The following is a 111,647-nucleotide window of genomic DNA, read 5'->3' on the forward strand; positions in this document are numbered from 1 at the left end:
GAGCGGTCAGATCGACGCCGGGCCAGCGGCCATCACGCTCTGCGCACCGGCTGGTTGTTTACAGTGAGGAGTCGGTGAGATAGGCGATCGCGCTCTGATCAGGAGACCAAGAAAGAGCCGTGACATGTGGAGTTGGAATGGTTTGCTGTGTGACATCTTCACCTTTCTCCTTATGCGATACCATCCACACGAGTATGTTTGAATAATCCGGTTGTCCGGCGAGGAATTGACCATCCGGAGACCACTCGTACGTCATGAGTTCCATGCGTAAATTCATTGGGTAGTTGGATCGTCCAAGGCGGTGCATGTTCTGCAAATCCCATAGAGATGAATGGAAGTCGTTCTCGACCAATAAGACACGTGATCCGTCTGCTGATATTTTGGCCAGCCCTAAATCTGTCTCACCCTCGTACGGTAGGCTCGAGAATTTGCTTAGCTCTCCATGCACATCCCATATGCAAACCGATCGATCCTTGGCTAAGGACACTATTCCGGAGCTATCCTGGAGCCATGTGAAGCAGAGCACTCCTGCACTATGTCCTATGGGGAGGCGCTCGACCGCGGGCTCTTCGATGAGGCCCCAGAGTGCGAGTACGGCACTCGACGACCCCGATGCCGATCGAGCGGCTTCTCTCGCAGCGGCTACGGCTAGTGCTCGGTCTTGCTCTCGCAAATGGAGAGCGCGCTCGGCGGCTTCTTCCGCCTTCCGGGTGGCAGCCTTCTCTTCCCCCGCCTGCGATGCCTTTAGAAACTCTCGCAGGATGCTGGGGGCCGAACTGATGGCTACAAGGGCTCGGGCATCTTCCAGGGGACCGCCCCGTAGCAGGTCGTCAGCGGGCCGGGAGGAGAGAAACCACTTTTGGGCCCGGAGTTCGAGTAAGGCGAGGTTTCGCAAACGGTCCTCGGCCTGGGCGATCAGGTTGCGGATCCTGTCCCACTGGCGTAACAGGGCATCGTGGGCCAGGTCGAAGCTGGCTCCGTCGTCGGTGTCCACGATGAGTCGGGCGATGCGAAACTCCTCCACCACTCGCAGTGATACAGAATCGAGGTCAAGCGCAGGTACAGGTTTGCGGACCGGCTCGTGTGCGCTCCAAGAGACAAAACGCAAGAGCGTCTCGTCGATCTGCTTCGGCTGATAGACCGCTAGGAGGCTCTCGTACACCTCTTCCGCATGATCGGTGATGGCACCTATCACGCGTCCGACTCGGTTGAATGCCTCGGAGGTGATGGTCCCTTCCGCGCCACAGTTCAGATGTAGTCGCTCTAGAAGGTGGCTAAGGAGCGGAAGGGTATCCCCGACGGTGGCTTCGGCGAGCATTTGCTCCACCACCTGGCCTTCGATCTTGAGACCGGTGGCCGCGGCGGGCTTCATGATGACGTCACGGAGTCGCTGAGAGTCAAGCGGACCTACGCGGAAGGGATGAGCGAAGAGTGGCGCGTCCGGACCGTTGCAGAACTGGGCAAGCGCGTCTGGACGCAGGGTCGCGAGTGTGTGCATCGTCGGGAGTGCCGTCATGCCAGCCCGGAGCAAGGCCAGGAATAAGCCTCGTTCCTCCGGCGAGGAGAGGGTGATCGTCTCCTCCAACTGATCCACGAAGATGAGCAACCGCTGAGTTTTAGGTTGCTGCTCTGCGAGAAGTGATAGAAGAACGTCGGGCCGCCCGGTGCCCGTGCATCGCAACTGTGCAGCTTCATCTCGCAGTAATCTTGCCTGCTTCACCACGAGTTGCGTGCGCCTTTGGTGAGAGACGTCGTCTCGCGATACGAGCGCGTTGGCCAGGGCGAGGAATGGACTCGGTCCGGGTTGTAGAGGGCCGATGATCGTCCAGTGTCGATTCAGTGCGGGAAGTACGCCTGCTTGTACAAGGGAGGACTTTCCCACTCCGGAGGGACCGACCACCGGGATGAATCGCATGGAAGGATCGACGCCGGAACGGTTGAGTCGCGAGAGTAATTTCTCGGCCTCGGACTCTCGTCCGAAGAAGACCGGTGATCTGTCAGCTGTGTAGGGGGACAGGCCCGCATACGGACTGTCCGGGCCATGCCAGGATCGCTGACGGTTTTCGCGATAACGTACAATGCCTTCGTACAGCAGGGCGGCAGATATCCCGGTCACTAGCCATACAGGAGCGTACTGATCAATTACCTGTAAGGGCGTCCACCAGTCCTCTGGATTCGCCGTGATCAGATTGGTTCCGAAGCCGAATATCAGGCCTAGCAAGAGGGAACGGACATCCAGTCGCGCTCTATTCTTTTGACTCACGATCCTCACTGTTCGAGCTCTGTGAATCTGAGCAGATCAGGGGAGCACTCAGTATGGATGCAGCATAAGCTGTTTCGAGCCGCGATGTCAGGTGTTATCGGAGTTCATTGAGGTTCGAGCACACCAGGAGCCTTTTTCATCCTGAGTAGCGACCGGCTTCGAAGGTGTGCAGCACGACACCTTAGTTGCCAGGCGACCCAGGCGCCGCGGCCCGCGGGGTTTGATCAACTCGGTCTTGTACAGGCCGATCTCGGCAGCGTCGGATGATCACGATGAGCGGACAAGACAACCCGGGCGTCTCGGGGCCGGAGCATGGCTTTCCGGTCGCTCTCACAGGCGCGCGACGAAGACTCCTCGGGCGTCACACGCCGAAGAAGCGAGAAGATGTCCCCGTGATGCGACGCAACCCCTCCGCCAAGATCGCCAGCGAGGGTGTTACCCACACCCAGCAGGCCATAGAGGATGAGCTGGGCTGGCTGTTTCGCAACCAGCCGACCGAGGACTACGGCATCGACGCGCAGGCCGAGGTGGTGGACGGCGAGGATGTGCGCGGTCGGCTGCTGGCTCTGCAGATCAAGAGCGGCATGAGCTGGTTCAAGGACACCGGGCCAAGAGGCTGGTGGTTACGGCCAGACACGGCGCATGTGCAGTACTGGACGAACCACTCACTGCCGGTGGTCATCGTGCTGTACCACCCGGAGACGAAGCGCTGCCACTGGCAGCTGGTGAACCGGAAAACGCTGGTCAAGACGTCCACCGGCGGCTGGAAGCTGCTGGTGCCGGAAGCCCAGGTGCTGGATGCGAGCGCCCGGAAGCCCCTGCGGGAGGCTGCCGAGGGCAACCCGTACGAGCTGCGTATCCGTGAGCTGCAGCTGGCGAAGCCCTGGATGGAGATGCTGGCCAGCGGCAAGCGGCTGGTGGTGGACATGGAGGAGTGGATCAACAAGAGCTCAGGGCGAGGCTCTATCTCACTGGGCGTAGATAACGAGGACGGCGAGAAGCCTGAGGAGCTGGCCAGTTGGGGCGTGTTTCTCGGCCTCGCCAGCTACGCCGAGGTGGTGCCGAAGCTGTTCGCATGGGCGGACGCCCACCTACACCAGGAGACGTACGACGAGGCGGAGTATGCCCAGTATAAAGCTGATTGCTGTATTTGGAATGAGGAGGACCAGCTCTTCACGGAATCGTTCGAGGAGTGGAAACGGGGTCTGGTTGCAGGACGTATCCGTCCGTACCGCAATGGCGGTGGCGAGGTTGATTTCTACCGGCTGGAGCTGACGCTCAACGAGCTGGGCAAGGCGTTTTTGGTAGTGGATAGGTTTGCTATGGAGGCTGGGAGGTTGCTGACGGGGTAGGACTGAGGCGTCCGAGACAAGCAACAAGGGCTGCGGGTCGAGTTGACACCACCCGTGGGGCAGCCTACGGGTCAGCTCAGAATGAGCAACAACCACCGACTGGCGTCGGTGATTGTTTTGGTTTGAGGAGAGCCGGGCCCGCCAGGTGACCGACCTCACCGTGCCACTGATCGGCTTGCCCACAGTCAGATGCCGTGCAGCGGCTCAGGAGAGCTACCTTGACCGCCAAGGAGCAACGTTCTGTTTCATACGGTGCGACGAGTGCTGGTGAGCTGGCGGTAGAGGGCGGTGGTTTCGGGGTGGGGGTCGCCGTCGGCGCTGACCTCGGCGACCGCTTTCAGGCAGGCTTTCCATGCCTCGTGGACGCGGTTCATGTTCCCGGCCTCGTACTCGGCACGCATCAGTGCCCGCCACAGCTGCTCGGCGTACTGGTCGGATCCGAGCCCCAGCCGGGCGGCCCGTGCGGAGCGGTCGGGGCGGCTGGCGTCGAGCTCGAGTTCGGCGAGCAGGTCGGCGGCGTCGACGATCTCGGCCCGGATGTTCTCGATCAGTGGGGTCTCCAGCCACCAGTGGTAGCACCCGTCCAGCACCGGCCCTCGGACCAGGGTGAGTGCCTCCCATAGGTCGGCTGTGGAGTTGCGCTTGGCGCCGCGGTCGGCGAGATCCTGGAAGCGGGTCCAGTCCAGGACGATGCCGTGGGCCCGGTAGACGTAGGCGGAGTCGCACAGGATCCGCGCCTGCCCGTCGGGGGTCTTGCCGAGCTTGCCCCGGGTGCGGGTGATGAGCTGGCGCATCTGGTCCGACGGCTTGGGGGTGTCGGGGTCGGGGCCCATCATTGAGGCGAGCTGGACGTTGCGTAGCCCGGGCGGCCCGGCCAGCGCCAGGGCGAGCACGAGTTCGGCCATCTTCGGCTGGAGGTCGGCGGCCGTTCCGGTGATCTCCAGCGGTCCGAGGATGGACACCTGCACGACGTCCATCGCCTGGTCGTGCGTAGCCGTCGGCTCGGCCGTCCCCGCGTTTCCCTCCCCTCCGCCCTGCGGTTTGGCGTCTCCGTCAGTCGCCGGCACCGTTCCTTCCTGATGTTCGGCGTCTCCCCCGCGCCCTGAGGTCGTGCCTTTCTGCTGGCCGGCGTCCGGCTGCGCTGTCGATGAAGACGTCGCGCCGGTCGCCAGGGGCAGCAGGCTCTCGCGCGCGTAGGCGTTGTACGGCGGGGCGTCGGCGGCCACATCTCCCGTGTCGCCGGCGATGGTGAACAGCTCTCCCAGCCGCTCGTAGGACTCGATCGACAGCAGGTGAGGCCGTACGGCGAGGCCCAGCGGGGCGACCTCCAGCAGCGGGCCGTCGTCGTCCTGGGACAGCGCGAACCGGCTCGGCGCGGATGCGGTGCCTCCGGGGACCAGGGCGGCCAGGCCGCCCGGCAGCGCCGTGACCGTGTCGATCAGCCGGGCCATCTGATCAGCCGAGGGTGTATCCCTGCTGATCAGGACGGTCAGCGCCCAGTCACCGTCCGGGTCGTAGAGGCGACGGCCGGCTACGTCCTCGGGGCCTTCGGTCTGTGCCAGCCGTCCGCGTAGTTCCCGAGCCCGGTCGGCCAGCACGCCCACCGCTTCGGCCAGGTCGGTGCAGGTGCGGACGCGTCCTCCGGCGGCCTCCAGTTCCGGGAACCCGACGGCCAGCACGTCGAACCACGGCCCGTCTGCGGTGACGAGTTCGGTGGCGGCGGTCACGAGCAGGCGGTCGGCCAGCTGGTCGGGGCCGGACACGACGGCGACCTGCAGGTGTTCGAGGTTGACCAGCAGCGCCTGCCCCTCGGGCAGGTGCCCTGTGGTGAGCAGGGCGGGGAGCGCCTCGGTCACGTCATCTGGTCGGGCGGCTTTCCCGATGTCGAGTCGCCAGGTCGCCTTGGAACGGCCCTGGGTGAAGGGGGCGGGAGCGGTACCCGAAGGCCGCGCCAGCAACACCTCGACGGTCTCGGCCGAGACCCGCGTGCCGAGCACGGGCGGGACATCGCGCCTCGTAGCGGCCACGGCGCCGCCGAGACGGGCCAGCGCCTCGCGGGCGCGGGCCCGGGCCTCCGGTACGGCCAGGCGGCGCAGCTCCTGCTCAGCACGCAGGACGCCGGGATCGGCGGGTAGCGCGATGCGGCGGCCGCGGCGGCGTGATTGCCGTTGCGCGTGCCGGAGGCGGGCCAGGGTGAACAGCGAGCCCACCGCCACTCCCCCGGCGAAGGCGGCGGCCACCGGCATCGCGGCATCGCCGTTCCGTGCGCCGGTGCCGTCTGTGAGCAGGACCACGGTCGGTTCGGGCTGTACCGGTACGGCTTGGGCCTGGCGGGCGCCCGGGCTCGCGGAGCTTGGGCTCTCGGCGGATGGTCGCGCATCCAGTACGGCTCCCGCCCTCTCTCCTGCCCTCGTCGAAGTCGCCGACTTCGGGCTCGCCGCCTTCGCCGTGGCCGAAGGCGCGGGAATCGCCCCGTCGTGCGGGCGGGAGAACTCGGGGCCGCCGCCGGGGTGGCCCGGGTGCCGATCCGGCCCGGGCAGCTCCATCTTGTCGAGTTGCTTGGCCATGGTCGGCATGCGCAGCACCCAGCCCGGGTGGATCAGGTCGGGCTGGGCGAACCGTGCCCCGTCCGTCATGACGCGGCCCTGGTTGAGCTGGACGATCTCGGTGTAGCGTTCGCCGTCGCCGAGGTGCCGTTGCGCGATCGTCCAGAGGCAGTCGCCACGGCGCACCTGATATGCAGCGTGCGTGAGCCGTACCAGCCGGGCTTGGGCCTGGTCGGGCGTCCCGGACCTGTCCGCCGAAGAGTGGCCCGACGGAACCGGCGACGCGACGTCCTGGTGGACGGCGCCCGCGAGCCGGATGGGCTCATGCGCGGTGTCCGGCGGGGCGGTGGTCTGCTCGGCGCTGTCGGCCAGCGCGACGGACGCCGTGGCCACCACCGCAGCGGGCGGTACGGCGGCGACGATAAACGCGGCCGGCGAACTGACGGCCAGCGTCACCGAGGAGATGAGCTGGGCGGACAGCCACTGGGCCGGGCCGAGCCCGGGCAGGCGCGGAGTGACACGGCCGCGGAGCCGATAGCCGACGTCGACGGCGGTGGTGACGACGAAGGCGGCCCACGCCGCCCAGCTGGCGACCTTCACCACGCCCAGGAAGAGGGTGCCGTCGTCGCGGTGGGTGAGCGCGTGGCCGATCTCGTCCAGGCTGGGCAGGTGTGCGGGCAGCAGGGGTCCGGCCAGCGCACGCAGGGCCACTGGGACCCCAAGGATCAGCGCGACCAGGACGGCTGTGGCGAGCAGCGCCCGCAGGCCGTCGAGCAGGCGGAATCGCATCATCGGAGCTCTCCCTCCACGCCGGGGACGAGACGGGCGGTGGCCGTGCCGGTCACCGCGATGTCGTTGACGCCGATCAGGGCCAGGAACAAGGTGGGTTTGGTGACCTGTACGCGGACCTGGATGGCCTGGGTCCCAACCGGCGACGCGCTCCCGGGATATCCCGTGGCGGCGAGATAGGAACGTACGGCCCGCAGCGCGGCGGCCTGGTCGACCACGTAACGGCCGTCGGCGTAGGCGGTGCGCCGGTCGACGTATCCGGCTCCGGCCCGGGCCGCCTCCTCCGCGATGTTGAAGGCCTCCCGCCCGGCGCGCAGCTTTGCGGTGCCGTCCCAGGCGAAGGCCGCGAGCAGCAGCATCAGCGGGCCCACCACCGCGGCGGTGAACACCGTGACCGATCCCCGATCGCACTTCATGATCACGCTCCGCGGAACGGGTCGATGGGCGAGGTGAACGACGCCCGGACCGCCTTACTGCCGGGAAGCCCCGGAAGCAGATCCCCGAGCGGCACCACGCAGGAAACCCGGGCGGTGACCTGCGCGGCGGTGCCGATACGCCGGGAGAACCCGGAGGTGTCCACCGAGACGGACGGCCCGCAGCGCAGGCCCTCGCGGCGCAGTACGGCGGCCGCGCTGGCGGTGGCGGCCTGCCTTGCCTGTGCCGGGTCGCGGGCGATGGAGGCCTGCCGGGCGGCGTCGCGGGCAGCCGATTCGACGGCGCCGTAGGCGTTCGCCACCTTCCCGACCAACACGATCAGCGCGATGAAGGCCAGCAGCACGGGCGCGAGCACCACCAGTTCCAGCGTCGCGCTCCCCCGCTCGCCGGATATAGCGCCCGTACGGCACAGCCCGCTCATGGCCGGCTCGCGGGGATGAAGCGTTCGACCGGGGCTCGGGCGGCCTCCGAGACGGTCCAGTCGGCTCCGGGCAGGAACGTCGGGACCCGGCCGGAGACGACCACTTCGACGGTGCGGGCATCACCGCCGACCCGGGCCGACGGCTGGAGGAGGAAGGCGCCGCCGACACGGGTGGCGCACCGCAGCGCCGCCGCGCCCCCGGCGGAGCGTGCCGCTCCGTGGGCGCGGGCCGCCCGGACTCCTTCCTGCGCTGCCGCCTGGGCGGTGGACCTGGCCTGGTAGACGAAGACGGCCTGCACGGCGATCGCCAGGACCAGGAGCAGCACCGGGAAGAGGACGACCATCTCCAGCGTGGCCGCACCCTTCTCCCACAGTTGCTCCCCCGACGTACGGCTCCCGCAGGGCCGGGCACGCCCCCGATCGGCGGAAACCGTACGGCGATCGATGCGGCCCGGGCGTCGGCGGGCCGAACCGTCCTGATCGATCGAACCACCCGTGTGGGCCAAGCCGCGCAGGTGGTCGGTGTCCGGCGGGCGGCCGTCCCGGAACCGGGGCCCGAAAGAAGCGGGACGGCGTGCCTCGACGGCAGTGGCCGCAGGAGTGGTCATGGGATCTTTCCGAGCCATTCGTCGACCTTGCTCTTCAGGACTGCGACGGCGGCGATGGCGATGCCGATGATGAGAGCGGTGAGGACGACCCATTCCAGGGTGCTGGCACCCCGGTCCTCACGCAGGCGGTGCCCCAACACCTTCGCCCGTACAAGCAGGCTGTCGATCTGCGGGGGCAGGTGGTTTCCGGGAAGGCGCATCGGCGGCTCTCCTTTCCTGTTCAGCTGGCGACGAGCCGATAGATCTGCGGGAAGGTCAACAGGAGCAGGAAGGCCGCGCCCAGCAACGCGATCGGGATGACCATCGTGGTGGTGCGGCCGTTGGCCTCGGCCTTGGCTGCGGCCAGTGCCTGCCCGCGCATCGAGGCGGCCTTGCTCATCAGCGTTTCCAGGACGCGAGCGCCCTCCTGTCCGGCCAGTGCGGCGATGTCGGCCAGGTCGGTGAGCTCGGCGACGCCGACCTGCTCGCCCAGCCGGGCCAGCCCTTCCCAGGGCGGCCGCTGGTTGCGGCGGGCCTGATCCAGTACGGCGGCGATGCGGGCGAACGCCCAGCCGTCGCTGACCGATGCGGCCTTCTCCAGTGCGTCCGCCGGTCCGGCGCCCGCGCTGCGTTCCAGCGCCACCAGATCCAGGTAGCCGGTGATGGCGTGCCGGAAGTCGGCCCGCCGGCGCGCGGCCTCGGCCCGGACGCTCAGGTCGGGGACCAGGCCCAACACCAGCCCGCCCAGCAGCGAGGCTCCGGCGGGTAGCGCGATCCCCGGGCTGCCGCCCGTGGCCGACAGCAGCGCGGAGACGACGGCCGGGAGGGTCAGTCCGAGTACGGCGCAGCCGGCCCTGGTCGCGTAGAACCGTTCGACCGATCGCCCGAGCAGCGCGAGGTCGCGGCGCGGGCACGGCAGCGACCCGAGGCGGGCGGCCAAAACCCGGCCGATCCGTTCGGCCACGCCGCCCGAGGTGTCGGGCGGGACGTAGCCGTGCCGCAGCCGCGCCACCACCGCCTCCAGCCGGGGCGGCGCGGGCCGCAGCTCGCGGACCAGCAGGAACAGCCCAAAGCCAACCAGCGCGCCGGACACGACGAACAACACGTTCACCGCGACCTCCCGTGTTCCCGAAGGAGGAACCGGCCCGCAGGCCGGGCGTTGCCGAGCCGGTGCAGCCACCAGAACCCGATGCCGTAGCAGGCGACGACGCCGGCGAGCACCACCTGACCGGCCGTCGTGCTGAACGGCGCCACGTACTCCCTGTTCAGCGCGGCGAACACGCTGTAGCCCAGCAGGAACACCATGATCCAGCGGATGGTGGCGCGGTGCCGGGCGCGCTCGGCCTCGACCTCCCGGCGCGCGGCGACCTGCGCCGCGACCATGGCCGCCAGATTGCCCAGCACCTGCCGTACGCCCGCACCCCGCCGTGCCGAGGCGCGGATGAGCGCGGCGGCGATCAAGTCGGCGACCGGGTCGTCGAGGGCGTCGGCGAAGGCGCGCAGCGCCTGCTCGGTGTCGAAGCGCATGGCCAGCTTTCGGCCGAGGTCGCGTACCTCGGCGGCGATCGCCTCGGGCGGGTGCTCGACGCCGCGGGCCAGGGCGTCCTCCAGCCCGGAGGCGGCGCTGAGCATGTCGGCCAGCCGGCGCGTCCACTGCTCGAGCCCCTCCAACCGGGCGATCCGCGACTTGGCGCCGCGTCCTCCTGCCAGGCGCGGTACGGCGAAGCAGGCGGCCGCGGCGGCGAGGCCGGCGATCGGCCAGCCGGTCAGCAGCAGCACGGCGGGGCCGAGCAGGACCGCCGCCCCGCCCTGCCATCGCATCGCGGGGTCACGTACGGCCCCCGTGAGCGATGCGATCCTGCTGTCCGGCCGGGGCGGGGCCGGACTCTGGCCGCGTACGGCTGCCGCCAGGCAGACGAGGCCCGTGGCGACGAGCCCGCCGGCCAGCGGCGCGAGCAGCGAGCCGGTCATGACGCCCTCCACAGCAGGGCGGGGTCGAAACCGGCGGCGACCAGCTCGTCGATGCACTGCGGCGAGGTCGCCGGGACCGCCCGGCCATCCGGACCGCCCGGACGGTAGACGTGGTTGCGGGCGGGCATCGGGGTGTCGGCGGGCGGCAGGACCTCCAGCACCTCGCTGACGTACCGCCGGTTGGTGCGCGCGTCCCGCCGCATGTGAACGACGAAGTCGACCGCCATGCCGACCATGCCATGGATGTCCTCCGAGGACAGGGCGAGCCCGCCGGAGCGGCACAGCATCAGCAGCCGGGGGAAGACCTCCTCGGCCGAGTTGGCGTGGATGGTGCAGAGTGAGCCTTCCTGGCCCGAGTTCATGGCCTGCAGCATCGACCAGGCCTCGTCGGCGCGCACCTCGCCGACGATGATCCGTACCGGGTTCAGCCTGAGCGAGTGCTTGATCGCCGCGTCCAGGGTGATCTCGCCGTGGCCCTCGCTGTTGGCCTGCCGCGATTCGATGGCGACGACGTCCCGGTGCCGGTGTGGCAGCTGGTCCAGGTAGAGCTCGTACTCGCTTTCCAGGGTGGCGATCCGCTCGTCCGGGTCGATCTCGGCGGCCAGGGCCCGCAGCAGCGTGGTCTTGCCGGCGTTCACGCTCCCCGCGACCAGGATGTCCTTGCGCGCCCGTACGGCTGCCGCCAGGAAGGCGGCCAGTCCAGGGTCGAGCGTGCCGAGCCCGACCAGGTCGGCCAGGGTGACGTCGACATGCCGGTGGCAGCGGATCGACACGTGCGGGCGGGGGGTGACGGCCATGACCGCCGCGAGCCGTACCCGCTCTTTCAGCGCGGCGTTGAGCAGCGGAGTCGCGGTGGAGAACTCCCGCGAGGTCTGGCCGCCGTGGATGCCCCACATCCGGATGCGCTGGACGAGTTCCTCGTCGCTGCCGGCGACCGCCGGGCCGCGCACCTTGCTCCCGTCGGCATAGGTGATCCAGGTCTCGCGGCAGCCGTTGATGTCGATGTTCTGCACGGCCGGGTCGGCGATGAGCGGCTCCAGCGCGCCCAGGCCGTACCGCTCGTCCTCGACGGCCCGGACCAGTCGTGCGTGCGTCCGGGGTGAGATGACGATCCCGCCGGTCAGCCGCTCGCGTGCCCACGCGGTGGTCTCGGTCCGGATGACCTGGACGGCCTCCTCGCGCGTGGCCACCGCCTCCAATGCCTCGGCGACGCGGGCGCTGATCTCGTCGACGGCGGTACGGAACGTCACGTCGTCGAGGTCGTCGGCTGTGGGCTCGGGGAACCCGGGGACCGGTGAGACGGCCCGGTTCCGCGGCACCGCCGGCCAGGCGACGGTCGCGGCGCCGGGGTCCTCGACCAGCCACAGCGGATGCTCGTTCATCGGCCGCCTCCCGTCGTCGTGTCGAGGCCCGGATCGAGGGCGGGGACGACGCCGAATGACGGTGGCGGCGTCGCCGACCACGGCAGGTCCGGCTGCGGCGGCCGAGCCGTACCAGGCGGTTCGCCCGCGTCCGGGACGGTCGCCTGGCCGTACGGCTCGGCCTCGAACCGCTTCCACAGTTCGACGCCGAAGCCTGTGGCGGCCTGCAGAAGGGTTGACATCTGCAACCGGGCCGACCATCTCCCGCGCGACGGGGCTCCGTCGGAGAAGATCTCCGCCGCGCGGGGCAGCATCGGGATCATGCCCAGGACGGGCGTTCCGCCGAGAGCGCGGCTGATCTGGGCCGGTGAGTAGGGTCCCTCGCCGATCAGGAGCAGGTATCGCGGCGTGGCCGCGAGGGGGCCGCGGCTGAGCGCCTCGATGCGCGGTCCGGACCTGGCCACGAAGCGCACCGTCGGGCGCAGCACGAGCACCACGGCGTCGGCGGCGGTGAGGATCGCGTACGGCACGCTCTCCACGCCGAGGGCGCCGACGTCGGCGAGCACGATGCGATTAGTGGTCTTCAGCACCTCGGCGATCTGCGGCCACGAGTCCTTGATCTGCAGCGCCTGGCGTGGGTCGGCCACCCCGGGAAGGAGCAGCTTCCGCCTGGCGTCGCCGTCCAGTGCGATGGTCTCCTCCTCCAGTTGCGCCCGCGCTGCGCCGAGATCTCGGGCGGCCGTCATGGCCACCTCGACCACACTGGCCCGGTACGGCTGCTGCCCGGCGAAGTAGCCCGGCAGCACGCTGCTTTCGCCGCACTCGGCGACCAGCACCGGGCTGGACCAGCTGAACGCGGCGGCCAGACACACCGTGGTGACCCCGGGCGAACCGCCGGGGGACACGACCGCGATCAACGTCATCCCCGCACCTCCTTCGACCGGCCGCCGGGCCGGCGGGAGCCGTACGGGCAGCGGAAGCACTGTGAGCGAGACGTGTTTCCTGTCACGGGGCGTCCCCCCGAGAGGTGAGGATGAGGGCGATGTGCCCGCGCATGGCCTCCCGCGCGATCAGGCCACCCACCCCGGGTCCGACCAGGAGGTCGACGACCCTCGTCCCGTCGGGATCGGCCTCACTCACCCGGTCCACGGTCGCGGGGATGTCCTTCGTCGCGGTGGCGGCCGCCTGCCGGCCGGGATCGGTCAGTTCGGCGGCGACCAGGACGTGGTCTCCGGCGCGCAGGCCACGGGCAGGGAGCTGGCCGGGCTTGAGCGCGAGCGGCACCAGCTGCTGGCCGGGCCCGGGAGTCATCGCGTCGGTGGTGTGGCCGTCCGAAAGGAGCGTCCCGGACGTGAGGTCGACGGCGGCGACCCGGCCGGCCATCTCGGAAAGCCGCTCAGCCGGGACCGTGGCGACCATCGGATCCGCGGCGATCCGCACCGCGGTGAGATCGTCCTGACCGATCACCTGCCCGATGGCCACGTCACGCGCGACCATCACCACGGAACTGCGCTTGTCGAGCCGGCTGTAGGCGTACTGCCCGGCCAGCACGCCCAGCCCGATGAAGACCACGACGAGCAGGAACATCGCCGGTCGGCGCTGGCGAGGCAGGGCAGGCGCCTTGACCGTCTCATGCGTACGGGTGCGGACCATCGGGGGAAGCTCCTCATGTGATGCGGTTACCGGGGCGAACGGACCCCGGCTCATTCGGCCACCAGGGCCTGGGCCTCGGCCACGGGCAGCGAAAAGGAGGTCGTCCGGCTGATCGGGGCGAGGGCGCCTCCCGTTCCCCCGGAGCCCCGCCACGTCGCGCCCCACACGACCGTGGCCGACACCCGGTGGACACCTCCGGGCTGGCCGGCCGACGACCGCTCATAGAGATAGGTGCAGCCGCTCTGCTGCTCCTTCGGCGGCCGATCCGGGTCATAGACGCTGCCGGGGCCCTGGCAGGCCACGTCGGGGAGCCCCGTGCCCGGCGATATGACGAGCCGCCGCGGCGACGCGACGACCTCGGCCCAGACATCGCCGGCCTGCACGCGCTTGGAGATCGGCTTCCATTGGCCGTCGCCGTACAGCCAGAACCACTGCGGCACCCCGACCATGGCCGGCCGACCTCGCGGCGGCGCGGTCCGCACCTGCGGCAGCGGCAGGACCAGCTCCCGTACGGCCTGGGCCGCCAGCATCTGCGGCGTCACCGCCGCCTTGCCGCTTCCCGGCCGGACGAGCGAGCAGTAGAAGCGGTCCGGCGACTGGGACCCGTCAGGCGCGCAATCGGGATCGACTCCCTCGGTTGCTTTCGGGGCCACCGTTGGTCGGGCACGAACGGGGCTGGCCGGCTTACTCGAACCGCTCTTGGCCCATATCTCCCAGCCTGTCGGAAGTGAGACGGCTCCGTTGCCGTTGTCGGGCCCCGGAGCCGCGGCGGTCACGGGTGTGACGATCGCCGCGGCGACGAGCAGGGCGGTCACCGCGTGCACTTCGTTCCCAGCGCCTTCTTCTGCGCGAGGCGCCACCGCCCGTCGGCGCCCCGGTGCAGCACGGCCTCGACGGCGAGGTACGGGCTGCTGAGTGTGCCGGGGATGAGCTTTTGAGTACGTGAGTCAGCCTCTCCGGACCCGGAGGCGTCCATGCAATCCCGGAGCGTGGCCTTGTCGCCCTTCACCGTGACCTTCTGGACGTGCACGACAACCTCCCCCCACCCCTCGCGGTGCATGGCCTGGTAGCGCTTGATGCCCGCGATAGCACCCTTGACCTGGTCGTCGGTCTCGTACTGGCTGAGCAATTGCCGTGCCTCCTCGAGCGGCAGGGTGACCGCCCGGTTGGATGCCGGCCAATAAGCCGTATAGGCCGCGATGACGGCCTCTTCCTCGGAAGTGGTTCGCGGGGACGGGACGTCCAGCGCGGGCTTGCCGCTGGGCGACGCGACCGGCGTCGCCGTACGGCTGACGCCCTGCGAAGCAGTGCAGCCTGAGACGGCCACCACGAGAGCCAGGAGGGCAGAGCCCGTTCGCCACGCCATGCGAGTCACTCAACACTTTCCGTAGTCGTTCAATCGCGGACTGTAGGGTAAATGGGTCGTCAATTTAGATCAAGGGCAAACCCCGGTTGGCGACCAGGTTGTTCAGCTCTTCCAGTGGTTTTCAGAGCTGAGCGGACCAACGGACACACCAAAAAGAGTCGAGCGGACCCATTGCTCACGCCGTGACACGTCACGCTACGGAGAAGCGCGGGCGGATTTAAGAGCGCACGCGGGCGCGACGGCGTCCCGGCTCGCGACGTCGATTATCTACAGCCGTTTACCCAGGTCGGATCCTGCTGCCCGCACTTTCGGGCATGCCACCGGCCGCGACCACCGGCGGCACCGCGGCACCGCGAACGGGCGAGGACTACGCCTCCTCCGCGAGGTCGCTCTCGTTCGGACCCTCGCTCGGCGTGACGAAACTGCCCATGCCTCTCTCGGTCCTGATCAGGCCTTCTTCTCGCAGCGCGGCGAGCACCTTGTGTGCCGTGGTGCCCGCGATGCCGAACTCCTGCTGCAGGTCGCGCTCCGACGGGACGCGAGACCCGGGCTTGTACTGCCCAGAGGAGATGCGCTGCTTGAGGATGTCGCGCACCTGGCGCCATCTCGGCTGATCCTCGCGGAAGTCGATCACGACAAGCACTGTAGGAAGCGATTGTGCACGTACCAGTACGGGCTAGCACTGTGGTGCACTACAGTGCGCTTATAGAATTCCGATGCTCCGGAAAAGAAACGGGCCCGCCAACGACGCCACGTCGACGGGCCCACCGATCAGGAGTGAGGTCCTGACCTTGAACCACCTTCGCACAGATTCCACTCCCGAAGATGACGGCCACGTATCCCTTCAAAAGCTCGTAGACGCGTACGGCGACGACTGGGTGGTCCGCAGCAACAGGCGGCCGTCGGCGACCCGGAGGCGTCAGTTCCCCCTCGACGTGCTCCTCAAGACCGATCTCGCCATGACCATCTACGCGACCGATCTCACCGACCTGGCCGTACAACTCGAAGAGCAGACCCGCCTCGCCACCGAGCACCTGGGGGACGCGTGATTCCGGAGCCCTACCACGGCACTCACGCCGCCGCCGCGCAGCCCGACGCGGTGACGATCCGGTGGCTGAAGCCGCAGCCCCGCAGTGCTCGGATCAGGGTGAAAGAGCACACGTGCGAGTGCAAGGCGCGGATCTACGAGCTGTGCCAGGCCGGCGGCCTCTTCTTCGTCCGCCGGACCGACCGAGCCCAGAACGGGCAACAGGTGATGGAAACCGAGTGGCTGCCCTCCGCCCGGATGCGGGAGCTCTGGCACGACATCATCACCGGTCGAGCCGTGTGAGCATGGACAGGTAACCCCGTCCGCTCGCCACCCGCGCTATGCCCCCTCCCGCGGGAACACCGAGATCGTCGATCGGCAGGCCGAGCGTTGAACCGACGTCACAGGCGATGCAACCTGGGCAGCGGAGCGTCAAGGACGTGGTTCACGAGGTCCGAGACACCGAACGCCCCGATGCCAACGCTCTGCTGGACGCGGCCGCCCGGGAGGCTTCCCTGCTGCGCAGCGGTCAGGACTGGGCGGCGTGGCTCGACCTCGCCTCCCGCCATCGCGAGTACGGCTTCGCCGCCCTCATGCTCATCCGGGCAGCCCGGCCGGACGCCACGATGCTGGCAGGCTACGAGTCGTGGCGGCGACTCGGCCGCCAGGTGGTCAAGGGCGAGCGCGGGATCCGCATCCTCCAGCCGAATGCGGCGCGGCCGACGACCGTGTTCGACATCGCGCAGACCCGGCCGACTCCCTCCGCCGGTCCCCCGGTCCCTGATGAAGCGGCGGCAGCCGTACTCGAGCCCGCAGCTGCCCTGACAGCACTCTCCGCCTTCGCCGAACGCATGGGCTACCCCGTCGTACGGTCGCCGTACGACGGGGTGGCCGTGACCGTGCTGCAGAACGAGCACGGGCGCCGCTTCATCCGCGTCGCCGACCACCTGTACGACGCGGCCGCCGTCGCCGCGCTGGCCCACGAGCTCGGGCACGTCCTGCTGAAACACCCGGCCGGAGTCCCTGCCGTCACCTCGCCCGACTGCCGGGGCGGCTGGAAGATGGAGGCCGACTCGGTCGCCTACCTGGTCCTTCGGCGACTCGGCATGAACCCCTCGGGGATTGTCTTCCCGAACGTGTCCAGCTGGGCGGGATCCGACCCCCGGGCGCCCCGCTTCGCCACGATCCGCATGGTCGGCGACCGCATTCTCCTGAGCGCCGCGCTGCTCAGCTCCCACCTGGAGGGTGCGCCATCGTCAGCGGCGCAAGCCGTACGGCAGGGCCGGACGCGGGGCGCACTGGCCGAGCCGAGTGACGCACGAGCCCCCGCGACGAGGGAGCAGCCGACGGCGACCAGCCGGGCGGCCCTGTCAGAGGGGAAGATCCACGACATTTACCGTGAGGCCGAGCGGTTCTTCGCCCGGCAGTTGGGCCGCGGGTGGCCCCTGCCGTACCTCCGCACCCGCGGGATCGACGCGGCGACGGCCAGGGCCTGGCGGATCGGGTACGCGCCGAGCGGCCGGAAAGGGCTGGTCGCGCATCTGCGAGGCCGCGGATACGAGGACACGCTGATCGAGGCGGCCGGCCTGGCCAGGCGTCGCGGCTCCCGCCTGGTCGACGCCTTCCAGGACCGGATCGTGCTGACATTGCGTACGGAAGCGGGTGACATCGCGGGCTTCATCGCGCGTCACTCCCCTAAAGGCCGGGGGCCGAAGTACCTGGCCAACCGAGGAGCGGCGAAAGGCAGTGTGCTGTACGGCCTGGCCGAGAACCGCCGGCTTCTCGCCGCGGGTGCCCGTCCGGTCATCGTCGAGGGTCCGTTCGACGCCCTCGCGGTCACCCTGGCCGGAGGCGGGCGGTACGCGGGTGTGGCCACCTGCGGGACTGCCCTCACCCCCGCGCAGGTCGCCGCCCTGTCGCGGGTCGCCAACCTGGACGCGGCCCGGGTCGTGGTCACCTTCGACGCTGATCAGCCGGGGATGCGCGGCGCCGCCAGGGTGTTCGACCTACTGCCGGACGCGGAAGCCGTTCGCCTCCCCGAGGGGCGGGATCCCTCGGCGATCCTCGCCCAAGACGGCCCGGTGGCCCTCGCTCGGCTGCTGGAAGGCGAGCGGGTGCCACTCGCGGATGTCGTGGTCGACGCCGAACTCGACCGGTTCCCGCGACTGCGATTCGCCGAAGATCGGCTACGAGCCCTGCAGACGGTCGCGCCGATCGTCGCCGGCCTGCCGTCGGAGCACGTCGCCCGTCAGATCGTCCGTACGGCGACACGCCTGGGCCTCGACGTGATGGCAGTCAACGAGGCCGTCGTCACCGCCGTCGAGCAGACACCCTCGCCCCCACCACACCACACGGCAGCGCCCCCGACTGCCGCTGCCATGGCGCACCTGGACGCTCCCGCCCCGCCGCCGGAAGGCGGACGCCCAGAGCCTGCGCGAAGCCGCCCATCCCCACCCAGATCGCCCGCACGCCATCGTCGAAAGCCCTGAGGCACGGGCGACGAGCACAGGCTGCTGATCGATCCAGCGGCTATAGTCGATCAGATGTATGAGCTCGACCAAGCGCCACATACCTCACTCAAAAAAGTACAAGTGAGATTGTGAAACCGCAGGTCGGGAAGTGTCCTCCCCACGCCCGTGGGGGTGAGCCGTGTGCTCTCATCACCAGTCCCGCACCCCCCGGGTCCTCCCCACGCCCGTGGGGGTGAGCCCTCGCACGCGCCCTTAGCGCTCGGGTTGATCTTGTCCTCCCCACGCCCGTGGGGGTGAGCCTCTTTATCGCTAGTAGTGGTGGGGCACGACGGGGTCCTCCCCACGCCCGTGGGGGTGAGCCCGAGGTCGGAAAAGATCGTGCCGTCGTTGATCTGTCCTCCCCACGCCCGTGGGGGTGAGCCAGGGTCCATTGGTGGGTCGGCATCACGTGAATCGGTCCTCCCCACGCCCGTGGGGGTGAGCCGCTGCTGGAAGCGCAGCCCAGCGACGCCGCTCGGTCCTCCCCACGCCCGTGGGGGTGAGCCGGTGGAGGCCGTGGCCCCGTCCATGGCCCCGCCGTCCTCCCCACGCCCGTGGGGGTGAGCCGCCGCCCGGGACGTGCATGCGTGCAGCTCTCAGGTCCTCCCCACGCCCGTGGGGGTGAGCCGGTGCGTGGTTGAGCTGTAGCCGTTATCGGTGGGTCCTCCCCACGCCCGTGGGGGTGAGCCTACTTCCGCGCGAGATACCAGTACCGGCCCGGTGTCCTCCCCACGCCCGTGGGGGTGAGCCGGCCGCCCTTCACGTATCGCATGCGTGATTCCTGTCCTCCCCACGCCCGTGGGGGTGAGCCGGTCTACGTCAACGGCGGCAGTGGCGGGAGTGGGTCCTCCCCACGCCCGTGGGGGTGAGCCGGGCATGGAACGCCCGGCCGTCCCCGCCGAGTCGTCCTCCCCACGCCCGTGGGGGTGAGCCGCTCGCGCGCCGGGTCCCGCCGTGCTGGGATACGTCCTCCCCACGCCCGTGGGGGTGAGCCGGCCCTGCTCCGGGGCGTGGTCGGCAACACCATGTCCTCCCCACGCCCGTGGGGGTGAGCCGGCCGCTGTCACCTCGGTCTCGGTGGCGGCCGAGTCCTCCCCACGCCCGTGGGGGTGAGCCGCTCATCCACACGCCGCCGCGCCGCCAGTTGCCGTCCTCCCCACGCCCGTGGGGGTGAGCCGACTTCTGCGACCCGTGCGCCCTTGATGGTGATGTCCTCCCCACGCCCGTGGGGGTGAGCCGCCTCCGACGAGGCGATCGCGTCCAACGCCTGCGTCCTCCCCACGCCCGTGGGGGTGAGCCGGCACGACCTTTTCGGCCATCTGCTCACGGATGGTCCTCCCCACGCCCGTGGGGGTGAGCCGCCCCGCCCGACGCTGCTCGCCGCTCTCGACGCGTCCTCCCCACGCCCGTGGGGGTGAGCCGCAGGCGGTCGGCCGTGCGGTACGTGCCGAGGTGTCCTCCCCACGCCCGTGGGGGTGAGCCGCACGCGTCTTGGGCGGCCTGTTCCTGTTCGACGTCCTCCCCACGCCCGTGGGGGTGAGCCGCGCGAGGCCCGCCGCCTCGCGCGAGCCCGCGGTCCCCACGCCCGTGGGGGTGAGCCGTCAGCCTGACCTCGGGCGGGTCGGCGGTGAACGTCCTCCCCACGCCCGTGGGGGTGAGCCGGTGAACGTCCCAAAATTCGTGAGCAGCTCCGCGTCCTCCCCACGCCCGTGGGGGTGAGCCGCTTCCAGATAGCTTGCAGCGGCGTGTTCCAGGGTCCTCCCCACGCCCGTGGGGGTGAGCCGCTCCTGCACGCCCACCGCGACCAGATCGACCAGTCCTCCCCACGCCCGTGGGGGTGAGCCGCTCCTGCACGCCCACCGCGACCAGATCGACCAGTCCTCCCCACGCCCGTGGGGGTGAGCCTGAGGATGTTCGCTTTCCTGCCACGGGTAATGAGTCCTCCCCACGCCCGTGGGGGTGAGCCTCCGATCGCGTAACGTCTAGATTTCCTACAGCGGTCCTCCCCACGCCCGTGGGGGTGAGCCGTTGCCCACGCCCGGTCGGGAGACGATCAGCCCGTCCTCCCCACGCCCGTGGGGGTGAGCCCCTGGCGCACCTCGTACCGTGGCCGCTGCCGAAGTCCTCCCCACGCCCGTGGGGGTGAGCCGCGCTCGCAGTGCTCAAGCGCGTGTCGATCTGGGTCCTCCCCACGCCCGTGGGGGTGAGCCGTGGATCGAGCGCGGGGCGAAGAAGTTCGAGGAGTCCTCCCCATGCCCGTGGGGGTGAGCCGCACGGTGACGCGCTTGCCCAGTGGCAGGCCCGGCCCTCCCCACGCCCGTGGGGGTGAGCCGGTGGCAGACCGCACGCCGGGCATGGTCGACTCGTCCTCCCCACGCCCGTGGGGGTGAGCCGACGCGGCCACGCCGTACGCCTCGTGCGAGTCCGTCCTCCCCACGCCCGTGGGGGTGAGCCGTGACGGCCAGGCAGGAACACTTTGTGTGCCCCGTCCTCCCCACGCCCGTGGGGGTGAGCCGTGAGGCCACACCGAAATCAGGATCAAGCTTGTGTCCTCCCCACGCCCGTGGGGGTGAGCCGAGAGGCGATCCGATGGCAGGCAAGCATGCGGCGTCCTCCCCACGCCTGTGGGGGTGAGTCTCACCGGTTCGTGCTTGGAGGATCAGATGATTGGGGGTCGGCCTGCGCGGGTGAGCCTCAGCACGGTGGTCCAGGTCATCGGACGCCGCTGCCCGTGGCCGCCCTTGAGGCCTTCCCGCAGGCCGGCGAACCAGACGGTGAGGTTCGCGCGGGAGCGGATCCGGATGATGCTGAGGAGCGTCCAGGTCGCCAGGTAGATGGGGATCAGGGGGGCGGGCAGTCGTCGGTAGGCGAGCCAGACTCGGTTGCGGGCGACGAGGCGGTAGTACTGCGCGTGTCGGGCGGGGTCGGTGGCGGGGTGGTGGATGACGATCTCGGGCGCGTACCAGCCCGTACGCCCGAGGTCCCACAGCCGCCAGCTCAGATCGATGCCTTCGTGGAAGAGGAAGAAGTGGCCCGGCCAGCCGCCGGCCTGCTCGTAGTCGGCGCGGCGGAGGAGGACGACGCCTTCGGCCATGACGGTGATGGTGCCGGGCCGTGTGGCGTCGCCCGCGCGCAGCCGCGGGACCCAGCGGCGCATGGTGACGCCGGTGTCGGGGTCGGCGATGCGGGGTTGGATGTAGGCGGCTTCGGGGTGGCGGCGGGCTTCGGCGACGAGCCGGGCGAGCGTGCCGGGCGTAGGGAGGATGGCGTCGTTGTCGAAGAAGAAGATGAACTCGCCGCAGCCCGGGCCGGCGAGTGCGTCCGCGCCGACGTTGCGGCCCTGAGGGATGCCCGTGTTGACGGGCAGCGTCACGGTGTGCACGCCGACGGGGACGTAGTCGGGCTCGACGCCGTTACCCACGATGACCACGCGTAGATCGACGTCTTGCTGGGCGAGGAGGGAAGCCATCGCCTGCCCGAACGCCTCGGGCCGGTCGTTCATGGTGAGGACCACCACGTCGATGGTGGGCTTCAGGCTGGTCATCATGTCTCCCGGAGGGGATTCGACAGCTCGGCGCATAGGAGTGGTGCCGCGTGCCGAGGGCGAGCACGGTGGTCTCGTCATCCGTGGGCTTCGTCGTCTTGCCGCGGATCACCCTAGCGATGCGCAGCCGGGACGTCGGCGCGAACGCGAGGGGCGTGGTGGTTTCTCGGACGCGCAGAGCCGTACGCCGTGGAGTGCTGGGGCGACCGACTCCGTTCCCGGTCTCAGCGGTTCCACAGAGCGTGAACGGCGCTGATGACCCGATCCGACTCCTGGGAGGTCATGGCGGGGGAGCAGGGCAGGGAGAGTTGACGCGCTGCGGCCGTTTCGGTGACCGGCAGCGGACGTGTGATGGCACCACGGTAGAGCTGCAGGGTGTGGACGGGTGTGAAGTGTCTGCTGGTTCCGATCGCGTAGTCGGTCAGGAGATGTTCGGCGACCTGGTCGCGGGTGAGCGGTGCGCTGCCGGGGTCGATGAAGATCGAGTAGAGGAACCAGCCGGGTTCGACGCCGGGCAGCACGGTCGGCGTGGCCAGGCCGGGCAGGTCGGCCAGTGCCTGGGTGTACGTGGCGGCGATCTCGGCGCGGCGGGCGGTGAAGGCGGGCAGCTTGCGGAACTGCTGGACGCCGATGGCCGCGGTGATGTCGGGCATCACGTACTTCAGCCCGGGCACGATCACCTCGTAGTCGGCGGTGCTGCGGGTGCCGTGCCGCTGCCACACCGAGGAGTCGATGCCGTGCCGGCCCAGCAGGCGGGCGCGCTGGACCAGGTCGCTGCGGCCGACGAGCATGCCGCCTTCGCCGGTGGTCATCACCTTGTTCGCGTAGAAGCTGAAGGTGGCGAGGTCGCCGACGCTGCCGGCCCGCCTGCCGTCGCGGGTGGCGTACAGGGCGTGGGCGGCGTCTTCGATCAGCAGGAGCCCGTGGTCATCGGCGAGCTTGCGGATCGCGAGCAGGTCGCAGGGGTAAGGAACTGCTGGCCCTTGAGGGTACATGAGCGCGTACGGCCGTAGGTTACTCTACGCAACGTGAATGTTACGGAATGGGCGCGAGTACAGGGGGCCGGTCCCCACACGGCGTACCGCTGGTTCCGTAACGGCACCCCGCCGGTGCCCGCTGTGCGGGCCGGGCCCCGCACGATCCCGGCCGGCGCCACGCCGAAAGCCGTGATTGGTATCACCCCTATGGCACTGGAGGCCGCCCGGCATGGCTGAGCTGCGCCGGATCGATGCGCCGTTCGTCGTCCCGGGCCCTGCCGGGGTGGCCGTACGCGACCGGCTCAAACACCTCACCGCCCGCGATGAAATGGTGTTGCGGCTGGTGGGAGGCCATCTGGGGTCGCTGGCGGGCACAGATCTCAAGGCACGATGTGCGGCCGGTCTCGGCCATGACGGCGAGCAGTGGGCGGCGCGCAAACGTGCGCTGACCGGGCCGTCGTCCTCGCGCTGGGCCGGATCGATCACCAAGGCCACCCATGACCAGTGGGCGCTGGCCCGGCGCGGCCAGGCCGCACACATCCGCGACCTCGAAGCCGGTATCCGTACGATCGCGCACCGGTTGTCCCTGCCGATCGGGCAGAAGGGGACGGGGAAGGCCCCCGGCGGGTACCGCTCCCGGGCCGAATGGCATGCCAAGACCCGCCGCCTGCACACCCTCACAGCCCGGTTGGAACGGGAGCGGGCCGACCAGGCGGCCGGGGTGGTGCACGTCGTACGCGGGGGCAAGCGCCTTGCGCGGGCCCGGCACAACCTGGAGGCCGCACAGCTGACCGAGCAGGAGTGGCGGGCGCGGTGGGAGGCCGAGCGGTGGTTCCTGCACGCGGATGGGGAGTCGGGTAAGCGGTACGGCAATGAGACGATCCGCGTCACACCTGAGGGTGAGGTGTCGATCCGGCTGCCGGCGCCGCTGGCACACCTGGCCAACGCGCCGCACGGCCGGTACGTCCTCACGGCACGGGCGCGGTTCGCGCACCGGGGCGAGCAGTGGGCCGACCGGGTGGCAGCCAACCGGGCCGTCGCCTACCGCATCCACCATGACGTGGTGCGGGGGCGGTGGTACCTGACCGCTTCCTGGCAGCACGCCCCCGCCCCGGCCATCCCGCTGCAGGCGGCGCTGGCCGAGGGGGTGATCGGGGTGGACACCAACGCCGATCATCTGGCCGCCTGGCACCTGGACCGGCACGGCAACCCCATCGGAACGCCCCGCCGCTTCGGCTACGACCTGTCGGGGAGTGCGGAGCATCGGGACGCGCAGGTCCGTCACGCCCTCACCCGCTTGCTGAACTGGGCGAGCGCCTGCGGGGTGCGGGCGATCGCGATCGAGGACCTGGACTTCACCGCCGAGACGACCCGGGAAAAGCACGGCCGCCGCAAACGGTTCCGGCAGCTGATCTCCGGGATGCCGACCGGCAGGCTCCGCGCCCGCCTGACCGCGATGGCCGACGCCACCGGCATCACGGTCATCGCCGTCGATCCGGCCTACACCTCGAAATGGGGTGCCCAGCACTGGCAGAAACCCCTCACCAGCAAGAACCGGAAGACCAGTCGCCATGAGGCTGCCGCCGTGGCGATCGGACGACGCGCCCAGGGGCATCCGATCCGGCGACGGACGGCACCGCCCCGCGACGACCAGAGCGATCGTCGCGGGCATCGGACCGTCCAGGCCCGACCGGACACCCCCGGGCGTGAGGGACCCCGCCCCCGCAGCCCCGGACCGGGCACACGATGCCCGGGGACCGGCCGCGGAGCGAACGCGGGCGACCAGCGTGCCCAAAACCGTTCGGAGCACGCGGCTGTGAATGTCACTCATGCACAGTCTTGAGGAACGGTGCCCGCCGTAGTGCATGACCACGGCCTTCGTACGGTCGGTGATCGCGGCCTCGGCTGCCTCCGGGTCGATGTTGAAGGTGACTGGTTCAATGTCGACGAAGACGGGGCGGGCTCCGGTCTGGAGGAGCGTGTTCGGGGCCGCGCAGAAGGTCAGGGCCGGGGTGATGACCTCGTCGCCGTCGCCGATGCCGGCGGCGAGGAAGGCCAGGTGGAGGGCCGCGATGCAGGAGGACACGGCGAAGGCGTCCTCGACGCCGAGGGCGTCCCGTACGGCCTGCTCGAACTGGGTCGCCTTCGGGCCGTGGGTGAGCCAGCCGGAGCGGAGGGTGTCGGTGACCTTGGCGATCTCCTCATCTCCGACGGAGGGGCGGTTCCACGGCAGGAACGGCATGTCCTCGGGCCGGCTCACTGGACGCTCCAATCGGCGGCGGCGTACTCAGCGTGCAGGCGCTCGCACGCGAGTGATCGGGCCGCGGTGATGCGCCCAGCGTTGCGGGAGGCGACCAGACCGCGGAGATTGTCGTACTCGGGCAGGTCCGGGTCGCCCAGTTCCTTGGCGTCCATCGCGTCGGCGATCTCGCGTACTCCCTCGGAGAGGTGGGTGGTGCAGGCGCCGGGGAAGGCGGTCGCGAGCCGGGCGAAGGACGTCCGGTAGTCCCGCGCGTCCGCCTCGTCCCGCTCCGGGCCGCGGTCGATCCGCGATCTGGGCACCGCGGCCTGCACGGTCTCGGCGATCTCCGCGATGGTGAAGTTCTCCCGGTCCGAGCCACCGGGCTGTGGTTACCGTGAGATCGTTTCGCCGGTTCGGCGGCGGAATCAGGACGACCAACTGACGTGATCATTGGCTGGTGGAGGAAGCCGGGTGGGCCCCAGTGCGAACAGCGATCGGGTCTGTCCGGCATGCCGCTACGCCAAGATCAGCCGGTACAACAGTGAGCCGCTGTGCGGGCCCTGTCTTCGGGCGGCCCGCGAATCGGGCGGCGTCACCCCGACGTGGATCTGGGACTCGCTTCCGCTGCGTCAGGCGCTCGCCCGGGTCGATATGGGCGCGGTGCTGGCGATTCTGCGTGGGGCGTCGGGGATGAGTCAGCTCGACTTCGGCAACCTGCTGGGCTGGTCGCAGTCGGTGGTCACGAAGATCGAACGGCGTCAGCGGTTCACTTTCCACGACGTGCGCGAGATCCTGCGGGTGCGTGACGAGCTCGGGATGCCGCGCTCGGCGTTGCTGCCGCTGATACTCGGCCGGGAGGATGCCAGTCTGGAAAGCGACGATGAGGCCGGGTGCTGGGGAGTTGATGTGGATCTCGATCGTCGAGAGTTCGGCGCGGTGGCCTCCGGCCTTGCCGTGTCCGCGCTGCTGCCTCCTCCCCCGCGCGTCGACCGGGCGCATGTGCGTTACCTGCACGCCGTCCTTGGGCGGTTACGCAGCCAGGACCGCATCGCCGGCGGAGCCAGTCTGCTGAGTCAGGCAACGAGGATCTTCGCCCGAGCCCGGGCGACGCTCGATGAGTCGGATTACACCGCCGCGGTCGGCCGAGAACTGCTCGTCGTGGCCGCCGACCTCGGCCTCGTCAGCGCCTGGCTCGCCTACGACGCAGGCGACCAGCCGCTCGCCCGCGCGCTGTACGGCGAGGCCGCGCTGCTGGCCGGAAGCTCCGGTGACACGCACGTGATCGTTCACGTGTACGTGAACATGGCCCAGCAGGCCACCCACCTGGCCCGGGTGTCGGGCCGCCGCGGCGCCGCACGCGAGGCCCTGCGGTTCGCCGACCGGGCAGCGGACGCCGCCCGTCACACCCACGCGCCAACCCTGCACGCGCTGGTCGCCCTCCGTCAGGCCCTCGCCTACGCCCAACTCGACGACGAGGTGGCCTTCCGCGGAGCGATTTCGCATGCCCGTCATGAGCTGGACCGCGGCCCCGACCCTGACACCCAGCACTCGTGGACGGCCTTCGTCACCCAGTCGGAGATCACCGGGTACGAGGCGATGGGCCGGATCCAGCTCGGCGACCCGGCCCGCGCGGCCAACCTGTACCGCGCCGTTCTCAGCGACTCCGATCGTTCCCCCCGTGACCGCGCCTACTACCGGGCCCGCCTCGCCTCGGCGACCTCGGCCACAGGCGACCACCGGACCGCGATCCAGGAGGGGACGGCCATCCTGCCCGACCTGGGCGGGCGGCTCACATCGGTGCGGGTGCTGGATGAGCTGCGCCCCGTACGAAAGGCAGCCCAAGCCCTGGACGAGGAGTTCTGCGAGCGCTTCGACGCGGCAGCGCGCATGCTCGCCCCCATCTCCGCCTGAACCCGGAGGATGCAGCCATGGCCGGACTCGACGCGATCGTCTTCACGCACTACGACACCGCCGGCGCCCGCGCCCGGCGCGACGTCGTCTCGCTGATCCACCGCGACGCCTACGCCGAACGCATCGCCACCGGCGAGACCTTCGCCGGCGACGAGGCGTTCATGACCCGCTTCGACGCCTACACCCGGCGAGGCGGCTTCGACCTGGTCATGGCCTATGACGGGGACGAGCCGGTCGGCCAGGCGTGGGGCTGGCAGCTCATGCCGGACACCCGGTGGTGGGACGGGCTGGAAGCCGAGCCGGAGCCGGGATTCACCGTCGAAGACGGCAGCCGCACCTTCGCCTTCTCCGAGATCATGGTGCGGCGGGCGTGGACCGGCAGGGGCATCGCCCGCGCGCTGCACGACCACCTCCTCGCCGGCCGTCCCGAAAAGCGGGCCAGCCTCCTGGTACGGCCGGGCAACACCACCGCCTACGGCGCCTACGCCCGATGGGGCTGGCGCCCGGTCGCCCGCCTCCGCCCGGGCTGGCCGGACGCGCCCTGGATGGACGTACTGATGCTCCCTCTGGACGGCCCCGGAACGTAGCGGCGCGGCAGACCGGGGCGGCGCCCGGATGCGACCGGCAAGAAAGGCAGATCGGGAACGCGCTTTGCCGGCTACGGCGGGGATGGCCCGGGGCCGGCGGTTACCGTCGTCCCATGTCCAAGCCGCCTCTGCCTCCCGCCGAGTACTACGCCCGGCTGCCGCACCACCTGGTCGGCGCGGGCGTCGTGCTCCGTGACAGCGACGGCCGGGTGCTGCTGGTACGGCCCACCTACCGCTCCGACACCTGGGAGATCCCCGGTGGCGCTCTCGAGCACGGCGAATACCCCTGGGAGGCCGCCGTCCGCGAGGTGCGGGAGGAAATCGGCCTGGCCCTTCGCCCGGGCAGGCTGCTGGCCGTCGACGTCGTCCCCGCCCAAAGCGACGGACAGCCCCCGCTGGTCAACTTCGTGTTCGACGGCGGCGTCCTGAGCCCGGCAGAGGCGGCCGTCACCCGCCCCTGCGACGAGGAGTTGTCGGCCGTCGCCTGGTCCACCCGCCCGGAGCGGAACGCCCGACTGGCCCCTCACATGGCGCGTCGCATCAACGCCTGCCTGCAGGCCGCCGAAACCGGCCGCACCGTCTACCTGCAGTACGGCTACCCACCCGAAGACGGCCACGGATGACACCAGCACTCCCGTCCTGCCCGGTCAGTGATCCGGCGTCTACTATCGCATCGCTTAAGGAGAAGAGCGTCGGTGCCAGTGGCTATAGTTGATCAGGTATATAGCCCTGCTCGGCCGCCGCATTTCTCGCTTCGAAAAGAGCTAGCGAGATTGTGAACCCGCAGGTCAGGAAGTGTCCTCCCCACGCCCGTAGGGGTGAGCCGTACCCCACATCCCGCCACGCCGCGTCCGGCGCGTCATCCCCACGCCCGTGGGGGTGAGCCCACCTCGATCAGGTCGTCCTCACCCCCCTGGGGGTGAGCCTGCCTCGCATTGAGGGAATGATGGTTAATGTGGGTCTTCCCCACGCCCGTGGGGGTGAGCCGAGCGTGGTGTACGGCGGAGCCACCCGGACCAGGCCCTCCCCACACCCGTGGGGGTGAGCCGCGGCGGCGCAGCTCGGCCAGGGTCAGGGGCCGGTCCTCCCCACGCCGCAAGGAGGACGCGGTATAGACCTTGTTCCGGTCCCTGTGGGACGCCACCCGGGCTTGGGAAGATTGTCCGATTAGAGCCGCTTCTTTGCAGGATACGCGGACTTCGCTTCATCTCTGGGCTGGGGCGAGGCTGAGTAGGCCACAGCCGTAGGCCTTGCCCCGGCCGATGCCGTCTCTTACAGCTGAGGCGAAGAGCGCGGAGTCTGTGACGATGAGGTGGCCGTCGTAGCGGACGTGATCGATGCTGACTTTCTGCGCTTCGTCGCTGATGTAGGTCTTGCCCTGTATCCGGAATGCCGGAGTGGGGGCGACGTCAGGACGGCCGTTTTTACCCGCCGGAATGACAAAACCGTTGCGTTCCCCCTGACGAATCAGCCAGTCGATCTGAGCCTCAGGGGTGCGGTGAACGACACGGCGTGGCTGGTTCCGCTTTCCCTGTTCAGCGCGTTTGCTCTGCTGCTTCTCGTCGCGCTTGACAGCCCTTGTGGGGTTGGCCACCAGGCGGAACGCGAATCCGCGGCCTCCCACGATGGCGTCGAAGAGAGGCTGCAGGTCCCGCACCTGGTGCGGCTCGGTGAGGTAGTGCTTCGGCAGGCCAGACCAGTCGGGCTGGACACGACTTTGCACATACAGCAGGTATCCCCGCTGGCTCTGGTCGAGCCTCCAGAGCACGCCGTGCTCCTGTCGTGGTGGCTGCTCCCCGTCGACTTGCGGAAATGCCGCCATCACCGTGCGGTGCATCTGATGTACGTCGGCGTAGTCGCGGCGGAACTCCCGCGAGGTCACGTCAATCTTGAGCTTGCTCAGAAACACCCGAGTCTCCTGCTGAGATCATTTCCTTGGAAAGTGTGACGTACCCGGACAATACGGAGCGGGTCGTGAAGCGCCGGTCGTGCCGGACGAGGGAGATGGGTTGGTCGTGTCTCGGTTCGGCTCCGGGGACGGTTGCGTCACATTCGATCATGGTGCGTAGCTCGGTGGCCTCGCCGCGCTGCAGATCGGCAAGCGCCCGATCGTTTGCCTTGGGGTGTGTTTCCAGCCAGGGGTGCTCACGCAGGACCGTGTCGAGGGGCATTTCCTGGAGACCTTCACCGGTGCGTGGTTCTCCGGGGCGGCCGGTGCGCGTCAGCGGGCGGGCCGGCACGAAGGGCTTACGTCCGAAGCACAGCGGCCAGTGCGGACGTTGCACGGCCGCGGCGGCTTTGGTGAGCGTGGCCTCGTCTCCTTCGAGCACGACGAGGAATAGCGCGTCGGCCAGGTAGCACCGCTCGCTGACCACCGTGCGGTGGCCCGTCCCCGCCGTGGTGGGGACGTTCTGTGCCGTGTGGTAGTCCCGCTCCAGAATGCCTTCGCGATCCACTCGTACGGCCATGCGCAAGCTCGCCAGCCGGCGCAGTTGCTTCTCGTCGTCGCGAGGGATCCCAAGGGCAGCGCCGAGCAGACCCACGATGCCAGATTTGGTGGGTTCTCTGGTGGTCTCGCGCACGGTGAAACGGGATCGGATGCCCCAGGACTGCATGGGGGCGTCGAGGCAGAGTGCCAGGGAGAGGGTCATCGATCAGGCCTCGATGGAAGCCAAGACCCGGCTGCTGAACTCCTCCAGGGTTACGGCCCGTTCGGCTTCGTCGATGCCGGGAAGCGTGCTGGTGACCGAGGCGGCTGTCACGGACATGTCCTTGCCTCCGTAGAAGCTGCGCAGCTGCCCCAGGTGCTCGATCAGCCGCTGGGTGGACAGGCTCATGAGGTCGGAGCCGGTGACTGGCCGGAGGAAGGCGTTGGCCAGGTTCCAGGCTCCCGTCTCGCGGATGACCCCGATCAAGGTGTCCGGCATGGTCCGGGCAGCCATGGAGTTCTGCTTGCCGGTGGGGACGGCGTGGACGAGGGCGTACAGCCATGCCCGTGCCGTACGTATGGTCAGGTCGACATCCCCGCCGAGGTTTTTGGTCAGCTGGTCCAAGTCCAGGTTGGCGTACCGGTAGTAGCAGGCGCTGTTGAAGTCGACAGTGCCGATCATGTCGGCCCCGGATTCATCCTGCGGTTTGAGGTCGTCAACAGCGGTGTAGTAGTCGAACTCGTTGACAACGGCGTGGGTGGACAGGGCGTGGGCCACCTGGGAGGCGGCTTCGACGTTGAAGTCCTTGTTGTCGGCGATCATTCGTCCGAACAGTGCGATGTCGGCGACCTGCTGGGCATCCAGGATCCTCTGTGCCTCTGCCAGAGTCTCCTTGTCCGGCTTGATCTTTTTGCTCTTGACGGCGCTCTCCGGTTCGCCGGAGTCCCCGGTCTTCTTCTTGGCTGCAGCCTTCTTCGCCTCCGCTGCCTTCGCTGCGGCCGCCTTCTCAAGGCGATCCCACTGGCGATCGCAGAAGTCGGCCAGCAGTTCACTCGCCTGTGGGCCGACGAACAGGAGGTATTGAGTGAGCCTGGTGCTGGCATCGACGCCGAAGCCGAGCGCCTCAAGACCCGCGCCCACTACCACCTGGCTGCGCTCGGCGTCACGGCCGCGTTGGTCGGCAAGCAGCCTGGCGGCGTTGTCCAGGAGTCGCTTGGTGCGCACGCCGGTCTCGTCGGCGCTGAGCCCGTACTGGTTGAACAGCTGCCGGGCTGCTCGCTTCAGGCTCTGGCTGGAGATCCGCCCGCGGGTGACCCCGCCGAAGGTGGCGGTCTTGGGCTGCCCGATGTCGTCGCGGTTGAGGTTGCTGACCGGAAACGACTGCAGCAGGTGAAGCTCGATGATCATTAGTTCTCCTACGGGGGAATGGTCAGGTGGCTGGGGCGGCGGGGACGTTCGCCGGGGTTTCACGGACCTGGCGGTGGAAGTCGCGGGCCCATGTCAGCCGTACGCGATGGGCACGCTCCGCGTCGTGGTGCTCGCTCATGAGACTCACGACGTCATTGAGCAGCCGGTCATAGTCGAGCGGGATGTTTTCGGTGTGCAGGAGTTGCACGGCCTGCCGGAGATAGTGCGGCAGGGCCGTTCGGTCGACGCCCAGCAGCTGAAGGAATCTGCGCTCCGCAGAACTTCGGCGTTCCACGAGCCGCCTCATGGACACGCCGATGGAGCGGGATGGCCGGCGTTGTGCACCTGACGGGTCGGACGCTGTTCGCGACCGGGGCTGGGGATGCAGGGCGAACAGGCCGGCCACGAGCAACCATGCCTGTTGCTCGTCAACCGGAGGGTCGTAGGGGAAGACCACCGCGTACGCATCCGCCTCCTGGCGGCCGCCGGCGAGAGAACGGCGCAGCAGAGCCAGTTCGCGTCGGGCCTCGGCGCTCTGGTGCTGCCGCCCTGACTCGAGCTTGGCGTGCAGCCCGTACAGATGACTGATGAATCGGCGGCGCCGTTGGCGGATCTCCTCAAGTGAGGACGCCTGGGGAATCAAGAAGAGACCTCCTCTTCGACGTAATTCATGACTTTCGCGACGAACACTTCCGTGAGGTGGTGCAGCACACCCGTGAACTTGCCGAACTGCTTGCCGGCTTCAGAAAGGTTGCGTCCCTTACGGGGGGATCCATAGGCCCAGCGGTCGGCGACGGCAGTGGCCGCCTTCCGCACGGCCCGCACCCAACCCTGGATCGCATCCGTTTCCGGCTGCCCGTTGCGGCGCGCCTCCGCCAGCTTGCGCAGGAACTCGTCGAAGGGCTGCGGCAGCTGCGCCCAGTACGGAAGGTCGATGCCCACGCCCGGCTCCGCTTGCATCGCCGTGCAGAAGTCACGATCCATGTCGCGAAGGGCGCCACCGGCCTGATCGGCGAGATCGACGGCATGGCCGATGATGGGACCCACCGGCGCGTGACGTGCGCGCAGCAGCGCGACCGGCGCCGAGACGGCCTCTTCCGCCCACGACTCCACCACCGCGCCTTTGGACCCGAGCTGCTGTCCGAAGACCCGGATCGTGTAGACGGTCTCCTCCGGGATGGTCTCGCTTTCTACGAGGTCCGCGATATGGCCCAGCGCCCGGGGGCGGCGCCGCGTATCCTCATCGCCGGCCAGGAGGAACGCTTCCGTATGCCGCCAGATACCACGGCGCCCATCCAGGCGCACCGCACGGAAATCCTCCCTCTTCTTCTGCCTGGCCTTGCGGGGCGGCCGACGAAAGGCGGCCAACAGCTCGATGTCCGCCAGGTCACCGCGTAGACGCGTACCCGGGGTGATGACGACCTTGTCGACGACTACGCCAGTGCCATCGTCGTACGGGAGCAGAAGCACTCGTCGTGAGGGCCAGGTGAGCAGGTCGGTCCATCCGAGCGGGGACCGCTCATCCGGCTCCGGGTTTGGAGGCTCGTTTACCTCCCACAGCGGCCGATCCTCGGGAGAAGTGGGCTCCGGCTGCTCGTGCTCGGGCTTGTAGATCGGCATGTTGAGGAGCAGGGTCTCGTGGAGAGTCGTCCCTTCGACCAGCACCATGCCGAACAGGTTCGCGGGAGCACGCTCCGACGACTTGACCTTTCTGTAGGGGGTCTTCAGGCCGCCTGGGTCGTAGGCGTGAACTGTCATCAGCCATCGCGCGGCTTCCGCGGGCTCAAGGGTGACCCGATCACGTGCGGTGGTGTGATCGAACAGGGTCGCGTTGTTGCCGACGGAACGGCTGGGCACGAGCTTGGCCGCGCCTGTCGGCTTACCGGTCGCCAACGCCGGGCATTGCAGGAACGGCCACTCGGGATCGAAGAGATCGAAACGTCCAGGGTGCTGGGACAGGTAGGAAACCAGCGGTTCCTGAGCGAACTTCCCGTCCCACAACGTGACCCACGCCCTGCTGTCGGCGGGGCCGTAGGCGCGGTGCGCGAAGGCGAGCACCAGGCGGTAGAGGGCGGCGGTCACCGTGGGTGTCTCGGCCGACAACCGCCGGATGTCCCGCGCCTCCAGCAGTAGTTGCCGCAGTCCCAGGCAGTCGGAGGAGCCATCCACGCGCTCGACCGGCAGCCACCGCTCCGCAACAAGATCGAAGGTCGCGTTCACCTTCCCTTTGTCCAGGGTCATTCGCCTGTATCCGTTCTGGGCAGCTCATCGACGACGAGTCCGAGACGTGGGCTGTAATACATCCGGAAGGAGCCCAGGGCTGCGCGGTTACCGCGAAGGGTCAGCACCCGGTGCGCACGCAGCCAAGGGCTCTCCGCGAAATTCGCCGGGACAGGCAGCTCGGTGACGGCCTCGACGATCTCGCGGGGAACATCGGGCGCGGTGAGGCGGACACTGGAGTCGAGCAGCTGAGCAACCAGCTCGGGTGCCGGTGGCGTACCCTCAGCGAGGTCGACAGGCGTGTTCCCCTCGACGGGGAGGATCTCACCGCTGATCGGATCCTCATGCAGGAGCACCACAGTGACCGCCGCGTCGATGCCTTCTGTGTATTCGAGGGCGTTGGTCATGTCGGGCGTCCTTCCCTGCGGGTCTGGCGGGAGCTTCCTGCTCGTTTGGTCATGTCCGTGAGCGGCATATCCCGACGAGGCCAGGGCAGATAGATCACCCGAGCGTCGAATCTTTGGCTGGCGTGCGACTTCTGCAGCGTCTGAGCTGCCTCATCGAGGTCCATCCACCCCGACGGGCAGGCCACCGGCTGCGGCCCGTACACCTTCTCGATCAGTTCGGACACGTCGCCGGGTGAGTGGATCTCCGCACGATCCCGCAGCAGAGCCCAGGTACGCCACATGACCGCTTTCGGGTAAATGCTCCCGGTATATGGGGGGAGCTTCGGCCCCTTGCCCGTCTCCTCGATCCCGGTAATGGCCAACGTGAGCTTCGCCATGTGGGCGGGGCGAAGGTGCGCGTCTCCATGGCGGTGCACGCGGCCCATACGCTGGATGAGACAGTCGATTGGAGCGAGATCACTGACCAGCAAATCGAAGTCCAGATCAAGGCTGGACTCCAGCACCTGCGTGCCCACCACGATGGCCCGAGGCGGTCGCGCGGCATCGCCTCGCTGCTCCATGCGTGAACTGTCCGGCGGGTCTTCACGTGGCGGGGGGCCGAAGGCGAGACGGAGTTCGTTTTCGACTTCATTTCTTGCCTTCGCGGACAACTGTCCGGTGATGACATACAGCCGCGGCCGTTCCTCTTCAGGAAGTCGGCTGATGGCTTCCTCTAAGGCCTCCTGCGTATTCGCGACCCGTCTCACCAGGTTGTGAATCACAGCAACACAGCCACCAGGACGTACCTGCTCCAGCAACCAGTTGACCAACTCCTCGTCAGGGACCTTGAGCACGGTCATACGGCGGTCGGCATTGAGGTCGCTTACGGCAGTCGGGATCGTTTCGCTCGTCTCGGCGGTGGCGTAGGTGATGCGGGGGTAGCCGACCGTGACGTCGGGGGCGGGGGCCGTCACGTCGTGCCCGAGCAGTTCCGACTGCCACCTGCGGACGAGATCCGCACGCCGGTGGGCCGGCAGCGTGGCCGATAGAAGGATCACCGACACACCGAGGAAACCCAGCCACTGCAGGACCCGGTCCAACATCGTGGACATGTACGGGTCGTAGGCGTGCACCTCGTCGATGACGACGACCTTGCCGGACAGGCCGGTCATCCTGACGAAGACATGCCTCGATCGGATCCCCGCCATCAGCACCTGGTCCACCGTGCCGACCGCGATTGGTGCCAGCAACCCCTTCTTGCGGGTGAACCAATCGCGAGCGTCCACCGCTACTGCCGGGTCGCCGCCCTCATCCACGGCGCTGGGCTGAAGCACCTCGTCCTCCTGTGCCCGCACCCGCTGAGCGATGAGGAAGTCCTCGGCACCGCTGTGCAGCAGCCTCACCGCGAGTTCCGGCTGATGTCTGCCGATGAAGTCACTGAGCTCGCAGTAGGCCTGATTACTGGTTGCCCTGGTCGGGGTGGCGAAGTACAGCCCCGCACCGGGACCGAGAGTACGGCGGGAACGTGCCAATCGAGCTCCCGCCTGTAGGGCGGCCTTCGTCTTCCCCTCCCCTGTCGGAGCCTCCACCACCAGCATCAGTGGGCCACCGAGCTCGTACGTGAGCTGTTCGACATCCAGCTGCATCTGGCGCGGCTCCTCACCGAAGAGGTTCTTGTACCGCCCCTCCTCCGGAGGCTCCCAGGAGATCCAACCGAGCCGACTCACAGCTTCATGGGCCCGCTCCGCCGCGCGCTGAACATAGGCGTCAAGGTCGACGTCGGCGCCCGCGTAGGGGAAGTTTCTCTCATCCGAGGCGATCCAGTCGGAGACCGAGGTCAGTCCCGACAGGACCACCAGCAAGTCGGTCTCGACGTGCAACTGCGCCCACGCTGCCTCCGACGGCTTCGGCAACTCCCGAAGGTGAAGAAGCTGCTCAGCGAGTCTGACGCACCAGCCCTTCCAAAGATCATCACCTTGATCACGGAACCCGTTCCGAGCTTCCCGCAGGGTCTCGCTCCTTAAGAAGAAGCCGTGGTGCCCACCGATAGCGTTCGCCAGGTCCTGGGCAGTGCGAAGGTCGGCTCCCCACGCCCTGAGCATCGGTCCGACCCGAACTGCCGTCAGGACTCCGTGCGGAGTGTCGATGCGTCCTACACGTTTGTAATCCGGCATCTGCCGGATCGCTCCGGCTGCGGGCTCCCCCATCAGCCGTACCGCCGCATCGGCCCTCACTGCTTGGAAGGCCGGCGACAACTTCCCGAGATCATGAAGACCACAGAAGAACGCCACCCACGCACGCGCCTCACCGATCGGTGTGAACGCCGCCACAAACTTCGATCGGAGCCGGGGGCTTATTAGCTTGTCGAACAACAACTCAGCCACCGCCATGGTATCGATGGCGTGACAGATAAGGGGATGAGGAAGGTCACCGCCACCCAATTTGCCCCACGGCGATCTAAGGTCAATTTCATCTCTCAAGTCACACCATCCATCACTGGCGGGAAGGAAAGGTAAACCGAGGCAGAGATAGCCCTGCTGGAGTGGCACCCCCACTTGGATCGTGGGGAGTTTTGGCCAACGTTCAGCACGTACTGGCACACCCCCACAGATGGGGAGGCCTGATGAAGATCACCACCAGGTCGCAGTCAAATGTCCGGCCGCAAACAGGGCGACCCACCAGGCATAACGCCCAAAACGTCGCAAAGTATCACGCAAGTCTTCTTCATCAAGCTCTATCCTGATCTTCAATCTCTCCTCCTTGCCCCGCCCCCTTTCCTGGGCAGGAATGTACGAGCTATACGTTGTCCAAGGATGGCCGATTGACGATATAGGTCCACAAATAAGTACGTCAGATCGTGTCAGACCTCCCATTTTAAGAGTGCACAGGAGTTAATACATGACCGAAAATGGCCTTTTGTGCTCAGATATGGCATCGCGAACCAGCCCTCCAAGCGGCTCGGCAAGAACGCGGGCCCCGACGCGGGGAAGATCCAGGCGCTCCGCGGAGCGGCGGCCGAGCAGTGGTGGGCCCAGCGGGCAGCCGACAACGGCCTGGCGGTGATGACCGTCTCCGCGCAGTCCCAGCGCGATATCCGTGCCAAGGGCGGCATCCGCCATGCCGTCGTCCGCTTCGACGGAACCGCCACCGTCACCGATGCCGACCTCGCCCGCCGAGCCGTGCTGGAAGGCATCGGGCGCGGCAAGTCCTACGGCTGCGGCCTGCTCAGTCTCGCGCTGGCGGGCAGATGACGACAGCGGCACGCCGCAAACTGGCGGCCCCGACGCTGGCGATGCTGCCGCGGATCGCGGACTCGCTGTCGTTCCTTTACGCCGAAGCCGTCCGGATCGTGCAGGACGACACCGGGGTGTGCGCGCAGGTCGAATCCTCCCGAGGCGTCGATCGCGTGTACATCCCGACCGCCGCCCTCGCATGTGTTCTGCTGGGGCCGGGCACGTCCATCACCCAGCCGGCCATGGCGACCTTCGCCCGGCACGGCACGTCCATGGTCTGCGTGGGCGCAGGGGGCGTGCGCAGCTACGCGGGGATCCTTCCCGCCCCGCTGACGACCAAATGGCTGGAGAAGCAGGCCCGCGCCTGGGCATCCGACGAGACTCGCCTGCAGGTGGCGATCAGGATGTACGAGATGCGGTTCGGTACCTCCTCCGCACCGGACGGCGTCACGCTCGCGCAGTTGAGGGGCCTGGAAGGGCAGCGGGTCAAGGCGTTCTACCGGCTGCTCGCGACCAAGTACGGGATCAAGCGATTCAGGCGCAACTACGACCCCGACGCCTGGGACGACCAAGACCCCGTCAACAAGGCGTCGTCCATGCCGCGGTGCTGGCGCTGGGCTGCTCCCCTGCTCTGGGATTCGTACACAGCGGAACCCAGATGGGATTCGTCTACGACATCGCCGACCTGTACAAGGCCCGCGTGACGATCCCGCTCGCGTTCTCCCTGCACGCGTCCACGGATCCCGAACGCGAAGCCCGGCGCCGTCTGCGTGAAGACTTCCGCGCGTTCAAGCTCATGCCGCAGATCGTCATGGACATTCGGTCCCTGTTCGACCCGTCCGACGGCGAGAGTCCCGCCGCCGACCGGACACCGGATCTCGTTCACCTGTGGGACCCGCAGGCCGGTCCACTCCCCGCAGGGGTGAACTACGGGTTCGAGGCCACGTCGTACGACGCCGCCGACCTCGCGGATCTGGAGTAGCGATGGCGTCAATGGTGGTCATCTCCACGACGGCGATCCCCGACCACGTCGGCGGGGCGCTGTCACGCTGGCTCATCGAACCCACGCCCGGCCTGTACGTCGGAACGGTGTCCGCCCGCGTCCGCGACGAACTCTGGTCGGCGGTCAGCGCCAGCGTCGGCGACGGGGTAGCTGTCCTGATCCACCCGGCCGACACCGAGCAGGGGTTCGCCATGCGCACGGCCGGGCAGCGCCGTCGTCACGTGATCGATTTCGACGGCCTACAGTTGATCAGATTCGCGGCAAACGCCGTCGACACGACCCCCGCCTCAGAAACTGCAAGTGAGATCGTGAACTAGCAGGTCAGGAAGTGTCCTCCCCACGCCCGTGGGGGTGAGCCCCAGTCCTGGGCGATCGAGGCGTTGCGGCCGGTGTCCTCCCCACGCCCGTGGGGGTGAGCCGATCGTGGATTCGAGGATTGCGGGAGTGAACCCGTCCTCCCCACGCCCGTGGGGGTGAGCCGTGGTCGAGGTGGCCGAGGTCGGCACGGGCAAGGTCCTCCCCACGCCCGTGGGGGTGAGCCGATCGCCTGGTTGGCGGCGGCGTTGAAGGACTCGTCCTCCCCACGCCCGTGGGGGTGAGCCGACCTCGGCCTGGTCGCTCGGGCGGGGGCCGAAGTCCTCCCCACGCCCGTGGGGGTGAGCCGTGCAACGCGTCCAAGGGGGCACGCACACTACCGTCCTCCCCACGCCCGTGGGGGTGAGCCACCAGGGCGCCGACGGTGGCCTGCTCCGGCTCAGTCCTCCCCACGCCCGTGGGGGTGAGCCGGACCCGGCCGCCAAGCCCCGCAAGGCGACACCGTCCTCCCCACGCCCGTGGGGGTGAGCCGCTGGCCGGTGCCGGTCTGATCGCGGGCGCTGAGTCCTCCCCACGCCCGTGGGGGTGAGCCGGAGTTCAGTCGCTTCCAGCGGCAGCACGAGCGGTCCTCCCCACGCCCGTGGGGGTGAGCCGCTCACGCGCCTCGAATATCGAATCTTTTCCGTGTCCTCCCCACGCCCGTGGGGGTGAGCCGGTTGTCGATCATCCAGCGCATGACCGGGTTCCGTCCTCCCCACGCCCGTGGGGGTGAGCCGCCGCCCGGCCCGCCCGGTTCCCTGGCGTTTTCGTCCTCCCCACGCCCGTGGGGGTGAGCCGCCGCCCGGCCCGCCCGGTTCCCTGGCGTTTTCGTCCTCCCCACGCCCGTGGGGGTGAGCCGGAGCGTCCTACCGTGCATTACTGGCATAACCGGTCCTCCCCACGCCCGTGGGGGTGAGCCGCGTTCGGCCAGGGTCTGCTGGACGAGTTCGTCGTCCTCCCCACGCCCGTGGGGGTGAGCCGACGCTCACGTACACGGCGGCGGGTAGCTGGCAGTCCTCCCCACGCCCGTGGGGGTGAGCCGGGCCTCACGAAGGGGTTGTTGTCGCTGGGGAAGTCCTCCCCACGCCCGTGGGGGTGAGCCGTCGCCCGCCGAGACATCCTCGTCCGGGCCGCCGTCCTCCCCACGCCCGTGGGGGTGAGCCGGAACAGGGATGGACCCTGGCGGACCGCAAGCCGTCCTCCCCACGCCCGTGGGGGTGAGCCGTGGGGGGCGTCCTCGTGGCGAGCTCGAACCGGTCCTCCCCACGCCCGTGGGGGGTGAGCCGGCGTGCTCCATGCCCTGCTCGGACACGCCGACGTCCTCCCCACGCCCGTGGGGGTGAGCCGTCGCGCTGGTCTGCCCACCCGAATGCCGGTACGTCCTCCCCACGCCCGTGGGGGTGAGCCGCGGATCGGCGTGGAGGTTACCGGCGTGGTCAGGTCCTCCCCACGCCCGTGGGGGTGAGCCGGACGCGGCGACGGTCGAGGTGGACCTGTACGAGTCCTCCCCACGCCCGTGGGGGTGAGCCGTCGGCGGCGCAGACGGCGGCCGAGGCGGCGTCGTCCTCCCCACGCCCGTGGGGGTGAGCCGGGGTCACCCCGGCACCATCCATGCCGGGGTGAGTCCTCCCCACGCCCGTGGGGGTGAGCCGACGTGTGGGTGTGGGTGCGTGACCACGCCGACGTCCTCCCCACGCCCGTGGGGGTGAGCCGGGTCACCGTTCACTGTTCTCTCCCTCCGTTGAGTCCTCCCCACGCCCGTGGGGGTGAGCCTCCTCCAAACGTGAGTACGTGAACCTGCTGACGGTCCTCCCCACGCCCGTGGGGGTGAGCCGGCCGGACCGGTGGAGGTGGCGGGCGGCCCGGCGTCCTCCCCACGCCCGTGGGGGTGAGCCGACGGCCGGTCGGCCGGACCCCGGTGGGTAGGTGTCCTCCCCACGCCCGTGGGGGTGAGCCGGTAGCGCAGGCTCTCAACGCCCTGGACGGTGGGTCCTCCCCACGCCCGTGGGGGTGAGCCGACTCCGCCGGCTGGCTGTGGCGGGAAGCCGTGGTCCTCCCCACGCCCGTGGGGGTGAGCCGGTGGGCTTCCGCTCGCAGCATCCCGGGGCATCGTCCTCCCCACGCCCGTGGGGGTGAGCCGGACCTCTGCCATGGAAACCCCCTCCCGGCCCCGTCCTCCCCACGCCCGTGGGGGTGAGCTGCGGCTTGGCCTCCGTAGCGGAGCGGTCCCCGTGTCCTCCCCACGCCCGTGGGGGTGAGCTGCGGCTTGGCCTCCGTAGCGGAGCGGTCCCCGTGTCCTCCCCACGCCCGTGGGGGTGAGCCTCCTCGGGCATCGGGGGCGGGGAGACACCGGGGTCCTCTCCGCGCCCGCGGGCGAGCCGTTGGACGAGCTGAAGCTGGGCAACCTCGGGCGCGCATAGGCGGCCTCCGGCGATCCGTTCTGCTCCACGTCGGCTGCCTCACGCGGTAGTACGGATCACCGCGCTCGAGGTGAGCTCACGTGGCCGGGATACGGCCGGGGCTTCGGGGTTCGCCGTCGCGGCGGCGGCGGTGTTCACGACCTGGGTGATGGTGTGGGGGTGGTCGAGAGCGGCCAGGGCGACGGCCGTACGAGCTCGCTCGGCCACGGCCGCGTCGATGGCCTGCAGGGGCAGGTTGGTACGGCTCTCCAGTGTCGAGCGCAGTTCCTCGATGTGCGGTGTGGCGCCGCCGGGGCAGGCCTCCATCTCGTCGAGGAGTTCGCATGCCCGCTGCTCGGCGGCCCGCTCCCATCGTGAGCGTTCCCAGTCCTCGCGGAACGGGCCGTGTTCGAAGCGGTCGAAAACCGCCTCCTGCCCCACGCCGACCGTTACCGCCGCGCGGCGCGAAGCCGGGTCGCGGGCGTCGCGGGAGAACGACGGGGCGGCCTGGTGCATCGCCGCCAGCCGGTCCAGCCCGTCGGCGCGCAACTGGTCGTAGTGCGCCATCGCGTGCGGGTGCAGCGTGCGGAGCCGTTCCTCGCATTTGCGTACGGCGGCCTCGGCGGTGGGGTCGTCGTCCGCGTGCGGGACGGCCGCGCTCCAGATCCTGCCGACGTCGAGCAGGTCGGCCTCGCCGAGCCAGTGTGCGTCGTGGGCGGGAGCCCAGCGTGCCCGGGCGGCCTGCCGTACGGCGTGCGCCTGCCGTTCCAGTGCCCGCCTGGCGGCGAGGTCACGGGCTTGTGCGATCTCGGCCCGGCGCCGCTGGATGTCGACGACGACCTGGGCGGCGACCGCGAGCAGCGAGGTCAGCTGAGCCGTACGCCCGGCGGCGCGTCCCAGCGCTTCGTGTAGCGGGTCGCCGTAGTGGTCACCATCCATGCCGAGGCTCCCTGATGCTCGCGTCGGGCTGCCCCGGAAGGTCACCGCGCAGCCGTACGGGCTGAGCCTGGCCCGGGGGCATTGCCGACACCGTGACCTGGGTGAGCAACTCGCTTGCGGCCTGGCGGGCGGCGGCCGCCTGGGCCGCCTGCTGCCGGGCCTGGCGCAGGTCGGCGACCGAGGCGACGAGGGAGGCCAGGGCGCCGACCAGGGCCACGCCGGCGAGCGTCGTGTCCCGGCCGCCGGCGATGCCCGCGAGCGCCAGCAACCGGGCGGCGGCACGCAGCCGTACGCCCTCCGGCGACGGCGACGGGATCCGCCCGTAGGCGTTACGGCCGGCGCGCTCGTACTGCTCGGCCGCCCTCGCCAGGACCGGGTTGCCGAGCGCGGCGGCCGCGACGCGCAGGACGTCGGCCGTCGCCCAGGCGATGTCGGCGGCCGAGGCCGGGTCCTGCCGGAGGCGGGCGGCCGCGGCCGACGTCGCCTCGGCGGCCTCGCCGTACAACGCCTCCCGCTCGGCCTGGGTCCATCCCCGGTCACCGGCAGCCCACCGCTGCCTGAGGCGAGGCAACGTGAGCCAGCCGGCCAGACGGCCCCCGGCGTACCAGACCGGCTCGGCCGACGGGGTCCTGCCGGGCAGGCTGACGGCGTACCCGGTGACCTGGCCGGGGTTGATCTCGCTGTGACGCAGCCGTACGAGCACACCGTCGGCGGCCAGGCGGCGGAAGAAGTCCTCCTCGCCGCACGCGGCGCGGGCGGCGGCCGTGACCTTCTCGCGCAGCTCGTCCCGGGGCGTACGCCGCCAGCGGGCGCACAGCTTGGGCCAGGTCAGATCGGCGGCCAGCGCCCCGCCGCCGTACCAGACCAGGGTCCCGGCGGCGGTGCGGTGGTGGTCGAGCGCGACCGCATACCCGACGATCTGGCCGCCGTCTCCCCTGCGGAGCCTGAACCGGACGCCCTCCCCGGCCAGCCTGCCCAGGAAGTCCTCCGGTGAGGCCGCGGCGGCGACGGCCGCGGCCACCCGGCGGTGCAGGGCCTCGCGCGGGACCTCGTCCCAGCCACGCCGACCGGCCTGCTCTCGCTCCCCGCGGGTGGGACGGGCGGCCGCGGTGCGGTCCCCCGGCGCGGTACGGCGCAGCTCGAGCTCGTCCTCCATCGCCCGGCAGGCCTCCCGCACCCGGTAGAAGTCGTTGGAGATACGAGGCCTGCGGCCGTCCTGCCGGGCGAGGGTCGCGACGATGTGAATGTGATTGTCGCCGTGATGGACGGCCACCCAGCGCACCGCCTCGGCCTCCTGGCCATGCGGCGCGAGCCCAGTCCGGTGCATGATCTCGCGCGCGACGCGCGCCCATTCGGCGTCGGTCAGCTCCCGGTCCTGCGGCGCGGCGCGGGCGATGCAGTGCCAGACGCGCTCGGCCTCGCCGATCGCCGCCGACGGCTGCTTGAGCAGGGCGGCCAGCCGGGCCAGGTCGTGCTTTCCGTTCGGCCGCAGCGGCGGCTCGAGTTCGGCCGGGTCCCGCCAGCCGGCGACCAGGTGCGGGTTGACGTGCTCGTTGGCCCTGCCCGGGCCGTACAGGTAGGCGAGCAACCCGGCCGCGCGGCCGCCGCGCCGGACTTTGCCGATCACGGAAGCTTCCGCAGTACGGCGTCCGCTGCCTCGTCGAGCCGGCCGACAAGGCGCATGCAGGCCGCCGCGTACAGACGCAGGGTCAGTGGTTCCTGCCCCGTCGAGTGCAACGCCGCCACCGTCTGGTTGAGGTTCACCCCGATGCGCCGGACCTGCTCGCTCGCCCGCATCAGCTCCCGCAGCGCCTCCCGCAACGGGGCGACCTGCGGGCCGGCCTCTCCCCGCGCGGCGGCCAGAGCGGCGTTCGCCGCGTACGCGCCCCGCGACAACCCCTCACGGACCGCGGCCCCCTCCAGCTCGGCGTACTCACCGTCGTCCAGGGAGAACTGCACGACGTGGCGCCGCTTCGCCCCCCGCCGCCTCCGACGCCGCCCCTGCCCATCCCCGTCCATCACGCCGAACGCTGTCCGTACAGCGTTGCCCGCGATGTGACCACGGCCGAGGCTGTTTCCATCAGGCCGTCCGACCCACACGAGCATGAGTATGATCCCGGGTATGAGCGGAGACCGGAAGACGCGGATCACCATCACCGTGGACCCCAGCGTCCTCGAATACGCCGAGCATCTCGTCGCCGCCGGCAAGGCCACCAGCGTGGCCGCCGTCTTCAACGACGCCATCGCGGAAAAGCGCATCACCGACCAGCGTGCGCTGGCCCTGCTCCGCGAACGCGCCCGCCATGCCGACCCGGCGCGGGTGGCCCGGATGATGCGGCACGTCAACAGCCAGCTCACCGAGCGCGGTTTCCCGGCGGCACCGGGTGAGTGACTTCACCCCCACGCCGTACATCCTCGACACCGGCGTCCTGGCCGACGTCGCCCGCGGCGACGCCGACCTGATCGGCCTCCTGCAAGACTTCGACCGGGCAGGACAGCCGCTCATCATCCCCGCACTGGCCGCCACCGGCGCGCTCCTCGACGGCCGCGGCTCACCCGACGCCCAGGCGCTGCTCGCCGGCCTGGCCGCGTTCGAGCACGCCATCGTCGCCCCACTGGACGGCATCACCCAATCCGCCAAGCTCACCGACACGATGGCCGTCACCGGCCTCGACGTCTACGACGCGCACGCCGCCGCCATCGCCGATGTGTCGATCTGCCCGATCCTCACGCTGCACGCCGAGAAATGGCGACAGCCGTCCCGCGCCCTGGACAATCCGCCGCACATCATCGAGATCACCGACCCCGACCAGTAAGCAGGTCACACCCCGACCACCCCTTGCACGACCGCGCCCGGTCGTACGGCTCCCGCCCCCGGGAGCCGGGATAAGCATGGGCTACACATATCTTGCTTCCGCGGTCTGCGTCGGGTTCACGGAGGCTGAACGCGTCGCCGATGTCCTGTATCGCCGACCCTTACTGTCAGACCTGGGTTGCGGCCTGGATCGGGCAGAGGTCCTTGGTCCTCCCTACGTCTGCGGTTGATCAGGCGGTGCTCACCCACCGGTGGGTGCGTCGCGGGTGGTCAGCCGATCCAGAGGATGTCGATGATCCGCAAGGACTGGGTCTCCTCGTCAAGGATGAATGTGATCATCCCCTGACTGTTGTCTCCGAAGAAGGCCTGTCTCACCATGGACTGGCCGGGACGCTCCGCGACCGCGTCCCACGGATCGCGGAGGAGTTCGATGAGGCGTTCCAGCAGAGGGCCGTCGCGGACCTCCTCGGGAAGACCGTTCAGCTCGTACAGGGCACGTCCATGGAAACCGTCGAACTTATAGCTCACACCCGGCCTTCCCACTCCGGCGGGGTGTAGCGCGTGAACATCTCCACTCGCTGCTGGAGCGCGTCCTGGACGGCCTCCTCGTAACCCGGTCGCGCGTAAGCGATCGCCCGCAGGCGCCACTGACGCAACAGCGTCTGCACCTGCTTGAAGCGGGCCAAGTCGTGGGCGGCTTCCAAAGCCTCCTCGTACTCCATCCGGAACCGGGCACGGTGCGACGGCGGAAGCGCCTCGAAGATCGCGGCAGGATCCTCACCGGGATCACGGGGTCCGGAGGACTCCAGAGGCTGAGCGCTCATGCGACCAATCTATCCTCCATACATGGAAAAGCCTCGTGGCGTCGTTGCGAACGCTGACACCGCCACGCAGCCCCCACGCCAGGTTGGTGGCACTCGCGAACGCGGAGTTGTCACCCCCGCTGTCAGGTGATGGGGAGCGTCGTCAGCCCGGTTGCGTTCGTGAAGCCGGTGGTGAGGCGCTGCGGAAGCGCGATGACCTGCCGCTGATGTCGCCCGTGTTCCACGTGAAGGTCCGCATGCCCTGGAACCCGTCGAGAAGGTCGTTGCACCCGGACGAAGATGGTGACTGCTCCCCCGTACGAGCCGCTCGTCACCTCGCCCGCACCGTCGATGCGTGAGCCGTTGACGGTCACCGCAGGTGGTCACACCGTTGTCGTCGCCGGCGTCCTACGGGGTGACCTTGACATTGGTCAGGCCGGACAGCGCGTTGCGGACGGTGTTCGAGGAGTACACGACGTTCGGATTGCCCGCGCATTTGGAGGTCGAGGTGATCTTGATGGCGTAGCCGCCGACACCGCCGAGGTCGGAGCTGTTGTCGCGCCACACGTTGCCGCAGCCGTTGGCGTACGACGGGGTGGTCGCGGGGTTGTGCGTCTCGTAGCCGTTGGCGAAGATGCCGGGGGAGGTGAAGGAGCCCGTGTTGCCGTCGATCACGTAGCCGATGCCCTTGACGTCGATCCAGGAGTCGGCCGAGTTCTGGCCGGAGATGCCGGTGCCGTTGAAGATGTTGCCCCGGATGACGCCGTCGAAGGTGCCTTCCTTCACGTCGATGTGCTCAGCGGCGATGTCCGGGCCGAACCGGTTGTTCAGGACCTCGACCCGATCAGAGCGGTCGACGCCGCCGCTGTTGCCGTGGCACGCCCAGTTGGAGTTGGCCGAACCGATGTAGACGCCCTCCCCGTAACCGGGCTGCACCAGGCCGGTGTGCGAGATCTCGGAATTCCGGATCACGCCATCCGCGGAGGACCTCCGGAAGTGGACGGCCTCCTCGTCGATGTGATGCACGTACACCCTGTCGATGGTCACGTGCGGGGAGTCGTCCAGGACGATCCCCTTCTTGGAATCCTTGACGGTCAATCCGAACAGGTTCCAGTACGGCGCGCCGAACAGCCACAGTCCGTACCCGGAGTCCCACCCGCTCACCGGAGCGGGGCAGGAGGGGCCGGAACCTGAGGGGCCGTCGTTGACCAGGACGGCATCGGCCGGGCCGACCAGCGTGATGGGCAACGAAGCCGTCCCGGCGCGCTGGGTGACGAACGCGCCGTGGTACTCCCCGGCAGCCAGCCTGATCGTCTGCCCGGGCCGGGCGCCGGCCAGCGCGCTCTGCAACTCGGCCGCGGTCGATACGTCGATGACCCCGCTTTCGCTCGCGGAGTGTTGGACAGCCATGGTGCCGGCTGCTGATGCCAGCGGCCGCGCGTTCGCCCCGGCCGACGGTGCCACCAACGCGATCACGGCTGCGAAGAGCCCTGCGGCTGCGCCCGGCTTCACGAACACCTCCTGAATAGTTAACAAAGTTTCCTATTTGTCGCAGGTTAGGGGGACGCCCGGCCCCGCGCAAGGCCCAACCTTCACAGGCGAGGCCTGCCGTACCGAACAGGTCGCCGGTCACACGCGGCGGGCCCGATCACCGGTTCGACTGCAGGTGTGAGCATGGCTTCAGGTGTGACCTCGGGTGCGGTGGGTGCCGTACAAGCGCCACCCGACCGGGTTGGTCGCAGACAGTCTGCAGGCCCATTTACAAAGTAAGCATCCGGCGGGGAGAGTGGAGCGCCCGCGCCCAGTTCGCGACTTCCTCTTCCACGCCATCCGCGACGGAGTCGCCTACGAGTCCGGGTTGCGGAGCCTCTCAAGTAAAGATCATATCCAGGAGTCCCGGAGATCGCCTCGAACGCGCCATTGAGAACGTCTGCGCAGGTGGAAGACGATAGGGCGATCGATAGATAATAGATAGAGAAACAATAGTTAAATTGATAGACTAATAGAAAGGAAAATAGATGCTGTATTAGATTAATCTGCAATAGTTATTTAGACAGAGCTATAAATAGTGATATCAATTGAAACTAGAATGAGATTTAGATAGTAGATAGATAGTGTTTCCAATACGTTTTTGACGTTACCGATAGGTGTACCGATAGCTCGTCCATCAGTGCGCCAGGGAGTGAGTAGGCAAGGGCCGACGCAGGATCACCAACGGTGCCGAGCACAGATGAAGCGGTGAGGACACGGGAGCAAAACCGTCCGGGGTGGCCTGCCTGCGGCGGCAGATGAGTGCTCAGGGGCAGAACCCGGCGATACGCCGCAAGGCCAGGGACACGCCGGAAGCTCCAACCGCTCGGGTGCTTGAACACGCATGCAAACCTCTGCTACCACGGAGGCGGACTACCACCAGAGACAAAGGAAACGGACATGAGTCGCCCCGATGGATGGGTTGAGGACGAGGCAGCGCGAGCCGAAGCGCTGAAGCGCGTTATCGCGGTCGTCAACGAGAAGGGAGGAGTGGGCAAGACCTCCATCACGGGCAACCTCGCGGGACAGGCGGCGTCGGCGGGCTACCGCGTACTGGTGGTGGACCTCAACCGTCAGGCCAATCTGGCGCAGGACCTCGGGTATCGGCACAAGCCCGAGGTCGACGACGAAGGGGCGGAACTACTCACGGCCATCATGACGGGCCAGCCCATGACACCCATGAAGGACATCCGCCCGAACCTGGACGTGATCCCGGGCGGGACCCAGCTCGAGAACCTCACCGGGGTCATGCTGACGCGCATCCAGAACTACGGGGAGACGGCGTTCCTGTCGCTCGCCAAGGTGCTCGCGCCGACGGCAGCGGACTACGACCTGGTGATCATCGACTGTCCGCCCGAGAACACGATCCTGGACGACCTCGCGCTCGGGGCCGCCCGCTGGGTCCTCATCCCGACGAAGAGTGACGACGGTGGGGTGGAGGGCATGCGCCTGGTGGCGCAGCGCTTCGTGAAAGCCCGAAAGATCAATCCGTCGATCGGGCTCCTCGGCGTGGTCCTGTTCGCCACCGGCACCACCTCCACCCAGATCCACGCGCAGGTCCGGGAGAAGGTCGCGGCGGCGTTCGGCGGCCAGTCCCCGATGTTCCAGACGCTCATCCGCCACTCGGAGCGGGTCGCGGTCGACTCGCGCAAGGGCCGCCTGGCTCACGAGCTGGAGCAGGCCGCCAAGGACCAGCCGCAGTGGTGGCAGGCACTGCGGGAAGGCAAGCGAATCGAACGCGTCTCGCCGACCGCGGCCAGCGTCTCCTCCGACTACCAGGCGCTCGCGGTCGAGGTGCTCAGCGTCCTGGCCACGGCCGAGCAGGAGGCCACGGTATGAGCGACGACCTGTCTTCGATCTTCGGAACGCCCGCGACCGCCCTCGGCGGCATCCTCTCCAGGAAGGCTCCGTCACCGGCACGTCAGGACCAGCCGGAGGCGGGAGCCGTACGGACCCGGCCCGAGGAGGCGCCTCCCGCCCAAGAGCCCGCAGCTCCCACAGCGCCCGCGGAGAGCGGCGAGAACGACGCTCCCGCCGTACGCGAGGAACCTGAAGCCGGGCCGGAGCCCGCGAGCGCCTCCGCCGCGCCGGAGCGGACCCGGGAGGATCACGGGAGCGCCGCGCGTACGGCTCCCCCAGCCAAGGAACGCACCCGCTCCGCGCCCGCCGGGACTGACCGTTCACACGCCACGCCGACCAAGCCCAAGCGGCCTGCCGCATCCCGTACGGCTCCCGCCGCCCCCGCCATCCGGGAACCGCGTGCCGTACGGCCGGCGCCTCGCCCGCAGCCCGTGCGGACCGCCGTGCCGGTCGAAGACCTCGACGTGGAGGTCACCTCCCAGTTGTCGGTCTACGTGCTTCCTGAGGCCGTACAGGCGATCCGCCGGGCCCGCGAAAGCAGTGGACGTCTCAACGCCGAGATCGCGTTCGACGCGATCGACTCCACCCAGGGCCTCCTGCAGCACCTGGTCGAGGCGCGGCAGGTGGCCCCTCGCTCCGAGGGAAGCCTGTTCCCCGCCCGCCGTGCCGCTCGCCGCGGCCGCCGGCGGATCAGCGAGCAGCAGGCCCGGACGCTGTGGACCATCCAGATCACCCAGGCCGAGTACCAGGTGCTGAAGGATCTCGTGGCCGAGACCGGAGCCGACTCCGTCAGCCAGCTCGTCTCCGCCGCCATCGAGGCCTACCTCCTGGACGACGACCCGGCCCGCTGACCTGCCGCGTGACGATTTCCACGGCCTCGGGGTAGTCGCTCGAGACCGACAGCGCCAAGGGCCAGGTCAGGGCCCAGGCGTCGTACTCGGCGACGATGGCCTGACAGATCGTCGAGACCGTGGACTTCGACAGTACGGCTCGGGGCCGACCTGCCCGGCCAGGGTTCAGTCGAGCAGTGCGGTTGCCTCGACCTCGACGAGCACATCCGGCTCGAAGAGGTAGTCGACACCGATGAGGCTGGCCGGCGGCATGGGAAGCTGGAGGCTGATCTCTTCGGCGACCGCCTCTACTCCAGCCATGAAGTCGCCGATCTTCTCCGGGTTCCACTGGGTCACGTAGAACGTCAGGCGCAGCACGTCCGCGAACGAGGCGCCCGCGCCCGCCAGGCCGAGGGCGGCGTTCCGCAGGGCCTGGGCGACCTGCCCGGCAAGATCGCCGGGGGCCACCGGGGTTCCGTCGGCCAGGCGGGCGACCTGCCCGCTGACATGTACCTGAGTCGTGCCCTTGCCGACGGCCACGTGGTGGTAGGGGGTGGGCTGCATCATGCCTTCCGGCGTGAAGTGCTGGACAGTCAAGGCCGTTTCTCCTCCTCAATCTAGGTATCTGTAAGATATCTAGTACAAGAAGGACACTTCAACGAGACCAGGTTTCACCATGGATACCGACGGCGAACTCCGCATCGACGCCCCGCACCGCGAGCTCCTCGATCAGGTGCTCGACAAGTGGTCCCTCGGTGTACTCAACGAGCTCTGCGAACACCCCTGCCGCTTCAACGAGCTCCGCCGAGCCATTCCCGCGGTCACGCAGAAGTCGCTGACCGCCACTCTTCGCCGACTCGAGCGCAACGGGGTGATCGAACGCGAGGTTGTCTCCACCCGTCCGGTGGCGGTCAGGTACCGGATCACGCCGCTCGGCAAGACCCTGCGGCAGCCCATTGACGTATTGCTGGCGTGGGCCTCGGAGCACATGCCCAGCATCGAACGCGCGCGCGACGCTTTCGATGCGCGGGAAGAGACAAGCCTCTGAGCCTTCTCCCCTGACCGGCCGGGCGTGAGCGCCCGGGGTTCCTTGGTAGTTGGCGCTGAAGATTCAGGCATCCGGTGCCGATAGCGGCCGGCTCAGGGTCGCTTTCGGCGGATGCTAGGGCTACCCCAGAGTGAACGCGACATCGATCAGTGTCATGGCCCCGGTGGCCAGGGCCCCACACACGGCGAGGGTCAGCAGGGCCCAGAGCCGGTCCCGCAGCGAGCGGGCGAGGATGAGCGGAAGCACCACCCCGACGGCGATGAAGCACCACCCCGCCGTCGTGCCGGGCCCGCTGTGCGAGTTGGCGGCGCTCGCGAGGGAGAAGAAGTGGGCTCCCTCCATCACCCACACCGACCCGGGGACACCCGCCGCGACGCTGCGCACCCGGCGCCGCCGGTCGGCCAGCAACGCGCCGGCGGCCCCGTAGGCTGGCCCCGCGACGAGGCTGGCCACGACCCAGATCACCACGGCGGACATTCCCGCGGCGAAACCCCTCAGTTCCGACGTCGCGTAGTACCCGACAACCAGCCCGACCTGGGATACCAGCCCCGCCACCACGGCACGTGGCCAGCGACCGCGAGCACCCAAACCGACCAGGAAGGCGATCATCACCCAGGGCGAGGCCGAGTTGACCAGCGCATGCCACCCGCCAGTCAGCACACTCTGCCCGAAGGACGTCAGCGCACCGCCGACCAGTCCGACCACCAGAGCCAGCACACCCAGGAGCCAGGGCGAGCCGAGAGCGGCACGGGTGGCATGCATGATCGCCGGACGCTCAGTCGTGGACACCGGTAGCTACTCCAGACATATCGTTTGCGACGCAGCGGACGAACGCGGACCAACACCAGGACCTTCCATGGCACTAGCTCTGCCCCTGACGACCTCCGGCATACCAACGGAGCCGCTCGCCGACTCAGTACTGGTGCCGCTCCTCGTATCTGCTTGAACGCCCGCGCTCGACGATGAAGCTTCCGGAGGGGGATCCCACTGCGGAACACCTCGCCGATCTCGATACCGCTGTCGCAATCTTGTTCGTGTTCAGAGTAACGGAAGCTCAAGCGGCGGTGCGGCCTGCGTGGGTGAGCCGAGATCGTGCCGCCGCATGGTCGGCACGCCCATCGTCAGCGCGGGGGTAGCGGGCACGGTGGGCGTACCGGGGCAGTCCGGGCAGGATGAGTCGGCCCTGTCCTGCTGCCTGAGCTCGGGCACGTCGTCGTTTGCCTCGAGCCCGCATCCATTCCTGCTCCGCGAGCCACCAGCCGTACAGCTCACGCTCGATGGCATAGACGTGCCGGCGACGCTCGCTTCGGCCGAGGGCACCGATGCGACGAGCGGCCAGATCCAGTTGTCCCGGAGCCGCGCGCCATCCCGGCCGGGGGCGTACGCGTTCCTGGACTAACTCCTGCGCTGCCAGGGTCTCGAGGTGCCGCTGGGTCGTCTGGACGCTGTAGCCGGTTAACTCCGCCAGTTCTCTTACTTTGTAAATTCCGTCAGGTGAGTCCGCTCCTACCAAAGCTGCGTACGTGTTCGCCGCATGCCGGCCTAAGCCCTGATCGCTTCGAGCCCGATTCGGGTGAGCGAACACATCGTGAGCGACGCTTTCCCTGCGCTGGCGAAGCTGGGTGCGTAGGGCCTCGCGGGTGCGCCCGGGAAGGGGGAGGGCCCCTCCCGGGCGCGGGATCGCTTGTGTCCCACCCTGTTCACCAGTCACATTCGTAACAGAAGCCTCGGCGTCTCGGTCAACTGTCCGGTCTGTGAGTCGCGGCGGCAGGATTCGGTAGCGGTGGGCACGCTGGCCATCACCAGAGGCGGACAGGCTCAGCCATTGGTCCAGGCACAGACGTGTCAGCGCTCGTGCGGCGGTGCTGCGGCCCATCCCCGTGGCCAAGGCCAGGCGGCGGCAGTCGATCTCGATCTCATCGCTGACCGCGTCCAGCGCGAGTTCCAGCACATACTCCAGGGCGCGGCGGTCAGACGGCCCCGCCTGAGTGCTCCACCGTTTCGGAACCGCCTCAATGGCCTGCCGTACGGCCGTGGCCAGCTCGACGACGGCGGCCACGCGCTCGGTCCACTCGTCGGTCTCCTCGCCGGGGCGCTGACCGTCGCTGAGGTCGCGCCGCAGGGTCGCCGCGTAGTCCACGGCCCGGCTCCATTGCCGCCGGATGAGCGCCGCGCGCTCGGCCGTTCCCCGGGGCCGGCCTGCCGACGTCCCGCTACCCTGACGTCGCAGATGGACCAGGCCGGGGGCCTTCTGGTCACGGTCGAGCAAGGCGGCCACATCCAAGGGGCTCCAGCGGGCCAGCGCGAGCCGTACCAGGATGCGGGCCAGGTGAGCATGCCCGCGCCCGGGCGGCGGCGTCTGGGCGAGCAGATCGGCCACGTCGCACGGGCGGCGCGTGCCGGCCAGCCGGGGCCCGTGCGGTGTCTGCTCGATCGTCCGTACGGCTTCCGCCTCGATCTGCTCCGCCTCGACCGGGTCGACGTCCAGTACGACGGCCAGCCGCTCGAGCGCCTCGGCCGCGTTCGGCCTCGCCAGCACGGCGGTGGTCTCCTCCGGGCTGAGCGGCCGCCCCTGCCGGAGCGGGGTCGACCAGCTTCCGGCGCGGTGCGGAGCGCCCGGCGGCCGGACACAGCCGGTCCGCGGGTTCATCAGCGGCGCGATGTCCAGCGACGGCAGGCGGCGAGCGGCGGCCCGGGCCAGCGACCGCACCACGACGGCCGGAGTCGGCCCCACCGGCACCCACACGTGCATGCCGCCGCCCGGCCCGGACCGGCACACCAGGTGCCGCACGTCGGCCACGTCGAGAAGCTCGACCAGCGCGACCAGGTCGCGGGCCACGTCGCCTCTCGCGGCGTCGAGATCGAACACCACGAACTGGAACTCGCGCCGGGTGTTCGCGAGGTACCAGGCGTACGGGGCCGCCGGCGGCACGTCGCCGAGACGCACCTCGGCGGCGTAGGCATGCGCCCACTCGCCCGTTTCGGCGCGTACGTCAACGCGCGCCCGACCACGAGGGGCAAGACGGTACAGAGCCGCATGAAAGGCGGCTGAATCATCCCGGGGGTAGCTCGCATCGTCGTGAGACGACACACCCGAAAACGGGCATGCTGCACTACCTGGACGGCCATCGGCTATTGTTGGCTCCAGTACTAAGGCACCGTTTCACGGCGCGCAAAGGGGGCCGGTCGGCAAACCGGCGCTTTTTGTGAAGTTGTGGCAGCTCAGAGCTGCTCCAGCACTCGCTCCGGGAACTACTCGCTCCCGGCGGCGCAGCGGCGTGATTCTCGTTAGGCGGCTCCGTTTCTTCCCCGGTGCCGGCTGGCAAGACCGGCTCTTTGGGGGAGTTGGGGTGTGGTGTGAGTAGTCCGCCCGTGGTTGGCGCCTCAGCAGCGGACTTCTCTGAAGTTGGTGGGCTACGCCCCGGCCAGTGTGCCGGGGCCATCTGCCCTATGTGATCAAATCAGCGGGTCCTTCTGAGCAGGGTCGTAGCTTTCGCGGGCGAGCGGGTCCATCTCGATCAACCGTTCCAGGTACATGCTGAGCGAGACCCCGCGGCGGGCGGCAGCCAGGTCATATCGGTCTCTGACGTGCACGGGCACCCGGGTCTGGAGCGGGGTGTAGTCACCCGCTCCCCGGTGCCTCTGCAGTCGTCCTACAATCGCGGCCATGCGGGAGATCCTTCCAGATCGCTCTGCTGGTGCATGCAAGAAGTACAGCGTGTCGCGGGAAAACTTTTTACCGTTACGAGAAAGCGACTCGGCCCGCTGCCCGTCATGTCCCGTTCGCCCCTTCACGTGAGGCTGACGAGCACGAGCGCGGATCGAATCACCCTCAGCACAGCGGCCGGAACCGCGTGGTGACGGCTGGTGTTCACCTTGATTGAGTACGTTAGCGTGCCTGCTCAAGTCCGTGGATCTCCTTTCTGATCAGGGGAGTGGTTTTATCCACCGCTTCGGCCGGGGCTTCACCGCGAGGTGGTGCTTCAGGGTGGGGTTGGCGAGGGGGCGGGTGAAGCCGACGATGTTGCCGCGGGAGCCGTACGCGGTGATGTTGATCGGGCCGCACCGGGTGCAGCGGGCCTCGACGGCCTGGCCGCCTCCGATGACGAGGGCGACGTGCCCGGGACGGCCGGGGCCGTTGCCGGGGCCGGAGGAGAAGAACACCAAGTCGCCGGGCCGCTCCTGTCCGGCCGGGACGCGGACGCCGAAGGGCCACTGCTCGAACGTCGTGCGCGGGATGGTCACGCCCGCCGTCTTGTACGCGGCGTAGACGATGCCCGAGCAGTCGTACCCGGCCGGGCCGGTCCCGCCCCAGACGTACGGCTTGCCGATCTGCCTGCGGGCGTAGGCGATGACCGCCTCGACGAGGTCGCCGCCGACGGCAGGGGCGGTCGCGGTGCCGTACGCGGCGGCCTGCGCGAGCACCCGGTCGACGTACCACCAGGCGTGGTTGTAGGCGAACAACGCCCGCCGCACATCCGTGGCCGCGCCCGAGACGCACAGATAGGCCGCCGCGCTGTGGATCGCGTCCGCGGGGTCGTCGATGTCGGTACGGCTGTCGCCGTTCCCGTCGACCGCGTGCGCGGCGAACGTGACCGGCAGGAACTGCATCGGCCCGCGCGCCCCGGCCGAGTTCGGCCGCCGGGAGGCGAGGTTGCGACCATGGTCGGACTCGACCTTCCCCACGGCCGCCAGCACCGTCCACGACAGGCCCGGACAGGTCTGCGCCGCGTCCATGTACCAGCGCAGGTACTCCGGCGGAATGTCCTTGAGCGCCAGCTCACTCGGCGCCGCCTCCCCGGCCTGACCACCGGTCGGGGACTGGGCAAGGGTGAACACGACGATCAGCAGCGGGACCGTGAACACGGCCACGCCGGCGACAACCGCCCAACGCCACCCGCCCATCAGAACAGGAAGATCTCGTCGACGAGCCACCGCCCGCCGACACGGACCAGGCGCAGCGACACCTGCAGCGGCTCGTCACCCCGGTGCCCGGTGACGGTCACATAGCGCCGGTCGGCAGTGGGGGAGGGCGCCCCATCGGGCACGAACACCTGCTCCACCCGGACCGCCCCGCCATCGCCGGATGCCCGCCCCATGGCGCGGGCGAACCGTTCGGTGACCAGCGCGCGAACCCGGCCCACCTCCTCCGCAGCGCCGCCGCTGCCCGAGGCGACGACGTACGCCGCGGCGACCGCCGCCGGATCGCCCAGCCCGGCGGCAGGCGAGCTCGCCGTCTCCCCGCTCTCGTACGGCCGCCGCTCAGCCGCTTCAGCACCTTCTGTTCGCGCGCCGGTGGTGGTGCTCGCGCATCCCGTCGCCAACGCGACGGCCGCAATCGCGACGGCGAAGCCGTACCTCAACACTGGGTTCCGGCGGCAGCCGTACGGCGTCCGCATGATGCCTCACTCCCTTCCCGCCCTCCTGGAGAGGGCCAGCGGGAGCAAGAACACCCATGACCGGTTGCATGAGCTGTGACGGCTCGGGAGATAGGCGGGCTTGGCGCTTCCACTCTGTCGAAGTGTCAGGCCAACTCGGGGAAAGCACCGTGAGGCGGGTCGTAGTAGCGGGCGATCGAGGCACGATAGCGTAGGGCGCTTGCTTGAAGGTGGCGGGGTTCTAGACGGACGCCGGTGCGCTGTTCAGCGAGCGCCAAGGCGGCCTCGATGTAGCGAGCGAAGAAGCCGTCCTCATCATCGGGGCCTCGTTGCGGGAGCATACCGAGGTCGTCGAGGTCTTGCCGTAGCCGTTCTGGCTCATCGCTGAAGGCCCAATTCGGGAACATAGGGTCCAGGCTCGCGACGACCCGGCCGTCGATGGCATGAACGAAGCGCGAGTGGTGGTTGACGTTGCGTGTGACGCTGGCCATGGACGTGCCGAGAGACAGAGTGCGCACCACATCGTGGATGATCCCGGCGTGGCCGGCCCACTCCACCATGATCGATCCACCGTCGGCGTCTCCGACTTCGATGGTGGCGAACCCTTCCTGCTCACGGTCTTCCGTCAACCGCAGCCGACGGAGCACCTCTTCGGGTGCGAGGCCAGAGATGAAGGTGAAGCAGAACTCTGGCCAGCGAGATTGGCCCCACCACGCGTAATCGTCCGTTGTGGCCTTGCCCTTGCCGACGGCGCTCAAAGTGCTCGTCTCCTTGGGATGAGGGAAATTCCGATCATCTTGGCAAGCGCCACCGACGTTTTGATGAACCTGCTCTTTGCCAGCTGATCGCCGTTGTGGATGGTCCTTGGTGCGTACGGCTCCAGCTGGTCGCGCCAGCCAATGACCGCCAGGGCCGTCACGGTGCGTGCAACCCCGTTGGGGCTTCCTGAGCAACGAACGATGTGAGCTCGTGGGAGCTCGGGAGCCAGGGGAGAGGCCTGATGTGGTTGCACGCGCTGCAGGACGCGATCGGCGGCGTCCTGCTCCCACTCGATCTTGTCGGTGATCCGTCGCCGAAGGTGCCGCCGGGGCTGAAGCCGAAGATCGAGCTGCTGCTGGCCTGGGGGAAGTGGGCCTGCCTGATCCTCGGCATCGCCGGGATCCTGATCTGCGCCGGGAAGATGGCGGTCGGCCAGTCCGGGCGGTCGCACTACGCGGCCGAGGGCGCCTCCGAGCTGCCCAAGGTCCTGCTCGGGGTGTCGCTGGCCGCGGTCGCCGTACCGATCATCACGGCGGTCTTCGGTTGACTTCCTCCCCCTCATAAACGAGGGGGATTCCTACAGCTCGCGCCGTAGGGCTTTCTGCTTCGTCGCCGACTGCCCGCCCGGAGGTCTCCGTTGAGGTCTTACACCGGCTCCACAGACCGACACCGCCAGCCCGGCGGCCAGAAGGTTGCGTGCCGCGTTCACGTCCCGGTCGTGGGTCGCGCCGCAGTCGCACGTCCAGGTACGGACATTCAACGGCATCTGCTCCTGGAGGGCGCCGCAGGCCGAGCACAGCTTGGAGGAGGGGAAGAAGCGGTCGACCGCGATGACTTCCCGCCCGTACCAGGCGGCCTTGTACTCCAGAAGGCCCCGGAACTCCGACCAGGCCGCATCCGAGATGGCGCGGGCCAGGCTCCGGTTCTTGACCATGGTGCGGACGGTCAGGTCCTCGATCACGAGCGTTTGGTTATCGCGCACGAGTCGAGTCGAAAGCTTGTGCAGGAGGTCACGCCTGCGGTCGCTGATCCGCGCATAGATGCGGGCGACCCTCCGGCGCGCCTTCCCGCGGTTGGCGCCGTCACCCCGGGCCTTCTTCGCCAGGGCCCGCTGGGCCTTGGCCAGGCGGGCGCGGTCCCGGCGCTCATGCCTCGGGTCGGCGATCTTCTCTCCGGTGGACAGGGTGAGCAGATGATCCAGGCCGACGTCGATCCCCACCGCCGCATCGGCGGCGGGAAGCGGCTTCACCCCGGGGTCGTCACACAGCAGGGACACGAACCACCGGCCCGCCGCGTCCCGGGAGACGGTCACCGTGGACGGCTCCGCGCCCTCGGGAAGCGGACGCGACCACACGATGTCCAGCGGGCCGTCCATCTTCGCCAGCGTGAGCCGCCCATCCTTCCAGCGGAACGCCGAGCGGGTGTACTCCGCCGACGCCCGGGACTTGCGCTTGGACTTGAAACGCGGATACTTGGCTCGCTTGGCGAAGAAGTTGGTGAACGCCCCTTGCAGGTGCCGCAAGGCCTGCTGCAACGGAACCGACGACACCTCGTTGAGGTAGGCCAGCTCCTCGGTCTTCTTCCACGCCGTCAGCATCGCCGACGTGGCGTTGTAGTTGACCCGTTCCTGACGCGCCCACGCCTGGGTGCGGGCGGCCAGCGCCATGTTGTAGACCTTCCGCACGCACCCGAACGTCCGGGCAAGCTCGGTGGCCTGCTCGGAGGTCGGGTAGAAGCGGTACTTGAACGCCCGCTTCACAACAGCGACGGCCACATCTCACAAACTACCAGGTCAGCTTGTGAAAACCTGCGGAACGGCCGGCCGGTAGACGACGAATCGCCCGGCGGCGATTCGTCTTTCCCTGCCCTGCTCCGCAGAAGTCCGATTCCTCCCCGCCCGAAGGCGGGGGTTTCCTCGGAGGTGTCCGATGAACCGGCCCCGGAACCGCCGCAGGCTGCTCGCCTTGGGCGGAGTCATGGCGGCCCTGGTCGCCGCCGTGGCGCTGCTGACAGTCATGCGGTGGTCGTCACCGCTCGACCGGCCGAGTGCCGTCCCATCGAACCCCGTCGGCCAGGGCCACGCCGTACCGTCGGCGCCCGCTGGCCCGGCCCAGGCCGTACCGCCGGCGTCCGCCGACCAGGCCACCCCCGACATGGACCTGCGGGGCTGGCGGTGGGCGGACTATCGCGGGGTGCGCCTGCCGTACTCCTCCGCTGACGGGCCGCGCGTGGTGGCCGGGGACCGGGCGTACGGCTTCGCGCCGACTCCGGGAGGGGCGGTGCTGGCCGCGCTGCACCTGGGGATGCGGGCCAGCCCGCGCTGGGGCCCGGCCGTGTTCGAGCCGACCATCACCGAGCAGTTCACCGGGCCCGAGACCCCGGCCCTGCTGCGGGCGGTCCGCGCCACCTACGACAGCGTCCGTGCGGTGGCGGGCGTCGCCGACGGCGAGCCGATCGGCCTGGCGTACGTGGTGGTGGAGGCCTTCCGGTGGCAGGCCTACGCCCCTGGCCTGGCGATCGTCGACGTGGTCATGGCCGGGCCCGGACGCGGTGGCACCACCGTGCGTGCCGCCACCCGGATGCAGCTGCTGTGGCGGGACGGCGACTGGCGGGTGGTGGCCCCACCCGGCGGCGACTGGGCGCGCACGTCGGCCGTGGTGACCGACCTGACCGGCTACACCCTCTTTCCTGCGTCCGCTCGAGGACAGGCGGCCCGATGATGACGTTCCCCCCCGACCTGGTGACAGCACCGGCCCCGGCCCCGCCGGGCTGCGCCGACCTGACCTCCCCGGCGTGCGCCACCGAAACGGCCGGCAATGCCGTACTGCCCGGGGCCGGCACTCTCGGCCGGGCGGCGGTCGAGGGTGGCGGCCAGGTCCTCAACGACGCCGCGGGGGCGGCGGCCAAGGGCGCGGTGCAGTACGGCGTGAACGGCCTGGCCGAGGCGATCCAGTACGCCGTGTCCTGGCTGATCACCAACACGGTCTCCTGGTGGGTACGGATCGACTCGCCCTGCCTGGTCGCCGACCCCGTGGCCAGCTGCACCGGCGGCACGTCGGCCTCAGAGGTGATCGGGCGGATGCAGCAGTGGACGCTGCCGCTGGCCGTGGCGATCGCCACGCTGTCGCTGCTGGCGGCCGCCGCCAAGATCGCCATCACGCGCAAGACCACGCCGCTGCTGGACGTCGGCACCGGCCTGCTCGTCATCGTCGCCACCACCAGCCTCGGCGTACTGCTACCCGCCCTGCTGTTGAAGATCGGCGACGAATGGTCGGCCTGGGTGCTGAACATGAGCACCGGCGACTTCGCCAAACGCCTCACCACCGTCCTCGGCCTGACCGGTGCCTCGCCCGGCGTGGTGATCGTCCTCGGCATCGTCGCCATCATCGCCGCGGCGGCCCAGGCGGTGCTGATGCTGTTCCGCCAGGCCGCCCTGGTCGTACTGGCCGGGGTCCTGCCGCTGGCGGCCGCCGGATCGATGACCGCGCTCACCCGCCCCTGGTTCCGGCGGGTGACCGGCTGGATGCTCGCGCTGATCTTCTACAAGCCCGCGGCCGCCATGGTGTACGCCACGGCGTTCGCGATGCTCGGCAACGCCACCGACGCCCAGTCGACGTTCATGGGCTTCGCGATGATCGTCTTGTCGATCCTGGCGCTGCCCGCGCTGCTGAAGTTCTTCACCTGGGCGACCGGCAGCATCAGCGAGACCGCCTCAAGCGGCGGCTTCCTCGGCACTGTGGTCGGGGGAGCTGTCGCCGTCGGCGCCTTCCGCGGCGGCCGCGGCCTGGGCGGGGCAGGCGGGGCCAGCGCCGTCGACCACGCCCGCTTCATGTCCTCATCCATGCCCCCGCCCGGCGGGGCACGTCCCTCCGCGTCCGGCCCGGTCCCCGCGCCCGGTCCCGCACCCGCGGGAGGGGCCCGTACGGCATCCGCTCGGCAGACCTCCACGGCCGCCACCGCGTCCACGGCAACCGCCGCCAAGGCGGGAGCCGCCGCCGGTCCCGCCGGGGCGGCAGCCGGGGCGGTCGTCTCCGGACTGGCCAGCGGCGCGAAGAAGGCCGGCGGCACCGTCTCCGACTCGATGACCCCGCCACGACAGGAACGGACATGAGGACGGGAACGGCCCAGGAGGCGGAGCCACGTACCTACGGAGGATGGCGGCGCCGGCGCGGCATCGGACTGTTCGGGATGTGCGTCGGCGTGACGTTCACCCTGCTCGGCGTCGTGGTGGCGCTGCTGGTGGCCGCCGCCGTCTCGCCCCGCGCGCTGGTGTACCTGGTGCCGCCGCTACTCCTGGCTGCTCTACTCGGCCTGGCCCCGGCCGGCGCGACGCCCCTGGCCGGTGTGCTGCTGGTGCGGTGGCGCTGGTGGTACGGCACCCGCCGCGGCCTGACCCGCTTCCGCTCCGGGCCGCAGCTGGAGCTGCCCGGCGTGCTGGCCCCGACCGCGCTGCTGTCCATGACGGACGGGTACGGCCGGCCGTACGGGCTGGTGTGGAACCGCCGCACCGGTCATCTGACGGCGACGCTACGCGTGGTGGCCACCTCGCCGTGGCTGGCCGACCGCGACGACGCCGACACCTGGGTCGCCTGCTGGGGCGGCTGGCTGGCCTCGCTCGGGCACGTGCCGACCGTGCGCTGGGTGAGCGTCACCGTGGAGACCGCCCCCGAGCCGGGCAGCAGGCTCGCCGACACCATCGCCGCATCCCTCGACCCGGCATCGCCGGACGGGGCCAGGGCCATCCTGGCCCAACTGGTCGCCTCCGCCCCCGCCGCTGCCGCGCACGTCGACACCCGAGTGTCGATCACCTTCGACCCCACGGCCTCGCCGCTGGCCCCGCCCACGCTCGCCGAGGCCACCGCCGAGGTGTCCCGCACGCTGGAGGGTCTGGAGTCGGCGCTCGGCTCCTGCGGGGTCACCGTGCTCGGGCGGGCATCGGCCGCCGAGATCGCCGGCATGGTCCGTACCGCCTTCGACCCGAGTGCGCGGGGCGAGGTCAGCAGAGCCCTCGCACGCCCTGGTGAGCAGTCGTCGGGGTGGGCCGATGCCGTACCGCTGTCAGCTGAGGAACTCCCCGGCTGCTACCGGCACGACAGCGGGGTGTCGGTGGCCTGGAGCTGGCAGGAGGCCCCCCGGCAGAACGTCCACGCCGACGTACTGGCCCGTCTGGTCGCGCCCGGGCCGTACCCCAAACGGGTGACGCTGCAGTACCGCCCGTTCCCGGCGGCCGCCGCCAGCCGCGTCCTGGAAAGCGAAGTCACCTCCGCCGCGTTCCGCCAGGCCTACCGGCGCCGCACCGGCAGAGACGAAACCGCCCGCGACGCCTTCGACCAGGCCCGCGCCCGGCAGGCAGCCGGAGAGGAGGCCATGGGCGCCGGGGTGTGCCTGGCCGGCATGTTCGTCACCGTCACCGTGCTCGACCCCGCCGACCTGCCCCAGGCCATCGCCACGACCAAGGCCGCCGCCGAATCCTCCAAGATCCGCCTACGCCCGCTGACCGGCTCCCAAGCCGTCGGCTTCGCCGCCACCCTCCCCTGCGGCACCTGCCCACCCGCCCTCGCCCGCCGCTGACTTCTCACGTTCCTGATCTCCGCTTGTCGACCATCTCGAACGATCACCCCTATCCGGATGGTTTTGCCGTACCCTCAGAGGGTGGCCACGCCTGCGCATGATGAACTGCATCACCTGGTCGACCAGCTACCGCCTGCCCAGGCGCGTCGCCTGCTGCGCTTGGTAGAGACCGACCCAGAGCTGGCCGGCTACGTCCCCGAAGCGTTGCAGCCCGGTCAGCAGGTCCAGCCGGACGATCAGGAGCAGCCGACGGCGGGCCGGGAAGTACGCCGTCGGATCTCCTTCGCCGGCATCTTCAATGACGGCCCGGCGGATCTGGCCGAACGCGCCGAGGATTACCTGCACGACCACTTCACCAGGTCGGCATGACGACTCTCCTCGACACCGGCCCACTCGTGGCTGCCGCGCACGGTGGTGACAAGCACCACCAGGAATGCGTACGCCTCCTGGAAGAGCTCCCCGGGCCGCTTCTACTCCCGATCACGGTCCTGATCGAGGCATGCTGGCTGATCAACAAATACGGGGGGACCAAAGCTCACGCGGCCTTTCTCGATCAGCTCCACGCCGCCGTCAACGCCGGGGACTTCACCCTCGTGGCCATCACCCCCGCCGACTTGAATCGCATGGCCGAACTGGTTCGCACCTACCCCGCCTTGCGGCTCGACCCGGCGGACGCCTCAGTAATCGCACTGGCCGAGCGCCTCAATGTGCGCCAGATCGCCACCCTAGACCGCCGCGACTTCACCGTCATCCGCCCGCGTCACTCCGCCCTGACACTGCTCCCCTAAGCGGTCGCGCCAGGAGCCAGCCTGCTGCAGTCCGGCTTCGGATGTCACACCGGATGCAACCTCCCCTCGGCGTACTGGAGATGGTGATCAACCAGGGGAGGCCTTGTGACCGTGCAGCAGTTTCGTTCGCGCCGTGATCTGGTACGGCTGCCGCCGAGGCCGTTGGAGGCGGTAGCCGTACCGGACGTCGCTGAGCGGGGGACGCGGCGGGTGGTGGCTCCGGCGCGGGGGTGGCGCAGGCCGTACGGGGGGCGGGCGGTGCACGTGGCGCCCGGGGTGGAGTATCAGGCGACGACCACGCAGGTGTGCGGGCTGTACCCGTTCGTCGCCGGCTCGGGCACCCCGTCGATCGGCACGCCGATCGGACGGCACCAGCTGTCGGGGGAGGTCGTCTGCCTGGACCCGCTCACCTGGCTGCGCGCCGGGCTGGTGACCAACCCCGGCGTGTTCGTGCTCGGCCAGCCCGGCACCGGCAAGTCCACCCTCGTCAAACGCCTGATCACCGGGGCCGTCGCGTTCGGCTCCACCGCGCTGATCCTCGGCGACACCAAACCCGACTACACACCACTCGTCACCCACCTCGGCGGGCAGGTCATCACAGTCGGGCGCGGGATGGACCGCCTCAACCCGCTGGACGCCGGGCCGCTGGGCGCCGCGCTGCGGCACATGGCCGGGCCGGATGCCCGGCGGCTGCGCTGGGAGGTACGCGGCCGCCGCCTGTCGCTGCTGCTCGCCCTGTGCACGCTGATCCGGGAGAAGCGGATCGGCAATGCCGAGGAGGTCGTGCTCGGCCGCTCCGTCGACCTGCTGGACGAACGGCTCACCCGCGAGCCGACGGTGCCCGACGTCCTGGCCGTCATCGAGGAAGGCCCCGAGGCGCTGCGCTCGGCCGCCCGCACCGACACCATCCAGGCCTACCGCGAGCGGACGCGCGAGCTGGTGTTCACCCTCGACCTGCTGTGCACCGGCTCTCTCGCCGGGGTGTTCGACGGACCGACCACCCACCCGCTGGACCTGACCGCCCCGGCGGTCGCGATCGACATCTCCCGGATCGGCGCGGCCGGCGACACGCTGCTCAGCGCGGCGATGCTGTCCACCTGGGCGTACTGCTTCGCCATGGTCGACGCCTGCGCCGCACTCGCCGAGCTCGGCCTGGCGCCGCGCCGGTCCTGGCTGGGCGTGATGGACGAACTGTGGCGCGCGCTGCGCGGCGCGCCCGGCCTGGTCGAGTACGCCGACACGCTGACCCGGCTGAACCGGGCCAAGGGCATGGCCTCCATCATGATCACGCATTCGCTGTCGGACCTGGACGCCCTGGCCGGGGAGGAGGACCGGGCCAAGGCCCGCGGCTTCGCCGACCGCTCCGCGATCACCGTGCTGGCCGGGCTGCCGCCACGCGAACTCGCCCGCGTCAGCCAGATCACCCCGCTGACCGGCCCGGAGCAGGAGCTGGTCGCCTCCTGGTCCGCCCCCGACTCCTGGCAGCCCGGCGCCAAACACCCCGGACGGGGCAAGTACCTGATCAAGACAGGAGAGCGGCTCGGCATCCCCGTCGAGCTCGCGCTCGTCGGCGTCGAGCACGAGCTGTACGACACAGACCCGAAGTTCGGTCCATTTTCTGGACGGCCAACCCAGAACTCAGAGGAGTGACGGTTGGTGAGGCGGCCCAGGAATTCCCCGAAGAAGATCAGGGCCTTTCGATCGGCGAACGCGGTCAGCCCGCCCACAAGACGTCGTACACCGTGATGGTGCGGCGGGGCCGGTCGAGGTAGAACGCGACGATCCCGCGATCGCCGAAGGTCGTGTGGCGGAAGTTCGGCTCCTCGGCGCGGACGGGCGTGCTGTCGAGCGGGTCGTCTCCGATCTCCAGCAGGCGATCCACCAGCGCGGTGAACGCTTCCGCCGGCAAACCGGGGATCTTGCTGGAAGCCGATACGTGATAGGTGATGTGGTAGTTCACTCGGCGCGGCCCGCTTGGCGAGCGGCCACCAGTTCCGCCCAGCCGGGGATGACATCCTCGGCGGGAACGCAGTTGATGCCCTGCGCCGCCTCGTGCTTGGCCTGCTCGTGTCCGGGATCGGCGTACATGAGGGCGCGCAGGTGCCACAGGTGGAGGACCTTCTGCAGCTGGCGGTAACGCCAGGGTTCCGCGGCGGCGCTCAGGGCCTCGCGGTACTCGGCGAGGAACTGGGACCGGTACTGCTCAGGCAGGCGGCTCACGATGTCGTCGGGGTCGTGCCCGGGGTCGTGATATTCGACCGGCTGAGCTGTCACCGTCGCCTCCTCCTGCTCGCGTCTTGGGCCAGTGTACGCCGGGAGCACCAAGTCGGCGGTGGTGCCGGTGCTCCCCGGAAACGCGAACTCCGGTGTCGTACGGCCGAAGGCGGCAGCTTGACAGCGGAGCGGCAGCAATCGGATACTGATCGTGTCGTGCTCTCTGGGGCACGGAAGTGACGCCGGGAACCCCCCGATGGAATCGGGAGCCCGGCGTTCGCGTTTTCACCGGTCACACCTCGCCTGCTTCCAGGAATGCGACGCGGTCCTCGAACAGCGGCCACCACAGGTGCTCCCCACCCAGCCACCCGGTCACGACTCCGGCGATGACATCAGCCGTCCACAGCGCGGCGTCCGAGCTGGCTCGCTCCCACCTGACCGACATCTCGGCGGCAACCTGGCCGTGCCTGCGAAGGACCGTCAGAATCGCCCGGTCGGCGGCATCCTGCTCCCTGCGCGACTCGAAGACCACCGTCCCGACCTCGCGCGCCGACAGCTCAGGCAGTAGCCGGAGCAGACAGTGCCGCCTTGCGCGTTCCGAGCGGCTCGCTGTGCCGTGCAGACTGACGGCGACCACGGAAGGGAAGTCGACGGATGCCACCGTCTGCGCGATGAGGGACCTGCGAGCCGACCGTTCCGTCCTCCAGTGAACGGTGGGTGCCTTGCCGTACCGGAGCGTGTCCATCAGCGATCTGACGCGGTCAAGCTTCTCGGCAGGGAGGAGAACCGCGGCGAGGACGTAGACGCAGTCATCGTCCGCACGCACCCGGCAGCTTTCATCGACGAAGGCGTAAAGCACGGCCTGGCCCTACGTCACGAACAGTACTGTCCGTGGCCATGTAAAAGTGGCTCTGACACAGTACCCGGCAAGACACTTTCCGCCACGTCCACGGTGAAGACACCGAGCCCGGAGAGGTTCATGGGTGCCTGGTGGTCGTCGGCTATCGGGGAGGCCGGGCCCGCCGACCTGCCTGCCATAGTCGCCAACCTGATCATGGGTCTGATTAAGCACCCGGCCCGCGCCGATGCGCCGCCCCTGCACATGACGGAGCTGCCGATCCCAGGAGACCCTGACCGGACATCCGAGCCGCATAAAAACGATGGTTACTTGAAGAGGGCGCACCCTTACCTTCCACAATCAACGGCTCCACAGCCGTCCCGGAAGCCACCGTCTCCACCCTCCTGACGACGCCCGGGTATAGGGCTGCACGATCTCGAGGTTGCCTCGCACGACGCGGGTTGTGGGATGGTCAGGGCCCAGCACCCGCTCGCTCTCGTTGAGGGTGCGTTCATACAGGGGGATGGCGCGGGTCAGGTCCCCCGCCGCCTCATAAGCGTTGGCGAGGTTGTTGCGGGAGGCCAGCGTTGACGGGTGGTCGGCGCCCAGCACCCGTTCCCGGTCGACGAGAGTGCGCTCCAGCAGGGGGATGGCGCGGGTCAGGTCCCCCGCCGCCTCATAAGCGTTGGCGAGGTTGTTGCGGTAGGCCAAGGTGTCAGGGTGATCGGGGCCCAGCACCCGTTCCCGGTCGACGAGAGTGCGCTCCAGCAGGGGGATGGTGCGGGTCAAGTCTCCCGCCGACTTATAGGCGTTGGCGAGGTTGTTGCGGGAGGCCAAGGTGTCAGGGTGATCGGGACCCAGCACCCGTTCCCGGTCGACGAGAGTGCGCTCCAGCAGGGGGATGGCGCGGATCAGGTCCCCCGCCGCCTCATAAGCGTAGGCGAGGTTGTTGCGGGAGGCCAGCGTTGACGGGTGATCGGCGCCCAGCACCCGTTCCCGGTCGACGAGAGTGCGCTCGTACAGCGGGACGGCGCGGGTCAAGTCTCCCGCCGACTTATAGGCGTTGGCGAGGTTGTTGCGGGAGGCCAAGGTGTCAGGGTGATCGGGACCCAGCACCCGTTCCCGGTCGACGAGGGTCCGCTCCAGCAGGGGGATGGCCCGGGCGAGATCGGCCAGCTCGTCCAGGTACCGGCCGCACGCGGCACGCAACTGCAGCAGGTCGGCCGTGAGGGCGTTGTCGTTGTGAACATGCCGGTAGAGCGTGTCAGTCTGTTCGACGAGCATCTCGACTGCGGTTCGGGCTTTCCAGAGTTGGTGCCCCTCCGGCACGGTGGTGTTGAAGGCGTGGAGCAGGGCGGTGGCCTGGCTTATCGCAGCGTCGAGGTCACCTTGGTGGGCGGCGCGTTCGCGGAGAACACGCCGCACCAGGCGATGCATCAAGACCGCTGTACCGTCCTCGTTAAAGGTGATCAGTGAGGTGTCGGCCAGGTCGGCGAGCATCTGGCGAATTTGCACCTGCGAGTTTTCGTGGTTGTTCAGGCCGTTCAGCATGGGCGCCGGAACGCCGGCGGGTGAAAGCACCGCCAAGATCGGCAGCACCTGGCGGGCGACGGGCAGCGCCGCCTCGGCCTGGGTGACTGACAGCAGGATCGCCTGCGCTGTGCCGGACGGATAGGCGTCGCCGGACTGGGCCGACAGGTAGTCGCCGATGGCGAAGCCGCCCAGCAGATCCAGGTAGCCGGTGTAGCCGAGCCGGAGGCGGACGATGACCGCGGCGGCCTGGGCCAGTGCCAGGGGCAGGTGCCCCAGCTCGGCGGCCAGGGCCTCGGCGCCATCGGGGTCGGTCAGGCCGGTCCAATCGTGCAGGAAGTCTGCCGCCTGCGCGGGGGTGAAGACCTCGACCTCAAGCGGCTGGTAGGCACGCAGGAAGGCCCGGTTGCGGGTGGTGATGACCACCCGGGTGGCGCCGGTAGCCGGGCACCAGGACCGCACTGTGCCCACGTCGGTGGCATTGTCGAATACCAGCAGTGTCGGCCGGGTGGTGGCCGCCAGCCAGGCCTTGGCGCGCTCGGCGGCCGCGGCCGCATCATCGTCCGAATGGCGCTCGCCGAGCCGGTCGGCCAGGCCAGCAAGGCCGGTCAGGATCTGGTCGGTGGTCTCGGCGGCGATCCAGGCGACCACCGGCCAGCCAGCGGCCTGGCAGGCCCAGGCGTAGGAGGCGGCCAGCATCGTCTTGCCCGCACCAGGGGTTCCCGCCATCGCGCAGATCGCCACCGCCCCGCCGCCAGCGTCCGCGTACTTTGCGGGGATCTGATCGCCCAGCAGGTCGGCGAGGCGCTGCAGCAGCTGCTCGCGCGGCTGGAACCCCGGCGGGCGTTGCGGGATGTCTCCCTCGACGATCTGACCTGGCGCTCGCTCTGGTGGGGGCGGGTAGTGGTGATGGTGTTCGACGCCGACGGCTTTTTCAATGAGGTTATGGTGAGACTCGATGTGGTCGCCACCATAGGCGCGCTGCTCACCGCCGGACGCGTTCCGCTGTACGGGTGATGCGGCCGGTGGCGTCTGCGGGACGTTCGGCACGGCAGGCGCTGTTGTAGACGACTGAAAGGCCGTCTGCCTCGCGTCGACGCGCAACTGCAGCAGCAGGGCCACCACCGCCACGACCAGACCTGCTGCGCCGATGAACATGCTCACCACGCTGGCCCGCTGATCCAGCACCTGCAGCAGCTGCGGCGGCAGATGCAACGGATCGGCGAAGAACCCGACCAGCCCCACCGCCAGCAGACCCGTCAGCACCACGATCGCCGCGATCGTCACCCCCCGTCCCACCTCTGACCGGGGCACCGGTGCTGAACCATGCCTCGCCTTCGCCATGCCTCCAGACTGCTGCCCGGCCCGAGAAGTGTCGCCGGGAGTGACGAACGTGTTACCTCTCCTAGTTCTTGAATGAATCGGTGTTCCCGGGACCACCCTCGAAGTCTTCCCCACCGCCCCGTTCTCCCAGGAACAACCGGCCCGGAACCATCGGCGCTGTCCCCGTCCCCCCTGCCCGCGACCACCGCCGCAGGTGCCATTCTCAGCCGGCGGGCCGCAGCCGGGGCACAGCTTTATGTGAGCAAGGGTGCCACAGGCCCGCGGTCACAGGCTGAGCAACGCCTCGGCGTGACGCTCGCCGGCATGGATCTCTCGCGAACCGCGGGGCGTGGCCGGTGAGCCGGGCGTTGGGGCCGGCTGCGCCGTTCATTCCCGGGCCCGCCTTCGGCGGCTGGTTCCTGCTCGGCGTGCTGTGGAGCCTGGCCGGCCTGACCGCGACGGTGTGGATGGCGGCCAAGCTCACCGCCCTCGCCACCGGCGGCACGGTCGCCCCGCTGGGGACGGCGTTCGTCGCCGACGTACTGCACGGCCGTACGGCTGCCGCCTGGCCGGGCACGCCCACCTGGGCGGTCGCCGTCCTGACGGTTGTCCTGGCCGTGGCGGTCGCGGCGGTGACGCTGACGACATGCCGGGCGGTGCTGCGGCGGCTTCCCTCCCCGGCCGACCCGGTCGCGGCGCTGGCCCGCAACCCCCGCCTGGCCGCCTTCCACGCCCTGCCGACCGCGCGTACGGCGATCCGGCTGCGCCCATCGCTGTCCGGGCGGGAGCCGTACCGGATCGAGCCCGGCGAGATCGGCCTGGAGCTCGGCGAACAGCTGCTGCCCCGCGGCCGCAGCGGCCCGGTCCTGTACTCGAGCTGGGAGGACACCGAGGTCGACCTCATGGCCCCCCGCTCGGGCAAGACGACCGCGCGCAGCATCCCGCACGTGCTGTCGGCCCCCGGGGCAGTGGTGGCCACCAGCAACAAGGAAGACCTGTGGGCCGCCACCGCCGAGCTACGGGCCCGGCGCGGCACGGTGTGGCTGTTCGACCCGCAGTCCATCACCTACCAGCCGCAGCGCTGGTGGTGGAACCCGCTGCGCGACCTGGTCACGGTCGAGGACGCCCACCGCCTGGCCGGGCACTTCGTCCTCACCGTCGAAGACCCCGCCAAGCGGGACCTGTGGGGGCCGGCCGCCCAGGACCTGCTGTGCGCGCTGTTTCTGGCCGCGGCGACCTCCGGCCGCACCCTGGCCCACGTCGCGGGCTGGCTGGACGAGCCCGCCGTGCCCACCCCGTGCGAACTGCTCGCCGAGGCGGGCTTCCACCTGCTGGCCTCCAGCCTGCGCGGCGCCCAGAACGGCGCGGTGGAGACCCGGGACGGGATCTACCAGACCGCCCGCACCGCGACCAAGGCGCTGCGCGACGAGGCGATCATGGCCTGGGTCACCCCCGGTGAGTTGCCCGGTTTCGATCCGTACGGCTTCGCCCGCACCGGCACCGACACCCTCTATCTGCTGTCGCAGAACCGCTCGGCGGCCGCCCCGCTGATCGCCGCCCTGGCCGACGTCGTCATGCGCGCCGCCAAACGCGAGGCCGAACGCATGGGAGGCCGGCTCGACCCGCCGATGACCGTCTGTCTGGACGAGGCGGCCAACATCTGCCGGATCGCCGACCTGCCCGAGCTGTATTCGTACATGGGTTCGCGCGGCATCTGCCTGGTCACGATCCTGCAATCGTACGAGCAGGGCATCACTGTGTGGGGCGAGCACGGCATGGCCGCCCTGTGGGGCGCGGCCACCAAGAAACTGATCGGCGCCGGGGTCGACTCCCCGCGCCTGGCCCGCGACCTGGCCACCCTGGTCGGGCAGCACGACGTCCCGGTCAGAAGCCTGTCGTACGGCGACCGCCACGCGAATGAGCAGATCAGCCTGCGCCGCCAGGACATCCTCGAGCCCGCCGCGATCCGCGCGCTCGAACCCGGCACCGCGCTGCTGCTGGCCACCGGGGTGCGGCCCGCCCTGATCCGGCTGCGGCCCTGGTACACCGGCCCGCACGCCCAGCCGGTCGCCGCCGCGCTCGACCACGCCACCGCCTCCATCACCGAACACGCTGCACGGCTGCCGCCGGCGACGGTCACCGCCCGGCACCCGTACGACTCCGGCCGCAGACACGTGCTCCCAGCGCGCGAGCCGTACGTCGGCCCGACCGGCGACGAACTCGACGGCCACGGCGGCCGGGAGCCGTACGGCCCGGTGGGGGAGGGCCGCCCGTGAGCACCGAGGCCACTGAACCCGTCGAGCAGGCGCCGCAGCCGGTGTTCGCCTCGCTGGAGGACTGGGTGACCGAGCGATTCCTGCCGATGTACCGGCGGACGCTGGGCGGGGAGTTCCGCTGGTGCGCCGAGTGGTGGCGCCACGCCGAGGCCATCTCCCGGCTGACCACGCTGTGGCACCTGTGGGAGACGCTGCGGCTCAAGCCCGGCAGCGGAATGGCCGAATGGTACGTCCACCTCGACCATCACCTGCCGATCCTGCTCGGCGCGCGCGGCCCCTTCTACCAGTGCAGTCAGACCGAGCACCTGGAGCCGCATCCCGCCCACGCCGTTCCGGCGCCGCCGTGGTGGTGGACCGGCCTGGCCTCCGCCGAGACGGCCGGCACATGAACAGGTCCGGACATCCACAGAACGACGTTCGACCACGCCCTGCGGCGGTGCCCGAGATGACCATCAAGGCCCGTCTCGAGGAAGGAAGAACCTTGATCTCCACCAGTGATGCGTACACCGCCCTCGACGAGCGGCGCGAGGCCGGCCAGCAGGCCGTGACCGCCGCGGCGATCGACGCCTTCACCTCGATCGCCATCGGCATGGACGCGGGTGAGCTCAACGGACCACCGGAGCGGTACCCCACCTTCGCGCTGCTTCGGCAGGAGGCCCTTGAGGGCATGGCCGAGCTCGGCGCCCAGGTCGGTCCCGAGTTCCGCGATGCCTCTGCCCTCGCCGAGGTGCCCGACCTGGACGAGGTCAGCAGACTCGGCGGATTGCTGTGCGAGGTGCTCGTAGCCAGCGCGGAGAACTGCTCCGACCCCCGTCAGGTGCTCGGTCTGATCAATGCCGCCGCTCATGCGGGGCGGATCCGGGACCTGCTCGCCTGATGGACACCACATTCGGAGACCTCATCGACGGTGCCCGGGTGCACCTGGACGGTGCCATCAAGCACGCTCGCGATCACGTGGACGGTGATATCGCGGCGGCGTCGAAGGACGCGGGCCGGTCGCTGACCGCGATGCTGGCACGCTGCGCCGAGGACTTCGCCCACGCCGGCGAGGTCGCCGCACCCATCCGTCAAGCGTCGCTGCTGCTCACCCGGATGGAGGAGCCCGGACCGGCGGCGGCCGCAACGCACCCGATTCCCCTCCACCTGCGGGCGGCCGCGAGGACGTGGGGTGCCGCCGGCGACATGCTGGCCACCCACTTCACCCGGCACAGGGACGCCCCCCGCTCGGACTGGGCCGCCGTCATCGGCAACCGGCAGGTGCGCGAGCATCTGCTGACCGAGGTCGCCGGCCACGCGCTGGCACTGGCCGAGATCCTGGACGGTACGGCTCTCGCCCGCGAACCCGACGTGCGACACGCCTGTGTCCTGCTGCGCTCGCCTGCCGTACAGCAGGCGTCCCTGCCAGGCGACGCCGCTGCCCTGCGCGCGATCCCGCTCAACCAGCCGCCGCAGTCGCCCCCGCCCATCCCGACGGTGGCGCAGACTCCCCGGGAGCTGTCCGCGCACATCGTCGACGGCACCGACACTCTGCGCGCGCTGTGCCACCGCACCCAGGCGACCAGTCCACGCGACTGGCAGCGTACGGCTCTGGCCGCCTCGGTCATCACCGATCTCGCGGCGAAGGCTCTCACCCAGCTGATCCGCCGTGCTTATGCGCTGAATCCCGACCGTGAGCACCGACTGAGGAAGGCGCTGCAGCGCGCGGCCAACGGTGTCCAGCAGGCGAACGCGGAGTGGAAGTGCGTGCTTCACGCCTGGAACGGCCGGTTCGCGCCGGGCCCGATTGTCGCTCCTGCGCGCCAGCAGCACCTGGAGCAGGTGGCCGTACGGCTCGGCCGGCTGCTGCACGACAACCCGATCTGGACGCCCGCCGAGGAGAACGCCGCACCGCTCAAGCGCCCTGCGGCGATCGCGCCGACCACCGCCGACATGGTCCCGATCGTCCGAGCCGTACTCCACTCGATCGAAGGGCTACGGGTCGTGGCCGAACGCGACCGCCGGGACGTGACACAAGCTCTGCGCATCGACGTCGAGCAGCCTGGGAGGTCCCAGCTGCTGGCCGCCTACCGGGATCTCGGCAGCCCGAAGGGCAGGGCGTTGTGGTCGCTCGGCGAGGCGATCCTGCTGGCCGCCCCCGCCGAGTCGCGCGACGAGCTGCGGCAGGACATCCACCTGCTGGAGCTACGACGAGACGGCAGGACGCTCGACGGCCAGGCCGTACGGAAACAGAACCGAACCCTGCGGCGGCCGGAGACGCTCACCGCCCACGCGGCCATGTCCGACTCCCGCCTCGACCTGTCCGCGGCATCGTCGGCGGCCTCCGTCGCGGTCCGCTCATCGCCGCCCCCTTCGCCACCGGTACGGCACCACGGCGGCCCCTCCCCCTGAGCCCGCCGTTGCGCCCGCCCCCCTCGTAACCGAACACCCCCCGATCACCAAACCAATCGGAAGGAACGATTCAGATGATTACTGGTCTTCGACTGGCGGCTCCTGCTCTGCTGGTTGCCGGATGCCTGCTGGCCACCGCCTCACCGGCTCAGGCCGCAGGCACCGGCTGGAGCGACGAATGGGACGGCGCCGGACGGGTCACGGTGAGCGCGGATCGCACGCACATCGAGGTATGTGATCTTCACGGCGACAACGTAGGGTTCAGAGTCGAGTACGCGACGAACAACCCCTTCACCAAGGCCATCGAAAGCCTGAAGGCGCCTTGGGGCAAGTGTGCGAGCGACCGGCTCTGGGTCTCTCAGGTCAGAGTGTTCAAGCTCTGCCGCGGGACGGACTGCAAGCCCTCCGTGTGGATCAGCCGCTCTCCTTGGCTATAGCCGGGGTGAGCGCCCGCCGGTCGGGAATCCCTCGGGATGCATGCGGAACATCAGCCGCTGAGTTGAACCGAGGGCCGCCGGCGCCCCCTCCCTTCAGGTACTTCTCACGAGCACACGCGCCCCCACCCCACCATCCTCACTCAGCGCGGCGGCACCCGTGGAAGCCCGGTCGGCTGCCTGGGCGGCAAGATCAGGGGAGCCCAGTGGGGCCACTGCGGGTTGACACAGCCAGCCGGGCACCGACTCGATGGCGGTCACCATGGCCATCCGCAGCACCTGATACAGCGTGAGCAGCGCCCACATCTCCTGCTCCAGGCCGACCGGGTCGCCTGAGCGCAGGACCCGCCCGCCCAGCAGGGTGTGCCGGAGCGCGAAGTATGCCGATTCGATCTCCCACCGCTCGTGATACAGCCGGATCAGGGCTGGGGCGGGATCGCGGCGGGGATCGAGCAGTGTGGTCGCCAGCCGGTAGCGGCCGGCGATCCGCCTGCCGTCGGCGCAGACCACGGTGATGTCGGCGTCGATGATCCGCACGCTCAGATCGCCGAACTTGCTCAAAAACGAGCCGTCGCACAGCGGGACCAGCACCGGTGGGCGGCGAGTGGACTTCAACCGGACCAAAAAGTGCGTGCCACGTCCGGCCACGGCCGACAGGAAGTCGTTGCCGTCGAAGCCGCGGTCGGCCAGCAGCAGCATGTCCGGTGTGAGCAGGTGCGCCAGCCGGGAGGCGTAGGTGGTCTCGCCGCTGGTGGCCGGGCCGAAGACCGCGCCGATCAGGCCGCGGGTGCCGGTCTCCACCAGCGTCATCAGCATCAGGGTCGGGTATCCGGCCCAGGCCAGCCGATACTTGATCTTCCCGAGCCAGCCGCGGTTGCGTTCGGCGTCCGGGGCCTTGATCGAGCCGCAGCCGTCGAAGGCGACGGTGCGCCAGCGCCGATACCGCGTCCCGGGCGTGCCCGGCTGGGCCAACGGCCCGGCCACGACTTCGAACAACGCGCGCAGCGGGGCCGCGCCCACGCGTCGCCGCAGATCCCGCAGTGCCTTTTCCGACGGTCGGGGCAGGCCCAGGCCGCGTAGTCCGGCGGTCAGCTTGTCCCATACCCGCAGGTAGCCCAGCCCGGGGAACAGGCCCAAGGCCAGCAGGAAGTAGACCCCGACCCGTGAGGGCAGGTCCCGCAGCCGCCGCTGGATCTTGCCGGTCTCCTCCAGCACCGCATCGACCAGTTCGAACGGTAAGTGTTGCGTCAGCTCGCCCAGATGGCCGGGCGCGAAGACGCCGCCGGCGACCGTGATGGTACGGGTGAGCGTGGTAGTGGTGGCAGAATCAGCAGACAACGGGACCTCGGGACTCGGGTGGATCTTCGTCGATCACCTATCTGCCAGAGGTCCCGTTCCGTTTCTCCCCGCCCCTGCCGTTCTCACGAACCGCTTGCCACCCGCCCAAGATTCTTAACTACGCGGTCTTGCTCCTTGTCCTCTCGACCCAGGCGTGGGCTGCTTGATCCGGCCGGCGAGGCGCGCGGGCCGACGTGGAAGCAGTCGTCTAAGTGCCGGATGTCGTTGTGCGCTTCCAACGCCCACCGCCGGCCCAGCTCGGGCCGCGTCCACGACACGGGCACCTGCTGCCACCTGCTGAGGGCGGTCGGGTGGCAGACGAAGGCGAGTGGCAGCACCTGCCCGTCGGGTACCCCGAGGAACAGGTGGTGTGCCGCGGCGATGGTCTCCCCGTGGGCGACGATCAGCACCCGTCGCCCCTCATGCCGGGTCACGATCTGCCGCAACGCGGCGCGGGCCCGGGCGAGGAACGCGGCCCAGGTTTCCGCGCCGGGGGCGACGGCACGGGTGGGGTGCAGGGCAGGCGCGTCGCCGAAGTCGGCGACGACTTTCGCCCATGGCAGCCCGTCAGCGGTGCCGTAGTCCGGTTCCCGCAGGTCAGGTTCGACCACGGGGGCGAGTCCGAGGGCGGCGGCGACCAGGTCGGCGGTTTCCCGGGCGCGTGGCAGCGGCGTGGTGTAAACGACGTCGATCGGGCGGCTGGCGTGCTCGGCGGCGAGCCGCTCCGCCAGCATGCCCGTCTGGGTGCACCCCCGTGGGGTGAGACCGCGGCAGGAACGGGGACCGCCGACGTACTGCTCGCGGTTGCACCACGCTTCCCCGTGGCGAGCGACGAGGATTTCCGTCGCGTCCATCTTCAGGCCACCACCTTCCGGCGGGTCAGCACCCGCTCGTACAAGTCGAGACAGGCGGCCGTGTGCGTGTCCCGGCGGAACAGGCCGGCTCGGGCGGCAGCCGCATCTGCCAGCCGCTGCCGGTGGCCGGCGTCGCCGAGGAAACGGTCCAACGCGGCCGCCAACGCGGCAGGGTCACCCGGTGGCACGATGACACCGGCGTCGGCGACCAGCTCGGCCATGTTCGCCACATCGGCCGCGACGACCGGCACCCCGTGGGCGAGGTAGTCGGCGATCGCCCCTGACCCCTGGAATGTCGCAGCCGGGCGGTAGGGGAAAACGGCGACGCTGGTCCGGGCGACCAGGCTGGCGCGGGCCGGGGCGTCGAGATAGGCGGGGGTGACGGTCAGCTCCGCCACGCCGTGCCGGGACACCCCGACCGGCAGCACCGCGCCCACCTGGGCAGGGTCGTCCCAGAACGGGCCCGCCAAGTGGAACCGCACCGGGTGCCGCAGCCGGGCCAGGGCGTCGACCAGGCGGGCGGCGTCTTTCCACGGGGCGGGGTAGCCGTACAGGCTGGCCAGGCGGGGCAGGTCACCGCGTGGCCGCGGGCTGGCCGGGGTGCAGGGCGGGATCGTCGTCGGCAGGAAACACGTCGCGGCCGGGACATATGGCGGGCGGGACAGGGTGCGGGCGGCGTGCCCGCCGAAGAACACGTACCCGTCCATGGACGCCGCCGCCTGGGCGACAGCCGCCCGTAACCGTGGGTCGGGGCAGTGCCGGTCGAACAATGTCCACGCCAGGCTGTGCACGTGATACACCACGGGCGGCCGCCGCGCCCCGGACCAGAGGACGGGCAGTAGCTGTTCGACTTCCAGGTTCCCGAAGTGCAGCGACACCACATCGAACGCGCCCAGGTCCACCTGGGAGAGCAGAGCGCGGGCGGCGGCGACGATCTCACTGGTGGGGCGGAACCCGCCGCGTTCGGGATCGTAGGGCGGGCCGTCGGAGCCGACGCGTTCCACGTGGGCGCCAGCGGCGGCCAGGCCCGCCTGCAGCACATCAAGGTACGGGGGGATGCTGCCCCCCGGGTGATTGGGGCCGACCAGCAGAATCCGCATCCCGGGTCACCGTCCCGCCGGCTGGGCCGCGCCCACCAGAGTCTCGTACATAGCCAGCGTGGCGGCGGCGTTGCGGTCCCAGTCGAACTCTCCGGGCAGCGCCCCACGCAAGAACGGGCGCCGGCCAAGCGCGGACACGATGTCGCCGGCAGTCCGCCACAGCACCCCAGTCACCTGGTCGGTGACGAGCTCGCGGGCCGTGCCCAGACCGGCGGGCAGCAGAGCGGGGGTGCCACAGGCGAGCGCTTCAGCGATCGCCAACCCGAACCCTTCCCACCGGCTCGTCGACAGCAGGTAGTCCGCCGACCGGTACAGGCCCGCCAGATCCTGCCCGGTCAGGTCCTGCACGACCTGCACGTTCGGGTGCGCCTCCAACGTGACCGGGTGCTGCACCAACCCATGGCCGAGGACGACGGTGACGACCGCCCACCCTTCCAGAGCAGGCAGCATCTCCTGCAGCACGTCGGCGCCTTTCATCGTGGTCAGCTTCCCGACCCACACCAGGCGGGGCAGCCCGGCACGGCTGCCGTGAAGCCGCCCCCACAGGGCGTCCGTGTCGCCGGTGACGGGCGCGCTACCGATGGTGCGACCGTGCCGGTCGAGCCGCAAAAACCGCCCCGACGACAGGGGCGCGTTACGGAGGCCGGGCCGGAAACGGACACGGTCGACACCGTTGAGCAGCACCGGCAGCTGGTGACCGTAGGCGTGAGCGATGTCGTCAGCCGCCCACCGCGACACCGCGACCCCGGCCTCGGCCAGGCCGAGAAGTTCCCGCTCTGTGTCGACCAGCACCGGCTCGCAGCCCATCGTGTGCGCGGACAGGTCGGCCCGGACCAGGACCGGCACCCGCCGGTCGGCGGGACGGGCGGCGTAGCCGAGCAGTTCCGCCTCCCACGTGGAACATTCGGCGACATCAACCTGCCGGGTGTCCAGCGCGGCGGCGACCGCGGCCCGGTGGGCGGCCATGTCGCCGGTGCGGGGCAGCGTGATGACCTCGAAGCCGGGGCGGGGCGGCAGCGGATGCTCCGTGACCTGCGTGATCAGGGTGACGTAGTGTCCGGCGTCGGCGAACCGGCCGGCGAGTTCCCGGTACACGGTGCAAATGCCGCCCCTGGTGACCGCGTGTAGGTCCCGGTGGGCGATCGCGATACGCATCATGGTCTCCCGGTGGGGTGAAGTATGTCGGTGCGGAAGGCCGCCCAGTCGCAGGTGAGGGCTGCCAGCCGCTGGTCGCGCCACGGGCCGGGGTCGGCTTCGCGATGGATCCGCAGCTCCCGGGTCAGCACCATCGCCTGGTTGATCGTGAACGCGGCGCGGGTGGGCGGGTCGGCGGCGGCCAACCGGCTCATGATCACGTGCCGTGCCGGTGGGGTCGCGCCGAGCAGCACCCACAGCAGGGCCAGGTCCAGCCCGGGCAGGTAGGTGCCGGCGAACTCCCAGTCCAGCAGCGCCACCCGGTCGGGGCTGGCGGGCTCGGCGAGGAGGCGGATGTTGCCGGGCAGCACGTCGCCGTGGGCGAAACACCGCCGCAGGCCGGTCATGTCGAGCAGCACGGCCAGGGCGTGATGGTCGTCGTCGTCGAGCAGCCCGTACCCGCGGTACCGGTCCAAACGCTCCTTGTAGTCCCACCAGCGGGGGAGGGGCGCGGGTGGCTGCCAGTCGGCGAGCGTGGCGACCGCGTCCACCACCGCGGTGATGACCCCGGCGGGCAGCGGCCCGGCAGGGTAGCGGTCAACGGCCAACGGCCGGCCCGCCAGCCGTTCGACGATTAACACGCCCGCCTGCTCGTCGGCGTCGACCAGGCGGGCGACGGCGACCGGCGGCGTCTGCCGGGCGAACGCCCGGCAGACGGCGATTTCGTTGACGAACTTGTCCCGCCAGAACGGGTCACCGCCGAGCAGCACCTTCACCACGGCCGGCCGGCCGGCTGTGCTGCCGCCGATCACGATGGTTTTGCCGGTGTGCTGCAGCAGGTCGGCCCGTTCGAAGTCCGGGCGCAGCCGCCTGGCCGCGGCCACCGCGTAGCCCACGTCGTCAGTCACGAATCCTCCCTGGTCACGGCGTCGGCGAGGCGGTCGCGCAGGCCTGCCTCTCCTACTGTCCCCGTGACCAGCCCGTACAGCAGGCGGATGACCCGTTCGTAGTAGAACGGGGAAACGTGACGCCCGGCGGCCAGTTCCTCGTCGGCGATGGCGTACGCGGCGAGCAGGTAACGCCGCCCGAGGTCGGCCGCACCACCGGCTGGGACGGGCCAGCGGGTCATCAGCTGGTGGTGTGTCGACCGGAACACGGTCAGGGCAGCACCTACCCCGGCGCCGGTGCCGTTCGTCATGCTGGCCGTGTCGGCCACCCGGTGGTACACCACCGTTTCCTTCGGCACGTGCACGAACTGCGCGGCGTGGTGGTGGTGCAGCCGCAGCCACATGTCCCAGTCCTCCTCCACCGGCAGCGTCTCGTCGAACCGGGCATCGGCCGGCAGGTTGCGGGCGACCACCGGCGTCACCGGGATGTAGTTCGCCACGTGCAACGCCTCCGCATGGAACGGAAAGTCGAACACGTGGTCGGCGTGGACGGGGCCTCGGCTGGGTGTGACCCGGCGGGGGCTGACCGAGCAGGACGTGTAGGCCACATCCACGCCGGCCGCTCGCAGCACGGCGACCGCAGTGGCCAGGTGGCCGGGCAGGAACACATCGTCGTCGTCGAGGAACGCCACGTACTCGCCGGCGGCGGCGTCCAGGGCGGCGTTACGCGCCGCGGGCAGACCCTGGTTCGCCTCCAAAGTGATCAGCCGGGTTTCCAGCGACGGCGTGGCCTGTTCGATGACGGGTTTCACGTCCTGGCCGCCGTCGTTCACTACCACGGCCTCGACTTCGACGCCGGTTTGGGCGGCGACACTGGCCAGCGCCTCCGCCAGCAGGTGCGGCCGGTTGAACGTCGGAACGATCACGCTCACGGTGGGGGTCACTCGGCACCGCCCCCGTCCAGGGCGTGCAGCAGCGGGGCCACCTGCCCGGTGTGCGCCCACCGCATCATCCGGGCGTCAGCGCACAGGACGCTGATCAGGTCCTGCCCGTCGGCGGTGAACCGCTCCACCGCCCGCCGCGGGTACGGCAGATGCCGCGGGTTGTGCACCGGGTCGAACACCCAGTCGATGCGCAGGTGCGCGAGCAGGTCGGATGCGGACCCGCCCGGCTGCGGCTCGGCCGCAATGCCGTCGGGGGCATACTCGGGCAGCACCACGACAACCCTGGCCGTGCCGGAGACGCCGCAGTGGACGGCCACCGGGTTCGGCTGCCCGAACGACGCGAACGTGTAGTCCAGGCGGGTGTCCAGGCGACGCAGCTCGGCGGTGGGCCACCGCCGGTAGGAGTCGACGTCGACGCCGTTGGTGTTCCACGGCACCGGCAGGACGTCCTCCATCGCCAGATAGGTGCCGATCTTCACGGGGATCGGGGTGGGCAGCGACGTCACGACCAGACCGCCCAGGCCCGGATCCCGGTACACGATCAGGTGATCGTTGGAGATGTAGTCGAAGCCGTGCCGGACGACGGCGTCCAACGCCAGGGTCGTCTTTCCTGCGCCTTTGTCACCGGCGAACACGATCAGCAGGCCGTCGCGGTGCACGGCGGAGGCGTGCAGCATCGCATACCCGCGGTCCTCGCAGAACGCGACCATGACTTCCCGGATCGCTTTGCGGACGCTGATCTGCAGGTTCTCCGGGTCGGCCGCGCGCACCAGCAGGCGGCGCTGCCGCTGGTCGGCCAGGTAGCCGACACCGTAGGAGTCGACCGTCATGCCCGGGTGGGGCTGTTCGAGACGGCCGTCGACCAGCCACCAGGGGCGGCCGGCGTCGGTGCGGGCGTAGAAGTCACCCAGGTACGCCAGCACGGGCGCGTGGTCGGTCGCGACGGCCACCCGCACCTCGCCCAGGGCGTACACGGCGTTGCGGGTCCCCGTCGCCGTGTCAACGGCATCTGTAGTCACACACTGCACCTGCGGCACCTCCAGCACGTCGAAGGGTTCGTTCCGGTCACAAGGCGGAGGAACAGGCTCGCGGCGTTGACCAGCCCGGTTTACGCTCCGACTGTCCGTCCTGTATAAATCGTCGTCCGCCCACCCCCGGGCTGCCCAGGAGTCGGGTGTTGCCGCAACATGCAGCAACACCCCGAGGAGGCTGGTAGCGCTGAACGATGACCGCACCGACACGACCGCGCACATGCTCGGCGTGGTACTGCGACACTTGCGCACCCAGGCGGGACTCTCGCAACGCGCCCTCGGCCGGGCCGCCCTCTACGACCACACCCGTATCTGTCGCGCGGAACAGGGGGAGATCCTCATCCCGGTCGAGCAGGTCCAAGCGCTCGACACCGCGCTACGCGCCAGCGGCCTACTGGTCGCGCTGCGGGCCGCAGCCGACGCCGCTCCGGTCTCCGTGCTGTCGGCGGGCCAAGCTGGCATCCATGACGGCGAACCGGTCATGCTGGACATGCAGACCGCGGACGGAAGGACAGTGCGCGTGACGATCTCGCGGCGGGATTTCGCCCACCTGCTCGCCACGGGGGCGCTCGGCTCGGTGTTGCCCGCGCTCGGCAACACCGAGGAAGCGCAGCGCGTCGCCCGCGCCATCGATGAACCGGCCCGCGTCGACGCCCAGGTGATCGACTATTTCCGCCGGGTGCTCGCGGAGCATTACGCGGCCGACAAGATGCTCGGACCGAGATCGTTGCTGCGGCCGGTGCTGGCGCAGATCGACGTGCTCGACGAGCTGCGGCGCGGCGCACGCGCCGCCCAGGTCGAGCCCCTGCTGCAGGTCCTCGCCCAGTACGCCGAAATGGCCGGCTGGCTGCACCAGGACCTCGGCGAGGTGCATGCCGCGATGACCTGGTCGCGCCGCGCCGCGGAGTGGGCGCAGGTCGCCGGCGATGACCAGATGGCCTCCTACATGCTGGTGCGGCAGGCCAACATCGCCTGCGCCCTGACCGACGATCACCCCGCCGTCGTCCAGTACGCGGCTGCGGCCCGGCGCAAAGCGTCCGGGTTGGAGCCGAAGCTGGTCGCACTGGCCGCCCAGCAGCAGGCACGCGGGCTCGCGCTGCTGGGGGAGTACGCCAAGTGTTTCACCCTGCTTGACCAGGCCGGCCAGACGCTGCGCGACCACCCCGAGGTGACCGAGCCACACGTGCCGGTGTACCTGCACCACTACGATCTCGACACGCTCGAAGAGCAGTCGGCCGCCTGCTACCGGGCGGCAGGCCGGGCCGACGCCGCGGTGGCGATCCTGGAACGCAAGATCGCCAATCTGGCGGGGAACCTCACGCGCGACCACGGCCACCTCACCGCGAAACTCGCCGTAGCGGTTGCCCAGTCTCCCCAGACCGACCCCGACCGCGCGGCGCACCTCGGGCACCAGGCCCTCAACGTTGCCCGCCAGACCGGTTCAGCCCGCATCCGCCGCGAGCTGCGCACCCTCGACATGGAGCTCCTGGAGCGCTGGCCCGGGCACGCCGAAGCGCGGGTGTTCCACGACGCGCTCGCCGCCGCCTAGCCCAGGGGCGACACGAAGGCAAGTCCCCGCGTACGGCTGCGGCGACGCGAGCGCGGTCACCGCCTTAGTTCGTGTGGCGGCTCGGTTTCGTGATCCCCGTCAAGGTCGGCATCGTCGCGCGCCGGGCAGCCGTGCGCCGCCCTTCATCCGGTGCGGGCCGGGGATCACGGTTCACCCGCCGTGAGCTGGTGCGAGCTGGCGGCAGCCCGGAGTTCTTTCGGGTCTGGGATGTGCGTGCCCGGGCTCACACCCAGCAGCTAACTGACTTCCGAAATCCTGTGCACTGCCAAAGCTGAAGGGCGGCTCCGAGAGCCGTCCTTGTTGCTGCGCGATTCAGACGCACTCGACGTGGATGGCGATCGCGCCGAGTGCTCTTCGTGAGCTAGGTAGCTGGCGTTAAGTGATCTTCCTGTGATCTCGGACTGGCCGTCGGAGGCGCTCAGTTCCTCTGCAGGGCCCGGCCCAGACGGTTCCGGGTCCTTGGCGGGAAGCCCACGGCGAGCGGCGTGAGGCGCTACGCGGCGGCCGGTGAACAGGAGGTCAGGCGGAGTATCGGCTCCGACCTGGGGCGATACCCGTTCACCCAGCGGCCACTGCCCAGTTTCCGCCGCCGGTGGACACCAGTCCGAGCACGCCGAGCCGGGCCAGGTTGACCGCGGCGGCCAGGAGCGAGAAATCCGCGGCGATCTTGTCGAGGCCGCGCATCCGGGCGCGCCTGCCACCATGCCGGCGGCGCATCAGATGCGCGATCTTGCGTTCGACCTTGGGACGGGTCGCCCGGTAGTCCGCCTGCCAGGCCGGATCGGCGCTGTTGGCGCGAGCCCGGGCCAAGTGCTCCTCATGGCGGCTGATGGTGACCTTCCGGCCGCCCTTGGCCGTGGTGCACCACACGGCCAGCGGGCAGGACGCACACACCCCGCCGAAGGTGGCCGTCCCTGCTCCGCCGATGGTCCGCCGGATCGGCGCGACCACACCGTTCGGGCAGGTCACCGTCTGCTCGTCCAGATCGATGCCGAAGGCGTCCTTGGTGAAGCGGCCGCCGGTGTTGACCGGCGGCTGCGTCTTGACCTTGACCTCGACATCGGCTTCTTCCAGCTGCTCCAGCAGGTCCCCTGCGCCGTAGGCGGCATCGCCGTACACCACAGCCTTCCCGCCGGCTTTCCCATCGTCCGCCTCGCCGGGTTCTGGGCCGCCGCCGCCGTCGCTGAGATCGGCATCGGGATCGAGAGAGGAACCGGCGACGTCGTCGCTGCCATCACCGGCGGGATCGGCCAGCAGATCGGCCAGCAGGTCAGGGGCGGCCTGCGCGTCACCGCGGTTGCCGGCGGTCACCGTCGTCGCGGTGATGATCTCACTGTCGGGGTCGGCGGCCACATGGCCCTTGTACCCGTCGAACCCACGGGCGGAGGTCTTGTGCCCATGCCGGGCCTGCGGATCCACGGTGGAGATCACCCGGTCCCGGGCCACCTTGCGCGCGATCCGGAACACCCCGTCGGCACCCTGCTCCAGGTCCTGGCCGGCAACGGTGGCCAGCAGCACCGCCACCTGGGCCGCCTCAAGGGGCAACTCGCGTCCGTCCAGATGCGCCAGCAACGCGCGGGCGTCCCTGGCCCGCGAGTCGATCAGCGCCTCCCGCTCGGCTGGGTCGCTCCAGTCGGTGACCGGCTTGGCCAGGTCGGTGTAGGCGTCCCCGCTGGAGATCACCGCCCGCAACTCCACCCGCAGCGGCCGATCCGCCACCCGCAGCAGGCCGCGGATCGCCGAGCGGATCAATGTGATGGTGTCCTGCGTGGCCACCGCGTCGTAGATCGGCGCTGAGTCCAGCACCCGCTTGCGACCGATCAGCCCTGCCTGACCGGCCACCTGGATGGTCCGCTCGAAGATCCGGTCCGGGCGATCGGAGGCGGCCAGCCGGGCCCGGAAGTCCACCAGCACCGTGTGCACGAACCCCGGATGGTCGAAGTCCAGCCCGCCGGCGGCGTACTTCCACCGCACGTCGAAGGCGAACCGGTCGGCCGCCTCCCGGTCCGACAGCCCTTCCAGCCGTTGCAGCACCGTGACCACCGCCACGATCATCGGCGGGATCGAGTTACGGCCATCGGCGGCGAACAGATCGGTGAACATCTCGTCGGGAAACAGGGTGCGGCACTCGCGGTGCAGCACCGCGTAGATCGAGTTCGGCGCCAGCCGCCCCTCGCAGAAACTCGCCGTGGAAGAGAGCGACCCCGGCTGCATCGGAGTCCGGCCCAGTGCCATCGCTCAACCTCTCCTCGCTCCCGGCGACCAACACCAGAACCTTGGCACACGAGGACGAACTACCGCGAGGCCTCACGAAAACACCAGCCACCTAGACGGCTAGCTGGATGAACAGCTCCTCGAACCAGTCGAGCGTGTCCGGGTCTACCTGGGCGAGGAACTCGTCCAGATTCTGGGTGAGCTGGTGAGCTGGACCGGCGTGGTCGAACTTGCCCCGAACGTTCTCGATGCGCCGCAGGATCGGCTCTCCGGTTGCCGGAAGATCTGATTCGGTCAGAGGCTGGCTGGCGCGGCTGTAGAGCCACAGATAGTCCTTGCTCGTGAACAGGTCCTCGATGTCGGCAGTGCCAGGCAATCCGGGAAGCTCACCGAGGATCACGATGTGGCTCTTGTCGACTCCGACCGCCTCCGCCGCCTGAATAATCTTCCGGGAGACCTTGGTTGTCTCGGCCCCGTCGACGAGCGCTCGTACGTCTAGGCGCCGGCCGAACAGCGCGACGAATGCGGGCATGTTGGTTACGCCGCCGACCGGGATGATCGAGATCCGGGGGTCCAGCCCGGTGCGGCCGAGACTAATCAGGTGTGCGGACATGCGGATGAGGAAGACGAAGTCGCTGCTACCCTCCACGGCAAGGTGCGGCCCGTGGCCGAGGAAGAGGTGCTGGGCGACGGTGTATCCGAGCGCGGCCTCCACCGGCAGGATCGTGGTGCGGTCGGCGGAAAGATCAACCGGTGTGATGACTACGCCCAGCTCGGGCTGTTCGCGGGTCGCCCGGTCATGGACCGCGCGCATGGTCTCGTAGCGCGTCGGGTCGAGCATGTGCTGGCTGTGCGTGGTGTAGAGCACTTGCTGGTGCGCGCCGAGTTCGTCGAAGATGTAGCGCAGAAAGTCACGCTGGGCCTCGCCGTGCAGGCTGGTACCCGGCTCGTCGAGCAGCACCACGACCCGCTCGCCGGAGTCCTGATAGGCACTGAAGGCGGCCAGGAACGAGAAGAACCACTGGAACCCGGCCGAGCGGGTAGAGAAGTTCGTGTTCACGTCGTGGCGGGCGTCGTGCAGTTCCACTTTGAGGAAGCGGTGCCGGATCTCGTGGCCTTCCCGGGTTTTTCCGACGATCGGCATATCGGTGTCGAAGACGACCGACAGCGCGTCGTTCTGCTTCCAGTACTTCATGACCTGACGGGTCAGATCGGAGCTGGCGGCCTGTAACTCAGCCTTGCGGGTGACGTACTCCTCGTCAAGGAAGCTCTTGGGCTCCTGCCCAGCCAGGCTCAACAGCGAGATCATCGTCTCATCGCCGTCGCGAAGCTGCCCGGAAGCCACCCGTCCGGCCAGCTCGTTGAGGTCGGTCTCCCCCGCCAGCATCTGGTAGTCGGAGAAGTAGAAGAATCTCGGCAGCAGGTTGATCAGGGCACTTTCCTGCTGTTCGGTGGTCTCGACATCGAGCAGCACCTCGTACTTGTCCAGCTGATGGGGCAGCTTCTCCAGCGCGGTCGCCTGCGCGGTCTCGCCTGCGGTGCGGTGCGCCGCGGCCATCTCGCGGGCACGGGCGACCACCTCGGGTACGGTACCCAAGTCGGCCAGCTCGTCAAGGTCGCCGATGTTGACTCCTACCGCCTCGCCGGCCACCCGGACCACGGTCCCCACGGGGCAGGTCACTTCCACCCGCAGCACGTCGTCATAGGACCGTGACGCCTCCACCAGCGTGCCCTCGGGCGGCGGGAACCCGAGGATCTCGGCCATCCGCGCCGTCTCGCCGGGTTCGAGGGAAAACCACGCGGTGACCGGGGTGACCTCCTCCAGATTGCGCTTGCGCCGATCGCGGGACAGCCGTGGGCGCGGGTACTCGGTGGACAGGGTGAACCTGTCCGGGTTGTTGGCCGGGTTGAGCCGGTGCAGCGCCTGGAGAACGGTGGTCTTGCCCGACTCGTTCTTGCCGACCAAGGACGTGACGGCCGGCTCGACTGTCATATCCTGCGCATCGGTGAAGTTCCGGAATAACTCAATTTTGATCTTCTCAAGGCGCATGGGCCATCCTTGTCGTCCGCAATATCAACCGGGCAAAGACGCTACTCGCATCCACCGACAACCTCGGCTCTGCCGTCGCCGCAGACGCGTTGTATGTCGATCGGCCTCTTTGCGGGTTATGTACGTATCATTCCCGCATGTCCAGATGGGTGGGTGTTGACGGCTGGGAGGTTGGCGTGATCACGCTGGACGGCCGCCAACTGTTCCGCGTCCGCCACTTGGGGTACCTGGTCAGTTACTGTACGACGGTCGCCGTGGTCGCCCGGCACATCGATTTGGCGGACCTCGTCGAAGTCGTCGACCTGCCTCGCTCACCCTGATCAACCCACCGGATGCGCGCAAGCGAATTTCGCCGCATGGTCGCGCGCTCGAATGAGACGCACGCGGCGTCACGGTCTGTCACGCTGTGTGCGTGCTGCTGGCGTATGTGGACGAGAGCTACACCCGCGACCGCTACTACATGGCCGCACTGCTGGTCCCTGACCACCAGGCAGTCTCCCTAGCCCGAGCCCTCGACGAGGTAGTCGTCGAGGCTTCCCGCGTCTACGGCATCACCCCGTCCGCCGAACTACACGGCACCGACCTGCTGCACGGTAACCGCGACTGGGAGCCGATCAAGAAGATGCCGCGCGCCCGCATCGGGGTCTACCACGCCGCGTTCCAGGCAATCGCCGACCACGAGGTGGCGATCATCCTGCGTGGAGTGTGCTCCGACCTCCTGCGCAGGCGCTACGCCACTCCCTATCCGCCGCATCAGCACGTCCTGGCGCACCTGCTGGAGCGCGTCGACGACTATGCCAAAGCGGTGGACCAGCACGTGCTCGTCATCGCCGATGAGGTCGGTCAGCAAGGCGAGTACCGCCAAGATCTGCGGACGTACCAGACCGTCGGCACCAACGGGTGGCGCGCCCGGCGGCTGGAACAGATCGTCGACACGCTGCACTTCACGCCATCACACTCCAGCCGGCTCATCCAGGCCGCTGACCTGCTGGCGTTCCTGCACCACCGGATACAGGCCGTCGCCCCTCAGGACGAGCGCGCCATGCGGGCCAATGAGGCCCTCTGGCAGCGGATCGCGGGCCGTATCGTGCACCAGCACTGCTGGACGCCGCGGTAGATGCACGAAGGCCCCGCACGCGGCGGGGCCTAAGGCTCATCGGAGTTTCCTCCTGCACGTAGAGTATCGCGGCCGCGACCAGGTCGCCAGCATAAGAAGAGCAAGAACACGGCGTGGTGCCGTCAGGGATGATGTAAGCCCCGGACTCTATCGTCGCAAGGCGATCCCCGGGGCATTGGCTTTTTGGAACCAGTGGTGACGGGATGCCGCCCGTTCTTCGACGGGTGGTCGCCTGGCCGCTGGCCGGACCATCTGCCCGCCCACGTCCTGGTGGGCGCGCTCACCGGCCTACGGCGGCAGCAGTATGCCCCGCTCTCCAACTCCGATTGGGTGTATCTCCTTCAGGGCTGGTGGACATCCCTGCACAGTCCGGCCAGGTCACAGCGGGCGCAGCTGTCGCACCAGGAGGACTTGCGGGGCAGCTGGTTGTCCCGCAGCGCCTCACCGGCGTCCCGGATCTTGCTCTGGATGCCCAGCAGCAGTTCCTCGTTGATGACCTCGCGGGAGCTGGAGGTGCTGTCATCGAGGTTGAGCACCTCGACCAGGTCGGCGTTGTGGCCGCTCAGCGCCTTGTATCCGGCGGCGTAGACGTGCAACTGGTCACGGGAGATCTCGTCGGCCTGGGCGCGCTGGGTGGACTTGAAGTCCACGATCGAGACCTCGTCGGTGTCCAGGCGGCGGATCAGGTCGATCCGGCCGTCCACGGTCACGCCGGGGGCGACGTGCACGCGGATCGGCTGCTCGGAGTGGAGCGTGTTGTGCAGCCGCTGTCCGTTCTCCCGCAGGTAGCGACGGATGGCGCCGCGGGCGGCGGTGCGCAGTTGCTTGGTGAGCTCCGTGCCGGCGAAGGGCGCGTTGAGGTGCCGGTCGACCAGCTCGTCGATCTCGGAGGCGTCGACGATCTCCCCGTCGATGGCCCGCTTGTGAATCTCGGCCAGCACATCGTGCAGCGACTTGCCGTAGCCGAGCTCTTCGGCGATCGGCTGGTCGAAGCCGTACATGAAGCGGAGCTTGAACTGGTAGGGGCACTCGAACAGGTATTTCAGCTCGCTGAAGCTGAGGGTGACCTCGGGTGTTTCGTGCCGGGCCCGCGGCTCCAGCCGTTCGGCGGGCAGCGGCGCTTCGGCGGTGAGCATGTACGGGTTGCGAGTGGTGAAGGTGAAGAAGTCCGACTCCTTGCGGTAGAGGTTGGACTCTCCCGGTGAGTACGTCACGGCCAGGTGCTTCTGCGCCCGGGTGACCGCGACGTAGAACAGCCGGACCTCGTCGGCCTCGGCGCCCTTGTAGCGGTCTGCGTCGTCGACAGCCTCGGGCGGGATGACGTGGAAGGCGTTGAGTCCGCCGTGCCGCTTGCCGGGGAAGCGGTTCTTGCGCATGGCGGGGACGAAGACGGCCGGCCACTGCATGCCCTTGGCCTGGTGGACGGTCGAGATGACCACCGCATCCGGCGTCGCGTAGCCGACATCGGCGTCGCTCTCGGCGTAGTAGTCGGGCGCCTGATAGGTCAGGAACTGCACGAATCGGTCATAGAGGTCCGACAGTGAGCTCTTGTAGTTGATCTGCTCGAACGCCGTGATGACCTTGCTGAACTTGCCGAGGTTGTAGAAGGCCAGCTCGCCGAGGGTCCGGTCACCCGGCACCCGCTCCTCGCGGACCCGGACGGCGGCCAGGAAATCGGCGTAGATCTGCTGCAGGGTGAAGGTGATGCGTCGGTGCCGCTTGAGGTCGAGCGTCCGGGCGCGGTGCAGGATCGCCATCCCGGCGTCCAGGTCGTCGTCGTCCAGCCCGAGGCCGGCCGCGTGCCAGGCGTCCCGGACGTCCTGCTCGGTCACCGGCACCGGGTTCTGCCCGCCGGTCTGGCCGATGAGGAACTCATACAGCTTGACGCACGCCTGCACCTCGGGGGCCTCGAACAGCCGGGTCAGCCCCTTGATGACGTACGGGACGCCGCGCCGCTTGAACTCCTCCACCAGCGGTCCGGCGTCCTTGTTCACGCTGCGGAACAGCACCGCGAAGTCCGACCAGGACAGGCCGCGGGGCTCGGCGCCGTCGGTGTCCTGGAACGGCAGGCCGCGCATCTTCTCAATCCGGTCGCAGATCCACCGGGCCTCGGCCGCCGCGTCGTCGAAGGCCAGCGCCAGCAGGTCGCCCCGGTCGAACCGCTGGTGCCCGGCCGCGATCATCTTCTTCGGCAGCCGCTGGTCGGCGTTCAGCTCCGCGATGGACTGGCCGAGGGAGATGACGCCCTCGCTGGAGCGGAAGTTCTCGCCCAAGGTGACGGTCTGGACGCCCTCATACCGGTCGGCGAAGCCGAGAATTCCCCGTACGGCGCTGCCGCGCCACTGGTAGATCGTCTGGTCGTCGTCGCCGACCACGCACAGGTTCGCCCCCCAGCGGGTCAGCCCGCGGATCAGCTTCTCCTGGATCGGGTTGGTGTCCTGGTACTCGTCCACCACCAGGTAGCGGATGTTGTCGCGGACGTGCCGGACCAGTGTGCCCGCGATCGGGTCATCGGGGTCGTAGTCCAGCAGGTCGACGATCGTCTTGAGCTGGTCGGTGAAGTCGAAGTAGTTGTGCTCGAACAGCAGGTTGCGGTAGGCGTGCAGGTTGTCCATGAGCCCGTCGCGCAGGAGCTCGGTGTCGACGGCGTCCTCGCGCAGGATGTTGAGGACCTGCATGTAGAGCCGCGAGTCGCGGTAGCGCTTCAGCAGCCTGTCCCGTCCCTGAACAAGCGCCTTGGTCTTGGTCAGCCCGCTCTTGCTGCTGTTGCGGTCGATGAACAGCCGGGTCTGGATCTCGTCGAGCACGCTGAACTTGAACGTCTCGGGCACGTGCTGCTGCAGCGCGTCGAGGGCGTAGGCGTGCATGGTCCCGATGAACATCTCCGCGAGCCCGGTCATCTCACCGAGCTCCTTGCTCACCAGCGTGTTGACCCGCTCCTGGAGCTCAGCCGCGGCCTTGTTGGTGAAGGTGAACGCCACCACGTTGCGCGGGTGCACCTCCGGCCGGCGCAGGATCTCGGTGATCCGCTGGGAGATGACCTGCGTCTTGCCCGACCCCGCGCAGGCCACGATCAGCAGCGGGTCGTCGACGGTGGCGATCGCACTCCGCTGAGCGTCCGTGTAGTTCATGCCGTGGATGATGCCAACCCTCACCGACATTTTTGTGAATTAGCACACATTTTCGGAGCGGGCGTGCCTCTGGTCCGGATACACGCCCATCCCGGCAGGATTAGATGTCGTAGATGTGATCAATTTAGGTCGTTGACCTGCCAAGATCCTTAAGGAGTGGACGACCTGCCCGGCATCATCGACGCGATCTACCACATGCGGTTCATGCCGTCCGATCCGCTGGCGATGCGCGACGAAGCCCCGGCCCATGGGCCGGGGCTTCGTCGTCCCGTCGTCTCACCACACGGCCGCGTAGGGCTCGCCCTTGCGGTACTGCTCGATCCCCGCCGCGTGTAGGGATAGGTGTTGGACGGCAGCTGGTCCAGCGGCCACCATGCGATACGTGCGCATTTGTGGGGCTCGGCTTTGATCGGCTCGCCGGCCCACGTCAGCGCCTCGAAGAACACACCGAGGCGGGCATCCCCTTCGGGGTTGCGGAAGTGACACAAGTGGACAAACCGCAGGTCATGTGGGGCCACGGTGATGCCGATCTCCTCGCGTACCTCCCGGATGACGGCTTGGGCGATGGTCTCGCCCTGCTCGAGGTGTCCGCTGGTGACATTCCACCAGCCGTCGGCGTAGCCGGTGCCCTGGCGCTCGGCCAGGAGGACCTCTCCGTCTCGGACGAGGATCAGCATGGCGTCCACGATCGTCCGGTATCGCATGCTTCGCTCTCCCTGGTGGTGACCGTACCTGTCGGCCGGTCACGCTAGCGTGGGAAACAGACCCTGGTCCGCCAGATGACAGGAAATCCACTCCACCCGCTTGGCCGTGGTCAGACCCTCGGGGACACCGATCAGCGGGACGCCGATCTCGGCGAAGGTGTCGCGCAGGCTGCGGTCGACCTCTTACTCACCCGCCTCGAACCGGGCACGCCGCTACTTCTCCTCGTCGACAGCATGGCCGCGCTCGACTATCTGCGGTGGTGGCAGACCGGCGACGTCGACCGCATGCCGCCCGGGTACAGCCTCCGCCCCCGGCTCCAGGCCGCGCAGTCGACGCTGGTCCGGCTCACCCAGGCTGTGGCTGGCCACCCTAGACTAGAGATGGACCACATGCTCGAGCACCGGGGCCACCCGTTGAACGAGACGGCGGACGCGCTGGCGTCCATCGCGCTGCGCCGCGCCGACGCTCCCGCCGAACAGGCGGCCGGTGCCGTAAAGGCGTTCCTGCGGAACTGGCATGCTTCCTGAGCAGGGCGCCACGTGGCCAGCGAAACCGCGTGGGACATGCATCCGGATCTCACACCCGACTCGACAAGATGCACTGCCGGGTATAGGAACGGGAACTATGGAGCTGCCCCCTCCCCCCGCGTCGCCGATCATCGGCCGTGAGAGCGACCGCATACACAACGAGCTGTACCTACAGTGGGCGGAGGAGTACGGCGTCGACCCGGCCGAGGACCCCGAGTTCCTCCGCGCCTGGCGGCGTGCCACCGGGCATGACCCGGAGACCGGTCTTGCTCTCGGCTCGGGTCGTGCACCTTCGCCGTGACCCAGCGGGGTTAGTGGTCGCGGTCGAGCAGCATGTGCGGGTAGCCGCGGTTGACCTGGTCGCCGAGCTTCACTCCGAGGCCGTCGGTGAACGAGTCGAGCTGGGCTGTCGCGTCGTCGACGTCGGCGGCCTCGCCGGCGAACTCGAACTCGACGAAATCCCCGGCCCCTGACACGGTGTCGAACGCGACCGTGACCCGGCCGGGGACCGTCCACTCCTCGCGATGCTTGTCCACGGTCACCATCACCGTGAATCCGAGAGCGTCCAGGATCCGGCGGACCGCTTCGGCATCCCCGACAGGGGACTCATACTCGTCCGCGTGCGTTTTGGTCACGGCGTCGACCGGGTGCCACAGCTTGAAGTTGATCGAGTCCCCGACGGAGCTTTCCCGGATCCGCAGCCACTCGGAGATGACCTCAGGGGCGAGGAAATCCCGGTGCGGCGCATTGTAGTACGTGTCGATCTGCCGTGCCGTCGTGCTCAGCCTGCCGTCCACCTCCTGCAGTGCCGCGCGGGCCGTTCTGTTCCGGTTTTGTTCCGGCTGGCGTTACTCAGCAACGACGAACAACGACAACCAACCACAAGGTGTTACCAGCTCAGCGCCCATTTCCGGGACGATCGCCAAGGTCGCAAAACCCCGCCGTCACACGTCGTAGACCTGGAGGACCTCGTCGCCGTAGTGGTTGATCACCTTCACCGCGATCTTCCCGCTGTCAGGGGTACGGAACGGCTGCGAGCGGGTGGTGTAGAGCTGCTCCCAGGCGGCCTCGTCAATGTCGGCCTTGAGCGCCTTCTTCAACCGCTCGTACGGCTTCTGCCCGCCGGTGAAGTAGCAGTGCCGGACGAAGAACGACTCGCCGTCATAGTCGGTGTCGATCATCCAGAGGGCGATGTCGTTCGTGCCGCTCGAACGGATCTCGCCCCGGGTGGGGTCGTACACGTCGATCCCGCGCACCTCCACGACCACGCCCTCATCGGTGCGCTCGGTCGCGATGTCAGGCTCGCCGAACACCATGAACAGGTTGCCGGTCTCGGTCTTCTTCAGCACGTCCGCCATGACCAGGTCAGAGTTCATCCGCACCAGCAGCACCGGGAGCTTGCCGAGCTTGCGCTCTTCCTGGACCGAGGCGAAATCCTCGGCGTTCGGCTTGAACTCCTCGGTGGTCTTGACCGCCTGCGGGTCGAACGCGAACGCGCACACGATCAGCAGGTCGAAGCCCAGGCCCTTGAGCGCCTCGCGAGCCGCGCGCCGGATCCACTCCGGGTCCACCGTCCCGTACTGCGGGCCGATGCTCACCGCGATCCGCCGCGGTGCGCCCTCCTCGCTCGCCTTCTGGACGCCTTCGGCGTTGATCAGCTCACCGGCGAACGGCACCAGCGACTCGAACTCCAGCCGCTCGTTCTTCCGGCCGTTCTGCACGCCGGCCTTGGCGAGGTTGTCCAGGATCGACTGCTCGAAGCTGGAGGCGTCGGCTTCGGTCGCGGCCTGCTCGGTGCGGGTCTGTACGGCAGTCGCGATGGTCTTGTGCGGCGCCAGCGACTCCACAGTGAAGGGACCCGCGACGCGGACCTTCTTCTTGTCCTCGTACGGCTGGTCGTAGAGGATCTCCTGCTCGGAGTTGCGTCTGATTGCGGCTTCGATCTCCTCGCGGGTCATACCCTCCCTGATCTCAGGGTTGCGCGCGATGGAGCTGAGCATGATGTGCGGAACCCGCTGGTAGACGAAACCCTTACGGATATCACCCTGGTAGACAGCTGGCGACGAGACCTGCCCAGTGAGTTTGTCCTCCTGGAGTTGGCCTTCCTTGGAGTCGGCCAGCAGGTACATGGGCAGCTTGGCGCCCATGATCCGATGACGGGCGAGAGCCAGGGCCACTCTTGACGTGTCGATGGTGATCCATCGACGGCCCCACTCCTCTGCAACGTAGGCAGTCGTTGCAGATCCACAGGTTGGATCGAGCACAAGGTCGCCCGGATCGGTGGCCATGAGCAGGCAGCGCTCGATAACCTTCGTATTAGTTTGCACCACGTAGATTTTGTTGTCTGTGAAAGCCCCCGTTTGCGTATCGGTCCAAACGTTGGTGTACCCTGCGACAGGAAAGTCATCTAGGAAGCGAACGTAAGCCAGAGAGTTCTTGGTGGGGGCGGCAAGTCTACGTGCAACCTTGAGTCGGTCCAGGCCATCCACCGTCGTCTTCCAGTGACTGTTCTTTCCCGGATGGAATAAAGTCCCTTCAAATTCGTACTCAACGGTGCCGCTCGGAGTTGCCCCTTGCGATGCAAGATTGTCGTGTCGGTAGATACGGCTGCCTTCCGGAATTCTGCGCACATCCGTGCGCTCCTCAGGAGTCATGGGACGCCGAGTTCCGTCGGGAAGCTCTATGCGAGTGTAGCGACCGCCAATGTCATCAGAGATTGACGTTGGTCGAAACAGCTTACGCGCTTTAATGTGCTCGATGCTCTTTGCATACCAAAGGACGTAATCACTATTCCTGCCGATATGGTTCGTGGCCAGACTCCCAGTAGTGCGAAATATGATGGTAACGACGGCGTTCTCACTGCCAAAGACTTCATCCAGGAGACAACGCACAAGGTGGACGTTCTCATCGCCGATCTGGACGAAGACGCCGCCGGACTCGGTGAGCAAGTCTCGGGCGATGATCAAACGGTCGCGGAGGTAGCTCAGGTAGGAGTTGATGCCCAACTCCCAGGTGTCGCGGAACGCCTTGATCTGCTCGACCTCGCGAGTGACGTCCTCGATCTTGCCGTCCTTGACGTCCCGCTTGCCGACGAACGGCTGGAAGTTGGAGCCGAACTTGATGCCGTACGGCGGGTCGATGTAGATCATCTGGACCTTGCCGCGGAGGTTCTCCTTCTCCGCCAGCGACGCCATGACCTGGAGCGAGTCACCGAGGATCATCCGGTTGGACCAGTTGGCCTGATGCTGGTAGTACTCGACCGCCTCGAAGCCGTCCAGGCCGTCGAAGGTGTCGAACAGCGTGAGCTCCGGCTCGTCCTCGGGCCGCTCGGCCGTACGGCGCAGGTTCTCGATGAGGACACGCGGGTCGATCTTCTCCTGGATGTAGATCGGCGGCGCGTCCACCACCAGATCCTCGGAGTCCTGTGCGTCCTTGCCCTTCCAGACCAGTTGCGGGTCCAGCTCGGGGTTGCGGGGGTAGCGCAGCTTGGCGACGCCCGCGGCCTGCTCGTCGAGCAGGTCATGGGAGTCTGCGGTCGGGATGTTCGTCCGCTTGTCCTCGTGCGTGAACGACTCGACGACGGTCGGACCCGTGGGCTTCTTCGGCGGCATCCCGCTACTTCCCTTCACCGGAGAGAATCAGAGTGGTCATGGGGTCGAGATCCCAGCCGGGGCCGACCTGGGCGCTGATCCCGCGGCCGCCGTACAGCGCCTGGATCGCCTGCTCCAGCTCGGCGCGGAACTTGTCAGGATCTTTCAGCTCGCAGTAACTCCACCGGCCGTAGCCGCCGTGGTTGTTGACCGCGGGGACCCAGCGGTCGCGTGCGGTCACCGCCTTCTCATGGGTGGAGTCGGCCGGTTTGTGACTGCCGGAAACCTCCACGATCAGCGTGCGGAACAGGTCGTCGCCCGGGGCGGGCGCCAGCCGTACCAGGAAGTCCGGGACGTACTGGCGGGTCTGGCCGCCGATGGCGTACGGGATGGTGAAGCCCAGGTGGTCGTTCTTGACGTAGGCGGCGACCTGGGGCATGGACTCCAGGATCTGGGCGACCTTCTGCTCCCAGGTGTTGCCGTCCGCTCCGTCGAGCACGACGTAGTTGACGTGGCTCTTCTCCTCGGCGGTCGGGAAGACCTGCTTGGTGGTGGAGAAGTTCACCTCGGCGGTGGAGCCGACGTGGTCGAACGGCCGGAAGATCGGCAGAGCTCGCGGCTGGCGGTTGCCCTTGGTGGTCAGGATCGAGTCCTTGATCCGCCGAGCGGCCCGGTCGCCGTGCTGGGCGATGAGCAGCAGCCCGACAAAGGTGTGGTCGTCGTAGTCGACGCATTCGGCCAGCCACTGCTTGGTGATCCGCAGAATCTGCGGGAAAAGCCACGGCTTGCGGTCGTCGGGGTCGGTGAGGTAACTCTCCATGACCCGCTTGGCCAGTTGGAAGGCGACTTCCTGCTCGCGGGCCTCCTGGAGCCCTTCGAGGACGTCCGTCCCGATGTCGCCGACGACGCCGGAGACCGTGGTCTGGGTGGGGATCATGTCCGTGGTGATCCGCAGCCGGCTGTCCTGGTCGAAGTCCGGGATCAGCTCCTCGTCGGGCAGTTCGATGCGGTAGCCGACCAGCCTGGGGAAGGTGATCTCCGCGTGCTCCCGGCCGGGAATCGCCCGCACATGGCGGGTGACCCGCAGCTTCGGGTCGATGATCTTTCCGCCGGTGGGCATGAACTGGAACGGCACGCCGTACACATCGGCGTACTCGGGGGTGAAGAAGCCGTTCTCGTCGACCGCGTAGGAGCGGCGGCGCAGGCCGCGGCCGACCACCTGCTCACACAGGAGCTGGGTGCCGAAAGCGCGCACGCCGAGGATGTGGGTGACGGTGTTGGCATCCCAGCCTTCGGTGAGCATGGAGACGCTGACCACGCAACGGACGTGCTCGCCCAGTTTGTCCTTCTTGCCGACGGTGTTCATCACCTCGCGCAGGATCTGGGTGTCGTCCACGTCGCCGGCGGACCGGCCGGGGAAGCGCTGGGCGTACTCCTGCTTGAACTCCTCGATCTCGTGCCCGAGCGCCTTGCGGAACTCCGCGGTCAGCTCGCCCTTCTCCAACTGCTCGGAGTCGACCAGGATCGTCGGCGGCCGGTGCAGCCACTGGCCGTTCTCGTCCACGTTGGAGAACAGCAGCAGCCTGCCGCGGACCGCGACGGTCGTCTCTTCGTCGACCGGCTTGTCCCAGCCGCCGATCCAGTCGTAGACCATCTTGGAGACCGTGGTGTTGTTGCACACCACGATGAAGACCGGCGGCGGGTCGCCCTGCTTGGCGGCCTCGGAGCCCTGCCAGGCCTCGAAGGACTTCGTGTAGGAGTCATACAGGCTGTGCAGGGCGCCTTCGAGGGCGGGCGGCAGGTGTTCGGGGGAGACGGCCTGTTCCTTGCGGCCCTTCTTGGGGAGCTGGTCGCGAATGTTCTGCCACAGCTGGAGGTAGGTGACGTCGGTGGAGGTGCTGTTGTCGTCCACCGGCACCCGGGGGATCTTCACGATCCCCGACTCGATCGCCTCGACCAGGGAGAAGTCGCTGGCCACCCAGGGGAAGAGGGTGCCCTCCTTGTAACCGGAGCCGGCCAGGAAGAACGGGGTGGCCGACAGGTCGTAGACGGCCTTGACGCCGAGCTTGGCCTTGACCGCCTGCAGGCCGCGGAACCAGACGCGGGCCTCGTCGTTGCGGCCCTCGGCCTCCTTCTTTCCCTCGCCGGTGAGGTTGGTGGCAGCGCCCTCCTCCGGGTCGTCGATCCGGTCGCGGTAGCAGTGATGGGCCTCGTCGTTGAGGACGACGATCTCGGACTTGGTGTCGCCCAGCTCCCGGCAGACTCGGGCCACCATCTGTCCGACGGTCTCCAGGAACGGGCTCTGCGCGCCGGACTTGCCGGCCAGCAACTCCTTGGTGGTCTTGGCCACGCCCTGGCCGAGTTTGGTTTCTCGGCGCTGGAACGCGTGGTAGTTCGTGATGACGATCTTCGCTTGGGCGAGCGAGCCGTACAGGTCGACCGGGACCAGGTCGCGCATTCGGTAGTAGTTGCCGTCGTCTTCGGGCAGCAGGACGCGCAACCGATCGCGGATGGTCAGGCCCGGCGCGACGACCAGGAAGCGCTTGGCGAAGCGTCTGTCCAGCGGACTGGCGACCTTGTTCAGCGTCTGCCAGGCGATCAGCATGGCCATCACGATCGTCTTGCCCGAGCCGGTCGCCATCTTCAGCGCGACCCGGGGGAGTTCGTCGTTGTGGGTGGCGTTGATCTCGGCGAGCTTGTTGTGAATCGAGGGGTCGCCCTGCTTGTGCGCGGCCTCGGCGAGGTAGATCGCGGTCTCGGCGGCCTCACGCTGGCAGAACAGGATCCTGTTGTCCCTGGCCGGATCGCTCCAATACTCCAGCAGGCGGCGCGAGGTCGCGGTGACGTCGGGGTAGCCCCTCAGGCGCCAGCCGTCGACCTTGCGGCGGATCGCGTTGACGAAGTGGTTCTGCTCGATCTGGTCGCCGGTCAGCCCGAGCTCGGGAAGGTCCAGCTCGACCTGGGCATTGCCCTTCTGCGCCTTGGGGACCGGGATGAAGAAGGCGCTGGGGCGACGGCCTTCCTTGATGTCGCCGGGGACGCCGTGGCTGTCGAACTCGAAGTACCTGCTCGGCGGGAGGTAAGGCGAATTGATGATCGGATTCTCGACGACACGGTCCGTCACTCGCCGCCTCCGTAGCGCTTCTCACCATCACGTGTGCTACCAAGGGTAGCGGTCTGGATCAACGAATCGCCACGGGTTGTCGATCTTGTTATTACCGAAGAAGATCCTGGTGATTACGGCAATGCCATGAAGAGCGCGGCGGGCCCTCGACGATGCGGCTTCGTCGAGGGCTCGCCGCGGTGCTGTCGGGGGCCAGGTCGTGATCCCTAGTCGATGTCGAACTCTCCGTTGCGTACGCCGCCGAGGAACGCGCGCCACTCGTCACGGTTGAAGACGAGGGTGCCGCCCTCGCGGTTCTTGGTGTCGCGGACGCCGACCACGGTGTCGGTGATCGCCACCTCCACGCACTGTCCGCTACCCCCGCTGATGCTGCTCTTGCGCCATACGGCACGGGACAGATCAAGCTCTTCGTTCACTCCCGCACTCCCTTCACGTGCTCTCTCCGTAGACGGAAGCGATGAGATGCCGTGTCGCCTCGGGGCTGGCCGCCACCGCTCGCAGATGCTCGAACACCAGCGTATATTTTGCGATTTCGTCCTCTCCTTCAAGGAAAAGGTCGGTCGCGATGCTCTCGATGTAGATCACATCAGGGTTGTCGCTGTCGTGCTTCATGATGACGAAGCTTCCGGTCATCCCAGGATGCGCTCCGGCGCCATACGGGATGACCTGCACCGTGATGTTCGGTTCTTCGCTCGCCTCCAGGAGCTTGTGAAGCTGGCCGCGCATGGTCTGCCGGCCGCCTACCTCCCGGCGCAGCACCGCCTCGTCGATGACGGCCCAAAGACGCAAGGGGCTCTGCCTGGTCAGCAGCGCTTGCCGCGCCATACGAGCTTCGACCCGTTTCTCCACCTCCTGCCGTGGGATCGTCGGCAGGGTGCCGCGAATGACCGCGTGGGCGTACTCGGCGGTCTGCAGCAGTCCGGGCATGAACAGGGACTCGTAGTTGAGCAGGTTGTCGGCTTCCTCCTCGAAGCCGATGTAGGTGGCGTACTGGTCGGGTAGTTCGAGCTGGTGGCTCTGCAGCCATACGCGCTCCCCGGACTCCCGCAGCACCGCGAGCAGCTCATCCCGCCGTTGACCGTGGATGCCGTACAGATCAAGCAGCGTGATCACGGTTCGCTTCTGCGGTCTGGCCCTGGCCGTCTCCAGCCGGTACAGCGTGACCGTGTTGATCCCGCTCTCTTCGGCCACCTCTTCCCGTGACTTGCCCGAATCGGCACGCAGCTGCCGTAGTTCGGCCGCCAGGCGGCGCAGGCGAAGCGTCGGTGTCTGCCGTCGCACGGCCACTTTTTCCATCCCTCCTGCCCTGGTACGGGTTGAAGTGTAGTGCTATCTTCCTCAGCCGATGCGCTCGCAATGGTTGCGTTCGATATAGCTGCGGTGCATGCTGAGAGCCAAGCCTGCCAGGGAGCGCGCCGCCCGGCAGGCCAAACCGAAAGGCACCACAAGCCGGCAGGCGGATGGGGGCTTGCTCAGCCTTCCCGTGAGCAGGCCCACGCCCGTTCTGCCTGGGAGCCGGCGGCCGTATCACCTGAGGGGGGACGACGGCCGCGGCTCCCGGCCAATCCCCGTCGCTTGCCGCCAGAGGTCGCCGTGAACGTCCTGGAGAACACCCCGCTCGTCGCCTGCGTGGCACTGCCCGCACTGCCGAAATCCGTGGCGACCGGCCGCGTGTACACGCGCGACACCCTGGAGAAATGGCACCTCGACCACATCGTCGAAGCCGCCGGGCTGATCACCTCGGAGCTCGTCACCAACGCCGTCAAGGCGACGTACACCGGACTCGGCGACACCCCCGGCTACGTCGAGCTGTACGACAAGATGAAACCGATCTGCCTCTGCCTCTACCGGAACTCCTCCAGCACGGTCATCGAGGTATGGGACGAAAGCAGAACCCCGCCGCGCATGCGCGTCCCCGGCGACGACGAGGAAGGCGGCCGCGGCCTCTGGCTGGTCGGGACGTACGCCAAGGCGTGGGGCTTCCGCTGGCCCAGAACCGGCGGCAAGATCGTCTGGGCAGAGCTCGCGACACCCTGACCTACATCTCTTGCCAGCCGCAGACCGCCTCACGGTACGCGGTACCGCGCCCGGCCGGGGGAGTGGCAGAACGAACTCCGGGAACCGCAGGCGATCCGCTCTGACCAACCCATCCGGGGAGAACCCCTGGGGTCACAGGAACAGCGCCCGTAAACGGTTGCCTGAAGCGACGAGTCCTCTCAGTGGTAACGTCCCTCAACCATCGGAGAGTTGATGCTCCGTCGTCTCCTCGTGACGGGCGCGCTCGTCGCGTCCGCCCTCGCGCCTCTGACCATCTCGGTCACGCCGGTGAGCGCCGCCGTTCTGCCGTCAGCCGTCTCGTCGGTGTCGGCGAGTTGCTACAAGCGGGTGGGGAAGCACTGGGTGTGCATCACGCCGGGCGCGTTCTGCCCGAAGGCCGCGCACAAGCGGTACGGATACGTCAAGGTCACGAAGAAGCGGTACAAGTGCACGTACAAGCGAAGCGATCCGTACTGGCGCTGGAGGCGCGCCTACTGACCGAGCTCAGGCGTCACTGCTCTTTGGATCGGGTGTTCCGCCGGGGCCGCGCCTGCCGTCTCGGCTCCACCCGTTGGCTTGGCCGTCCGGCCTGTCCGCCCGCTACCTGCTGTTCTCCGGACTCTGTCCTTTTCGGTCGAACTCCTCCTGCGAGACCACCGTCTCGCTCCACACGAGGACGCGGCCGGGCCGCAGCATCGCGAGGTCCGCGACCGTGAACTGCACAGAGGTGGTCGAGTGCGTGTTGTCGTTCGACCAGCCGTAGGCGCTATAGGTGATTGACGGATCCGGCGTCAGTGCCCTTGGACGTAGAAGTGGACCTTGGAGAAGTCACGCGCGGCCAAATGGTCCTTGCGGATGCCCCAGATCAGGTACGCGCCGTCGCCCCAGGTCATCCTGGCTCTGGTGTCCTCGGCCACTTGCAGCAGCGTGACCCACTGGCACGCCTCTTCCTGGAAGGCCGGATCGCCGTAGCAGCCGGTGCCGGCGGCATGCGCTGCCACGGCCTCGATCGGGTCCTGGAGCGCGTCGGAGTACCCGCCCACCTGATGCGGCGGCCCAGAGTATCCCGCTTCTTCGTACATCGAAAGCTCATCGGCGAAGGTCTCGCCGGTGTCTTCGTCCTGCATATGGTCCCACACCGTCTCCTCGGCCTCCTGAAGGCTCCCGAAGACATCCACGAGAACGGGGTGGTTCCGCTCTGGCCGGCTCGGCTCGGTGACCGCGGCGAGCGGCAGCTCGGTGTACACCTCGGCGCGGTTGTCCGGTGCGGGCCGCTCGGCGACGGCGGTTCCATGCGGCACGTAGATCACTTGGGACCGCCTCAACTCGGCCTCGACGAAGAACAGCAGCATGCCGGTGTCGGGCAGGGCGATGTCCACCTCGTAGCGTGCCAGCTCACTGCAGTCGAGCTCGGCCACGAACGACATCGGCCGGTTCCCGCTGGCGAGGGACGGCCACGCCATGTCGTCCGGCAGTTTCGCGACGCCCCCGAGCCGTCCGACCACGATCTCCCCGTCCTCGGCGGCGGAGAGCCGGATGGCGGGCCGTAACAGTCCGATCAGCCGCTCCGCGCTCTCCGCCGGCAATTGCTCTCGCACGAACTCCGCGAAGTCACTCATCCAATCCGTCATGCCGCCCATCCTGCCTATCGGGTACGACAGATAGATCCGTCGCCGTTGAGCGATCGGTCGCTGACAGCGACGTTCATGTTCATGACCAATGGCACGCGACGGCTATGAAGTCCCCGAGAAGGTGAGCCTAGGGAGGCGAGCTCGATATCAGACAGAAATTGCTTTCTGTCTGGTATTCATCTTTTCATCCGATTTGGTACACGCCGCTGCTCTACCTCCCGATCGTCGGAGGAAATCCGGCCGGTGTGTTCCACACCGAGGATGTTCTCCCGGCCCCACGTTCCCAGGAGCGCCGGCGCCTCGTTGAGCATGACGCCGAGCGAGGTCAGCGAATGCTCGACGCGCTTCGGCAACTCCTCCCGGTGCACGATGCCGTCCACTTCAAGCTCTCGCAGGTGCGAGGCGAGCACCTTCTCGGTCACCCCGGCAGCAGCCGGCGCAGCTCACCGAACCGGCAGGGGCGCTCGTTGAACGCCCACAGGACGAGCGCCTTCCACTTGGCCGCCGATCACGACCATCACCGCGTCGATCCCGCAGACGTACGACCCCGGTCTCCGGCTGATCGCCATGCCCCACCCTTCTTTCTGCTCGCTTACCCCGGGGTGACTACGCACCTCAAAGTGCGTACTTGATCACTTAAGGGGGCGGCGACCAGGCTAGCCGGCATGACTGACATCACCTCCGACAAAGCATGAACCGGCTGGTGAAGCTCGTGTACCGGAGCGGTTTCGGGTTCACCAACGTGACCAACCAGCAACGCCGGTCCCGCTACGCCGCCTCTCGTGGCATCCGGCCCGTCTGGCTGTCGCCGGCCGGGCTCCGGCAGACCGCCGGGCAGCGCGACCCCGCCGTGACACCCGCACCGACACCTTTTCCGCTGGGCAGACGCCGTTCCGGCCACGAGGAACTTCCCCAAGCGGCCGACAGTCACACACAGTCACCACGACCCTGGTGCGCCCAGTAGCGATGTGATCACATCTTCTGCTCGGCCGCGCAGAGCCCGAAACCCGAAGAAATCCTGGCCGACCTGCTGGCCTGGGAAGACGCCGCCTGACCGTCAGCTCAAAGAGCGAAAAACGAGTCTACTGGCCGCCATTGGCCTGCACAATCAACTCGAAAGCACCACCTCATCAGCGAAAACGACTTTGCGAAGCGCCCTGTCGCGCCCGTCCCAACTGCACCACGAAATTGTTTTGTCTCTCTGGTTTCTTTTTCGAGTTGCGGTATCGACTGTCCAGGTTTTCCTCGTTAGATTGATCCAAGTGTTCGGTCTCGAACACTTGGAATCTCGAGGAGGGTAAACCATGAACCGATTACGCGCACTCGCTCTGGTGTCCGTTCCGGCAGCGTTACTGATCGTTGTGTCGACTTCGGCTTCCGCAGACACATCTACCCCGAAGACGTCGACAGGCACGAGCTCCACCTGTTATGTTCCGGCTCGCGATCAGGTCCTCACCGTTCAAGAGGGTATCGATCTCTACAACGCGTGCTCCGCAGTGAAAGGAGCCGCAGCCCCGGCGTGGCATTGGATGGGAAACTACGGGGACGTCTACGCCGTGGCTAATGCCGCCAATTCATGGGGGGCCGGGCCGGGGAAGCTTCTCACCCAGATCATGAACAACGGCCTTCTGGCCACATTCATGTACTACTGAGAAAGTGGCCGGACGAGTAAATCACAAATCGTTCGGGTCGCAGAAATCACGAAGGGTTCCGGGATTTGTGGAACAGACCCCGGGGATCTGCGCAAAGTCCGGAAGCCGTTCGTACGTGATGCCTGGACCGAGAGCTGGTGACGTTGAATAACTGAATCGATGTTCTGTGGTCGCGCTCGCGCGGGCCCTGCACGGTAACCCTGGGTGATGACCGGCTCGTGCTCCTCCGGGCATGCGACGCCCCGGATATCCGGTTTGATCACTTATCGGTCGCGGGCGGCACGTCGCGGAAAGAGCAACGGAGCACCAATAAGACAGGGATTTCGGAAAATCTCGTCTGAAGGTGCTCCGTTGCCGATCAAGCCTGCCACCTCTCCCGTGCCGTCCGCACCGTCCGCGTCCTGCGCAATCACCAGCAGCCTGCTTTCGGTGGACTCCTCTCCCGCCGAGGTGGCGGTGGCGGTTCTGATCGGCCATGCCGCCATGCTTCGCTGTAGCGGCGAAGACAGCCTGCTGGCGGTGATCGCGGCCATCCCCGATCCGCGTGACAAGCGCGGGATCCGGCACTCGTTGCCGTCGATTTCGGGGTTGTGCACCTCGGCCGTGCTGTCAAGATTCCTCACTCTGACCGAGATCACCGACTGAATCCGTTCCGCCCCGCAGTTGGTGTTGTTGCGCCTGGGCTGCCGCCGCGATCTGGGCACCGCCCGCCACCGCGGAGCGGGTCTTCGCCAAGCTGGGCGCCCAGCACCTGGCCGATCGACTGGCCCGGGGACATCCGTGTCGGACACTGGATGAGATGGTGCTGTCACTGTCGTAGATGACCGTGTTCTCCACGATGCGCGGTTTCGGAAGCGGCTTACCCAGCGGAACCTCGACCCGCACGGCCGGCCCAAGCACATGATCCTGCGGGCGCTCGAAACCATCCATGACGTCCGTTTCCCGGAGGCCGGCACCAGGTCAGCCCCGTCCTCAATGAGCAACTTTCGTGAGACAGAACAGTGGTCAGATGCTGCCGGAGAAGGTGTCGCAGCGGTCGGGCTCGCCGGTGCCGTAGCCCCGCTTGAACCACTTCACCCGTTGAGCCGCGGTGCCGTGGGTGAACTTCTCGGGTGAGACGCGGCCCCGGGCCATCTCCTGGATGTGGTCGTCTCCGATGGCCGCGGCGGCGTCGAGGGCCTGCCGGATGTCCTTGTCGGTGAAGGGCTTGGCGAAGAACCCGGTCTCCACGGCGTTGCTCGCCCAGACGCCGGCGTAGCAGTCCGCCTGCAGTTCCAGTCGGACGGAGCCGCTCGTGGCTCCCTTGCCGGTGCCCTTGTCGATGTCACCGAGAAGGTTCTGCACGTGGTGCCCGTACTCGTGGCCGATCACATACGCCTCTGTGAACGGGCCGCCCTGTGCGCCGAAGTCGGCGCGCAACTCCTCGAAGAAGGAGATGTCGAGATAGACGCGTTGGTCGGGCGGGCAGTAGAAGGGGCCGTCCGAGGAGTCGGCGGCACCGCATCCGGTCTTCACCTTCCCGGTGAACAGCGTGGTCTTGGCGAGCTCGTAGCCGTCGATCTGGTGCTCCCAGTACTTCTGGAGGCTGTTCACGATGCCGACGATCCGGCATTTCTGCGACTTGCCGGCGTCCGCGCCGGTCTTGCACTCCGTGAGATCGGTGACCTGCTTCTTCGATCCCTGACTGTTCGAGCCTTGCTTGCCCTTCGCGGGCGGGGCGGGGTCGTCCCCCAGCAGGTCAGCCGGGCTGATGATGCCGAAGAGGAGGGCTACCACGAGCAGCACAACACCCGCCGCACCGCCCCCGAGCAGGAGCCCGCCGCCGCCCGAACCGCCGCCGGAGCCGCTCGAACCGCTCGAACCGATGTCCTCTACCTGCGAGGCGTCGAGCCGAGCCCGGTCATCGAAGTCCATGCGCGAGGCCCTCCGATATGCGTAGTTTCGGGTGTGCGCGCATGATCGTAGCGGCCGGGCGCGGAATGCCCAGGGGCGGGCCATGGGCCACGGGCCGCTGCAGCCGTGGGTGTTCCGGCCCCCAGCCGCTCGGCCCATCGTCGGCCGGGCACCTTGAGCGGGTTGACGCCGCCCCACTCTGACCGGGAACAGCACAAGAGGGCCGGCCGATATCCACCGGCCCCCACGCACAGCCTCGGCTACTCGTCGGGGTCGGCGATCTCCGCGCGGTCGGCCTCAGCCTGCCGTGCCAAGGCGGCGTTGACCACGGCCGACGCCGACCGGGCCCGACCGGCGGCCACCTCCGCGTTGGCGTACTCGAGCAGGTGCTCCTCGATCGTCACGCTGACCGGCTTCGTCGGCATGCGATGGCTACGCGATTTTTCCCTGGTGTGCGTCCCCTCTTCCCGGTTCCGCCCAGCTCTGGCGGGACCGTACGAGACGGTACGGCCACAGCGCCACGGTTAGAAGCCCGATGCACCGGCGGCGACGGTGACCGCTGCCGGGATCGGCACGACGGGCGGCCACGAATCCTGCGGGGGGACCTGGGCGGTCTGCTGGCCGCGCTTGATCTTGGTTACCTTCGCCGTGGCGAAGCGGAGGGAGGGGCCGACGTCGTCGACCTCGACTTCGTAGACGGTGCGCTTGTCGCTGGTGTCGGTCTCGTAGCTGCGCTGGCGCAGGCGTCCCTGGACGATGACGCGCGTGCCGCGCTGCAGGGTCTCGGCGGCGTGCTCACCGAGCTCGCGCCAGGCGTTGCAGGTCAGGAAGAGGGTTCCGCCGTCCTTCCACTCCCCCGTCTGGCGGTCGAGATACCGCTCGGTCGAGGCGACGCGGAACCGTACGACGGCCTGGCCGCTGTTGGTGAAACGGAACTGGGGGTCGTCGACGAGGTTGCCGACGATGGTGACGGTGGTCTCGTTGGCCATCAGATGTCCTCCTTGATTGTGATGATCGGGTGGGGATCGGGACGGAAGGCGCGGGGGCGACGGCCCCCGCGCGCGGTGGTTTCTAGACCTTTCGGCCGGTCACGGTGGCCAGGCGGTGTGCCTCAACTGCCACGGCGACGCAGTCCTGGCAGATCCAGGTCCGGTCGGCGCAGCGGAACAGCCGCTCGACCTGAGTCGTCTCGCCGCAGCGAGCGCAGCCGGTGAGGTCGGTGAGCTGGATGGGGAGGTCGAGGGTGAGGTTCATGCCTGTTCCTTTCGCCCGGGACCCCCTGCCGGGTGTCCGCGTCGTGTTCTGGTGAGGGAGGGGGCGCAGGCGGAAGGGAGGGAGGGCAACCGGGCGGCCCCGTACGGGCACGATGTTTTGCCGCGGTGAGTTCGATAGACGGGTGCGGGTGGAGCCGACTCCACGCGGCAAAAGATCGTGAACGTGCGGGGTGAGCGGAGCGAGAGCCCGGTTGCGCGGACGACCGTGCCTGCGAGACTGACCGGCCAGAACACGCAGCAGGGGCCTCGCCCGCGCTGGACGAACGGGCCGGGCATGAACCTCAGGACGGGCCCACTCCGAGGGAGCCCGTCCGGGACGCGCGAAGGTCAGGTGCCGGCGGCGGCCAGGTGGAGCGCGCGCAGCGCCTGGCCTTCCATGTCGTGGGCGACATCGGCGTCGTCGATGGTCTGGGCGACGCTGGTCACGGCGTGCATCACGCCGCCGGCGCTCATGTCGCCGCCGCGGATGAAGTGACGCAGGATGTCGCGCTGCTGCTCCTCGGTGAACCGCAGCTTGGTAGCGACCACCTGGACGGTCTTCTCCGGATCGGCGAGTTCGACGCCGGCGGCCGCGGTCAGCTCACGGATCTTGGCCTTGACGTAGTCGATGTCCAGGAAGGTGGTGATGGCATCACGGGTCTTGGCGGTGATCAACGCCAGGTTCTTGTCCTCGGTGTCGCCACTCCAGCGGATGATGTCGCCCTCGCCGTCACCGTTGAGGCGGCCGCCGAGATGGACGTGGCGGTGGGCGTCGGCGTTGATGGTCATGCCGTTGTTGCAGACCTGCACCAGAAGGCGCGGGGTCACGGTGAAGGCGCCGCAGCCGGTCTCACTGTTGCTGATCACGAATCCGGCGAACACCAGCGGGTTGTCGGCCCCCGTGGCGCCGGTGAACGGGCTGCGGTAGTTGCGCAGCAGTTCGGGGGCCAGGGCGGCGACCTGCTCGCACACCACGCGGACGTACATGCGCCGCTCGGTCAGGTCGCAGCCGTCGATGCGGACGTCGGCTCCGGCGAGCCGTACCCCGTCCAGGGCGGCCATGAGGACGTCCAGATTGTCGATGATCTTGTAGCGGTCCGACAGGAACGCCCGGGCCACGCCGGCCCCGTCGCCGGTGCCGCGCAGGGCGCGCACCAGGAAGCGGCGGTCGTCGGTCTCCAGCCAGCCGTTGACGTTGGCCGCGTACAGGCCAGGCCGTTCGGTGCGCAGCCGCCGCAGGTAGGCCGCGGGGATGCCGAGCTTTTCGGCCAGGCCCTGGTCGCAGATCTCGGTCGGCAGGTACAGGCCGGCGCTGTCGGTGACGCCGAGGTCCGACAGCACCGGCGGGGTGCCGATCAGCTCCAGGTGGGTGCCGACGGCGCGGATCTGCCCGGCGCCGACCAGGACGTCGACCTTGCGGGCGTGCTGGTCACGCAGCAGTGCGTGCAGGTCGCCCAGATCGGCGTTGCGGGTGGTCAGCGGAACGGGAGAGGCGATGGTCATCGAGGGCTCCTTTTCGGGTGATAAGCGGAAGGCCCGGCCTCGTTGCGAGGCCGGGCCCGTGGGCGTGGTGCGGGCGCGCGGTGCGCGCCCTTGAGGAGGGGCTGGGTCAGGCCGCCGCCGAGTACGGCGTGCCCTCGTCAGCGTCGGCGGCGGCGTCGTCGGCGGCGCGGTCGGTTTCGGGGTCCACCCAGGCGTCGACGTCCGTCGCGGGCTCGCCACTCGGCTGCGCGGCAGCGGGGTTCTGCGGCCGGCTGTCGATGCCGGTCGGCGCGTCGGGTTCCGGCTCCTCGCCGGCGGAGATGCCGTCGTTCGTCTCCGCCGCATCCGGGTTTTGCGACTGGCCGTTGACGTCCGCGTCGTCGACCGGCGGGTCGAGCTCCAGTCCCTCGCCGGTGGGGGCGTCGCCGCGGTACGGCACTCCGTCGATGATGGCCTGCTCGATCGGTGTGGGCGGGTAGCCGAGCTGGGCCAGCAGGGACAGGTACCCGCGGGCGTGGGCGCGGCTGACCGGGCCGGATCGGTCCTGCCGCCAGGTGTATCTGGCCGTGTCCGGGACGGTCATCTGATGCTCGTACGCCACGACGATCGGCGCCAGGGCCAGCAGGGGCAGCCGTCCCGGCCGGACAGTGACGGCACTCTCCACGCGGAAGTTCCCGGTGAGTGTGGCCCACAACGGGCTGTGCCGGGCGGCGGCGAGCTTGTCGCACAACGGGTCGGGCATCTCCACCAGCTGCCGGGCGACCCAGGCCAGGACCGGCTTGGGCGCGGTGGTCCGGGCGAGCAGGGCGGTCACCCATTCCTGGCGTACGACGGCGCTGGCCTTCCAGGCCCGGTTGCCCTCGATGACGAGCCGGCGCTCGAGGTCATCGGCCGTGCCGGGTTCGGCCGTGCCGGTCACCACGGGAGCGGCCGGGGCGGCGTGGCCGTGCCGGTCCGGAGTGGTGCAGTAGGCCACCGCCGTGGTCTTGTCGAACGAATGGAAGTACACCCCATGCCCGGCGCAGGTGGCGTGCGTTTCGGGGTCGAAGCCGTCGACGGCGTCGGCCAGACGGGCGAGCGGGATCGCGCCGGGCGGCAGCTGCTCGGTGACGCTGATGCCGACCTGCTCCAGCTCGGCGCGCAGCCGGGCCTGCTCGGCGGCCTCGGCCCGTTCCGTACGGACGCGCTCGACCACGTAGCGGACCTTTCCTCCCCAGCGGAGCCGCTCGTGGATCTCCGCCAGGGCCTCTTCGTCGCCGTCGAACTCGGCCAGCAGCGCCAGGTCCTCCAGCGTCCACTCGTAATCCATCTGGCCGGCCATCTGCCGGGTGGTCGCGGACATGCCGCCGGCGGTGAGTGCCTCGCCGATCTGCCGGCGGCTGCGGCCGGTGATCTTCTGGAGGCGGGTACGACTCGCACCGGCCTGATGCGCCTCGAACAGCGCCTGGGCCTGCTCCACGGCGGTCAACCCGTGCCGGAACTCGTCGTCGTTCTCCACCACCATGTCGATGAACAGGGCGGCACGGTCACCGGCCTTGGCCAGGTCGACCAGGCACAGCAGGTCGGGCAGGTCCTTGCTGCGGGCGGCGGCCAGCCGCCGATTGCCCTTGGTCACCCAGAAGCGGTAGTCCTCCTCCCCCTCGGCCCGCTGGTGGTCGGCGGGGATCGGGATGACGTGCACCGGCACCTGCTGCTCGGCGGCCAGGGACTGGCAGAAGGCCTCCGTCAGCGCGAAGTCGGCCCGGACGTTGCCGGGATGGTGGCCGAGGAACTTCAGCGAGATCCGGACCAGGCGGAGCCCCTCGGCCTCACCCAGGCCGGTCTCCCACTCGGCAACGGTTGTCGTGGACATACGAACTCCTTCTTTCGAAAAAGCGGTACAGAACGAAGAGATGCCGGCACAGCCGTACAGGTGGAGCTCGCCGGCGGCAGGAGCGCTTGCGAGCGCAGAGCCGTTCGGGCGGCCCGGTGGTCACCGGGCCGCCCGAACAGGGAGGTCAGCCTGCGAAGGACGCGGTGGCGGGGGCGGGCTCCTCGGCGACGACCGCGGAGGCGCCCTGGGCCAGGCGGCGGGGCGAGGCGTCGA

General features: G+C 68.9%; 102 protein-coding genes, 4 pseudogenes and 3 CRISPR repeat arrays. Of the genes and pseudogenes, 38 read left to right on the plus strand and 68 right to left on the minus strand.

Features of this window, described 5'->3' with window-relative positions; all coding sequences use genetic code 11:
* Positions 1-58: 58 nt before the first annotated feature.
* The gene (locus tag ACFHYQ_RS08580; RefSeq protein ID WP_394300564.1) at positions 59-2,263 is read right to left on the minus strand and encodes an NACHT and WD repeat domain-containing protein; all 2,205 of its coding nucleotides are present in this window, start codon (positions 2,261-2,263) and stop codon (positions 59-61) included.
* A gap of 272 nt (positions 2,264-2,535) precedes the next feature.
* On the opposite strand from ACFHYQ_RS08580, the gene ACFHYQ_RS08585 reads away from it, so the two are divergent.
* Positions 2,536-3,615, plus strand: a complete 1,080-nt coding sequence (locus tag ACFHYQ_RS08585) for a DUF4365 domain-containing protein (protein ID WP_394300565.1) — start codon at positions 2,536-2,538, stop codon at positions 3,613-3,615.
* Positions 3,616-3,860: 245 nt separating this feature from the next.
* Here the strand turns inward: ACFHYQ_RS08585 and ACFHYQ_RS08590 are convergent, their stop codons facing one another.
* From ACFHYQ_RS08590 to ACFHYQ_RS08650, 13 genes are all read right to left on the minus strand, one after another.
* Entirely contained in the window at positions 3,861-6,953 is a 3,093-nt protein-coding gene (locus tag ACFHYQ_RS08590; protein ID WP_394300566.1) for a BTAD domain-containing putative transcriptional regulator, read from the minus strand.
* Positions 6,950-7,366: a pilus assembly protein TadG-related protein gene (locus ACFHYQ_RS08595; protein WP_394300567.1), complete on the minus strand. Its 417-nt coding sequence runs from the start codon at positions 7,364-7,366 to the stop codon at positions 6,950-6,952. The genes ACFHYQ_RS08590 and ACFHYQ_RS08595 overlap by 4 nt, the downstream gene beginning before the upstream one ends.
* A gap of 2 nt (positions 7,367-7,368) precedes the next feature.
* Positions 7,369-7,806 carry a TadE family protein gene (locus tag ACFHYQ_RS08600; RefSeq protein WP_394300568.1) on the minus strand — a complete coding sequence of 146 codons (438 nt, stop codon included), beginning with the start codon at positions 7,804-7,806 and terminating at the stop codon, positions 7,369-7,371.
* Complete coding sequence (locus tag ACFHYQ_RS08605) at positions 7,803-8,414, minus strand: TadE/TadG family type IV pilus assembly protein (RefSeq protein ID WP_394300569.1); 612 nt, start codon at positions 8,412-8,414, stop codon at positions 7,803-7,805. The genes ACFHYQ_RS08600 and ACFHYQ_RS08605 overlap by 4 nt, the downstream gene beginning before the upstream one ends.
* Complete coding sequence (locus ACFHYQ_RS08610) at positions 8,411-8,614, minus strand: hypothetical protein (RefSeq protein ID WP_394300570.1); 204 nt, start codon at positions 8,612-8,614, stop codon at positions 8,411-8,413. The genes ACFHYQ_RS08605 and ACFHYQ_RS08610 overlap by 4 nt, the downstream gene beginning before the upstream one ends.
* Positions 8,615-8,634: 20 nt before the next feature.
* The gene (locus ACFHYQ_RS08615; RefSeq protein WP_394300571.1) at positions 8,635-9,504 is read right to left on the minus strand and encodes a type II secretion system F family protein; all 870 of its coding nucleotides are present in this window, start codon (positions 9,502-9,504) and stop codon (positions 8,635-8,637) included.
* Complete coding sequence (locus ACFHYQ_RS08620) at positions 9,501-10,364, minus strand: type II secretion system F family protein (protein WP_394300572.1); 864 nt, start codon at positions 10,362-10,364, stop codon at positions 9,501-9,503. The genes ACFHYQ_RS08615 and ACFHYQ_RS08620 overlap by 4 nt, the downstream gene beginning before the upstream one ends.
* Entirely contained in the window at positions 10,361-11,746 is a 1,386-nt protein-coding gene (locus ACFHYQ_RS08625) for a TadA family conjugal transfer-associated ATPase (RefSeq protein WP_394300573.1), read from the minus strand. Before ACFHYQ_RS08625 ends, ACFHYQ_RS08620 begins: the two co-directional genes overlap by 4 nt.
* The gene (locus ACFHYQ_RS08630; protein ID WP_394300574.1) at positions 11,743-12,648 is read right to left on the minus strand and encodes a CpaE/TadZ family protein; all 906 of its coding nucleotides are present in this window, start codon (positions 12,646-12,648) and stop codon (positions 11,743-11,745) included. The genes ACFHYQ_RS08625 and ACFHYQ_RS08630 overlap by 4 nt, the downstream gene beginning before the upstream one ends.
* An 82-nt stretch (positions 12,649-12,730) precedes the next feature.
* A complete protein-coding gene (locus tag ACFHYQ_RS08635) occupies positions 12,731-13,378 on the minus strand; it encodes an SAF domain-containing protein (RefSeq protein ID WP_394300575.1) in 648 nt (215 codons plus the stop codon).
* Positions 13,379-13,428: 50 nt separating this feature from the next.
* The gene (locus ACFHYQ_RS08640) at positions 13,429-14,202 is read right to left on the minus strand and encodes a hypothetical protein (protein ID WP_394300576.1); all 774 of its coding nucleotides are present in this window, start codon (positions 14,200-14,202) and stop codon (positions 13,429-13,431) included.
* Positions 14,190-14,744 carry a hypothetical protein gene (locus ACFHYQ_RS08645; protein ID WP_394300577.1) on the minus strand — a complete coding sequence of 185 codons (555 nt, stop codon included), beginning with the start codon at positions 14,742-14,744 and terminating at the stop codon, positions 14,190-14,192. The genes ACFHYQ_RS08640 and ACFHYQ_RS08645 overlap by 13 nt, the downstream gene beginning before the upstream one ends.
* Before the next feature lie 367 nt (positions 14,745-15,111).
* Positions 15,112-15,378 carry a GntR family transcriptional regulator gene (locus ACFHYQ_RS08650; RefSeq protein WP_394300578.1) on the minus strand — a complete coding sequence of 89 codons (267 nt, stop codon included), beginning with the start codon at positions 15,376-15,378 and terminating at the stop codon, positions 15,112-15,114.
* Between the two features lie 244 nt (positions 15,379-15,622).
* On the opposite strand from ACFHYQ_RS08650, the gene ACFHYQ_RS08655 reads away from it, so the two are divergent.
* The 3 genes from ACFHYQ_RS08655 to ACFHYQ_RS08665 all read left to right on the plus strand — a co-directional run bounded on the left by ACFHYQ_RS08655 (position 15,623) and on the right by ACFHYQ_RS08665 (position 18,260).
* Positions 15,623-15,793 (plus strand): hypothetical protein, encoded by a 171-nt coding sequence (locus tag ACFHYQ_RS08655; RefSeq protein ID WP_394300579.1) that lies wholly within the window; start codon positions 15,623-15,625, stop codon positions 15,791-15,793.
* Positions 15,790-16,074: a hypothetical protein gene (locus tag ACFHYQ_RS08660; protein WP_394300580.1), complete on the plus strand. Its 285-nt coding sequence runs from the start codon at positions 15,790-15,792 to the stop codon at positions 16,072-16,074. The genes ACFHYQ_RS08655 and ACFHYQ_RS08660 overlap by 4 nt, the downstream gene beginning before the upstream one ends.
* A 137-nt stretch (positions 16,075-16,211) precedes the next feature.
* A complete protein-coding gene (locus ACFHYQ_RS08665) occupies positions 16,212-18,260 on the plus strand; it encodes a toprim domain-containing protein (protein ID WP_394300581.1) in 2,049 nt (682 codons plus the stop codon).
* A gap of 132 nt (positions 18,261-18,392) precedes the next feature.
* Positions 18,393-20,919: direct repeats of the CRISPR family, unit length 29 nt; unit sequence GTCCTCCCCACGCCCGTGGGGGTGAGCCG.
* Positions 20,920-20,940: 21 nt separating this feature from the next.
* Here the strand turns inward: ACFHYQ_RS08665 and ACFHYQ_RS08670 are convergent.
* Together ACFHYQ_RS08670 and ACFHYQ_RS08675 are read right to left on the minus strand one after the other, a co-directional pair.
* The gene (locus ACFHYQ_RS08670) at positions 20,941-21,828 is read right to left on the minus strand and encodes a glycosyltransferase family 2 protein (RefSeq protein WP_394300582.1); all 888 of its coding nucleotides are present in this window, start codon (positions 21,826-21,828) and stop codon (positions 20,941-20,943) included.
* 221 nt (positions 21,829-22,049) lie between these two features.
* Positions 22,050-22,820 carry a DegT/DnrJ/EryC1/StrS family aminotransferase gene (locus ACFHYQ_RS08675; RefSeq protein ID WP_394300583.1) on the minus strand — a complete coding sequence of 257 codons (771 nt, stop codon included), beginning with the start codon at positions 22,818-22,820 and terminating at the stop codon, positions 22,050-22,052.
* A gap of 211 nt (positions 22,821-23,031) precedes the next feature.
* On the opposite strand from ACFHYQ_RS08675, the gene ACFHYQ_RS08680 reads away from it, so the two are divergent.
* A complete protein-coding gene (locus ACFHYQ_RS08680) occupies positions 23,032-24,645 on the plus strand; it encodes an IS200/IS605 family accessory protein TnpB-related protein (RefSeq protein WP_394300584.1) in 1,614 nt (537 codons plus the stop codon).
* A 15-nt stretch (positions 24,646-24,660) separates the two neighbouring features.
* Here the strand turns inward: ACFHYQ_RS08680 and ACFHYQ_RS08685 are convergent.
* Positions 24,661-25,044: pseudogene (locus tag ACFHYQ_RS08685) on the minus strand (aminotransferase class I/II-fold pyridoxal phosphate-dependent enzyme); the annotation flags it as partial.
* Between the two features lie 14 nt (positions 25,045-25,058).
* The gene (locus tag ACFHYQ_RS08690; RefSeq protein WP_394300585.1) at positions 25,059-25,364 is read right to left on the minus strand and encodes a hypothetical protein; all 306 of its coding nucleotides are present in this window, start codon (positions 25,362-25,364) and stop codon (positions 25,059-25,061) included.
* Between the two features lie 151 nt (positions 25,365-25,515).
* Here ACFHYQ_RS08690 and ACFHYQ_RS08695 point away from each other — a divergent pair, with 151 nt between their 5' ends.
* The 3 genes from ACFHYQ_RS08695 to ACFHYQ_RS08705 all read left to right on the plus strand — a co-directional run bounded on the left by ACFHYQ_RS08695 (position 25,516) and on the right by ACFHYQ_RS08705 (position 28,165).
* A complete protein-coding gene (locus tag ACFHYQ_RS08695; protein WP_394300586.1) occupies positions 25,516-26,955 on the plus strand; it encodes a helix-turn-helix domain-containing protein in 1,440 nt (479 codons plus the stop codon).
* Positions 26,956-26,972: 17 nt separating this feature from the next.
* A complete protein-coding gene (locus ACFHYQ_RS08700; protein WP_394300587.1) occupies positions 26,973-27,542 on the plus strand; it encodes a GNAT family N-acetyltransferase in 570 nt (189 codons plus the stop codon).
* Positions 27,543-27,655: 113 nt separating this feature from the next.
* The gene (locus tag ACFHYQ_RS08705) at positions 27,656-28,165 is read left to right on the plus strand and encodes an NUDIX domain-containing protein (RefSeq protein WP_394300588.1); all 510 of its coding nucleotides are present in this window, start codon (positions 27,656-27,658) and stop codon (positions 28,163-28,165) included.
* 581 nt (positions 28,166-28,746) lie between these two features.
* Here the strand turns inward: ACFHYQ_RS08705 and cas6e are convergent.
* The 7 genes from cas6e to cas3 are packed head-to-tail and all read right to left on the minus strand — an operon-like array spanning position 28,747 to position 36,584.
* Positions 28,747-29,451, minus strand: coding sequence for a type I-E CRISPR-associated protein Cas6/Cse3/CasE (gene cas6e / locus ACFHYQ_RS08710; RefSeq protein ID WP_394300589.1), 705 nt, complete (start codon positions 29,449-29,451; stop codon positions 28,747-28,749).
* Positions 29,426-30,193 (minus strand): type I-E CRISPR-associated protein Cas5/CasD, encoded by a 768-nt coding sequence (gene cas5e, locus ACFHYQ_RS08715; RefSeq protein WP_394300590.1) that lies wholly within the window; start codon positions 30,191-30,193, stop codon positions 29,426-29,428. The genes cas6e and cas5e overlap by 26 nt, the downstream gene beginning before the upstream one ends.
* Positions 30,194-30,196: 3 nt before the next feature.
* Positions 30,197-31,378 carry a type I-E CRISPR-associated protein Cas7/Cse4/CasC gene (cas7e, locus tag ACFHYQ_RS08720; protein ID WP_394300591.1) on the minus strand — a complete coding sequence of 394 codons (1,182 nt, stop codon included), beginning with the start codon at positions 31,376-31,378 and terminating at the stop codon, positions 30,197-30,199.
* Between the two features lie 22 nt (positions 31,379-31,400).
* Complete coding sequence (gene casB / locus ACFHYQ_RS08725) at positions 31,401-32,021, minus strand: type I-E CRISPR-associated protein Cse2/CasB (protein WP_394300592.1); 621 nt, start codon at positions 32,019-32,021, stop codon at positions 31,401-31,403.
* Complete coding sequence (gene casA, locus ACFHYQ_RS08730; protein WP_394300593.1) at positions 32,018-33,619, minus strand: type I-E CRISPR-associated protein Cse1/CasA; 1,602 nt, start codon at positions 33,617-33,619, stop codon at positions 32,018-32,020. The genes casB and casA overlap by 4 nt, the downstream gene beginning before the upstream one ends.
* Positions 33,616-34,005 (minus strand): hypothetical protein, encoded by a 390-nt coding sequence (locus ACFHYQ_RS08735; RefSeq protein WP_394300594.1) that lies wholly within the window; start codon positions 34,003-34,005, stop codon positions 33,616-33,618. The genes casA and ACFHYQ_RS08735 overlap by 4 nt, the downstream gene beginning before the upstream one ends.
* A complete protein-coding gene (gene cas3, locus ACFHYQ_RS08740) occupies positions 34,002-36,584 on the minus strand; it encodes a CRISPR-associated helicase Cas3' (RefSeq protein WP_394300595.1) in 2,583 nt (860 codons plus the stop codon). The genes ACFHYQ_RS08735 and cas3 overlap by 4 nt, the downstream gene beginning before the upstream one ends.
* A 294-nt stretch (positions 36,585-36,878) precedes the next feature.
* Between cas3 and ACFHYQ_RS08745 the strand changes: the two genes are divergently transcribed.
* The 4 genes from ACFHYQ_RS08745 to cas2e are packed head-to-tail and all read left to right on the plus strand — an operon-like array spanning position 36,879 to position 38,537.
* Positions 36,879-37,235: a type I-E CRISPR-associated protein Cas6/Cse3/CasE gene (locus ACFHYQ_RS08745; protein ID WP_394300664.1), complete on the plus strand. Its 357-nt coding sequence runs from the start codon at positions 36,879-36,881 to the stop codon at positions 37,233-37,235.
* The gene (locus tag ACFHYQ_RS08750; protein ID WP_394300596.1) at positions 37,232-37,921 is read left to right on the plus strand and encodes a CRISPR-associated endonuclease Cas1; all 690 of its coding nucleotides are present in this window, start codon (positions 37,232-37,234) and stop codon (positions 37,919-37,921) included. The genes ACFHYQ_RS08745 and ACFHYQ_RS08750 overlap by 4 nt, the downstream gene beginning before the upstream one ends.
* A complete protein-coding gene (locus ACFHYQ_RS08755; protein ID WP_394300597.1) occupies positions 37,876-38,199 on the plus strand; it encodes a CRISPR-associated endonuclease Cas1 in 324 nt (107 codons plus the stop codon). The genes ACFHYQ_RS08750 and ACFHYQ_RS08755 overlap by 46 nt, the downstream gene beginning before the upstream one ends.
* A 2-nt stretch (positions 38,200-38,201) precedes the next feature.
* Positions 38,202-38,537, plus strand: a complete 336-nt coding sequence (gene cas2e / locus ACFHYQ_RS08760; protein WP_394300598.1) for a type I-E CRISPR-associated endoribonuclease Cas2e — start codon at positions 38,202-38,204, stop codon at positions 38,535-38,537.
* A 13-nt stretch (positions 38,538-38,550) separates the two neighbouring features.
* A CRISPR array of direct repeats spans positions 38,551-39,800; the repeat unit is 29 nt; unit sequence GTCCTCCCCACGCCCGTGGGGGTGAGCCG.
* A gap of 92 nt (positions 39,801-39,892) precedes the next feature.
* Positions 39,893-40,897: direct repeats of the CRISPR family, unit length 29 nt; unit sequence GTCCTCCCCACGCCCGTGGGGGTGAGCCG.
* 136 nt (positions 40,898-41,033) lie between these two features.
* Here the strand turns inward: cas2e and ACFHYQ_RS08765 are convergent.
* The 3 genes from ACFHYQ_RS08765 to ACFHYQ_RS08775 are packed head-to-tail and all read right to left on the minus strand — an operon-like array spanning position 41,034 to position 44,018.
* The gene (locus ACFHYQ_RS08765) at positions 41,034-41,912 is read right to left on the minus strand and encodes a coiled-coil domain-containing protein (protein WP_394300599.1); all 879 of its coding nucleotides are present in this window, start codon (positions 41,910-41,912) and stop codon (positions 41,034-41,036) included.
* Entirely contained in the window at positions 41,902-43,539 is a 1,638-nt protein-coding gene (locus ACFHYQ_RS08770) for a relaxase/mobilization nuclease domain-containing protein (protein WP_394300600.1), read from the minus strand. The genes ACFHYQ_RS08765 and ACFHYQ_RS08770 overlap by 11 nt, the downstream gene beginning before the upstream one ends.
* Positions 43,536-44,018: a hypothetical protein gene (locus ACFHYQ_RS08775; protein ID WP_394300601.1), complete on the minus strand. Its 483-nt coding sequence runs from the start codon at positions 44,016-44,018 to the stop codon at positions 43,536-43,538. The genes ACFHYQ_RS08770 and ACFHYQ_RS08775 overlap by 4 nt, the downstream gene beginning before the upstream one ends.
* Positions 44,019-44,034: 16 nt before the next feature.
* Here ACFHYQ_RS08775 and ACFHYQ_RS08780 point away from each other — a divergent pair, with 16 nt between their 5' ends.
* Together ACFHYQ_RS08780 and ACFHYQ_RS08785 are read left to right on the plus strand one after the other, a co-directional pair.
* On the plus strand, positions 44,035-44,304 hold the full coding sequence (locus tag ACFHYQ_RS08780) for a hypothetical protein (protein WP_394300602.1): 270 nt from the start codon (positions 44,035-44,037) through the stop codon (positions 44,302-44,304).
* A complete protein-coding gene (locus ACFHYQ_RS08785) occupies positions 44,297-44,728 on the plus strand; it encodes a PIN domain-containing protein (protein WP_394300603.1) in 432 nt (143 codons plus the stop codon). The genes ACFHYQ_RS08780 and ACFHYQ_RS08785 overlap by 8 nt, the downstream gene beginning before the upstream one ends.
* Positions 44,729-44,997: 269 nt before the next feature.
* On the opposite strand, the gene ACFHYQ_RS08790 is transcribed toward ACFHYQ_RS08785, so the two are convergent.
* The 3 genes from ACFHYQ_RS08790 to ACFHYQ_RS08800 all read right to left on the minus strand — a co-directional run bounded on the left by ACFHYQ_RS08790 (position 44,998) and on the right by ACFHYQ_RS08800 (position 47,042).
* Positions 44,998-45,255, minus strand: coding sequence for a hypothetical protein (locus ACFHYQ_RS08790; protein ID WP_394300604.1), 258 nt, complete (start codon positions 45,253-45,255; stop codon positions 44,998-45,000).
* Positions 45,252-45,551, minus strand: a complete 300-nt coding sequence (locus tag ACFHYQ_RS08795) for a DUF6247 family protein (protein ID WP_394300605.1) — start codon at positions 45,549-45,551, stop codon at positions 45,252-45,254. Before ACFHYQ_RS08795 ends, ACFHYQ_RS08790 begins: the two co-directional genes overlap by 4 nt.
* 387 nt (positions 45,552-45,938) lie before the next feature.
* A complete protein-coding gene (locus tag ACFHYQ_RS08800) occupies positions 45,939-47,042 on the minus strand; it encodes a right-handed parallel beta-helix repeat-containing protein (RefSeq protein WP_394300606.1) in 1,104 nt (367 codons plus the stop codon).
* Positions 47,043-47,960: 918 nt separating this feature from the next.
* Between ACFHYQ_RS08800 and ACFHYQ_RS08805 the strand changes: the two genes are divergently transcribed.
* Together ACFHYQ_RS08805 and ACFHYQ_RS08810 are read left to right on the plus strand one after the other, a co-directional pair.
* Complete coding sequence (locus tag ACFHYQ_RS08805; RefSeq protein ID WP_394300607.1) at positions 47,961-48,899, plus strand: ParA family protein; 939 nt, start codon at positions 47,961-47,963, stop codon at positions 48,897-48,899.
* The gene (locus ACFHYQ_RS08810; protein ID WP_394300608.1) at positions 48,896-49,771 is read left to right on the plus strand and encodes a hypothetical protein; all 876 of its coding nucleotides are present in this window, start codon (positions 48,896-48,898) and stop codon (positions 49,769-49,771) included. The genes ACFHYQ_RS08805 and ACFHYQ_RS08810 overlap by 4 nt, the downstream gene beginning before the upstream one ends.
* Before the next feature lie 165 nt (positions 49,772-49,936).
* On the opposite strand, the gene ACFHYQ_RS08815 is transcribed toward ACFHYQ_RS08810, so the two are convergent.
* Positions 49,937-50,347, minus strand: a complete 411-nt coding sequence (locus ACFHYQ_RS08815; RefSeq protein ID WP_394300609.1) for a RidA family protein — start codon at positions 50,345-50,347, stop codon at positions 49,937-49,939.
* 79 nt (positions 50,348-50,426) lie between these two features.
* Between ACFHYQ_RS08815 and ACFHYQ_RS08820 the strand changes: the two genes are divergently transcribed.
* Complete coding sequence (locus ACFHYQ_RS08820; protein WP_394300610.1) at positions 50,427-50,798, plus strand: winged helix-turn-helix transcriptional regulator; 372 nt, start codon at positions 50,427-50,429, stop codon at positions 50,796-50,798.
* 120 nt (positions 50,799-50,918) lie between these two features.
* Here the strand turns inward: ACFHYQ_RS08820 and ACFHYQ_RS08825 are convergent, their stop codons facing one another.
* The 6 genes from ACFHYQ_RS08825 to ACFHYQ_RS08850 all read right to left on the minus strand — a co-directional run bounded on the left by ACFHYQ_RS08825 (position 50,919) and on the right by ACFHYQ_RS08850 (position 56,934).
* Positions 50,919-51,587 carry a DUF6518 family protein gene (locus tag ACFHYQ_RS08825; RefSeq protein WP_394300611.1) on the minus strand — a complete coding sequence of 223 codons (669 nt, stop codon included), beginning with the start codon at positions 51,585-51,587 and terminating at the stop codon, positions 50,919-50,921.
* A 265-nt stretch (positions 51,588-51,852) separates the two neighbouring features.
* Positions 51,853-53,745 (minus strand): hypothetical protein, encoded by a 1,893-nt coding sequence (locus ACFHYQ_RS08830; RefSeq protein ID WP_394300612.1) that lies wholly within the window; start codon positions 53,743-53,745, stop codon positions 51,853-51,855.
* A gap of 509 nt (positions 53,746-54,254) precedes the next feature.
* The gene (locus tag ACFHYQ_RS08835; RefSeq protein ID WP_394300613.1) at positions 54,255-54,467 is read right to left on the minus strand and encodes a hypothetical protein; all 213 of its coding nucleotides are present in this window, start codon (positions 54,465-54,467) and stop codon (positions 54,255-54,257) included.
* 258 nt (positions 54,468-54,725) lie between these two features.
* Positions 54,726-55,703 (minus strand): C40 family peptidase, encoded by a 978-nt coding sequence (locus tag ACFHYQ_RS08840; RefSeq protein WP_394300614.1) that lies wholly within the window; start codon positions 55,701-55,703, stop codon positions 54,726-54,728.
* Positions 55,703-56,197, minus strand: coding sequence for a hypothetical protein (locus ACFHYQ_RS08845; protein ID WP_394300615.1), 495 nt, complete (start codon positions 56,195-56,197; stop codon positions 55,703-55,705). Before ACFHYQ_RS08845 ends, ACFHYQ_RS08840 begins: the two co-directional genes overlap by 1 nt.
* A 125-nt stretch (positions 56,198-56,322) precedes the next feature.
* Entirely contained in the window at positions 56,323-56,934 is a 612-nt protein-coding gene (locus ACFHYQ_RS08850) for a DUF6461 domain-containing protein (protein WP_394300616.1), read from the minus strand.
* 242 nt (positions 56,935-57,176) lie between these two features.
* On the opposite strand from ACFHYQ_RS08850, the gene ACFHYQ_RS08855 reads away from it, so the two are divergent.
* Positions 57,177-57,482 carry a hypothetical protein gene (locus ACFHYQ_RS08855; protein ID WP_394300617.1) on the plus strand — a complete coding sequence of 102 codons (306 nt, stop codon included), beginning with the start codon at positions 57,177-57,179 and terminating at the stop codon, positions 57,480-57,482.
* 30 nt (positions 57,483-57,512) lie between these two features.
* Here ACFHYQ_RS08855 and ACFHYQ_RS08860 read toward each other — a convergent pair whose 3' ends face one another.
* A complete protein-coding gene (locus tag ACFHYQ_RS08860) occupies positions 57,513-58,694 on the minus strand; it encodes an RNA-guided endonuclease InsQ/TnpB family protein (RefSeq protein WP_394300665.1) in 1,182 nt (393 codons plus the stop codon).
* Between the two features lie 169 nt (positions 58,695-58,863).
* Between ACFHYQ_RS08860 and ACFHYQ_RS08865 the strand changes: the two genes are divergently transcribed.
* The 6 genes from ACFHYQ_RS08865 (at position 58,864) to ACFHYQ_RS08890 (ending at position 64,944) form a co-directional block, all read left to right on the plus strand.
* Positions 58,864-59,655 (plus strand): DUF8175 domain-containg protein, encoded by a 792-nt coding sequence (locus ACFHYQ_RS08865; RefSeq protein ID WP_394300618.1) that lies wholly within the window; start codon positions 58,864-58,866, stop codon positions 59,653-59,655.
* Positions 59,652-61,046 (plus strand): TrbL/VirB6 family protein, encoded by a 1,395-nt coding sequence (locus ACFHYQ_RS08870; RefSeq protein ID WP_394300619.1) that lies wholly within the window; start codon positions 59,652-59,654, stop codon positions 61,044-61,046. The genes ACFHYQ_RS08865 and ACFHYQ_RS08870 overlap by 4 nt, the downstream gene beginning before the upstream one ends.
* Positions 61,043-62,506, plus strand: a complete 1,464-nt coding sequence (locus ACFHYQ_RS08875) for an SCO6880 family protein (protein ID WP_394300620.1) — start codon at positions 61,043-61,045, stop codon at positions 62,504-62,506. Before ACFHYQ_RS08870 ends, ACFHYQ_RS08875 begins: the two co-directional genes overlap by 4 nt.
* Before the next feature lie 81 nt (positions 62,507-62,587).
* Positions 62,588-62,875: a hypothetical protein gene (locus tag ACFHYQ_RS08880; protein ID WP_394300621.1), complete on the plus strand. Its 288-nt coding sequence runs from the start codon at positions 62,588-62,590 to the stop codon at positions 62,873-62,875.
* The gene (locus ACFHYQ_RS08885) at positions 62,872-63,294 is read left to right on the plus strand and encodes a type II toxin-antitoxin system VapC family toxin (RefSeq protein ID WP_394300622.1); all 423 of its coding nucleotides are present in this window, start codon (positions 62,872-62,874) and stop codon (positions 63,292-63,294) included. The genes ACFHYQ_RS08880 and ACFHYQ_RS08885 overlap by 4 nt, the downstream gene beginning before the upstream one ends.
* Before the next feature lie 111 nt (positions 63,295-63,405).
* On the plus strand, positions 63,406-64,944 hold the full coding sequence (locus ACFHYQ_RS08890; protein ID WP_394300623.1) for a putative type IV secretion/conjugal transfer ATPase: 1,539 nt from the start codon (positions 63,406-63,408) through the stop codon (positions 64,942-64,944).
* 64 nt (positions 64,945-65,008) lie between these two features.
* Here the strand turns inward: ACFHYQ_RS08890 and ACFHYQ_RS08895 are convergent, their stop codons facing one another.
* The 4 genes from ACFHYQ_RS08895 to ACFHYQ_RS08910 form a co-directional block, all read right to left on the minus strand.
* On the minus strand, positions 65,009-65,203 hold the full coding sequence (locus tag ACFHYQ_RS08895) for a hypothetical protein (RefSeq protein ID WP_394300624.1): 195 nt from the start codon (positions 65,201-65,203) through the stop codon (positions 65,009-65,011).
* 47 nt (positions 65,204-65,250) lie between these two features.
* Positions 65,251-65,568: a DUF6247 family protein gene (locus ACFHYQ_RS08900; protein WP_394300625.1), complete on the minus strand. Its 318-nt coding sequence runs from the start codon at positions 65,566-65,568 to the stop codon at positions 65,251-65,253.
* Positions 65,569-65,800: 232 nt separating this feature from the next.
* Positions 65,801-66,334 (minus strand): hypothetical protein, encoded by a 534-nt coding sequence (locus tag ACFHYQ_RS08905; protein WP_394300626.1) that lies wholly within the window; start codon positions 66,332-66,334, stop codon positions 65,801-65,803.
* Positions 66,335-66,706: 372 nt separating this feature from the next.
* Positions 66,707-69,163, minus strand: coding sequence for a tetratricopeptide repeat protein (locus ACFHYQ_RS08910; protein ID WP_394300627.1), 2,457 nt, complete (start codon positions 69,161-69,163; stop codon positions 66,707-66,709).
* Positions 69,164-69,555: 392 nt separating this feature from the next.
* Here ACFHYQ_RS08910 and ACFHYQ_RS08915 point away from each other — a divergent pair, with 392 nt between their 5' ends.
* From ACFHYQ_RS08915 to ACFHYQ_RS08935, 5 genes are all read left to right on the plus strand, one after another.
* Entirely contained in the window at positions 69,556-71,475 is a 1,920-nt protein-coding gene (locus ACFHYQ_RS08915; RefSeq protein ID WP_394300628.1) for a type IV secretory system conjugative DNA transfer family protein, read from the plus strand.
* Positions 71,472-71,864 (plus strand): DUF4913 domain-containing protein, encoded by a 393-nt coding sequence (locus tag ACFHYQ_RS08920; protein WP_394300629.1) that lies wholly within the window; start codon positions 71,472-71,474, stop codon positions 71,862-71,864. Before ACFHYQ_RS08915 ends, ACFHYQ_RS08920 begins: the two co-directional genes overlap by 4 nt.
* Before the next feature lie 92 nt (positions 71,865-71,956).
* Complete coding sequence (locus tag ACFHYQ_RS08925) at positions 71,957-72,352, plus strand: hypothetical protein (RefSeq protein WP_394300630.1); 396 nt, start codon at positions 71,957-71,959, stop codon at positions 72,350-72,352.
* Complete coding sequence (locus ACFHYQ_RS08930) at positions 72,352-73,863, plus strand: hypothetical protein (protein ID WP_394300631.1); 1,512 nt, start codon at positions 72,352-72,354, stop codon at positions 73,861-73,863. The genes ACFHYQ_RS08925 and ACFHYQ_RS08930 overlap by 1 nt, the downstream gene beginning before the upstream one ends.
* A gap of 74 nt (positions 73,864-73,937) precedes the next feature.
* Complete coding sequence (locus ACFHYQ_RS08935) at positions 73,938-74,300, plus strand: hypothetical protein (RefSeq protein ID WP_394300632.1); 363 nt, start codon at positions 73,938-73,940, stop codon at positions 74,298-74,300.
* A 231-nt stretch (positions 74,301-74,531) separates the two neighbouring features.
* Here ACFHYQ_RS08935 and ACFHYQ_RS08940 read toward each other — a convergent pair.
* The 7 genes and pseudogenes from ACFHYQ_RS08940 to ACFHYQ_RS08970 all read right to left on the minus strand — a co-directional run.
* Positions 74,532-75,635: pseudogene (locus tag ACFHYQ_RS08940) on the minus strand (IS4 family transposase); the annotation flags it as partial.
* 83 nt (positions 75,636-75,718) lie between these two features.
* On the minus strand, positions 75,719-76,489 hold the full coding sequence (locus ACFHYQ_RS08945) for a histidine phosphatase family protein (RefSeq protein ID WP_394300633.1): 771 nt from the start codon (positions 76,487-76,489) through the stop codon (positions 75,719-75,721).
* Between the two features lie 2 nt (positions 76,490-76,491).
* Positions 76,492-77,589, minus strand: coding sequence for a glycosyltransferase (locus ACFHYQ_RS08950; RefSeq protein ID WP_394300634.1), 1,098 nt, complete (start codon positions 77,587-77,589; stop codon positions 76,492-76,494).
* Between the two features lie 6 nt (positions 77,590-77,595).
* A complete protein-coding gene (locus tag ACFHYQ_RS08955) occupies positions 77,596-78,747 on the minus strand; it encodes a glycosyltransferase family 4 protein (protein ID WP_394300635.1) in 1,152 nt (383 codons plus the stop codon).
* Positions 78,744-79,631 (minus strand): phosphotransferase family protein, encoded by an 888-nt coding sequence (locus ACFHYQ_RS08960; RefSeq protein WP_394300636.1) that lies wholly within the window; start codon positions 79,629-79,631, stop codon positions 78,744-78,746. The genes ACFHYQ_RS08955 and ACFHYQ_RS08960 overlap by 4 nt, the downstream gene beginning before the upstream one ends.
* On the minus strand, positions 79,628-80,554 hold the full coding sequence (locus tag ACFHYQ_RS08965; protein WP_394300637.1) for a glycosyltransferase family 2 protein: 927 nt from the start codon (positions 80,552-80,554) through the stop codon (positions 79,628-79,630). Before ACFHYQ_RS08965 ends, ACFHYQ_RS08960 begins: the two co-directional genes overlap by 4 nt.
* Positions 80,551-81,573 (minus strand): phosphoenolpyruvate carboxykinase (ATP), encoded by a 1,023-nt coding sequence (locus tag ACFHYQ_RS08970; RefSeq protein ID WP_394300638.1) that lies wholly within the window; start codon positions 81,571-81,573, stop codon positions 80,551-80,553. Before ACFHYQ_RS08970 ends, ACFHYQ_RS08965 begins: the two co-directional genes overlap by 4 nt.
* Positions 81,574-81,805: 232 nt before the next feature.
* Here ACFHYQ_RS08970 and ACFHYQ_RS08975 point away from each other — a divergent pair, with 232 nt between their 5' ends.
* The gene (locus tag ACFHYQ_RS08975; protein ID WP_394300639.1) at positions 81,806-83,134 is read left to right on the plus strand and encodes a helix-turn-helix domain-containing protein; all 1,329 of its coding nucleotides are present in this window, start codon (positions 81,806-81,808) and stop codon (positions 83,132-83,134) included.
* A 579-nt stretch (positions 83,135-83,713) separates the two neighbouring features.
* Here the strand turns inward: ACFHYQ_RS08975 and ACFHYQ_RS08980 are convergent.
* Together ACFHYQ_RS08980 and ACFHYQ_RS08985 are read right to left on the minus strand one after the other, a co-directional pair.
* Positions 83,714-85,390 carry a transposase gene (locus tag ACFHYQ_RS08980; RefSeq protein ID WP_394300640.1) on the minus strand — a complete coding sequence of 559 codons (1,677 nt, stop codon included), beginning with the start codon at positions 85,388-85,390 and terminating at the stop codon, positions 83,714-83,716.
* Between the two features lie 91 nt (positions 85,391-85,481).
* Complete coding sequence (locus ACFHYQ_RS08985; protein ID WP_394300641.1) at positions 85,482-87,419, minus strand: AAA family ATPase; 1,938 nt, start codon at positions 87,417-87,419, stop codon at positions 85,482-85,484.
* A gap of 137 nt (positions 87,420-87,556) precedes the next feature.
* Between ACFHYQ_RS08985 and ACFHYQ_RS08990 the strand changes: the two genes are divergently transcribed.
* Both ACFHYQ_RS08990 and ACFHYQ_RS08995 read left to right on the plus strand, forming a co-directional pair.
* Positions 87,557-87,739, plus strand: a complete 183-nt coding sequence (locus ACFHYQ_RS08990) for a transposase (protein ID WP_394300642.1) — start codon at positions 87,557-87,559, stop codon at positions 87,737-87,739.
* Between the two features lie 92 nt (positions 87,740-87,831).
* Entirely contained in the window at positions 87,832-88,536 is a 705-nt protein-coding gene (locus ACFHYQ_RS08995; protein ID WP_394300643.1) for a DUF3800 domain-containing protein, read from the plus strand.
* Between the two features lie 341 nt (positions 88,537-88,877).
* Here ACFHYQ_RS08995 and ACFHYQ_RS09000 read toward each other — a convergent pair whose 3' ends face one another.
* Both ACFHYQ_RS09000 and ACFHYQ_RS09005 read right to left on the minus strand, forming a co-directional pair.
* Positions 88,878-91,667, minus strand: a complete 2,790-nt coding sequence (locus tag ACFHYQ_RS09000) for an ATP-dependent helicase (RefSeq protein WP_394300644.1) — start codon at positions 91,665-91,667, stop codon at positions 88,878-88,880.
* A gap of 188 nt (positions 91,668-91,855) precedes the next feature.
* A complete protein-coding gene (locus tag ACFHYQ_RS09005) occupies positions 91,856-92,371 on the minus strand; it encodes an NUDIX hydrolase (protein ID WP_394300645.1) in 516 nt (171 codons plus the stop codon).
* Positions 92,372-92,446: 75 nt separating this feature from the next.
* Between ACFHYQ_RS09005 and ACFHYQ_RS09010 the strand changes: the two genes are divergently transcribed.
* Together ACFHYQ_RS09010 and ACFHYQ_RS09015 are read left to right on the plus strand one after the other, a co-directional pair.
* Positions 92,447-92,899: a hypothetical protein gene (locus ACFHYQ_RS09010; RefSeq protein WP_394300646.1), complete on the plus strand. Its 453-nt coding sequence runs from the start codon at positions 92,447-92,449 to the stop codon at positions 92,897-92,899.
* A 97-nt stretch (positions 92,900-92,996) separates the two neighbouring features.
* Positions 92,997-93,200, plus strand: coding sequence for a hypothetical protein (locus tag ACFHYQ_RS09015; RefSeq protein WP_394300647.1), 204 nt, complete (start codon positions 92,997-92,999; stop codon positions 93,198-93,200).
* A 10-nt stretch (positions 93,201-93,210) separates the two neighbouring features.
* Here the strand turns inward: ACFHYQ_RS09015 and cyaB are convergent.
* The 5 genes and pseudogenes from cyaB to ACFHYQ_RS09040 form a co-directional block, all read right to left on the minus strand.
* Positions 93,211-93,708, minus strand: a pseudogene (gene cyaB / locus ACFHYQ_RS09020) (class IV adenylate cyclase); the annotation flags it as partial.
* Between the two features lie 135 nt (positions 93,709-93,843).
* Positions 93,844-96,303, minus strand: coding sequence for a site-specific DNA-methyltransferase (locus tag ACFHYQ_RS09025; protein WP_394300648.1), 2,460 nt, complete (start codon positions 96,301-96,303; stop codon positions 93,844-93,846).
* A gap of 211 nt (positions 96,304-96,514) precedes the next feature.
* Complete coding sequence (locus ACFHYQ_RS09030) at positions 96,515-99,613, minus strand: BPTD_3080 family restriction endonuclease (protein ID WP_394300649.1); 3,099 nt, start codon at positions 99,611-99,613, stop codon at positions 96,515-96,517.
* A 206-nt stretch (positions 99,614-99,819) separates the two neighbouring features.
* Entirely contained in the window at positions 99,820-100,029 is a 210-nt protein-coding gene (locus tag ACFHYQ_RS09035) for a DUF397 domain-containing protein (RefSeq protein WP_394300650.1), read from the minus strand.
* A gap of 13 nt (positions 100,030-100,042) precedes the next feature.
* Positions 100,043-100,909 carry a helix-turn-helix domain-containing protein gene (locus ACFHYQ_RS09040; RefSeq protein ID WP_394300651.1) on the minus strand — a complete coding sequence of 289 codons (867 nt, stop codon included), beginning with the start codon at positions 100,907-100,909 and terminating at the stop codon, positions 100,043-100,045.
* Between the two features lie 297 nt (positions 100,910-101,206).
* Here ACFHYQ_RS09040 and ACFHYQ_RS09045 point away from each other — a divergent pair, with 297 nt between their 5' ends.
* Positions 101,207-101,650 carry an ATP-binding protein gene (locus ACFHYQ_RS09045; protein WP_394300652.1) on the plus strand — a complete coding sequence of 148 codons (444 nt, stop codon included), beginning with the start codon at positions 101,207-101,209 and terminating at the stop codon, positions 101,648-101,650.
* A gap of 213 nt (positions 101,651-101,863) precedes the next feature.
* A complete protein-coding gene (locus ACFHYQ_RS09050; protein WP_394300653.1) occupies positions 101,864-102,148 on the plus strand; it encodes a hypothetical protein in 285 nt (94 codons plus the stop codon).
* A 102-nt stretch (positions 102,149-102,250) separates the two neighbouring features.
* Here the strand turns inward: ACFHYQ_RS09050 and ACFHYQ_RS09055 are convergent, their stop codons facing one another.
* The 3 genes and pseudogenes from ACFHYQ_RS09055 to ACFHYQ_RS09065 all read right to left on the minus strand — a co-directional run bounded on the left by ACFHYQ_RS09055 (position 102,251) and on the right by ACFHYQ_RS09065 (position 103,762).
* Positions 102,251-102,373: a hypothetical protein gene (locus ACFHYQ_RS09055; protein WP_394300654.1), complete on the minus strand. Its 123-nt coding sequence runs from the start codon at positions 102,371-102,373 to the stop codon at positions 102,251-102,253.
* A gap of 68 nt (positions 102,374-102,441) precedes the next feature.
* A complete protein-coding gene (locus ACFHYQ_RS09060) occupies positions 102,442-103,281 on the minus strand; it encodes a DUF1963 domain-containing protein (protein ID WP_394300655.1) in 840 nt (279 codons plus the stop codon).
* 176 nt (positions 103,282-103,457) lie between these two features.
* Positions 103,458-103,762 (minus strand): annotated as a pseudogene (locus ACFHYQ_RS09065) (winged helix-turn-helix transcriptional regulator).
* 210 nt (positions 103,763-103,972) lie between these two features.
* Between ACFHYQ_RS09065 and ACFHYQ_RS09070 the strand changes: the two are divergent.
* Positions 103,973-104,245, plus strand: a complete 273-nt coding sequence (locus ACFHYQ_RS09070; RefSeq protein ID WP_394300656.1) for a hypothetical protein — start codon at positions 103,973-103,975, stop codon at positions 104,243-104,245.
* 1,117 nt (positions 104,246-105,362) lie between these two features.
* On the plus strand, positions 105,363-105,578 hold the full coding sequence (locus ACFHYQ_RS09075; protein WP_394300657.1) for a hypothetical protein: 216 nt from the start codon (positions 105,363-105,365) through the stop codon (positions 105,576-105,578).
* Between the two features lie 360 nt (positions 105,579-105,938).
* Here the strand turns inward: ACFHYQ_RS09075 and ypfJ are convergent, their stop codons facing one another.
* The 6 genes from ypfJ to ACFHYQ_RS09105 all read right to left on the minus strand — a co-directional run bounded on the left by ypfJ (position 105,939) and on the right by ACFHYQ_RS09105 (position 111,413).
* Positions 105,939-106,847, minus strand: coding sequence for a KPN_02809 family neutral zinc metallopeptidase (gene ypfJ / locus ACFHYQ_RS09080; protein WP_394300658.1), 909 nt, complete (start codon positions 106,845-106,847; stop codon positions 105,939-105,941).
* Between the two features lie 239 nt (positions 106,848-107,086).
* Positions 107,087-107,251, minus strand: coding sequence for a type II toxin-antitoxin system ParD family antitoxin (locus tag ACFHYQ_RS09085; protein ID WP_394300659.1), 165 nt, complete (start codon positions 107,249-107,251; stop codon positions 107,087-107,089).
* 99 nt (positions 107,252-107,350) lie between these two features.
* A complete protein-coding gene (locus ACFHYQ_RS09090) occupies positions 107,351-107,815 on the minus strand; it encodes a single-stranded DNA-binding protein (protein ID WP_394300660.1) in 465 nt (154 codons plus the stop codon).
* A gap of 82 nt (positions 107,816-107,897) precedes the next feature.
* Complete coding sequence (locus tag ACFHYQ_RS09095; protein WP_394300661.1) at positions 107,898-108,080, minus strand: hypothetical protein; 183 nt, start codon at positions 108,078-108,080, stop codon at positions 107,898-107,900.
* A gap of 347 nt (positions 108,081-108,427) precedes the next feature.
* Positions 108,428-109,582 carry a DUF932 domain-containing protein gene (locus tag ACFHYQ_RS09100; protein ID WP_394300662.1) on the minus strand — a complete coding sequence of 385 codons (1,155 nt, stop codon included), beginning with the start codon at positions 109,580-109,582 and terminating at the stop codon, positions 108,428-108,430.
* A gap of 106 nt (positions 109,583-109,688) precedes the next feature.
* Positions 109,689-111,413 (minus strand): ParB/RepB/Spo0J family partition protein, encoded by a 1,725-nt coding sequence (locus ACFHYQ_RS09105; RefSeq protein ID WP_394300663.1) that lies wholly within the window; start codon positions 111,411-111,413, stop codon positions 109,689-109,691.
* Positions 111,414-111,647 lie beyond the last annotated feature (234 nt).

This window comes from Sphaerimonospora cavernae (assembly GCF_042435035.1).
GTDB lineage: Bacteria > Actinomycetota > Actinomycetes > Streptosporangiales > Streptosporangiaceae > Sphaerimonospora > Sphaerimonospora cavernae.

Coding starts and splice junctions, on each gene's coding strand:
- ACFHYQ_RS08585 (WP_394300565.1), top strand. CDS start 2,536: ATGAGCGGACAAGACAACCCGGGCGTCTCGGGGCCGGAGCATGGCTTT.
- ACFHYQ_RS08590 (WP_394300566.1), bottom strand. CDS start 6,953: ATGATGCGATTCCGCCTGCTCGACGGCCTGCGGGCGCTGCTCGCCACA.
- ACFHYQ_RS08595 (WP_394300567.1), bottom strand. CDS start 7,366: ATGAAGTGCGATCGGGGATCGGTCACGGTGTTCACCGCCGCGGTGGTG.
- ACFHYQ_RS08600 (WP_394300568.1), bottom strand. CDS start 7,806: ATGAGCGGGCTGTGCCGTACGGGCGCTATATCCGGCGAGCGGGGGAGC.
- ACFHYQ_RS08605 (WP_394300569.1), bottom strand. CDS start 8,414: ATGACCACTCCTGCGGCCACTGCCGTCGAGGCACGCCGTCCCGCTTCT.
- ACFHYQ_RS08610 (WP_394300570.1), bottom strand. CDS start 8,614: ATGCGCCTTCCCGGAAACCACCTGCCCCCGCAGATCGACAGCCTGCTT.
- ACFHYQ_RS08620 (WP_394300572.1), bottom strand. CDS start 10,364: ATGACCGGCTCGCTGCTCGCGCCGCTGGCCGGCGGGCTCGTCGCCACG.
- ACFHYQ_RS08625 (WP_394300573.1), bottom strand. CDS start 11,746: ATGAACGAGCATCCGCTGTGGCTGGTCGAGGACCCCGGCGCCGCGACC.
- ACFHYQ_RS08630 (WP_394300574.1), bottom strand. CDS start 12,648: ATGACGTTGATCGCGGTCGTGTCCCCCGGCGGTTCGCCCGGGGTCACC.
- ACFHYQ_RS08635 (WP_394300575.1), bottom strand. CDS start 13,378: ATGGTCCGCACCCGTACGCATGAGACGGTCAAGGCGCCTGCCCTGCCT.
- ACFHYQ_RS08645 (WP_394300577.1), bottom strand. CDS start 14,744: ATGGCGTGGCGAACGGGCTCTGCCCTCCTGGCTCTCGTGGTGGCCGTC.
- ACFHYQ_RS08670 (WP_394300582.1), bottom strand. CDS start 21,828: ATGATGACCAGCCTGAAGCCCACCATCGACGTGGTGGTCCTCACCATG.
- ACFHYQ_RS08675 (WP_394300583.1), bottom strand. CDS start 22,820: ATGTACCCTCAAGGGCCAGCAGTTCCTTACCCCTGCGACCTGCTCGCG.
- ACFHYQ_RS08680 (WP_394300584.1), top strand. CDS start 23,032: ATGGCTGAGCTGCGCCGGATCGATGCGCCGTTCGTCGTCCCGGGCCCT.
- ACFHYQ_RS08700 (WP_394300587.1), top strand. CDS start 26,973: ATGGCCGGACTCGACGCGATCGTCTTCACGCACTACGACACCGCCGGC.
- ACFHYQ_RS08705 (WP_394300588.1), top strand. CDS start 27,656: ATGTCCAAGCCGCCTCTGCCTCCCGCCGAGTACTACGCCCGGCTGCCG.
- cas5e (WP_394300590.1), bottom strand. CDS start 30,193: ATGACCCTCTCCCTGGCACTCTGCCTCGACGCCCCCATGCAGTCCTGG.
- cas7e (WP_394300591.1), bottom strand. CDS start 31,378: ATGATCATCGAGCTTCACCTGCTGCAGTCGTTTCCGGTCAGCAACCTC.
- casA (WP_394300593.1), bottom strand. CDS start 33,619: ATGACCCTGGACAAAGGGAAGGTGAACGCGACCTTCGATCTTGTTGCG.
- ACFHYQ_RS08735 (WP_394300594.1), bottom strand. CDS start 34,005: ATGACCAACGCCCTCGAATACACAGAAGGCATCGACGCGGCGGTCACT.
- ACFHYQ_RS08750 (WP_394300596.1), top strand. CDS start 37,232: ATGACGACAGCGGCACGCCGCAAACTGGCGGCCCCGACGCTGGCGATG.
- ACFHYQ_RS08755 (WP_394300597.1), top strand. CDS start 37,876: ATGGGATTCGTCTACGACATCGCCGACCTGTACAAGGCCCGCGTGACG.
- cas2e (WP_394300598.1), top strand. CDS start 38,202: ATGGCGTCAATGGTGGTCATCTCCACGACGGCGATCCCCGACCACGTC.
- ACFHYQ_RS08765 (WP_394300599.1), bottom strand. CDS start 41,912: ATGGATGGTGACCACTACGGCGACCCGCTACACGAAGCGCTGGGACGC.
- ACFHYQ_RS08775 (WP_394300601.1), bottom strand. CDS start 44,018: ATGCTCGTGTGGGTCGGACGGCCTGATGGAAACAGCCTCGGCCGTGGT.
- ACFHYQ_RS08780 (WP_394300602.1), top strand. CDS start 44,035: ATGAGCGGAGACCGGAAGACGCGGATCACCATCACCGTGGACCCCAGC.
- ACFHYQ_RS08795 (WP_394300605.1), bottom strand. CDS start 45,551: ATGAGCGCTCAGCCTCTGGAGTCCTCCGGACCCCGTGATCCCGGTGAG.
- ACFHYQ_RS08805 (WP_394300607.1), top strand. CDS start 47,961: ATGAGTCGCCCCGATGGATGGGTTGAGGACGAGGCAGCGCGAGCCGAA.
- ACFHYQ_RS08810 (WP_394300608.1), top strand. CDS start 48,896: ATGAGCGACGACCTGTCTTCGATCTTCGGAACGCCCGCGACCGCCCTC.
- ACFHYQ_RS08820 (WP_394300610.1), top strand. CDS start 50,427: ATGGATACCGACGGCGAACTCCGCATCGACGCCCCGCACCGCGAGCTC.
- ACFHYQ_RS08835 (WP_394300613.1), bottom strand. CDS start 54,467: ATGGCCGCGATTGTAGGACGACTGCAGAGGCACCGGGGAGCGGGTGAC.
- ACFHYQ_RS08840 (WP_394300614.1), bottom strand. CDS start 55,703: ATGGGCGGGTGGCGTTGGGCGGTTGTCGCCGGCGTGGCCGTGTTCACG.
- ACFHYQ_RS08845 (WP_394300615.1), bottom strand. CDS start 56,197: ATGCGGACGCCGTACGGCTGCCGCCGGAACCCAGTGTTGAGGTACGGC.
- ACFHYQ_RS08855 (WP_394300617.1), top strand. CDS start 57,177: ATGTGGTTGCACGCGCTGCAGGACGCGATCGGCGGCGTCCTGCTCCCA.
- ACFHYQ_RS08865 (WP_394300618.1), top strand. CDS start 58,864: ATGAACCGGCCCCGGAACCGCCGCAGGCTGCTCGCCTTGGGCGGAGTC.
- ACFHYQ_RS08870 (WP_394300619.1), top strand. CDS start 59,652: ATGATGACGTTCCCCCCCGACCTGGTGACAGCACCGGCCCCGGCCCCG.
- ACFHYQ_RS08875 (WP_394300620.1), top strand. CDS start 61,043: ATGAGGACGGGAACGGCCCAGGAGGCGGAGCCACGTACCTACGGAGGA.
- ACFHYQ_RS08885 (WP_394300622.1), top strand. CDS start 62,872: ATGACGACTCTCCTCGACACCGGCCCACTCGTGGCTGCCGCGCACGGT.
- ACFHYQ_RS08930 (WP_394300631.1), top strand. CDS start 72,352: ATGGACACCACATTCGGAGACCTCATCGACGGTGCCCGGGTGCACCTG.
- ACFHYQ_RS08935 (WP_394300632.1), top strand. CDS start 73,938: ATGATTACTGGTCTTCGACTGGCGGCTCCTGCTCTGCTGGTTGCCGGA.
- ACFHYQ_RS08945 (WP_394300633.1), bottom strand. CDS start 76,489: ATGGACGCGACGGAAATCCTCGTCGCTCGCCACGGGGAAGCGTGGTGC.
- ACFHYQ_RS08950 (WP_394300634.1), bottom strand. CDS start 77,589: ATGCGGATTCTGCTGGTCGGCCCCAATCACCCGGGGGGCAGCATCCCC.
- ACFHYQ_RS08955 (WP_394300635.1), bottom strand. CDS start 78,747: ATGATGCGTATCGCGATCGCCCACCGGGACCTACACGCGGTCACCAGG.
- ACFHYQ_RS08975 (WP_394300639.1), top strand. CDS start 81,806: ATGCTCGGCGTGGTACTGCGACACTTGCGCACCCAGGCGGGACTCTCG.
- ACFHYQ_RS08980 (WP_394300640.1), bottom strand. CDS start 85,390: ATGGCACTGGGCCGGACTCCGATGCAGCCGGGGTCGCTCTCTTCCACG.
- ACFHYQ_RS08985 (WP_394300641.1), bottom strand. CDS start 87,419: ATGCGCCTTGAGAAGATCAAAATTGAGTTATTCCGGAACTTCACCGAT.
- ACFHYQ_RS08990 (WP_394300642.1), top strand. CDS start 87,557: ATGTCCAGATGGGTGGGTGTTGACGGCTGGGAGGTTGGCGTGATCACG.
- ACFHYQ_RS09000 (WP_394300644.1), bottom strand. CDS start 91,667: ATGAACTACACGGACGCTCAGCGGAGTGCGATCGCCACCGTCGACGAC.
- ACFHYQ_RS09005 (WP_394300645.1), bottom strand. CDS start 92,371: ATGCGATACCGGACGATCGTGGACGCCATGCTGATCCTCGTCCGAGAC.
- ACFHYQ_RS09010 (WP_394300646.1), top strand. CDS start 92,447: ATGACAGGAAATCCACTCCACCCGCTTGGCCGTGGTCAGACCCTCGGG.
- ACFHYQ_RS09015 (WP_394300647.1), top strand. CDS start 92,997: ATGGAGCTGCCCCCTCCCCCCGCGTCGCCGATCATCGGCCGTGAGAGC.
- ACFHYQ_RS09040 (WP_394300651.1), bottom strand. CDS start 100,909: ATGGAAAAAGTGGCCGTGCGACGGCAGACACCGACGCTTCGCCTGCGC.
- ACFHYQ_RS09050 (WP_394300653.1), top strand. CDS start 101,864: ATGCTCCGTCGTCTCCTCGTGACGGGCGCGCTCGTCGCGTCCGCCCTC.
- ACFHYQ_RS09060 (WP_394300655.1), bottom strand. CDS start 103,281: ATGACGGATTGGATGAGTGACTTCGCGGAGTTCGTGCGAGAGCAATTG.
- ACFHYQ_RS09070 (WP_394300656.1), top strand. CDS start 103,973: ATGAACCGGCTGGTGAAGCTCGTGTACCGGAGCGGTTTCGGGTTCACC.
- ypfJ (WP_394300658.1), bottom strand. CDS start 106,847: ATGGACTTCGATGACCGGGCTCGGCTCGACGCCTCGCAGGTAGAGGAC.
- ACFHYQ_RS09085 (WP_394300659.1), bottom strand. CDS start 107,251: ATGCCGACGAAGCCGGTCAGCGTGACGATCGAGGAGCACCTGCTCGAG.
- ACFHYQ_RS09090 (WP_394300660.1), bottom strand. CDS start 107,815: ATGGCCAACGAGACCACCGTCACCATCGTCGGCAACCTCGTCGACGAC.
- ACFHYQ_RS09095 (WP_394300661.1), bottom strand. CDS start 108,080: ATGAACCTCACCCTCGACCTCCCCATCCAGCTCACCGACCTCACCGGC.
- ACFHYQ_RS09100 (WP_394300662.1), bottom strand. CDS start 109,582: ATGACCATCGCCTCTCCCGTTCCGCTGACCACCCGCAACGCCGATCTG.
- ACFHYQ_RS09105 (WP_394300663.1), bottom strand. CDS start 111,413: ATGTCCACGACAACCGTTGCCGAGTGGGAGACCGGCCTGGGTGAGGCC.